The organism is Paenibacillus diazotrophicus (assembly GCF_042610465.1).
Genome location: NZ_JBGJZN010000005.1, coordinates 57,672 through 173,014 on the forward strand (window position 1 = coordinate 57,672; position 115,343 = coordinate 173,014).

Annotated in this window: 103 protein-coding genes, 1 riboswitch and 1 other annotated feature (2 of these 105 cut by a window edge); of the genes, 76 read left to right on the forward strand and 27 right to left on the reverse strand. The window is 49.8% G+C overall.

The features are described 5' to 3' along the window. The 12 genes from ACAN54_RS19310 to ACAN54_RS19365 all read left to right on the forward strand — a co-directional run. Positions 1-1,900, forward strand: the 3' portion of a protein-coding gene (locus ACAN54_RS19310; protein WP_379158927.1) for an iron ABC transporter permease. 161 nt of this gene lie to the left of the window's left edge; only the last 1,900 of its 2,061 coding nucleotides appear in the window; its start codon lies beyond the left edge, outside the window; it ends in the stop codon at positions 1,898-1,900. 188 nt (positions 1,901-2,088) lie between these two features. Continuing rightward, positions 2,089-3,918, forward strand: a complete 1,830-nt coding sequence (locus ACAN54_RS19315; RefSeq protein ID WP_379158930.1) for an APC family permease — start codon at positions 2,089-2,091, stop codon at positions 3,916-3,918. Positions 3,919-4,249: 331 nt separating this feature from the next. After that, entirely contained in the window at positions 4,250-5,578 is a 1,329-nt protein-coding gene (locus tag ACAN54_RS19320; RefSeq protein ID WP_379158933.1) for an ABC transporter substrate-binding protein, read from the forward strand. A 158-nt stretch (positions 5,579-5,736) separates the two neighbouring features. Further along, positions 5,737-7,518 (forward strand): cache domain-containing sensor histidine kinase, encoded by a 1,782-nt coding sequence (locus ACAN54_RS19325; RefSeq protein ID WP_379158936.1) that lies wholly within the window; start codon positions 5,737-5,739, stop codon positions 7,516-7,518. Between the two features lie 5 nt (positions 7,519-7,523). Next, the gene (locus ACAN54_RS19330; RefSeq protein ID WP_379158939.1) at positions 7,524-9,149 is read left to right on the forward strand and encodes a response regulator transcription factor; all 1,626 of its coding nucleotides are present in this window, start codon (positions 7,524-7,526) and stop codon (positions 9,147-9,149) included. A 562-nt stretch (positions 9,150-9,711) separates the two neighbouring features. Beyond that, on the forward strand, positions 9,712-9,843 hold the full coding sequence (locus ACAN54_RS19335; RefSeq protein ID WP_379158942.1) for a hypothetical protein: 132 nt from the start codon (positions 9,712-9,714) through the stop codon (positions 9,841-9,843). Between the two features lie 199 nt (positions 9,844-10,042). Then, the gene (locus ACAN54_RS19340; RefSeq protein WP_379158945.1) at positions 10,043-11,545 is read left to right on the forward strand and encodes a glycoside hydrolase family 32 protein; all 1,503 of its coding nucleotides are present in this window, start codon (positions 10,043-10,045) and stop codon (positions 11,543-11,545) included. A gap of 12 nt (positions 11,546-11,557) precedes the next feature. Beyond that, entirely contained in the window at positions 11,558-13,456 is a 1,899-nt protein-coding gene (locus tag ACAN54_RS19345) for a GH32 C-terminal domain-containing protein (RefSeq protein WP_379158948.1), read from the forward strand. A gap of 17 nt (positions 13,457-13,473) precedes the next feature. After that, complete coding sequence (locus ACAN54_RS19350; protein WP_379158951.1) at positions 13,474-14,409, forward strand: carbohydrate ABC transporter permease; 936 nt, start codon at positions 13,474-13,476, stop codon at positions 14,407-14,409. Positions 14,410-14,491: 82 nt separating this feature from the next. After that, the gene (locus tag ACAN54_RS19355) at positions 14,492-15,331 is read left to right on the forward strand and encodes a carbohydrate ABC transporter permease (RefSeq protein ID WP_379158954.1); all 840 of its coding nucleotides are present in this window, start codon (positions 14,492-14,494) and stop codon (positions 15,329-15,331) included. Between the two features lie 20 nt (positions 15,332-15,351). After that, the gene (locus ACAN54_RS19360) at positions 15,352-16,335 is read left to right on the forward strand and encodes a carbohydrate kinase family protein (RefSeq protein ID WP_379158957.1); all 984 of its coding nucleotides are present in this window, start codon (positions 15,352-15,354) and stop codon (positions 16,333-16,335) included. A gap of 543 nt (positions 16,336-16,878) precedes the next feature. Then, complete coding sequence (locus ACAN54_RS19365) at positions 16,879-17,478, forward strand: hypothetical protein (RefSeq protein WP_379158960.1); 600 nt, start codon at positions 16,879-16,881, stop codon at positions 17,476-17,478. Positions 17,479-17,591: 113 nt separating this feature from the next. Here ACAN54_RS19365 and ACAN54_RS19370 read toward each other — a convergent pair whose 3' ends face one another. Next, positions 17,592-19,931 (reverse strand): AraC family transcriptional regulator, encoded by a 2,340-nt coding sequence (locus tag ACAN54_RS19370; protein WP_379158963.1) that lies wholly within the window; start codon positions 19,929-19,931, stop codon positions 17,592-17,594. A gap of 184 nt (positions 19,932-20,115) precedes the next feature. Here ACAN54_RS19370 and ACAN54_RS19375 point away from each other — a divergent pair, with 184 nt between their 5' ends. From ACAN54_RS19375 to ACAN54_RS19425, 11 genes are all read left to right on the forward strand, one after another. Then, on the forward strand, positions 20,116-21,639 hold the full coding sequence (locus ACAN54_RS19375; protein ID WP_379158966.1) for an extracellular solute-binding protein: 1,524 nt from the start codon (positions 20,116-20,118) through the stop codon (positions 21,637-21,639). A 410-nt stretch (positions 21,640-22,049) separates the two neighbouring features. Further along, entirely contained in the window at positions 22,050-22,421 is a 372-nt protein-coding gene (locus ACAN54_RS19380) for a hypothetical protein (protein WP_379158969.1), read from the forward strand. A gap of 207 nt (positions 22,422-22,628) precedes the next feature. After that, positions 22,629-22,934: a hypothetical protein gene (locus ACAN54_RS19385; RefSeq protein WP_379158972.1), complete on the forward strand. Its 306-nt coding sequence runs from the start codon at positions 22,629-22,631 to the stop codon at positions 22,932-22,934. Positions 22,935-23,188: 254 nt separating this feature from the next. After that, positions 23,189-23,587: a hypothetical protein gene (locus ACAN54_RS19390; protein ID WP_379158974.1), complete on the forward strand. Its 399-nt coding sequence runs from the start codon at positions 23,189-23,191 to the stop codon at positions 23,585-23,587. Positions 23,588-23,783: 196 nt separating this feature from the next. After that, positions 23,784-24,701 carry a DUF3885 domain-containing protein gene (locus ACAN54_RS19395; protein WP_379158977.1) on the forward strand — a complete coding sequence of 306 codons (918 nt, stop codon included), beginning with the start codon at positions 23,784-23,786 and terminating at the stop codon, positions 24,699-24,701. Between the two features lie 732 nt (positions 24,702-25,433). After that, on the forward strand, positions 25,434-26,987 hold the full coding sequence (locus ACAN54_RS19400) for an extracellular solute-binding protein (RefSeq protein ID WP_379158980.1): 1,554 nt from the start codon (positions 25,434-25,436) through the stop codon (positions 26,985-26,987). Positions 26,988-27,122: 135 nt separating this feature from the next. Continuing rightward, positions 27,123-28,091 (forward strand): ABC transporter permease, encoded by a 969-nt coding sequence (locus tag ACAN54_RS19405; protein ID WP_379158983.1) that lies wholly within the window; start codon positions 27,123-27,125, stop codon positions 28,089-28,091. Positions 28,092-28,112: 21 nt separating this feature from the next. Next, positions 28,113-28,988 (forward strand): carbohydrate ABC transporter permease, encoded by an 876-nt coding sequence (locus tag ACAN54_RS19410; protein ID WP_379158986.1) that lies wholly within the window; start codon positions 28,113-28,115, stop codon positions 28,986-28,988. Positions 28,989-29,026: 38 nt separating this feature from the next. Continuing rightward, positions 29,027-30,139 carry a glycoside hydrolase family 88/105 protein gene (locus ACAN54_RS19415; protein ID WP_379158989.1) on the forward strand — a complete coding sequence of 371 codons (1,113 nt, stop codon included), beginning with the start codon at positions 29,027-29,029 and terminating at the stop codon, positions 30,137-30,139. 106 nt (positions 30,140-30,245) lie between these two features. Beyond that, positions 30,246-31,589, forward strand: a complete 1,344-nt coding sequence (locus tag ACAN54_RS19420; protein ID WP_379158992.1) for a glycoside hydrolase family 28 protein — start codon at positions 30,246-30,248, stop codon at positions 31,587-31,589. A 280-nt stretch (positions 31,590-31,869) separates the two neighbouring features. Beyond that, a complete protein-coding gene (locus ACAN54_RS19425) occupies positions 31,870-32,880 on the forward strand; it encodes a ketoacyl-ACP synthase III (RefSeq protein WP_379158995.1) in 1,011 nt (336 codons plus the stop codon). 210 nt (positions 32,881-33,090) lie between these two features. On the opposite strand, the gene ACAN54_RS19430 is transcribed toward ACAN54_RS19425, so the two are convergent. Further along, entirely contained in the window at positions 33,091-34,107 is a 1,017-nt protein-coding gene (locus tag ACAN54_RS19430; RefSeq protein ID WP_379159862.1) for a LacI family DNA-binding transcriptional regulator, read from the reverse strand. A gap of 240 nt (positions 34,108-34,347) precedes the next feature. On the opposite strand from ACAN54_RS19430, the gene ACAN54_RS19435 reads away from it, so the two are divergent. Continuing rightward, positions 34,348-39,405, forward strand: a complete 5,058-nt coding sequence (locus ACAN54_RS19435; protein WP_379158998.1) for a carbohydrate binding domain-containing protein — start codon at positions 34,348-34,350, stop codon at positions 39,403-39,405. A gap of 100 nt (positions 39,406-39,505) precedes the next feature. Here ACAN54_RS19435 and ACAN54_RS19440 read toward each other — a convergent pair whose 3' ends face one another. After that, positions 39,506-40,063: a GbsR/MarR family transcriptional regulator gene (locus ACAN54_RS19440; protein ID WP_379159001.1), complete on the reverse strand. Its 558-nt coding sequence runs from the start codon at positions 40,061-40,063 to the stop codon at positions 39,506-39,508. 257 nt (positions 40,064-40,320) lie between these two features. Here ACAN54_RS19440 and ACAN54_RS19445 point away from each other — a divergent pair, with 257 nt between their 5' ends. The 6 genes from ACAN54_RS19445 to ACAN54_RS19470 all read left to right on the forward strand — a co-directional run bounded on the left by ACAN54_RS19445 (position 40,321) and on the right by ACAN54_RS19470 (position 46,244). Beyond that, the gene (locus ACAN54_RS19445; RefSeq protein ID WP_379159004.1) at positions 40,321-41,520 is read left to right on the forward strand and encodes a quaternary amine ABC transporter ATP-binding protein; all 1,200 of its coding nucleotides are present in this window, start codon (positions 40,321-40,323) and stop codon (positions 41,518-41,520) included. Further along, positions 41,517-42,350 (forward strand): ABC transporter permease, encoded by an 834-nt coding sequence (locus ACAN54_RS19450; RefSeq protein ID WP_379159007.1) that lies wholly within the window; start codon positions 41,517-41,519, stop codon positions 42,348-42,350. Before ACAN54_RS19445 ends, ACAN54_RS19450 begins: the two co-directional genes overlap by 4 nt. A gap of 12 nt (positions 42,351-42,362) precedes the next feature. Continuing rightward, positions 42,363-43,235: a glycine betaine ABC transporter substrate-binding protein gene (locus ACAN54_RS19455; protein WP_379159010.1), complete on the forward strand. Its 873-nt coding sequence runs from the start codon at positions 42,363-42,365 to the stop codon at positions 43,233-43,235. Positions 43,236-43,461: 226 nt separating this feature from the next. Further along, on the forward strand, positions 43,462-44,073 hold the full coding sequence (locus ACAN54_RS19460; RefSeq protein WP_379159013.1) for a TVP38/TMEM64 family protein: 612 nt from the start codon (positions 43,462-43,464) through the stop codon (positions 44,071-44,073). Between the two features lie 137 nt (positions 44,074-44,210). Further along, positions 44,211-45,383, forward strand: coding sequence for a sporulation protein YunB (yunB, locus tag ACAN54_RS19465; RefSeq protein ID WP_379159016.1), 1,173 nt, complete (start codon positions 44,211-44,213; stop codon positions 45,381-45,383). 180 nt (positions 45,384-45,563) lie between these two features. After that, positions 45,564-46,244 (forward strand): alpha/beta hydrolase, encoded by a 681-nt coding sequence (locus ACAN54_RS19470; protein ID WP_379159019.1) that lies wholly within the window; start codon positions 45,564-45,566, stop codon positions 46,242-46,244. 101 nt (positions 46,245-46,345) lie between these two features. Here ACAN54_RS19470 and ACAN54_RS19475 read toward each other — a convergent pair whose 3' ends face one another. Then, positions 46,346-47,380: a LacI family DNA-binding transcriptional regulator gene (locus ACAN54_RS19475; protein ID WP_379159022.1), complete on the reverse strand. Its 1,035-nt coding sequence runs from the start codon at positions 47,378-47,380 to the stop codon at positions 46,346-46,348. A 130-nt stretch (positions 47,381-47,510) separates the two neighbouring features. Between ACAN54_RS19475 and ACAN54_RS19480 the strand changes: the two genes are divergently transcribed. Beyond that, positions 47,511-49,208, forward strand: a complete 1,698-nt coding sequence (locus ACAN54_RS19480) for an alpha amylase N-terminal ig-like domain-containing protein (RefSeq protein ID WP_379159025.1) — start codon at positions 47,511-47,513, stop codon at positions 49,206-49,208. 74 nt (positions 49,209-49,282) lie between these two features. On the opposite strand, the gene ACAN54_RS19485 is transcribed toward ACAN54_RS19480, so the two are convergent. Continuing rightward, on the reverse strand, positions 49,283-50,353 hold the full coding sequence (locus ACAN54_RS19485) for a M23 family metallopeptidase (RefSeq protein WP_379159028.1): 1,071 nt from the start codon (positions 50,351-50,353) through the stop codon (positions 49,283-49,285). 220 nt (positions 50,354-50,573) lie between these two features. Here ACAN54_RS19485 and lipA point away from each other — a divergent pair, with 220 nt between their 5' ends. After that, a complete protein-coding gene (gene lipA / locus ACAN54_RS19490; protein WP_379159031.1) occupies positions 50,574-51,476 on the forward strand; it encodes a lipoyl synthase in 903 nt (300 codons plus the stop codon). 346 nt (positions 51,477-51,822) lie between these two features. Further along, on the forward strand, positions 51,823-52,443 hold the full coding sequence (locus tag ACAN54_RS19495; protein WP_379159034.1) for a YutD family protein: 621 nt from the start codon (positions 51,823-51,825) through the stop codon (positions 52,441-52,443). 201 nt (positions 52,444-52,644) lie between these two features. Here ACAN54_RS19495 and ACAN54_RS19500 read toward each other — a convergent pair whose 3' ends face one another. The 4 genes from ACAN54_RS19500 to ylbJ all read right to left on the reverse strand — a co-directional run bounded on the left by ACAN54_RS19500 (position 52,645) and on the right by ylbJ (position 57,695). Next, positions 52,645-54,108: a S41 family peptidase gene (locus ACAN54_RS19500; protein WP_379159037.1), complete on the reverse strand. Its 1,464-nt coding sequence runs from the start codon at positions 54,106-54,108 to the stop codon at positions 52,645-52,647. A 40-nt stretch (positions 54,109-54,148) separates the two neighbouring features. After that, positions 54,149-55,327, reverse strand: a complete 1,179-nt coding sequence (locus tag ACAN54_RS19505) for a stalk domain-containing protein (protein WP_379159044.1) — start codon at positions 55,325-55,327, stop codon at positions 54,149-54,151. Positions 55,328-55,549: 222 nt separating this feature from the next. Then, the gene (locus ACAN54_RS19510) at positions 55,550-56,353 is read right to left on the reverse strand and encodes an NAD kinase (RefSeq protein ID WP_379159047.1); all 804 of its coding nucleotides are present in this window, start codon (positions 56,351-56,353) and stop codon (positions 55,550-55,552) included. A gap of 85 nt (positions 56,354-56,438) precedes the next feature. Continuing rightward, positions 56,439-57,695: a sporulation integral membrane protein YlbJ gene (gene ylbJ, locus ACAN54_RS19515; protein WP_379159050.1), complete on the reverse strand. Its 1,257-nt coding sequence runs from the start codon at positions 57,693-57,695 to the stop codon at positions 56,439-56,441. 404 nt (positions 57,696-58,099) lie between these two features. Here ylbJ and ACAN54_RS19520 point away from each other — a divergent pair, with 404 nt between their 5' ends. After that, entirely contained in the window at positions 58,100-58,483 is a 384-nt protein-coding gene (locus ACAN54_RS19520; RefSeq protein ID WP_379159053.1) for a globin domain-containing protein, read from the forward strand. 21 nt (positions 58,484-58,504) lie between these two features. Beyond that, positions 58,505-59,218 carry a DUF2225 domain-containing protein gene (locus ACAN54_RS19525; RefSeq protein ID WP_379159056.1) on the forward strand — a complete coding sequence of 238 codons (714 nt, stop codon included), beginning with the start codon at positions 58,505-58,507 and terminating at the stop codon, positions 59,216-59,218. A gap of 147 nt (positions 59,219-59,365) precedes the next feature. On the opposite strand, the gene ACAN54_RS19530 is transcribed toward ACAN54_RS19525, so the two are convergent. Both ACAN54_RS19530 and ACAN54_RS19535 read right to left on the reverse strand, forming a co-directional pair. Further along, entirely contained in the window at positions 59,366-59,596 is a 231-nt protein-coding gene (locus ACAN54_RS19530) for a hypothetical protein (protein WP_379159059.1), read from the reverse strand. After that, positions 59,593-59,784, reverse strand: a complete 192-nt coding sequence (locus ACAN54_RS19535; RefSeq protein ID WP_379159062.1) for a YycC family protein — start codon at positions 59,782-59,784, stop codon at positions 59,593-59,595. The genes ACAN54_RS19530 and ACAN54_RS19535 overlap by 4 nt, the downstream gene beginning before the upstream one ends. Before the next feature lie 128 nt (positions 59,785-59,912). Here ACAN54_RS19535 and ACAN54_RS19540 point away from each other — a divergent pair, with 128 nt between their 5' ends. Continuing rightward, a complete protein-coding gene (locus ACAN54_RS19540; protein WP_379159065.1) occupies positions 59,913-61,712 on the forward strand; it encodes a M3 family oligoendopeptidase in 1,800 nt (599 codons plus the stop codon). 386 nt (positions 61,713-62,098) lie between these two features. After that, positions 62,099-62,509, forward strand: a complete 411-nt coding sequence (locus tag ACAN54_RS19545) for an O-methyltransferase (protein WP_379159068.1) — start codon at positions 62,099-62,101, stop codon at positions 62,507-62,509. A 120-nt stretch (positions 62,510-62,629) separates the two neighbouring features. On the opposite strand, the gene ACAN54_RS19550 is transcribed toward ACAN54_RS19545, so the two are convergent. Together ACAN54_RS19550 and ACAN54_RS19555 are read right to left on the reverse strand one after the other, a co-directional pair. Beyond that, the gene (locus ACAN54_RS19550) at positions 62,630-62,863 is read right to left on the reverse strand and encodes an alpha/beta-type small acid-soluble spore protein (protein ID WP_379159071.1); all 234 of its coding nucleotides are present in this window, start codon (positions 62,861-62,863) and stop codon (positions 62,630-62,632) included. 101 nt (positions 62,864-62,964) lie between these two features. Further along, entirely contained in the window at positions 62,965-63,939 is a 975-nt protein-coding gene (locus ACAN54_RS19555) for an aldose 1-epimerase (protein ID WP_379159074.1), read from the reverse strand. 132 nt (positions 63,940-64,071) lie between these two features. Further along, positions 64,072-64,314 (forward strand) — a binding site (T-box leader). A gap of 56 nt (positions 64,315-64,370) precedes the next feature. Here ACAN54_RS19555 and trpS point away from each other — a divergent pair. Further along, the gene (gene trpS, locus ACAN54_RS19560; RefSeq protein WP_379159077.1) at positions 64,371-65,360 is read left to right on the forward strand and encodes a tryptophan--tRNA ligase; all 990 of its coding nucleotides are present in this window, start codon (positions 64,371-64,373) and stop codon (positions 65,358-65,360) included. A gap of 336 nt (positions 65,361-65,696) precedes the next feature. On the opposite strand, the gene ACAN54_RS19565 is transcribed toward trpS, so the two are convergent. Further along, positions 65,697-66,701, reverse strand: coding sequence for a metal-dependent hydrolase (locus ACAN54_RS19565; protein WP_379159080.1), 1,005 nt, complete (start codon positions 66,699-66,701; stop codon positions 65,697-65,699). A 259-nt stretch (positions 66,702-66,960) separates the two neighbouring features. Between ACAN54_RS19565 and cyoE the strand changes: the two genes are divergently transcribed. After that, positions 66,961-67,893, forward strand: coding sequence for a heme o synthase (cyoE, locus tag ACAN54_RS19570; RefSeq protein WP_379159082.1), 933 nt, complete (start codon positions 66,961-66,963; stop codon positions 67,891-67,893). 16 nt (positions 67,894-67,909) lie between these two features. After that, positions 67,910-68,530, forward strand: a complete 621-nt coding sequence (locus ACAN54_RS19575) for an SCO family protein (RefSeq protein ID WP_379159085.1) — start codon at positions 67,910-67,912, stop codon at positions 68,528-68,530. Between the two features lie 154 nt (positions 68,531-68,684). Here ACAN54_RS19575 and ACAN54_RS19580 read toward each other — a convergent pair whose 3' ends face one another. The 3 genes from ACAN54_RS19580 to ACAN54_RS19590 form a co-directional block, all read right to left on the reverse strand. Further along, positions 68,685-69,041 carry a DNA primase gene (locus ACAN54_RS19580; protein WP_379159088.1) on the reverse strand — a complete coding sequence of 119 codons (357 nt, stop codon included), beginning with the start codon at positions 69,039-69,041 and terminating at the stop codon, positions 68,685-68,687. Positions 69,042-69,246: 205 nt separating this feature from the next. After that, on the reverse strand, positions 69,247-69,372 hold the full coding sequence (locus tag ACAN54_RS19585) for a hypothetical protein (RefSeq protein ID WP_256700632.1): 126 nt from the start codon (positions 69,370-69,372) through the stop codon (positions 69,247-69,249). A 122-nt stretch (positions 69,373-69,494) separates the two neighbouring features. Then, the gene (locus tag ACAN54_RS19590; protein WP_379159865.1) at positions 69,495-70,664 is read right to left on the reverse strand and encodes an MFS transporter; all 1,170 of its coding nucleotides are present in this window, start codon (positions 70,662-70,664) and stop codon (positions 69,495-69,497) included. 303 nt (positions 70,665-70,967) lie between these two features. Here ACAN54_RS19590 and ACAN54_RS19595 point away from each other — a divergent pair, with 303 nt between their 5' ends. From ACAN54_RS19595 to ACAN54_RS19655, 13 genes are all read left to right on the forward strand, one after another. Further along, positions 70,968-71,405, forward strand: coding sequence for a hypothetical protein (locus tag ACAN54_RS19595; RefSeq protein WP_379159868.1), 438 nt, complete (start codon positions 70,968-70,970; stop codon positions 71,403-71,405). A gap of 59 nt (positions 71,406-71,464) precedes the next feature. After that, positions 71,465-72,610, forward strand: coding sequence for a transglutaminase-like domain-containing protein (locus tag ACAN54_RS19600; protein ID WP_379159091.1), 1,146 nt, complete (start codon positions 71,465-71,467; stop codon positions 72,608-72,610). A 490-nt stretch (positions 72,611-73,100) separates the two neighbouring features. Then, entirely contained in the window at positions 73,101-75,221 is a 2,121-nt protein-coding gene (locus ACAN54_RS19605; protein ID WP_379159094.1) for a peptidoglycan D,D-transpeptidase FtsI family protein, read from the forward strand. Between the two features lie 89 nt (positions 75,222-75,310). Next, positions 75,311-76,087 carry a Cof-type HAD-IIB family hydrolase gene (locus tag ACAN54_RS19610; RefSeq protein WP_379159097.1) on the forward strand — a complete coding sequence of 259 codons (777 nt, stop codon included), beginning with the start codon at positions 75,311-75,313 and terminating at the stop codon, positions 76,085-76,087. 22 nt (positions 76,088-76,109) lie between these two features. After that, positions 76,110-76,595, forward strand: coding sequence for a DUF456 domain-containing protein (locus tag ACAN54_RS19615; protein WP_379159100.1), 486 nt, complete (start codon positions 76,110-76,112; stop codon positions 76,593-76,595). Between the two features lie 27 nt (positions 76,596-76,622). Beyond that, the gene (locus ACAN54_RS19620) at positions 76,623-78,251 is read left to right on the forward strand and encodes a putative polysaccharide biosynthesis protein (protein WP_379159103.1); all 1,629 of its coding nucleotides are present in this window, start codon (positions 76,623-76,625) and stop codon (positions 78,249-78,251) included. Between the two features lie 116 nt (positions 78,252-78,367). Continuing rightward, positions 78,368-78,712, forward strand: coding sequence for a thioredoxin family protein (locus ACAN54_RS19625; RefSeq protein WP_379159106.1), 345 nt, complete (start codon positions 78,368-78,370; stop codon positions 78,710-78,712). Positions 78,713-78,831: 119 nt separating this feature from the next. Next, positions 78,832-79,758: a COX15/CtaA family protein gene (locus ACAN54_RS19630; protein WP_379159871.1), complete on the forward strand. Its 927-nt coding sequence runs from the start codon at positions 78,832-78,834 to the stop codon at positions 79,756-79,758. Positions 79,759-79,813: 55 nt separating this feature from the next. Continuing rightward, the gene (locus ACAN54_RS19635; RefSeq protein ID WP_379159109.1) at positions 79,814-81,580 is read left to right on the forward strand and encodes a UbiD family decarboxylase; all 1,767 of its coding nucleotides are present in this window, start codon (positions 79,814-79,816) and stop codon (positions 81,578-81,580) included. Positions 81,581-81,592: 12 nt separating this feature from the next. Further along, positions 81,593-82,336 carry a Cthe_2314 family HEPN domain-containing protein gene (locus tag ACAN54_RS19640; protein WP_379159112.1) on the forward strand — a complete coding sequence of 248 codons (744 nt, stop codon included), beginning with the start codon at positions 81,593-81,595 and terminating at the stop codon, positions 82,334-82,336. 93 nt (positions 82,337-82,429) lie between these two features. After that, a riboswitch (SAM riboswitch) is annotated at positions 82,430-82,574 on the forward strand. A 98-nt stretch (positions 82,575-82,672) separates the two neighbouring features. Further along, positions 82,673-83,689, forward strand: a complete 1,017-nt coding sequence (locus ACAN54_RS19645; RefSeq protein WP_379159116.1) for a methionine ABC transporter ATP-binding protein — start codon at positions 82,673-82,675, stop codon at positions 83,687-83,689. Further along, on the forward strand, positions 83,689-84,357 hold the full coding sequence (locus tag ACAN54_RS19650; RefSeq protein WP_379159120.1) for a methionine ABC transporter permease: 669 nt from the start codon (positions 83,689-83,691) through the stop codon (positions 84,355-84,357). The genes ACAN54_RS19645 and ACAN54_RS19650 overlap by 1 nt, the downstream gene beginning before the upstream one ends. 58 nt (positions 84,358-84,415) lie before the next feature. Beyond that, complete coding sequence (locus ACAN54_RS19655) at positions 84,416-85,279, forward strand: MetQ/NlpA family ABC transporter substrate-binding protein (protein ID WP_379159123.1); 864 nt, start codon at positions 84,416-84,418, stop codon at positions 85,277-85,279. A gap of 183 nt (positions 85,280-85,462) precedes the next feature. Here the strand turns inward: ACAN54_RS19655 and ACAN54_RS19660 are convergent, their stop codons facing one another. After that, entirely contained in the window at positions 85,463-85,711 is a 249-nt protein-coding gene (locus ACAN54_RS19660; protein WP_379159126.1) for a NifU family protein, read from the reverse strand. 82 nt (positions 85,712-85,793) lie between these two features. On the opposite strand from ACAN54_RS19660, the gene ACAN54_RS19665 reads away from it, so the two are divergent. Continuing rightward, positions 85,794-86,048 (forward strand): YuzB family protein, encoded by a 255-nt coding sequence (locus ACAN54_RS19665; protein ID WP_379159129.1) that lies wholly within the window; start codon positions 85,794-85,796, stop codon positions 86,046-86,048. 14 nt (positions 86,049-86,062) lie between these two features. Here the strand turns inward: ACAN54_RS19665 and ACAN54_RS19670 are convergent, their stop codons facing one another. Beyond that, on the reverse strand, positions 86,063-87,124 hold the full coding sequence (locus ACAN54_RS19670; RefSeq protein ID WP_379159132.1) for an NAD(P)/FAD-dependent oxidoreductase: 1,062 nt from the start codon (positions 87,122-87,124) through the stop codon (positions 86,063-86,065). Positions 87,125-87,195: 71 nt separating this feature from the next. Beyond that, entirely contained in the window at positions 87,196-88,302 is a 1,107-nt protein-coding gene (gene mqnE / locus ACAN54_RS19675; RefSeq protein ID WP_379159135.1) for an aminofutalosine synthase MqnE, read from the reverse strand. A gap of 340 nt (positions 88,303-88,642) precedes the next feature. Here mqnE and ACAN54_RS19680 point away from each other — a divergent pair, with 340 nt between their 5' ends. From ACAN54_RS19680 to ACAN54_RS19710, 7 genes are all read left to right on the forward strand, one after another. Next, a complete protein-coding gene (locus ACAN54_RS19680) occupies positions 88,643-89,002 on the forward strand; it encodes a HesB/IscA family protein (protein WP_379159138.1) in 360 nt (119 codons plus the stop codon). Between the two features lie 304 nt (positions 89,003-89,306). After that, the gene (locus ACAN54_RS19685) at positions 89,307-89,735 is read left to right on the forward strand and encodes a GNAT family N-acetyltransferase (RefSeq protein ID WP_379159141.1); all 429 of its coding nucleotides are present in this window, start codon (positions 89,307-89,309) and stop codon (positions 89,733-89,735) included. 96 nt (positions 89,736-89,831) lie between these two features. After that, a complete protein-coding gene (locus ACAN54_RS19690; RefSeq protein ID WP_379159144.1) occupies positions 89,832-90,467 on the forward strand; it encodes a hypothetical protein in 636 nt (211 codons plus the stop codon). Between the two features lie 153 nt (positions 90,468-90,620). Beyond that, positions 90,621-91,163 (forward strand): DMP19 family protein, encoded by a 543-nt coding sequence (locus ACAN54_RS19695; protein ID WP_379159147.1) that lies wholly within the window; start codon positions 90,621-90,623, stop codon positions 91,161-91,163. Between the two features lie 40 nt (positions 91,164-91,203). Continuing rightward, on the forward strand, positions 91,204-91,932 hold the full coding sequence (locus tag ACAN54_RS19700) for a class I SAM-dependent methyltransferase (protein ID WP_379159150.1): 729 nt from the start codon (positions 91,204-91,206) through the stop codon (positions 91,930-91,932). A gap of 34 nt (positions 91,933-91,966) precedes the next feature. Continuing rightward, positions 91,967-92,650: a hypothetical protein gene (locus tag ACAN54_RS19705; protein WP_379159153.1), complete on the forward strand. Its 684-nt coding sequence runs from the start codon at positions 91,967-91,969 to the stop codon at positions 92,648-92,650. 33 nt (positions 92,651-92,683) lie between these two features. Beyond that, complete coding sequence (locus ACAN54_RS19710; RefSeq protein WP_379159156.1) at positions 92,684-93,223, forward strand: GNAT family N-acetyltransferase; 540 nt, start codon at positions 92,684-92,686, stop codon at positions 93,221-93,223. A 156-nt stretch (positions 93,224-93,379) separates the two neighbouring features. Here the strand turns inward: ACAN54_RS19710 and ACAN54_RS19715 are convergent, their stop codons facing one another. Together ACAN54_RS19715 and ACAN54_RS19720 are read right to left on the reverse strand one after the other, a co-directional pair. Continuing rightward, on the reverse strand, positions 93,380-93,589 hold the full coding sequence (locus ACAN54_RS19715; RefSeq protein WP_379159159.1) for a hypothetical protein: 210 nt from the start codon (positions 93,587-93,589) through the stop codon (positions 93,380-93,382). Positions 93,590-93,665: 76 nt separating this feature from the next. Continuing rightward, positions 93,666-94,007 (reverse strand): DUF805 domain-containing protein, encoded by a 342-nt coding sequence (locus tag ACAN54_RS19720; RefSeq protein WP_379159162.1) that lies wholly within the window; start codon positions 94,005-94,007, stop codon positions 93,666-93,668. A gap of 338 nt (positions 94,008-94,345) precedes the next feature. On the opposite strand from ACAN54_RS19720, the gene ACAN54_RS19725 reads away from it, so the two are divergent. After that, complete coding sequence (locus tag ACAN54_RS19725) at positions 94,346-95,008, forward strand: YheC/YheD family protein (protein ID WP_379159165.1); 663 nt, start codon at positions 94,346-94,348, stop codon at positions 95,006-95,008. Between the two features lie 326 nt (positions 95,009-95,334). After that, complete coding sequence (locus ACAN54_RS19730) at positions 95,335-95,478, forward strand: sporulation histidine kinase inhibitor Sda (RefSeq protein WP_042217282.1); 144 nt, start codon at positions 95,335-95,337, stop codon at positions 95,476-95,478. Positions 95,479-95,615: 137 nt separating this feature from the next. On the opposite strand, the gene ACAN54_RS19735 is transcribed toward ACAN54_RS19730, so the two are convergent. After that, on the reverse strand, positions 95,616-96,590 hold the full coding sequence (locus tag ACAN54_RS19735; protein ID WP_379159874.1) for an NAD(P)/FAD-dependent oxidoreductase: 975 nt from the start codon (positions 96,588-96,590) through the stop codon (positions 95,616-95,618). A gap of 322 nt (positions 96,591-96,912) precedes the next feature. Between ACAN54_RS19735 and ACAN54_RS19740 the strand changes: the two genes are divergently transcribed. Then, positions 96,913-98,106: an NAD(P)/FAD-dependent oxidoreductase gene (locus tag ACAN54_RS19740; RefSeq protein WP_379159169.1), complete on the forward strand. Its 1,194-nt coding sequence runs from the start codon at positions 96,913-96,915 to the stop codon at positions 98,104-98,106. A 1-nt stretch (position 98,107) separates the two neighbouring features. Continuing rightward, on the forward strand, positions 98,108-98,386 hold the full coding sequence (locus ACAN54_RS19745; protein WP_379159172.1) for a hypothetical protein: 279 nt from the start codon (positions 98,108-98,110) through the stop codon (positions 98,384-98,386). Between the two features lie 182 nt (positions 98,387-98,568). On the opposite strand, the gene hemQ is transcribed toward ACAN54_RS19745, so the two are convergent. After that, positions 98,569-99,327: a hydrogen peroxide-dependent heme synthase gene (gene hemQ / locus ACAN54_RS19750; protein WP_379159175.1), complete on the reverse strand. Its 759-nt coding sequence runs from the start codon at positions 99,325-99,327 to the stop codon at positions 98,569-98,571. Positions 99,328-99,548: 221 nt separating this feature from the next. Between hemQ and ACAN54_RS19755 the strand changes: the two genes are divergently transcribed. The 3 genes from ACAN54_RS19755 (at position 99,549) to dnaI (ending at position 102,630) form a co-directional block, all read left to right on the forward strand. Then, positions 99,549-99,845, forward strand: a complete 297-nt coding sequence (locus tag ACAN54_RS19755) for a YuiB family protein (protein ID WP_379159178.1) — start codon at positions 99,549-99,551, stop codon at positions 99,843-99,845. Positions 99,846-100,110: 265 nt separating this feature from the next. After that, positions 100,111-101,655, forward strand: a complete 1,545-nt coding sequence (locus ACAN54_RS19760; protein ID WP_379159182.1) for a replication initiation and membrane attachment family protein — start codon at positions 100,111-100,113, stop codon at positions 101,653-101,655. An 18-nt stretch (positions 101,656-101,673) separates the two neighbouring features. Further along, positions 101,674-102,630, forward strand: coding sequence for a primosomal protein DnaI (dnaI, locus tag ACAN54_RS19765; RefSeq protein WP_379159185.1), 957 nt, complete (start codon positions 101,674-101,676; stop codon positions 102,628-102,630). Between the two features lie 157 nt (positions 102,631-102,787). On the opposite strand, the gene ACAN54_RS19770 is transcribed toward dnaI, so the two are convergent. Beyond that, positions 102,788-102,943: a YqzM family protein gene (locus tag ACAN54_RS19770; RefSeq protein ID WP_379159188.1), complete on the reverse strand. Its 156-nt coding sequence runs from the start codon at positions 102,941-102,943 to the stop codon at positions 102,788-102,790. A gap of 355 nt (positions 102,944-103,298) precedes the next feature. On the opposite strand from ACAN54_RS19770, the gene trxA reads away from it, so the two are divergent. Beyond that, complete coding sequence (trxA, locus tag ACAN54_RS19775; protein ID WP_036701616.1) at positions 103,299-103,616, forward strand: thioredoxin; 318 nt, start codon at positions 103,299-103,301, stop codon at positions 103,614-103,616. A 222-nt stretch (positions 103,617-103,838) separates the two neighbouring features. Further along, the gene (uvrC, locus tag ACAN54_RS19780) at positions 103,839-105,896 is read left to right on the forward strand and encodes an excinuclease ABC subunit UvrC (RefSeq protein WP_379159192.1); all 2,058 of its coding nucleotides are present in this window, start codon (positions 103,839-103,841) and stop codon (positions 105,894-105,896) included. Between the two features lie 82 nt (positions 105,897-105,978). Here uvrC and ACAN54_RS19785 read toward each other — a convergent pair whose 3' ends face one another. After that, positions 105,979-107,670 carry a CPBP family intramembrane glutamic endopeptidase gene (locus ACAN54_RS19785; RefSeq protein ID WP_379159195.1) on the reverse strand — a complete coding sequence of 564 codons (1,692 nt, stop codon included), beginning with the start codon at positions 107,668-107,670 and terminating at the stop codon, positions 105,979-105,981. A gap of 236 nt (positions 107,671-107,906) precedes the next feature. Between ACAN54_RS19785 and ACAN54_RS19790 the strand changes: the two genes are divergently transcribed. After that, on the forward strand, positions 107,907-109,274 hold the full coding sequence (locus tag ACAN54_RS19790; protein WP_379159198.1) for a TrkH family potassium uptake protein: 1,368 nt from the start codon (positions 107,907-107,909) through the stop codon (positions 109,272-109,274). Positions 109,275-109,289: 15 nt separating this feature from the next. Beyond that, on the forward strand, positions 109,290-109,961 hold the full coding sequence (locus ACAN54_RS19795; protein WP_379159201.1) for a potassium channel family protein: 672 nt from the start codon (positions 109,290-109,292) through the stop codon (positions 109,959-109,961). Between the two features lie 113 nt (positions 109,962-110,074). Here the strand turns inward: ACAN54_RS19795 and ACAN54_RS19800 are convergent, their stop codons facing one another. After that, on the reverse strand, positions 110,075-110,974 hold the full coding sequence (locus ACAN54_RS19800) for a LysR family transcriptional regulator (protein ID WP_379159204.1): 900 nt from the start codon (positions 110,972-110,974) through the stop codon (positions 110,075-110,077). Positions 110,975-111,373: 399 nt separating this feature from the next. On the opposite strand from ACAN54_RS19800, the gene ACAN54_RS19805 reads away from it, so the two are divergent. The 4 genes from ACAN54_RS19805 to ACAN54_RS19820 form a co-directional block, all read left to right on the forward strand. Next, complete coding sequence (locus ACAN54_RS19805; RefSeq protein ID WP_379159207.1) at positions 111,374-112,039, forward strand: succinate dehydrogenase cytochrome b558 subunit; 666 nt, start codon at positions 111,374-111,376, stop codon at positions 112,037-112,039. Between the two features lie 89 nt (positions 112,040-112,128). Then, positions 112,129-113,871 (forward strand): succinate dehydrogenase flavoprotein subunit, encoded by a 1,743-nt coding sequence (gene sdhA / locus ACAN54_RS19810; RefSeq protein WP_379159210.1) that lies wholly within the window; start codon positions 112,129-112,131, stop codon positions 113,869-113,871. Between the two features lie 112 nt (positions 113,872-113,983). Further along, on the forward strand, positions 113,984-114,748 hold the full coding sequence (sdhB, locus tag ACAN54_RS19815) for a succinate dehydrogenase iron-sulfur subunit (protein WP_379159213.1): 765 nt from the start codon (positions 113,984-113,986) through the stop codon (positions 114,746-114,748). A gap of 276 nt (positions 114,749-115,024) precedes the next feature. Then, positions 115,025-115,343, forward strand: the 5' portion of a protein-coding gene (locus ACAN54_RS19820) for a DUF3891 family protein (RefSeq protein ID WP_379159216.1). Its footprint extends 470 nt past the window's final position; the window shows 319 of its 789 coding nt (coding positions 1-319); the start codon lies at positions 115,025-115,027; the stop codon falls past the right edge of the window.

Here is a 115,343-nt window from a genome sequence, read left to right on the forward strand (position 1 = left end):
CCGCCAGGATCGGATGGAGCACAATCTGCTCTGGGATATCCGGATGCCGCGTACAGTCATTGGCATTCTGGCCGGGGCCGCGCTTGCAGCGGCTGGTGCTGTGCTTCAGACCATAACGAAAAACCCGCTCGCCTCCTCAGATACCCTAGGGATCAATGCCGGAGCTTATTTTATGGTTGTTCTGGGGCTGGTTACTTTTCCAGCTTTGCAGCAACAATATCCGTTACTGCTTGCGGCAGCAGGAGGATTACTGGCGGCACTCGCTGCCTACGTCTTGAGTGGCGGCCGTAAGGCCACACCTGTACGCCTAGCCTTGTCAGGCATGATTGTATCCATGGTGCTCGGAGCGTTCACATCGGCCCTTCATATTTTCTTTCAAACAAAAACGCAAAATCTGTTTTTGTGGGGTTCAGGCTCTTTGGTTCAGCTGGACTGGGACGGGGTTCGGTATGCCTGGCCATTTGTTATTGCGCTGCTCGGCATTTCGGTGCTCGCAGCAAGGCAGTTCGATGCCCTTGAGCTGGATGAGTCTACCGCCCGTTCACTCGGGCAGCGTGTAGGCTTAACCCGTGCGGTGGGGCTGGGCATATCAGTGCTCATGGCAGCGATTGTGGTCAGCGTGGTAGGACCTATTGGCTTCGTCGGATTGGTCGCTCCCCATTTGGTCCGGCTTAGCGGGATCCGCAAGCATCGTCTGCTTATTCCTGCTAGCGCACTCTGGGGAGCCCTGCTCATTACAACAGCAGACACGCTGGCCCGTATGGTGCGGAGCAATCTGGGAGAAATGCCTGTCGGTGCGGTGATGGCGATAATTGGCGCGCCGTGGCTCATTTGGCTGGTGCTCACCAAGATGAAAAATATATCCGGCCCAGCCGCCGGGCAGTCATCGATGAATATAGGAGGGGCCGCACTGCGTATGCGTTTTGCCCCGACTGCCATATTCATGACCTTGCTGCTCATCGTAACTATCCTTGTGAGCTTGTCGCTTGGGGGAACTAGAATCCCGGTTTCCGGGTTGCTGGAAAGTCTGGTTGGCGGGAGTGATCAATCGTATTCCGTCCTGCTCCATTTACGGCTTCCCCGCACACTTGTGGCCGCTTGCGGCGGTATTCTACTTGCCATCAGCGGTGTGTTGATCCAAAGTGCTGTGCGTAACCCGCTTGCCGATGCATCCATTATCGGTGTAACCTCTGGTGCCGGGTTCGGTGCGCTAACCGTGCTGGTGGTGTGGCCGGGGCTCCCGATATTTGCCCTTCCGATTGCCGCCATAGCGGGTGGGGTTATCGCGGCAGCTCTTGTATTTATGCTCGCATGGCACAAATCCTTGAATCCTTCTGTCCTGATCCTGCTTGGAATCGCAATCTCAGCCGTCGGCTCGGCAGGCATACAGGCCATGATTGTCAAAGCCAGTCTTTGGAACAGTACAGCGTTTATTTGGCTGACGGGTTCAACCTATGGCCGGAGCTGGGATCAATTCTATAGTCTGTTTGCATTTTTGCTTATTCTTGTTCCGATTGCTTATTATTTGGGACGGAAATTTGATCTGCTGGCATTTGGTGATGAGAGTTCAACGGGCTTTGGCCTGCCGGTTCGCGGAACGAGGCTGTGGGCGATGATTATCGGTGTTTTGCTTGCTGCAGGAGCTGTTGCAAGTGTTGGGACGATCGGTTTTCTGGGACTCATGGCGCCGCATGCGGTCCGGATGATGATCGGGCATCACACAAGACGCTCCATTATTTTGTCAGGACTGCTAGGCGGACTGTTGCTTGTCATTGCTGATACGGTTGGGAGAACGATAATAGCGCCTACAGAAATTCCGTCCGGGCTGATTATTATGCTGATTGGAGCACCGTATTTCTTGTTCCTGATGTACCGCTCGCTTATTCCTGTCAAGAAATAGCGCTAACTTAGAGCGTAATGGAATACGGAATTCTTAATAGAAGATAATCTTATACATGAGCCGCTTCAGTTAATATTACTTGCTGAAGCGGCTTATTTATCATTGACACCAAAGTGTATAATAAGGAACTGAGATTATTATTTATGTTCAAGGGTAATATAACTTTAAAAAAGTGACGGGTGAGGCTGATGATGTCTTCGGTAAAAAGATTTCTAATTGGGCGGCCGCTGAAATCGGAACAGCTCGGCGAACAGAAGCTGAACAAAACCAAAGCGCTGGCGATTCTTTCATCAGATGCTTTATCCTCGGTTGCCTATGGTCCTGAACAAATTTTGCTGGTGCTGGTTACCCTAAGTGCTGCGGCATTCTGGTATTCCATTCCGATCGCGGCTGGGGTTCTCGTATTGCTGCTGGCTCTCATTTTATCTTACAGGCAGATTATATTTGCGTATCCCCATGGCGGAGGAGCTTATGTAGTGTCCAAAGAAAATCTCGGGAAGTATCCGGGACTTGTGGCCGGCGGCTCGCTCCTTGTGGACTATATATTGACGGTAGCTGTAAGCGTGTCGGCAGGAACGGATGCGATTACGTCGGCGTTCCCTAGCCTTCATCCGTACAATGTAGTGATTGCCATTGTTTTTGTACTGCTGATTACCACGCTGAATCTGCGCGGAGTTACCGAATCGGCGTCCTTCCTGGCCTATCCGGTATATTTATTCGTGCTTGCCTTATTTATCCTGATCGGTCTGGGCGTATTCCATATTGTAACCGGAAGCGTACCTGCCAATCTGCATACGCCTCTGGGTACGCCAATTGCCGGGATTAGTCTATTCTTGCTGCTGAAGGCTTTTTCTTCAGGAAGCTCGGCACTTACCGGGGTGGAGGCCATTTCGAATGCCATTCCTAACTTCAAGGCGCCTGCACCAAATAATGCGGCCAAAACTCTGGCCGCTATGGGTACACTGCTCGGGGTGTTATTTACAGGGATCGTATTCTTGGCGTATTACTACGGAATTACTCCGCAAGAGGATGCGACGGTAGTCTCGATTATTGCTGAACAGGTTTTTGGCCGGAACTTTATGTACTACTTTGTCCAGGGGACGACTGCTCTGATTCTGGTTCTGGCGGCCAATACCGGATATTCCGCCTTTCCGCTGCTCGCAGTGAATTTGGCCAAGGATAAGTTCATTCCCCGCATGTTCACGGTTCGCGGAGACCGATTGGGTTATTCTAACGGTATTCTTATATTGGGACTGCTGTCGATCCTGCTGATCATTGCTTTTGAAGGCCGGACCGAGCATCTGATTCCGCTGTATGCGGTGGGTGTGTTCATTCCGTTCACCCTTTCCCAGAGCGGAATGATGGTCAAATGGATCAGACAGAAGCCTCCGGGCTGGATGACCAAGTTCATTATTAACACAACCGGTGCGCTGATCAGCTTCATCGTTACAATGATGTTCTTCCTGACCAAATTTACGCAGGTCTGGCCTGTTCTGGTCTTTTTACCGTTGATTATTCTGCTGTTCTACCGGATTCACAAGCATTATGAGGCTGTAGCGGACCAGCTCCGGATCTCTACCTGTGAGGCAGAGCCGCTGGCGATTGAAGGGAATATCATCATCCTGCCGGTTGCAGGAATCACCCATGTAGTGGAGAATTCGCTCCGGTATGCCCAATCGCTTGGTGCCGAACAGATTATTGCGGTACATGTGCCGTTCGAACGGGAAGATGATGCGATATTCGAAGAAAAGTGGAAAAAATTCCATCCTGAAATCCGCTTGGTGACGCTATATTCGCCATACCGCAGTATCATTCATCCGCTGACCAAGTTCATAGACACTGTCCAGCGCAAGGCGAGCGAATCGAAATATCAGGTGACCGTAATCGTGCCCCAGTTCATTCCGAAGAAAGGCTGGCACAATATCCTGCATAACCAGTCCAGCTTGCTGCTCCGGGCGCATCTGCTGTACCGGCGGGATGTAATTATTACTACCGTGCCTTATCATTTGAAGAAATGACAGGAGTTCTATGGCTCAGAATATAGAGCAATTACAATGCCCCCTGCCACCGGAATCATAACCGGGAGCAGGGGGCATTGCTGTGAATAAGTTTAGCGCAGGATTATCGGAAATGTTGACGGTGTGTGGGAATGTCCGGATTTGTTCCCGCTGCACGTGCACGGAGACACATCGGATATCAAATGGGTGATGCTAGTAAATTATCATTGCTTTAAATAGAAATACCGAACATATTGAAAGTTTAGTGCAGAGGATAATGAATTTTATCATCGGGCATGTTTGATAATATTCAGTTGTAAGCGCAGACAGCAGATGAAAGGGGAGGGCATTATTGAACAGTAAGAGTAAAGTGGTACTAAGCGTGATGTTGGCATGCGGACTGCTCGCCGGATGTGGAAGCAAAGGGGATAACGCGCAGCCGGAGGCGGGAGCTTCATCAACACCCAAAGAAGAGAAGGTGTCTCTCACATTCTGGAGAAACTCGGGGAATGATTCCGAAAATTCAGCCTATGACAAGCTGGTGGCCTCGTTTAATGAAGCGCATCCAAATATCAAGGTTGAGATGAGTCCGATTCCGTATGCCGATTACGACACCAAGCTGAGAACATCCATTGCTTCGGGCAATCCGCCTGATATTATGGCCATCGACGGCCCAAATATGGCTTCCTACGCCCAGGCGGGTGCCTTACAGCCGCTGACCGCCTATTTCAAGAAGGACGGTAACCTGGAGGATATTCCGGAATCGACCATTGCCACGTACACCTATAATAAAGAAATTTATATGGCTCCGCTCACCGAATCCTCTATTGCTCTTTTCTATAATAAAAAAATGTTTGAAGCGAAGGGAATTCCTCTTCCCTCCAAGAACCCGGAAGAGCCTTGGACTTGGGATCAGGTGCTGGATGCAGCTAAAAAGCTTAACGACCCGGCCAAAGGCGTGTACGGCATTGATCCGGCGCAAGGCTTCGGTAATGCAGGAGCAACAGCATACTTTAAATATCCGATTATTTGGCAGTTTGGCGGCGAGATCATGAGTCCGGATGGAACAACCTCCAAAGGCTACCTGGATAAGCCAGAGACCAAAAAGGCGTTGCAATTCTTCTCCGACCTGTATAATAAAGATAAAGTGTCGTCCCTGGAATATCCGCCAGATCCGTTTCCGAACAACCAGCTGGCGATGACGGTTGACGGCTCCTGGTCACTGGGCAATTATGCCGACAAGTTCCCTAATTTCAAATTAGGCGAAGATTATGATATCGCGCCACTTCCGAAGGAAACCCAGCAGGCTGTCGCGAACGGGAGCTGGTCGCTGGCCATTTCCTCGAAGAGTAAAAATGCCGAAGCTGCCTGGCAGTTTGTAAACTGGGTGACTGGTACTGACGGGGCTAAGACCTATTGCTCTATCACAAAAGATATTCCGGCCCGCTATTCAGTAGCCAAGGAATTCCCTGAGCTAGGTCAATATCCGAAGAATATCTTTGTCGTACAGAATCAGAAATTCGGCAGACCGCGTCCGATTACACCGATCTTCCCGCAAATGTCTGAAGCGGTAAACAAGATGATTGAGGAAGTGACCATCGCCGGACGCAACGTGGATGCAGCCGTTGCTGACGCCATTAAAAAGATTGACAAGGCGTATGGAGATCTGCCGCAAAAATAATAAAATCACCAAATAATGTAGAAACGGCAGCCGCCCTTTATAAAAAGGGCGGTAAAGCTGTTTCTTCTTTCCGCTTAAAGAAGCTTCAAGATTTAGCTCCACGTTGTGGGGTTATTTTGAATTTTTGGACCATAATGATAGCAAGGAGCGCGGTTGCCATGTTCTACTCGTTACGCAGCAGATTGATGTTGGCTTTTTCGATTCTGCTGATCCTTCCGATTACGGCGGTTGTCTTTATCCTCAGCAAGGAATCGGCGGAGCAGATCCGAAAATCTACCCAGACTTCCACTCTGCAAACCATAGACCAATTTGCCTCCCATGTCAGCACGCTGCTGACGCAAATTGATGATATGGGCAACCAGGTGCTGAGCAGCGACATCACACAGGATTGGATAACCGCCGACCTGAACGATGAGAGCACTATGGGTGAACAGTATCTGGCTAAGCAAAAGCTGCGTGAGCTATTATCCTCCTATGCGATCAATAATTCGAATGTGATTTCCATTTCCACCTTTGCGAAGGGAGAGGGCGGGTTATGGACACAGGACCTGAGCTATTTGAAGAGCCGCTGGTACAGTCAGTTTAAGGAGCAGGACGTGCGCTGGACACAGGCTCACCAGGACAGGGATCAGGCCGACGATAGCATGCGTTCGCGCGAGATCAATAGCCTTGTGCTCCCTTTGGTGCAGCTCCAGTCCCTTAAGGATGTCGGAGTGATCAAAATCAATTATCCAACGGAACTGCTGCGCCAGGATATGGATAAAATCAGTTTCGGCAAAAGCGGCAAAGCCTTTTTACTGACGGCTGAAGGCCTCAGTGTACTCAATCAGGATCTGACAGGAGCTGAGCAGGTGCTTAGCGGCGGACTTGCTGCTTTGCAGAAACATAGTGGAGGTCAGACCAGCGGCATTTTTCCGCTTCGCCAAGGGGGGACCGACTATCTGTTCTTTTACCGCAGGCTGCCTGCACAGAACTGGCTGATCGTTGGCGAGGTGCCGGAGGCGGAGCTGTATGCCACCATCACAAAGCTCAAAGAAACGCTGCTCCTTGCCAGCTTTGTTCTACTGATTCTTGTGATTATTGTCGCGCTGTGGCTCTCCACCGACATAACGAAGCCACTAAGTGCCATGGCCCGGGCCATGCGGCATGTCAAAAACGGGCAGTTCGAGCTGGCGATGAAGGATATGCCAAAGGTTAGATCGCGGCAGAGCGAAGTGGACTATGTGGCCGGTGTATTTGAGCAGATGACTCATCAGCTGAAGTATCTGATCGAGACGGAATTCGAGACCAATCTACGCCGGAAAAACGCCGAATACAAAGCGCTCCTGCTGCAGATCAATCCACATTTTTACAACAATACGCTAGAGATTATCAGTGGTCTGGCGGCGATGAAACGAGAGGATCTGGTCATGGACGCCACCGAAGCGCTGGGTAAAATGATGCGTTATTCGCTGAGTCTCGATACGGATCTGGTGCAAGTCAGCGAGGAACTTGGCTATATCCGTGACTATCTGTTCCTCCTAAAGCTGCGGCATGAGGATCATCTGATGGTGGCGATCCGGCAGGATTCCGCCGCAGATCAGTTGCTGATCGCCAAGTTTATTCTGCAGCCGCTGGTGGAGAATGCCGTGAAGTACAGCCTGGAAAAGGGGGGGATCGCCGAGGTGGCGATCACCTCCAGGGTGTGTGGAGAGCGCCTGCACTTGCAGATACAGGATAACGGTTCAGGAATGACACCGGAACTGATCGCCAGCATTCTTGCCGATACGGAGCTGAGGGATAGTGTGGGAATCTTAAATCATAAAGGGGACAGCATTGGATTGCGCAATGTGCTCTCCCGCTGCCGCCTATATTACGGCGAACAGTTCGAAGCCGTGCTTGATTCGAAGCTAGATACAGGAACAACGATTACTCTGAGACTGCCGCTGATAGAGAGGTGATTATCATGTATGAGATTATGCTGGTGGATGATGAGAAGGGGGTTCGCAACAGTATCAAAGCCAAAATCGATTGGGAAGCCGCCGGCTTCCGGATTGTCTCGGAGGCTTCAAGCGGCAATGAAGCGCTGCAGCTGCTGGAGCAGGGGCCGCTGCCGCAACTGGTCATCTCCGATATCCGTATGCCGCAGATGGACGGCATTGAATTTATCCGCATCTGCAAAAAGAAGTATCCGCTGCTGAGGACGGTTGTACTGTCGGGATACTCCGACTTTGAATATCTGAAATCGGCCATACAGCTTGGAGTGAAGGATTATTTGCTGAAGCCGGTAGCCCGCGCAGAACTGAATGAGCTGCTTGGCAAGCTGGGTGAAGAAATTGAACAGGAGCAAAAAAACCTGCAGGCCTCACGGCAGGATCTGCTGCGAAAGAATGAGCAGCTGCGGATGCTCCAGGAGAATTTTTTGCTGCAAATGGTCAAAGACGAGTGGTACAGCTTGGCGGCTATCAAGGAACGGCTGCAGCAGCTCCAGCTAACCCCGCTCACGGCAGATGATCTGAAGCTGCAATTTGTCGCTGTGGAGATGAGAGTACCAGCGGGGCGGATGGCGGACCGGCAGGAGCGCCGGGATCTGCTCAATTTGGCTTTTCAGATGCTATGCCGGGAGACGGCTGCTAAGTGGAAAGGAATCTATCCATTTAGCGATGTCGCCAATTCTGCGATGATGTATTTTCTGGTTATTATGAAGTCGGGGCCGGAGCATGCGGGTCAAACGGACCGGTTCGTAGAAGAACTGAAACGGAACATCGCCAGTTACCTGAGGCTGGAATGTGTGACGGGGATTGGCGAGGAAGTGAAGGGACTCCAGCGGCTGAAGAACGGTTATGCTTCGTGCATGCTGTCCTGGAGCCAAAGCACCGTGTATAAAGATGGAGAGGGCGAACAGAGCCGGGTGATGGAGCTTACGCAGGCTTTTACCCCGGAGATGGAGCGGAAGCTGGTGCAGGCGATTGAAAATTTGGACATGAGCACCTTCCGCCAGCAGCTTGACACCATTTTCAGCAGCGAAAGAGATACGCCGATGTTTGCTTTTACCTTTCTGGCCCTTCGGATGCTGTTGATGTTCAGCTCCATCGCCAAAAAGTTCGAGCTCGGCGGCTCCGCCCTGCAGAAGTATTTGTGGAACTGTCAGATGACTATTGCCGATTACCAGTCGCGTGAAGGCGTGCGGGGGCAGATAGATGAATTGGCGCAGCTTGTCATGGACGAAGTGAAGAAGCTCCGCTTCTCCAGCGGACAGCATATGGTCGAAGCGGTCAGAAAATATGTGGAGGAGAATTTCTCCTACGAATTGACGCTTTCTTCCCTCGCCGAAATGTTTCATCTGAATGAGACCTATTTATCAGGGCTGTTCAAGCAGCATGTAGGCATTACGTTCAGCGACTATGTCACCAAGCTGAGAATGACCAAGGCGGAGCAGCTCTTGCAGGAGAACGAACTGAAGCTGACCGATATCGCCATGCTTGTCGGCTATTCCAGTTCCAGCTATTTCAGCACCTCTTTCAAGAAAAACAGCGGCAAAAGCCCCAAAGATTACCGTGAATGGTATTTGAAGAATCACCCGCACGGGTAACTGACTGTGGGGGGGAGTATAACCGGCTCTATGCAAAGTCTATGGATGTTAAACAACGGCGGTAGTTTGTTACTGTAAGGCAAACCCCGGGACATGTAAAAGACATGTTTTGGGTTTTGCCTTTTTTCTGTTACTCAGCCAGTTTTTCAGTCTTCTGCAGCATTTCTCGTAAAACGTGAGCGACCTGGCTAATCTCACCAAACCTACTTGCGGACTCCAGAGCCGTTAATGCGTCAATAAAGAATACTTTAGCCTTCCGTGCGGACTCAGATGACGTTATTTCAACGATACAGCGAGGAAATAGCCCACTTTTCTAAGAATAACTGCACTGGAGTCCACAAAGGGAAAAAAGTACCGCGTTTCTACATATAAGGGCTTTGGAGTCCGCTTAGTTCTTGTGATTGAGATTTTAGACTTATAGGTGTTCCCGCTCTACCTGTTAGCACTGTAAGCAGGCGATTTTCTGGAGCCGACTCAGAAGACAAGAGGTGTGCCCCAGTGAAGCTGATGAGGAAGTTCAGCGAGCCAGGAGGTTCCCCACTCTGGGGAATGGGATAAAGGAATGGAGTGGAATTTTGGAACTGGAGGAGCGGTAGCGACCGCCTTTGTCTGCAGATTTCAACCGCGATCAGCTGTCCAATTGAAGAAATCTGCAGACAACAGCGGCCGGAAGTCCAAAACTTCCACGGAGTGACGGCGATCCCACTCATAAGCTACTATGATCTATACCATGCAACCACCTATGCCAATGCTTCTACCCTTCCCTTCAAGACAACGGCTGCATCCCATCCCCCCTGAAAACATCACAACTTCCCAACCGATCATATTGAAATGATTTCTCTAACCGTTCAGCTACAATAGGGTCAACTAAACAAGGAATAGGAGCATGCAGCATGAATGTTTCGGGAGAGAAGCAAGCACATAAAGAGAGCATACGGCTGGCCGAGGAAGCAGTGGCTGCACAGGCGGAGATTGCGGCACGGGATGACTATCGGCTGCAGTACCACATGCTGCCACTGGCCGGCTGGATGAACGATCCGAATGGCCTGATCTATTTTAAGGAGGAATACCATCTGTTCTATCAGCATCACCCCTATAGTGATAAGTGGGGACCGATGCACTGGGGACATGCTGTAAGCAAGGATCTGGTGCACTGGAAACACCTGCCCATAGCTTTGGCACCTACGGAGCCTTATGAGCTTGGACAGGAGGGCGGTTACGGCTGCTGGTCCGGCAGTGCTGTGGAGAATGATGGCAGGCTGACCTTGATCTACACCGGGCATGTCGACGGCCGCGTACCCATGGAAGTGCAGTGCGCGGCGAGCAGCACGGACGGTGTTGTTTTTGACAAGCATTCCGGCAATCCTCTGATTCCAGGTTCGCCCGATACGGACAATTTCGGCTTTCGTGATCCCAAGGTATGGCGTCATGAAGATTTGTGGTATATGGTGCTGGGTTCCGGGAAAGACGGCAAAGGGAAGGCGCTGCTCTACCAATCGGAAGATCTGGAGCGGTGGGAATACATGGGGACGGCTGCGGAGAGCGATGGTACTCAAGGGGACATGTGGGAATGCCCCGATTTATTCCCGATGGGAGATAAGTATGTGCTTGTGCTGTCACCGATGAATATGCAGGATGCCAAAAATTTATATATGACCGGTGAAATGGATTACGCCAGCGGAAAGTTTACACCGGTGACTCAAGCGAAGCTTGATCATGGTCCTGATTTTTATGCCGCACAGACTTTGCTGGACGGCAAGGGCAGAAGAATTATGATCGCCTGGATGGATCACTGGGGTTCAGAGATGGCCCGCGAGGACCGCGGGTGGTATGGGGCAATGACATTGCCGCGGGAGTTAGTGCTCCTGCCGGGAGGCAAACTGGCTTCGCGGCCGGTTCCCGAGCTCGAGCTCCTGCGGGAGGCTGGAATAACAGCTTCTGGGGTTAGCCTCTCTATGGGGACTTATGCAGCATGGAGCGTTAGAGATGGACAGGGTTTTGAATGGATTGCTGAATTTGCGATGAATGATACACAAGCTGAGCGTCTGGAGATTACTCTGCTTGCGGCAGAGGGAAGCGGGGAATCGACGGTCATCCGCTATTTGCTCCGGGAAGACAAGCTGATCCTGGATTGCAGCGCTTCCGGCCGTGGCGATGCATCGATAAGTGAAGTTTCAGTAAGCACGGAAGCATTAGATGCTAATGGAGGATCGCTTAAACTGCAGGTATTTATCGACCGTTCTTCCATTGAAGTGTTTGTAAATGATGGCCGCTATGTATTGACAAGCCGGGTGTATCCGTCTGCTCTAACCGGCGGAATAACGATGAGGGCTGAGGGTGGAAGTATAACGCTGGAGTCGTTGCATATGTGGAATCTCAAATCTATCTGGAGTTAGTCTGGAGGAGCTATGATCAAAACTACAAGCAAATTGGCAGGTGTGGCTGTAGTACTGCTGGTTATCGCAGGGTGCAATATTGGCGGCAACAGCAATCATACCAGTAATACCAGTAATACCAGTAATACTTCTGATTCTAAAACTCCGTCCAATACCATCTCTAATACTACACCTGCGGACTTTCAGTTTTCTGCGATTCCCAATTACTACACGGAGCTGTACCGCCCGCAGTATCATCTGTCGCCGGAAAGCGGGAATATGAGCGATCCGAATGGAATGGTTTATTTTGAAGGTGAATATCACCAGTTCTACCAGAACAGCGGCCAGTGGGGTCACGCCGTCAGTACGGATCTGATCCATTGGCAGCACCTGCCGGTAGCGCTCCTGCGCGATTCGCTCGGGGAAATTTGGTCAGGCAGCGCCGTGGTGGACTGGAAGGATACGAGCGGTTTTTTTGGCGGGAAAGCGGGATTGGTTGCGATCTTCACCCATTTCAAAGGAGGAATGCAGTCGCAGAGCCTGGCTTACAGTTCTGATAAAGGACGCACCTGGACCAAATATGAGGGCAATCCCGTGATTCCGAATCCCGGACTAAAGGATTTTAGAGATCCCAAGGTGTTCTGGCATGAGCCCTCGCACGCTTGGGTGATGGTTGTCTCGGTGGACAACCGGGTGAGATTCTATACCTCACCGGACCTGAAGACCTGGCAGATGGCCAGCGAATTCGGCGCCGATCAGGGCTCGCATGCCGCCGTCTGGGAATGTCCGGATTTCTTCGAGCTTCCCGTGGAAGGCAGCAAGGAGACAAGGTGGGTGCTGGCGCTCAGTATCGGCAATAACCGCTCAACCCGTGGCTCAACAGCGCAATATTTTATCGGTAGCTTTGACGGCAGGACGTTCAAGAATGAGAATGAGCCCTCCAAAGTGCTGTGGACCGATTATGGAAAAGACTTCTATGCTGCAGTGTCCTACTCGGATATTCCGGAGACGGACGGCCGCCGGATCTATGTTGGCTGGATGTCCAACTGGCGCTATCCGTTCTCCATGCCAAGCGCTCCGTGGAAAGGGAATATGTCGTTGCCGCGGGAGCTGAAGCTGCGCGATATTCCCGGTGAGGGATTGCGCCTCGTCCAGCAGCCGGTGCAAGAGCTGGAAGCCTTGCGCGGCCAAGCGGTCAAGGTGGGGATCCAGCGACTGGAGCCGGGTAAAAATCTCCTGGCCAGCCTGCGTGGAACTTCCTATGAACTCGATTCCGAGTTCACTGTGCAGGGAGAAGCGGAATTCGGCTTCAAACTGAGAAAGGGCGGAGAGCAGGAGACAATTATATCTTATAACAACATGAATTCAACACTAACGGTGGATCGAACTAAATCCGGCGACAGTTCTTTTGAAGCCGGGTTTGCCGAAACGGTTCAGGCTCCCTTAAGAGCGGTAAACGGTAAAATCAGGCTGCATATCTATGTGGATGAATCGACGCTGGAGGTGTTCGGAGCAGACGGCGAGACTGTGGTTTCCACTATTCTGTTCCCGGGGGCTACCAGTAACGGGCTGGAGCTGTATGTGAAAAAGGGAAACGTGACGCTGGACCAGGCCGTCTTTTATCCGATGGCCAGTGTATGGCGGAATGAGGATCCGGGCAGCTCGAAACCGCTTCGCGTCCTGCTTAGCCAATCCAGCGTGGATGTTCCACTTGGTGGCACTGTGGAAGCGGCAGCGGCGGTCGTTCCGCTAACAGCTCCCCAGGATCTTACTTGGGTATCGGGTGATGAGACAGTTGCACAGGTGGATAGCCGCAACGGAACATCCGCTGTCGTAAAGGGGCTGAAGGAAGGCCAGGCAGAGATTAAAGCCCTTGCTCCAGGTGGGCAAATTTATGCAGTAATGAACGTGTACGTCTATAAACCGGATTGAAATGGAGTGAAAAGATCATGACAAGCGTTACAACGGCAGCTGAGTCTGCCTCCAAAACTGCCCCACCCGGTAAAAAGCCCCGCCGGTTTCTGCGGGGAGAAGAAATGACCGCCTGGTGGTTCGTACTCCCTTCTTTTGCTTTGCTGCTCATCTTTGTGTTCTATCCGATGCTGCAAGCCTTTGTGATCAGCTTTCAGAATTATAACCTGGTGGCATCGAGCCGCAGCTTTATCGGGCTCAGCAATTACAAGTCTCTAGTGACAGACAGGGACTTCCTGGCCAGTCTCAGGCATTCGTTTCATTTTGCCGTCATCGTTATTCCGATTCAGACCGGGATTTCACTGGGATTGGCACTGTTAATCCAGAAAAGGTTCAAGCTCACCGGTCTGTTCCGCACACTCTATTTCATTCCGGTTGTCATTTCTACGGCAGTGGCCGCAACGGTGTTCAAACTGATCTACAATAAGGAATTCGGGATTCTGAACAATGTGCTGAAGACGTTTCATCTGCCCACTACCAATTTCCTGTCCAACCCGGATACGGCGATGAATGGCGTGATCATGCTGGGAATATGGAAAGGCGTAGGCTTTTTCATGATTATCTTCCTGGCCGGACTAAACAACATTCCCCAAGATTTGTACGAGGCGGCCCGGGTAGACGGTGCTACAAAAATACAGCAGTTCTTCCGTATTACGCTTCCTTTGCTGAACCGTACCACGGCCTTCGTTGTGATTATGACGACAATTGATGCAATCAAGCTGTCCGGCCTTGTTTTTGTATTGACCAGTGGAGGCCCCAACGGGGCTACAGAAACCGCTGTCTATTATATTTATAGAATGGCCTTCCAGCAGATGCAGATGGGCTACGGTACCGCAGCCGCTTTTATTCTGTTCGCTATTGTTCTCGCCATCTCGCTTGTGCAAATGAGACTGTTCCGGAACGCGGAATATTAATGGAGACACTTCTGTAGCCGATTTTGCTGCAGAGGAGTATTAAGGAAGCGGCTGTTTCGTAAAACTACTAGGAGGAATCCACATGAACCGCTTTGCAAGCATTGCCAAATATACGGTTATGACCGTCCTGGCTGTCATTTCAATTATCCCGATCCTCTGGATGATCTCGGGTTCACTACGTCCTTATGAGGAATTGTTCAAGTACTCCACCAGCCTGAATATTCATTTGTTCGTTCCTGTTAAGCCAACGCTGGCTAACTTCAAAGACGTTATCTTCAGTGAGGGCAACCCTTTTCTCCGCTATATCGCGAATACACTGTTTGTTGCAGGGATTGTAACCTTGCTGGTGCTGCTAGTGAATTCGATGTCGGCGTTTGCTTTTGCCAAGCTGCGTTTCCGTGGAAAAGCGGTTGTCTTCGCACTGTTCATGTCGGCAATGATTATTCCCGGTGAAGTAACGCTGGTCCCAAACTATCTGCTGATGAATTATTTCGGCTGGCTTAACTCCTATAAAGCGTTGGTGATTCCTTCGATGCTGTCTGTGTTCGGAATCTTTCTGCTGCGGCAGTTCTTCGCGGAAATTCCAGATGAGATTCTGGAGGCGGCCAAAATCGACGGAGCCTCAATGCCGCGAACCTTTTCCCGCATTGTCTTGCCTGCGGCTGTCCCGCCGATGATCACCCTTGCGCTGATGACCTTTCTCGGCAACTGGGATTCATATCTGTGGCCTCTGATCGTTATCAATGACGAAAAGAAACAGATGATTCAGGTAGCCATTGCCGCGTTCTCCTCGGTCGAAGGAACAGATTGGTCTAAGATTCTTGCCGCAAGCACCATTTCCACGGTTCCGATCCTGATCCTATTTCTGTTCCTGCAGCGTTATTACATTCAGGGCATTACGATGTCCGGTGTGAAAGGATAATGAAGGGAATGGGAATAACGATGAAATACGATACAGTGGCGCTCGGTGAGCTACTTATAGATTTTACTCCGGCAGGGCTGTCGCCCACGGGTAATCCCTGCTTCGAACGCAATGCTGGTGGCGCTCCGGTGAATGTGCTGGCCGCATTGTCACGGCTAGGCAGGCAAACGGCTTTTATTGGAAAAGTAGGTGATGATCCGTTCGGTCAGTATCTGAGGGAAGCATTGGTGGCAGAAAAGATCGATGACATTGGGCTGGTCGAGACGAAAGAGGCCCATACAACCATGGCGTTCGTGCATTTGGATGCTGGTGGGGAGCGGAGCTTTCATTTCTGCCGACATCCGGGTGCGGATGCTGAGCTGACTTTCAACGAGGTGAATCGTGAACTGCTTAGCAGCACACGGATCTTTCATTTCGGGTCGATCTCCATGACCACTGAGCCTGCTTACAGCGCTACAGTTCAGGCTGTCCGGCTGGCCAAATCGCATGGGGCACTTATCACCTATGATCCTAACTGGCGGCCTGCGTTATGGAAGGGTGATACCCATAGCAGGGCTGCGATGGAAGAAGGGCTGCATCTGGCAGACATCGCAAAAGTATCTGAAGAAGAACTGGTCTTCCTGACAGGAAGTCAGGATTTGGCGAATGGAGCAGGGCAGCTCTTGAGTAGCTATCCTATCGCGCTATTACTCGTCACGAGGGGAGCAGAAGGGACTTATTATACCACCCGGACAGTGTCTGGCAGTGTGGGCTCCTATCCGGTAATCCCAGTAGATACCACAGCAGCGGGTGACGGCTTTATGGGCGCTTTTATTTACCGGCTGCTGGAGCTGGGCAAACCGGTGTCGGAGTGGGAAAGAATTGAACTGGAAGAGGCGGTAGCGTTCGCCAACGCGGCAGGTGCCATAGCGGCCACGCGGAAAGGGGCAATCGCCTCTCTGGCAGGATTGGATGAGATTGGTGCGCTGCAGCATCGTGGCGGAGGAAACGCAGTTTCGATCTGATCTGGAGCTCGGATACTGCTGGTTGCCGGGGTCCTGTGCCGAGGACTGACCCCATAACGTGAGACAAATTAAAAACACCTTCAAGAGAACGGAACCCGGTCGTAAGATAGGGAGATAACCTTGGAGGTGTTTTTGCGTTGGCAGCCAGATTGAGCTACACCGTAGAAATAAAGATAAAAGCTATAATTTTGGATCTGTACAACGGAGAGATTGTCGCTTACAGTAGAGCGGACAAGTATGCTGCTCCATAGTGACCAGGGCGAGAATCTACATAATATTCCGAATGAGATAACGTAAGTATTTATAAAGGTGAGGTGCTTAACAATGGGGGGATTAGTAGATAATTCTTTGAGTTTTACAAAGCAGTGTTTTGTGTATTTTCTTATTTGTTTGGTTGTATTTAATTTTAAAGTGTTTTCTTATCAAAACGAGCAAGTTAATATTGCTGGAGGCATAGGACCTAATCCAGTAAAGACAAACCATGACTTACAACTTCAACGCGCCTTTGGGACGACACATGTCACGGTGAAGAAGAACGGAGGCATGGATATTGCATTCAGCCTCAAGCTGGATTCGCGTGTGGAGCTGCTGGCGGGCGGTACCATTGAGGATATGCTTCGCAGCAGACTTCAGGCGGCGGGGATTGAACTGCACAAAACAAAAGTTGGCAAATCCACGGAATATCAATTTCTGAAATCCTACGCCTCCATACAGGATGTGAAGCTGAATGCGGGAAGCCTCGATATTGTGGACACGCAAGTAGACACCGAAAACAAGTGGCTGTACACCCGGTATGACGTGGTGGCCCAGCCCAAGCTGAATGCTTACTCGGATAAGATTCTAGACGCGCTTGGAACGCTGAGCATACCCAAGTCGCTGGTCCGGCTGTTCATGCAGAGCCAAGCACTGGAGTTCAAATTAACGCTGCCATACAATCTCTATGGTCCTAACAATGCTGACGAGCAGGATGGGAATACACTAACTTGGCACATCACGATGGCTGATTCTGAGCCAGTGCGTCTGGTGGTGTATGTGCCGGACATCAAGAATATTGGGCTTGCCGGAGGTGCAGTTATTGTGCTGCTGGCGGCTGGGGTCCTTCTTTTCATCCGAAGAAGAAAATTGCGCAAGCCTAAAGCTTAAACATCCGCCAACACCCAAAAAGCCGTGGTCCCAAGGAGCCTTCTCCTTCTGGGCTGCGGCTTTTTGAGAATAGGATGCCGGAATTCATAGGCGTTACCCTTTACATTCTCCCATCAATAATCATCCGGCACCACCCGCTGTCTTGCGCCCGCATTCTCGCGGTACTGGCCTGGGGTCATTCCCTCCTGCTTACGGAAAGAGCGGATGAAATTCTGAGAATTATTGTAGCGGAGCCGGGCAGCGATATCCTTGATCGGCATGTCGGTCTCCTCCAGCCATTTCTTCGCCATCTTGAACCGGTACATGGCGAGATATTCGCTGAAGTAATACTGTGTCTCCTTGCGGAACACGCTGCTGATATAGTTCGCATTATAGTGCAGCCGGGAAGCACATTCCTCCAGGGTAAGGTCCTTGTCATAATCATGCTGGACGATATCGATCAGCTTCTCCGAGATATTATGGTACTGGGCATTCTGCCTGCTGCCAAAAATACGGATCATCGGCTGGATGACCACTGTCCAGAACCAGTCTTCAATCTCAGCGACAATATGGATATCTGTTAACTCCTCGAATAAGGAGCCATTTACCGGATGAATCTGGTTCAGGCTGATCCCTGACTCCTGCATCATAATCAGTAAATTGTTCAATAGGCGTGTGAGCGGGATCTGACATTCCTGCGGGGACAGGCCCGGTGTGAAAATGCAGCTGAATACCTTGTGCAGCAGGTCTTTTGCCTTTTCAGTATCCGCCAGCTTAATCGCGTCCATCAGATCATTTTCTTTATGGGTAGGATAGCTCAAATTGAGATAGTGATTACCGGAGTTGATATTTTCATATTGAATAATGATACCTTTACCCAGCGTGATCCGGTGCTTCAGAGCTTCGAGGCCTTCCTTGTACGCAATTGACATTTTATCGAAGGCATGAAAGGGCAGGCTCAGCCCGATGCTGGCCTCCAGCTTCAGGTAGTTGTTGATCTTCTGCTGTAGCGATTCGGTCAGTGAATAGAGTGTTTTGTCAAAAGACTCCGCATTGCCGTCGGCGCTCCCGATCAGCGTCACCACCGTATGATCCATGATGACTGGAGCCAGACGGTTGCTGGAGGGAATCAGCTCCTCGATCATATTATGCACAGCGAACAGCAGCAGGCTGAGATCTTTTTTCTGATAGCTGTTCTCCTCGGAGAAGTCGATACTGGTTGTAATTACGGCCATGGTCTGCCATTCCTCCAGCTGGGTATGATAGCCGAATTGTTCCAGCTCCTCAAGCAGCTCCCGCTTCTTAAGATTCCCCTGAAAAGCCTTGATCAGGACAAAGGTACGCACCTGCTGGATATGCTGGGCAACCTCCTTCTCCAGCTGGGATTTGGACTGGAATAAATGATGCACCTGCTCGCCTATGATCTGGAACTCGTTGGTATGCCGTTTGCGGATATCGGGCCTGCGCTGGCCCATCTGGTTAAGCAGACGCTCAATAGGTGAGTACATTTTGCGAGAGCCCAGCCAGGCCAGCAGAACCGACAGCAGCAGCATAAGGGTGCATACATATACGGTGTAGGTCCCGATTTTGTTAGATTCTTTGGTCAGACTCGCGATTGAAGTTACCGAAAGATAGATCCAGCCGTTTTGCTGGGAACGCGTATAGGCGATGGAATAATCCTTGTTGTCCATTACGGTCTCGAATTGCCCCGATGGACTGGCGGCGCTGGATATTCTGGCGAAATCCTTGAAGCCGCTGGCTGCAGCGGGCTGGCCGATCAGACTGCGGTCCGGGTGCAGCAGAATCCGTCCGGTGTTGTCCAGAACGATGATGCTGTCCAGTGGCGGCAGGTCGGAATTAATGAAATCCTGCAGGCTGCAGGCCGGAATATTGGCGATCGCCAGCCCGTATTTTTGCAGCTTGGTAGTGGGCAGCTTCTTGATCAGGCTGATGCTGTATTCGCAACCCGTAACGTTAATGCTCTCCTCACTGTAGAACAGGGAAGCGGGATTCAGCACCCAGGAGGTCTCATCAGGCAGATTAATCAGGTTGGTCAGCTGCTCGTAATTCTCATATTCATTCAGACGGTAGAGCCCGGAATTTTTGATCATCCAGTTCTGCCGCTGGTTCAGCAGGATCACATCCTCCAGCTTTGTATCGAAAGATTGCATGTTGCGGATTTCCGTACGTATGTCATTATATAAAATGAAATCGGTTACATTTAGCGGGTTGTTCAGCGCTTTTTTCAGTACGGAGGAGTTCACAACCTGATTCAAGGTTTGATTGACAGTAGCCAGCTTATGCTCTACATTGGATGTAATTTGTAAAATAAGTTCCATTTTATTCCGATTAACATTTTTTTGAATTTCGCTGGAGGATGTGAAGTAAGAAAAAGAACCAATGAACAGCACAGGCAATGTGCTGAGGACAAAGGCGAAAATCGTTAATTTATTCAGGAAGCTTAAAGATTTCAATGGATTCAGCACCTTTACTTTAGGTAGAAGCAGTGGCCTGTCTTCAGTGTATGCATCACGAAGGATAATAACAATAATCATCTGGTGCCGCAATAATCATTTTCTCTATTTATCACTATCAAATGCAATTTGTACATTTATTAGGAGTGAAATGTAATAATTCATAAGCCAGGAGGATATATGGATGTTCAGACAAGACTTCGGCCGCAAGACTGCCCGGTATAGCTTTGGGCTTGTTTTGCTTGTGATGTTTATAATGTTAAGCGCTTGCAGCGGGGAGGAGGATGCTGGCAGCGGTTCCGGTGTAGAGGTTCCGCAGATCTCCATCCTGGCACCACTCCATTTTCCCCAGACCCCTGCCAAGGATATCGTAGCAGAGATTGAGAAGCTCGCTGGAGTACGACTGCAGATCACATGGGTTCCGGAGGGTGTCTATACTGACAAAATGAATACGGCAATGGCGACCGGTTCCCTCGGTGATGTCACTTTTGTGAAGGTTACGGATTATAATTTGGTCAAAAATGCGATCCGTTCAGGGGCCTTCTGGGAGATTGGACCCTATCTTAAGGATTTCCCGAATCTGAAGCAGCTGGACCCGTCGATTCTGAACCAGACGGCTGTGGACGGCAAATTCTACGGCTTGTACACGGAGCGTCCATCCTCCAGACAAGGCATTATCATCCGCAAGGACTGGCTTGATCGTCTCCATTTGAACAAACCGCAGACGCTGGAGGAACTCTATAACGTTATCAAGCAATTCACCTACAATGATCCTGACGGCAACGGCAAACCGGATACGCTGGGCCTGGTTGACCGCAATGACCTGGTGTATGGGGTATTCAAAACTCTTAGCTCCTACTTCGGCACCCCAAATAACTGGAAGCTGGTGAACGGCCAGTTCATTCCTGAATTTGAGACGCCTGAGTATATGGATACGATGAACTTCATGAAGCAATTATACAATGAAAAGATGATGAATCAGGATTTTGCCCTGACCAGCAAGGAGGTGCAGCGGGACAAGTTCATTCGCGGCAGCGCCGGCATGTTCATAGGAAGCATGACCGATGCGCAGCGCCTCTCCATTGAGACTCAGGCTATCAATCCTGCAGCCGAGCTGACCTTGATTAACCGGATCAAAGGGCCGGATGGCTATAAGGTATGGTCCATTCCCAACTACAACGGGCTCTATCTCTTTTCCAAAAAGGCTATTGCCACAGAGAAGGAGCTCAGGGAAGTGCTCGGATTTTTTGACCGCACGATGGATAAAGATATCGCCAATCTGATGAAGTACGGTTTTGAAGGGCGGCATTATAAGCTTGAAGACAGCAAAGTGATTCTCCCGGAGGAAACCTCGCAGCTGCGTGTGAATGAGGTGAGTCCGCTCTACTCCCTGATGATCGCCGATATCGGCAACAAGAACATTATGGAGGTAGCACAAAAAGAGCAGCTGACCGCCCTCGCCGACCAGCTTAGCGAAGACAATGAGCAGTTCCTGGTTGATGATCCGACTATCAGCCTTAGCTCGCCAACCTTTGACGAAAAGAACACTGAGTTGTCTGCCATCATCGTGGATGCCACCTACAATTATATCCTGGGAAATATCACTGCCGAAGGCTTCCACCAGGAGGTAGAGAAGTGGAAGGCAAGCGGCGGCGACTTGATTATTCAGGAGTATGGGGCTGCGGAGCGGGCGGCAGCGGGGAAGTGATTGGATGCACATCGACAGATTGCCATGTTGCGGTCAGAGTGGCGATGGATCTTAGAAGCGTCTGCTAGCTTGTGAACCCATACGGACAGAGATTACATGAATTGCTCTAGTATCTATAGTTTTGGGATCAATATAATGAAATAACGTCATCTGAGTCCGAAAAGCCGGAATGCCAGTGTGTTGTCAAAAGAAAATAAGGTTCTATACTGAAAAATAAAGTGTTAGACTCAGCAAATAAAGTTGTAGACTGAGAAAATAAAGTATTAGACTCACAATGCTTCATTAAGCTAACGGGCAGATTAGTTCAATTGTAAAATGGAATACATAATAATGAACAGGGTGATTCACATGGACGTCTTGAGAAATGGTGAGATTGTACCTGGGGAAAGAATAGGAGCATTTAAGCTTGGTTGGTCCTTGAAGAGCTGGAAAATGTAATGGGTAATAAATATGAAGTTGAGAAAAGAGCCAATAGCGATGTAATAAAAACAGATACAATCTGTTTCTGGATTAATAAGAAGAACTTAGTGTTTCAAATAACAGTTTTTAAAGGCTTTGATGGTCAGTTTAAAGGCAAAATAGGTATTGGCAATACAATTTCAGATATTGAGAAATATTTTGAGAAATGTAATTATGAACTGTATGTTTACATATTTCCTAGTATCGATGGAATCTGTTTTGAACTAGAGGATGTCGAAGATATTGAAAAAGAATGGGATGCAACGACCGCACCAATTTCCTCTATTAGCGTATTCGCTCAACAGAAACTTGGGTTACACTAACGAGAAACTATAGCTCAATAATACAAAGGAAGCAGCCAATCATTATGATCGGCTGCTTTGTTAAGCTAAAGGGCAGGATAGGTTAATCGTTTAGCGAATTACTATTATGAGAAGGAATATGTACAATATCGTGAGTATCACGTTAGATGAAATTACTGCGAAGTATTAAACGGCTTAATAATAAACAACTGTGGGAGAGGTATAAATATGTTTGAAAACCTTGATTTCAGACCAGGAGTTGTTAAATGGAACTCTTATAATTTAAGTCCGGAAGATATGACTGATATTAAATGGTTAAGTGAAGATATGTTTATGGTCGAATATCCCAAGGGATACTTAATTGATGTCGGGTGGTATGGCAGATTTTCAACTCTTAACGGCGTTTTTATTATATATATTATCAAGAACACAGAATGGAGCAACCCAGTATTCAAAGAAGAATATCGGTCAGTAACAGAATTGTATGAAGGAATGAATATAGCAATCCATAAAATAAACCAGTTAATAGTGTGAAATTTGATTGAAAGTAAATTGATTCTGGCAGTAACATCATATAACACTTGAGCACTGGGCATACACTCCTCGGTCCAGCAATGATTCCGGATTTAACTAACGAGAAACGATAGTTGAATAACACAAGGAGCAGTACTGCCACGGCAGATGTTCCTTTTTTATTAAGCTATTGAGCAGATAGTTCATCGGAGATAACGAAGGAATATGTATGAAAGGTAGAAAAAATGATGGTCATTTACGAGAGAGTATATACAATGAATGATTGGTGGGATGGCCCTAAAACAGGGGTGGCTGATTATAAGGGAGCCCCACATATTTTCAACAAAAATTTCAATGAGTCGTTGGATGATTATGATGAGTATTACTTGCTCACTCCAATTACACAAGAACAGTGTCAGCTTATTATCGAAGGATATGAAATATGGAAACGATATCGGGATGCTTCTTCTGAACAACAATCACCGAGTATTTATGGTGCGTTACCAGGTGAGCATGAGCGTTACGTTGAAATTAATTCATTAACCAATTATTTATTTGAACCCTTAAGATTTACATTCAAAGTAAAAGCTTCATTCCGTCCACTCCCGACTAAATCTAGTTTGCCGTTCGGACTTATTAACTATCATGAATTTGATGTGAACTGGCTTGATTAGCAGTCTGTTGAGCCAACAGGCAGGTTAATTTATACCCGAGGATTGAACTAACGGAGAACTATTGTTCAATAGCGCAGGGGCTCCAAGTGTTAGCTTATACTCCATAAAACTTGCAATAAGTTGATATAAGAGGTTCTTAGAAACACGAATAGTTAGCAAGTTCACAAAAAAATTACGTGTTAACGAAAGGCAGCGTATGAAAACCAGTTTAGTTAATAATATGTTCAAGCAAAAATACTGGATACGATTTGAACTTGGACCAGTTGCTCTTGAGGAAAAAGCATACTTTAATGAGGTAATGCAACGCTCGAACAGCATATGTAACTTTCTCTTTTCAAAAAATGACGAAGTTCATGTGATCAATCGCATTAGCTACTTGAAAGAAAAAAGTAAGCACGAAAAACTTGATATGCACCGTTTTTTTAAAACAAAACAAACAGTAAAAAACCTAGAACACCAAGTGATTCCCTATGAATATGAAGATGATGAACAAATGGTAACCAGCGAGTATCGAGTTCGAGTGAAGTTCGAAGACATAAAAATGTCATACCTGCTAACTGCTATTGCTAATCAAGATTTTGGCAGGAAACCGCGCGTACACGGCAATGTAATGCTATTTAATTCAACCAAACAAATCTTGTTGTATATTTACGATGACCGTGGTTGTGATGTATATGGTGTGAGTAAAGAAAGCTTACTGCCATTGTATTACCAGTACCGCAGTTGGATCCTTGATTATGATCGTATACATATTGACAATGTTTTTGAAGAAGGGCTCGCAGGTGTTTTCGAGACAGAGACAGAGCGGTCAGCACGTCAATATGCCAATGAGCTAAAAGTGAAATCAACTGACATTAATCTATATAGTAATAACACTTGTCATATTTCGCACATGCTTGAGATTCCAAATGATCAGAGCAAACAGTTCGAAGAGGAAGTCGGGGGAACGGGATTCACGTTGAGGCTTCAAAGCAAAGATCAGGATACTTCCGTTTACCAAGTTACAAAGACAGAGGCGCTGGCACTTATTAATTATCAGAGTGAGCTTATGAACCTATACTCTAAAAAATATGGAGGAGTATATTGCAGCTGGGAAATAGCAGGAGCGTTCTAACTGAGCGGAATCTACAATCATTGAGCTAACGGGAAACGTTAGTTGAACGACAACAGCGGCAGTCTAAGACTTTATTTATCAAGTCTTGGTCCGCCGCTGCTTCTTTTAATTGATCAGTCTATAACTTACTTTTCAAAAGCTGACGATTCTTCAATTCAAAAACCGCGTTAAATCAACGACTCCAGTCTATTACTTTATTTTCACCGAACATGTGTTTCACAAAATAACGTCTCCTGTGTCCGCTTCACATCATGGTTCTGCTGATACCACTTGTTATTCGAGTATCAAAAGATCGTTGATTATTTTCTGTTTCTGCCAGGAATAAGCTTGCTTCTTGCCCCGTTGCAGATTCATGCGGCGGGTTTTTTCTGCTCTTCCTCCCTGCAGTGAACTGAAAACCACCCGTAAGGGAGGTGGGAGTGGTGGAGGGGAAGTTTGGAACTGTAGGAGCGTCAGCGTCCGCCTTTATGTTTGGATTTCTACCGCTAGCAACGGTCTATAATTAGAGAAATCCAAACATAACAGCGGCCGAAAGACCAAACATTCCCCGCAGCCACGCCCGCCACCTCCCAGACACTTTTTCCTTTCCCATGCCCTCGTTATCACGATAATCATTTCCCCAGAACGCCCGCAGCAAGGCCCTTTTATGAGTAAATGATTGTATTCGTAACCCTGCGGACGCTGTATTGTGAGGCTTGTAACCAATACAAGTTAAACGGAGGTCAAATTGGCATGAACAAAAAATCCTTCACCCTGCTGCTGTCCGCCCTGCTCACATTCAGCATGTTGACAGCGTGTTCAGGCAACAACAACAAGAATAATGAAGCATCCCCGAGCAATGCGGGAACCAGCGGCGGAACAGACACCGCAACTAAGGCACCGGAGCCGGAGAAACCGACAGAGATCAAGATTATGCTGCCACTGAACACATCAGAGACTCCACCGGATACGATTAAGACGGAAGTGGAGAAGTTAACGAATACGAAGCTCACTTATCAGTTCTACCCGGCGGATACGTATGAAGAGAAGCTGAACTCCTCGTTCGCTACAGGCTCTCTGCCGCAGGTTACCTATTTGAAGAATCAGACAACCTTCCTCCAGATGAAAGAATCCATCAAAGACGGACAGTTCTGGGAGATCGGGCCTTACCTGAGCGAGTTCCCTAATCTCAATAAGCTGAAGCCGGAAATCCTGAATAACACCAAAGTGGAAGGCAAGCTGTATACCCTGTATATTGGACGCCCGCTGGCACGCCAAGGCATCATTTACCGCAAAGACTGGGCGGATAAGCTGGGCCTGAAGCCACCGGCCAATGTAGATGAGCTGTTTGCTATGGCGAAGGCGTTCACTGAGCAGGATCCGGACGGCAACGGCAAAAAAGATACCACAGGTATTGTTGACCGTAACGAACTGGTCTATGGTGCATTCAAAACCGTATCCTCCTGGTTCGGCACACCGAACAACTGGGGAGAGAAGGATGGACAGCTGCAGCCAGAATTCACGTTCCCGCAATACTACGATACGATGGATTTCTTCAAAAAAGCCCGCGATGGCGGCTACATGAACCAGGATTTCGCGGCCACCAGTAAGACTGATGCTGTGAAAATGTTCGTCAGCGGTAAAGCGGGGATGTACATTGGCGGCTCGATGCAGGATATCGATACCCTGAACAAAGACCTGATTAAGAATTTCCCTAATGCCGTGCTGGATACGCACAGTATGGTTGCCGGACCGGACGGGAAGTTTGCACAATGGATGATTCCGGGCTACAACAACGTCGTGCTGTTCCCGAAATCAGCAGTCAAGGATGAGGCTGAACTGAAGAAGATTCTGGCGTTCTATGACAAGATGATGACTCCTGAGGTCGCCAACCTGATGTATTGGGGTATTGAAGGCACCCACTATACTGTCGTAGACGGCAAAGCCAAACCGGCGGATGACAAAGAATTGATCGAACGCGAGGTTAAAGGCTACAAGGACAGCGTAATTGGTGAAGCGGAGACGAATGGCATGTACCAGAGCTTGAATGTACTGCCGGGCAGACTCCACGCCGAAGAATTGCTGCTGGAGAATGTGAAGGTGGGTGTGGCGGATCCTACGGCTGCACTGGATTCACCTACGTATACTTCCAAGGGCGTTGAACTCCAACAGATTATTACAGATGCGACCTACAAATATATCTACGGACAAATTGACAAAGCCGGATTTGAAAAAGAAGTGCAGGCCTGGAAAGACCGCGGAGGCCAGAAAATTATTGATGAGTACAATGCCGTGTATAAGAAATAGGCAGTGGTTTTTTTGAGTAACTGACTACAAATGAAGCCGAAAAGGCTGCTAACAACAGGAATACAGCAGTCTTTTCGGACTCTCTTGGCGCACCGGCAGTCAGGTAACAATTATGAAGCAGAAAGGAAGAGTATTATGCAGGAAGTCTCCGCTCAGCCTGGTGTGGTTCCCGAGCTGAAGCCCAAGAGCTATAAGAGCAGCAGTGAGCTCAAAAAACGTCTGTGGAGAAACAAATTGCTCTACGTCATGCTGATCCCGGGTGTACTGTACTTTGTGATATTTAAATATTTGCCGATGTACGGGCTGATCATCTCGTTTCAGGATTACAAGCCTTACCAGGGGATAACAGGCAGTGAATGGGTGGGGCTGAAGCATTTCCACCGGTTATTTTCAGAGCCGGATTTCCTCAATATCCTGGGGAACACCTTGATTTTGTTCGGAATGAATATTTTATTTTACTTTCCGGTTCCGATTATTCTGGCGCTTATGCTGAATGAGCTGAGAGGCAGCTTTTTCAAAAGAACCTTTCAGACGCTCATCTATTTGCCCCATTTCATGTCTTGGGTTATCGTTGTTTCGATTTCATTTGTCATGGTCACGATGGACGGCGGGATTATCAACGAGCTGCTGGCTTATTTCGGCTTCGAAAAGATTAATTTCCTGCTGAGTCCCGGCTGGTTCAGGCCGATGTATATCATTCAAGTGATCTGGCGGGAAGCAGGCTGGGGGACAATTATTTATCTGGCTTCGATTGCGGCCATCGACCCCGGACTCTATGAAGCTGCACGCATGGACGGTGCCGGACGGCTCAGACAAATCTGGCATATCACCCTCCCGGCGATCCGCGGCGTTATTATTACATTGCTTATTCTGAAAATTGGTTCCGTGCTTGATCTTGGATTTGAACATGTGTATCTGTTGCTTAACTCCATGAATCGAGAAGTTGCGGAAATTATTGATACGTATGTGTACACGGCAGGACTCCGGCAAGGCCAGTTCAGCTACAGTACAGCTATCGGATTCTTCAAATCAGTGATCGGCCTGATCATGGTCATGTCGGTTAACAAATTGTCCAAGAAAATGGGCGAAGAAGGCGTTTATTGAGAACCTGCGGGAGGAATTGAAATGGTAGAAGATCGCACGATCGGCGGCAGAATTTTTTCTATTGTGAACTTTACACTGCTTGCCCTCATTACCTTGATTACCGTACTGCCGTTTGTGCACGTGGTTGCCGGCTCCTTCACCACAAGTGCTGAGATTGCGGCCAACAAGTTTGTGCTGATCCCCAAGGTGTGGAGCTTTGAGGCGTACAAATTTATTTTCTCGACTGACACCATATTTAGAGCTATGGGTGTGTCGATTGGCGTTACGCTCGTTGGTACGCTGTTCAGTATGTTCATCACTGCGCTGATGGCCTATGGCTTATCCAGAAGGGATCTGGACGGGCGCAATGTTTTTAACTTTCTTGTGGTGTTCACTATGCTGTTCCATGGCGGGATGATCCCCACCTTCCTGGTGGTGAAGGAGCTGGGCCTGATTGACTCGTATGCGGCCCTGATTCTGCCTTCGGCCATTAGTGCATTCAATATGATTATCCTGAAAAACTTTTTTCAAAATATCCCTGAAGGCCTTGAGGAATCGGCCAAAATCGACGGCTGCAACGACTTCGGCATCCTGTTCCGGATTGTACTGCCCCTGTCCTTGCCTGCGATTGCAACGATCTCCCTGTTCTACGCAGTAACCTACTGGAACACTTACATGACGGCGATCTTATATCTGGATAACAGTGCGAAATGGCCTATCCAGGTGCTGCTCCGGCAAATCGTGGTACTCGCAAGCGGAATGGACTACAGTTCCTCCCTGGATGCGACCAATCCGCCGCCGGATCAGACGATTAAGATGGCGGTTATCGTGGTAGCCACGTTACCAATTCTGATGGTCTATCCGTTCCTGCAGAAGCATTTTGCCAAGGGAGCCATGCTGGGATCAATGAAGGGCTAGCGTAGAGATAACATATATATAGTGGAAGGGGAATGGAGATGATAGGCAATCTGCCGGCAACACCTATGGAATGGGCAAAACAAGCCTGTGATTCTTTAATGGATACTTATAAAGCGGGAGAATTACCTCCAGCCCATCGCTGGCATTATCATCAGGGTGTGTTTCTATGCGGTATGGAACGATTATGGGAATCCGTCCAGGAGGACCGTTATATTGAATATATTCAGCAGTATGTGGATGATCTGGTGGATGAGAACGGCAATTTGTATTTTGCCAGAGATGAGCTGGATGCGGTTCAGGCAGGACTGCTGCTGTTCACGCTGCATGAGCGGACGGGCAAGGAGAAGTACCGGATTGCTGCCGATAAGCTGCGCAACCTGCTGCTAACGCTGAACCGGACCTCGGAAGGCGGGTACTGGCACAAGGATAAATATCCGAACCAAATGTGGCTGGATGGGCTTTATATGGCCGGAGTATTCTCTCTCAAATATGCCAATGCCTATGGGGAGACCGGTCTGCGAGAAACCGTACTGCATCAGGAGCGGCTGATGCGGAAGTATATGAAGGATGAGACCACAGGGCTCCTGTATCATGCCTGGGATGAGAGCAAGCGGATGCCCTGGGCGAACCCGCAAACCGGCTGCTCTCCAGAGTTCTGGAGCCGTTCGCTGGGCTGGTATGGCCTCGCCGTCTCGCAGTTTCTGGATCTGCTTCCTGCCGGCGATCCGGGTAGAGCGGAGCTCGGTGCCGAACTGGGCAGCTTCGTCGAAGCGCTTATCCGGTATCAGGATGGGGAGAGCGGGCTGTGGTATCAGGTGGTCGACAAAGGCGACCAGCCGGATAACTGGCTGGAGACCTCAGGCTCCTGCCTGTTCGTCTACACGATTGCCAAGGCTGTGAAGCACGGCATCGTTCCTCCCGGTGCATTGGCCGCTGCCCGCAAAGGGTATGAAGGTTTGATACGGGTGCTGCAGCAGGATGAGCAGGGCAGGCTGATTCTGCCCGACATCTGTATCGGCACATCGGCGGGGGATTACGAGAACTACGTCACCCGCCCGAAGGTCAGCAATGATCTGCACGGCGTCGGTGCACTGGTCATGGCTTGTGTGGAGATGCAGTCATTGTATGACGAGTCTGGGGCCGAGAGCTGAATGGGGGAAGGACCGAGAGCTTAGTGAGACAGAGGTAATGGGCTGAGGTATCTCTGGTCGTAACAACGGCAGAAATGCCGTTGATTGTATGGAAGGAGTGTAGCTGGTGTTTAATATTGTTGATTATGGAGCCCTGCCGGACAGTGGCGAACCCGCCACAAACGCAATTGCGGCTGCGATAGCGGCGGCGGGTGAGGCGGGCGGCGGGACGGTGCATGTTCCGGCAGGCACTTTTTTGACGGGTGCAATCCAGCTCCGGAGTCATATTGAATTGCACTTAAGTCCAGGGGCTGTGCTGTCATTTAGTACCTTGCCGCAGGACTATCCGGTGGTGGAGTCCAGATGGGAGGGCGTGAAGCGGGAGGTGCATTGCCCTTGTATTTTCGGTAAGGATTTGGTTAACATCTCCATTACCGGGAGTGGGACCATTAACGGCAACGGTGCCCCATGGTGGGAGCTTCACCGCAGTCACCCGGAGCAGCTTGACCTTCCGCGCCCGACATTAATCGGCTTCAGCGGCTGTCGTAGGGTTACCATCAAGGATGTGTCACTGACGAATTCACCGAGCTGGACCGTGAATCCAATTGGCTGCAGCAATGTGACGATTGACAATGTATCCATACTGAACCCTGCAGATTCGCCGAATACAGATGGAATTAATCCCGAATCCTGCTCGGGTGTCCATATCAGCAACTGCCACATTGATGTGGGCGATGACTGTATCGCGATCAAAGCGGGCACTGAAGACACACTGGAGCGTATACCCTGCGAGAATATCACTATCACGAACTGCACGATGGTCCACGGCCACGGGGCGGTCGTGCTCGGCAGTGAGATGAGCGGCGACATCCGTAATGTGACGATTAGCAACTGTGTGTTCAAGCAGACGGACCGTGGAATCCGCATGAAATCCAGACGCGGCCGCGGCGGGATCATCGAAGACATCCGCATCAGCAACATTGTAATGGAGGATGTCATCTGCCCTTTTACCCTTAACCTGTATTATTTCTGCGGACCGCGGGGTAAGGAGAAGTACGTCTGGGACAAAAATCCCTACCCCATCACCGCTGAAACGCCCTGTTTCCGCCGGATTCATTATGCCAATATCACAGCCCGGAATGTCCACGCCGCGGCGGGGTTCCTGTATGGACTTGCGGAGCAGCATGTCTCGGAGATTACATTCACGAACGTGGATATCTCGATGGCGAAGAATCCGGTGCCGGGAGCTCCCGATATGATGACAGGACTTGAACCGATGAAAGGCCGGGGTTTTTATCTTGGATATGTCCGGGATGTGCAATTCCATCAGGTGACGATTGAGAATCACGAAGGCCCTGCGTTCTACATTGAGAATGGGGAAGAGGTCGAGCTCATGAACTGCCGGTCCAAAAACACCGTCAAACCGGAAAAGCTGGTCGAGCGGGTTACTATCGAACCGGTCAACAGCTAAGTGGGTTGCAAGGACATGCCTTTTTCACAGCTTGGGTAAATAGAAGAGGTTTGGTTGAAAGGAACTGTGGCCCGTTTGGGGGCTACGGTTCTTTTTGTTGGGTTCTTGTTATTGGAATAAAAGGTTTCGGTGGAGAATAAAGGAAGGGTGCAGTGCAAAACCATGCTTAAGTTCAAAGGAAAAAGGTAATAGATTATAGAAGGCTTTGCAATACAGGAGAATTGAAGATATAATTAGTATCAAGTACTAATACCAGATACTAAAATATGAGGTGATCTTCTTGACAGGTGCTAAAATCACCGCAATCGGAGCTTATGTTCCGGCCCGGAGACTTACGAACAGCGATCTGGAGCAGATGGTGGATACCAATGATGAGTGGATTGTCCAGCGCACAGGAATCCGTGAACGCCGAATTAGCCGTGAGGACGAATATACCAGTGATTTATGTACAGCCGCTGTGCTGGATCTGATGAATCGTTATGGCAAAAGCATGCAGGATGTCGATATGATTCTGGTGGCTACAAGCACGCCTGACTTCCCTTTTCCTTCAGTTGCCTCCATTCTACAGAACCGTCTAGGGATTCCGTCTACTGCCGGAGCGATGGACATGAGCGCTGCATGCGCCGGATTTGTCTATGCGCTGCATACGGCCCATGCCTATGTGGCTTCCGGTCTGCACCGTAAGGTGCTGGTCTTAGGCGCGGATGCCTTGTCCAAAATCACGGACTATACCGACCGGAGCACCTGCATCCTTTTTGGTGATGGGGCTGGGGCTGTGCTGGTGGAGCGAGATGAAGAAGGGGATGACTTTGCCGGGTTCCATCTGGGCAGCGACGGCAGCGGGGCGCATCATGTGTACCGAACAGGTCTGTCGCAAAGGGTGAATGAGGTGGATCTTATCGATACTGGCAAGCTGGTGCAAAATGGCCGCGAAGTGTTCCGGTGGGCGGTACGTACTGTGCCTCAGGGTGTGCAGCATGTGTTGAACAATGCCGGACTTGGCCTGGACCAGGTAGACTGGTTCATACCGCACAGCGCGAACTTGCGGATGATTGAACCGATCTGTGAACGGTTGAATTATCCTTTTGAGCAGGCTCTGTATAGTCTTGAATATTTCGGGAATACCTCTGCCGCCAGCATTCCGCTTGCCCTGGACCTCGGGATCCGCGAAGGTAAGGTAGTGAATGGCCAGCAGATTCTGCTGTACGGTTTCGGAGCGGGACTAACGCATGCCGGTCAATTGGTAAAGCTGGCACTGGCCCCCGAAGTCTCGCCACCCACTCCTCTCTAACCGAAAAATGGCGCCCAAAATCAGAAAAACAGTGCCTTGAACCCCCACAACAAATGAGGGATTATATTATCGAAAGTATTTCGATTCGAGTTGGCTGCTTATAAGAGCAAAGTTTCGCCGGAAGGAGGCTGCTGAAAACACTAAAAGATGCTAGTTGATCGCAAGGTTTTTTGGAGGTAGCTTAGATTGAGGTTTCTTGAAGCTCCCGGATTAGCCGCTCAACCGGCTGCCGCAGGATTCGCGGACGATGAGAGCCGGTTCGACGACAAAGGAGCCGCCGCCGGATTGATTGTTGATGAGGTCGAAGAGCATATGTGCTGCGAGAATCCCCAGACGTTCTTTGTTCTGGCGGATTGTAGTTAGGGTGGGGCTGGTGTATTTGCAGGCTTCGATATCATCACAGCCAATGATAGCAACATCCTCAGGGATGCGCAGTCCATGTTCCTTCAAGGCGCGGATCGCGCCGAGGGCGAGCAGATCGGAGGCGGCGAAGACCGCTTTTGGCATGCTGCCAGTCGTGAGTAGCTGCTGCATAGCCGAGTAGCCGCTGGATTCGAAGAAGTCGTCCCCATGCACGAACCACTTACGGTTCAGGGTCAGACCGAAGCTTTCAATCGCCTTCGCATACCCGGCCTCCCTCAGATTGGAAATATCAGAGTCGGCTGTACTGCCGATGAACCCAAGCTCCCTGTGGCCAAGCAGATAGAAGTGCTCCACCACCTTGGAGGCGATCTGGAAATTGTCCGACATTACGAATCCGGACTTTGCACCTTTCAACTCCAGGTCTACTCCGATGCAGGGAATACTGCTCATATCAAGATCGCGTATCGCCGGTTCCATCTTTTGCCCGGAGATAATAACGCAGCCGTCGACATTAAAATGCAGGCAACGGGAGTAATAATCCCCGCTGCTGATGAACTTTTCGTTGGAAAAGAAGATCAGGTCGTAGCCCAGCACCCCCATCTGCTTTTTGAAGGAATTCAGCACCTCCACAAAAAAGGGATGCGTAAATTCCACATTAAGCTCACCCGCAAAAATGACCCCGATCAGATTGGACTTTTTGGTGGCCAGTGTCTTGGCGGAGTTGGAGGGGGAGTATCCGGTCTGCTCGATAATTTCCATAACCCGTTTTTTTGTTTTTTCGGAAACATCGCTGTAATTATTCATGATTTTCGAAACTGTGGAGACGGAGACACCCGCCATTTCAGCGATCTTTTTAATATTCATTTGCATGTAAATCTACCCTCCGCTTATCCGTACATTCAGCTCAAAAGACTGCTGCGCCGCGCTTATTCATGAATTTAAGTCTATTCAACTTCCCGGAGCAAGTCAAACGGTTGTTGTAAGAGAAGTGCGGGGGATGGGGCGGGTTCGATGAGGAAAAGTGTGATGGCGCGGATATTTTCGAAACCGATTTCGATTCAATGCAGGAATGATTAGCAGGAAGTTCGAGGAGGAATGAACAGGATGAAGAAAAAGGTATCCGGTCTGCTTGCTGCCATGACACTGATCTCAGGGCTTTTGTCACCGCTGGGCAGCAGCGGGAGTTATGCAGAGGCTGCTTCCGGGCATGCGGCAATGAATGAATCAGCTTTACAGACAAACAGCGTAACAACAACAGCGGGGAATTCATCCGGCTACGGCAAATTGAAAGCGTTTACTGATGTGCCGGCGGGTAGCTGGGCAGCCCGTGCGGTACAGCGCTGGAGTGAGAACGGAATTATCAGCGGGTATGGAGATAGTACTTTCCGGCCGAATGCTCCGGTGACAAAGGCGGAATTCGCCGTGATGATCAACCGCATGTTTAACTACAGCGCGGAGGCTACTGTCCTCCCTGCCGATGTGCCTGCATCTGCATGGTTCAAGAGCGATATGGCCAAAGCCTTAGCCGCAGGCTATTTGAGCGTGGGCCAAGGCAACCGCCTGGCTCCTACGGCTCCATTGACGCGTGCAGAGGCGGCCGTAGCACTGCAGAGGATTTTTGAGCTGGAAGCGGGAGGCGAAACGGCTTACAGCGACTTGACCGTGGTGGACAGCGAAGTAAGGGAAGCAATATCGGCACTCTCGGCTGGGGGATATATTCAGGGCTATCCAGGCCGCTTGTTCAAACCGGAGGGAAGAATATCCCGTGCAGAGCTCGCTGTCATTGCAGATCGGATGGTTCCAGGACTGCTGCGCTCTGAAGGAGAAGTCACACTTGGAAAGGTGCAAGGAAATATGGTACTGAGTAAGGCTGGCATCACACTGAAAGATACCGTGATTGAAGGCAACCTCTATCTGACGGAGGGAATCGGTGAAGGCAATGCACTGCTTGAAGGGGTAAAAGTGACGGGCACAACTTATATCCGCGGTGGAGGTGAGCATAGTGTGGGCCTCCAGAACAGTGAGCTAGGCAGAATTCAGGTTGCCAAGCCTGATGGGACAGTCCGCATATATGCCAGCGGAACCACTTCGGTTGGAACGGTTCAGCTGAATTCAGGAGCTGTGCTTGAGGAGAGCGGACTGACAGGAGCGGGCTTCACAGAGGTGGAAATCTCCGCTGGTGTAAAGGCTGCAATGCTAAAAGGAAGCTTCACCGCGGTCACCTCAGCCGCATCTGCTACAGGTGGCCTTAGCCTTACGCTTTCCGGCAAGGTATCCAAGCTGACTCTGGGCAGTCCGAGCCAGGTTATGCTGGCAGATGATGCCCGGATCGCAGAGTTGTTGCTTGCTGTGACTGCCAAGGGGACTGCCTTTCAGGGCAGCGGCAGCTTCGGCGCTATCCTGAACAACGCCGAAGGTGTCACTGTCGGTGGCGTTCCGCTGAAGCGAGGCACCAGCGGTGCAGTCGCCGTAACGCCAGCTGTGCCGCAGGCACCAGCCGGTTCATCCGGCGTTGCCGCGCCAGCCACGGCTGCACCGAGCGCCACAGCAACGCCGGCCGCAACGACAACGCCGGCCGCAACGGCAACGCCGGCTGCCACGGCAACGCCGGTCGCAACAGCCACACCGACCGCAACGCCTACCCCGACTCCTTCGGCTGATCCGTGGACGCTGGTGTGGAATGACGAGTTCAATGACAATACCATAGACCCGGCGAAGTGGACCTATGACCTGGGAGACGGCACGGCAGTCGGCAATCCGGGCTGGGGCAACAATGAGCTGGAATGGTATACCAATGAGGCGAAAAATGTGCAGGAAGCGGATGGGAAGCTGATCATTACCGCTCGTAAAGAAGCACAGGGCGGCAAGGAATACACCTCCTCCCGGATCAAAACCAAGGGTTTGTTCAGCAAAAAATACGGAAAATTCGAAATCCGGGCCAAAGCGCCTGCAGGCAAAGGCTTTTGGCCTGCGATCTGGATGTTGCCGGAGAATTACGTCTACGGTTCCTGGGCAGCCTCCGGAGAAATCGATATTATGGAGAGCTGGGGCAGCCGTCCGGGTACGGTTGCCGGTACGATCCATTACGGTGCCCAGTGGCCGGACAACGTCTATTCAGGCAAGGAATATGTGCTGCCGGGTAACTCAACAATCGAACAATTCCATACCTATTCCATCGAATGGGAGCCGGGGGAAATCCGCTGGTATGTGGATGGTGTGCTGTATTCGACCAAAAATGACTGGTACAGCCTAAGCAGCGGCCAGCCAGCCAATAACGCTTACCCAGCGCCGTTCAACCAGGAGTTCCATCTGCTGATGAACCTTGCGGTAGGCGGTAATTTTGACGGCAACCCGACGGCGGAGACCGTGTTTCCGCAATCGATGGAAATCGATTATGTCAGAGTCTATGAGCTGACAGGCCGGCCTTACCGCGAACCAGCACCTGTAACCCTTACGAAAGAGCCTTATCTTGAAGGTTCACTGCCACCGCTTGCGGATGGCAACCTGATTCACAACAACGGTTTTACCGAGCAAAGGGAAGGCGATGCCGGCATGGGCATTCCGAATACAGCACATTGGGTGCTATATAAGGAAGCTGGAGCGGATGCGGCGGTGTCGCTTGAACCCATTGGCGGGCAGAATTACCTCAAGGTGAATATCAGCAGCCCTGGCGGTAATTCATATTCCATTCAGCCGCAGGCCATTGTTCCGCTGGCCAAAGGGAGATACTACAAGCTTAGCTTCGATGCTAAGACGGATGCTTCGCGGAATATCAGTGCCCGGCTGACGGGCGGTGAATCCCGTGGATATCAGGCGTACTCACCATCGCTCAAGGCCGAGCTGACTTCATCGCTGAAGCATTTCGAAACTATGTTTCAGATGAAAGAGAGCTCAGACATTGCCGCCAGGGTAGAGTTCAACTTGGGCACAAATGCTTCACCGGTGTGGCTCGGCAATGCGCGGCTGGAAGAGATCGACAGCATCCCATTCGACCATGACAGTGCCAAAACACCGCTGGGCAGCGGCAACCATCTGTACAACGGCACCTTTGATCTGGGTGAGCCAAACCGGCTAAGCTACTGGCATACCGAAGCCGCCGGAGGGGCGGCGGTCAGCCCGAAGGTGGATGATGCAGGCCGGTTAAACCTGCAGATCAGCGGCTCTGGCAGCGGAGACTCCGATGTCCGTCTGCTGCAGAAAGGGATATTCCTGGTACAGGGTCAGGATTATAAGCTCACCTTTGACGTGAATGTGCCTTCCCCGCGTACAGCGGTAATTGAGCTGCAAGGCAGGGACGGTAGCGTCTATGCTTCAGAGAAGATCCTGCTACAGACCGGATCACAGCAGGTGGAGGCTACATTCCCTGATTTGGCCGGAGCTACCGACATATTGGGGCAATTTGTACTCCATCTCGGCGGAGCCGGAGGCACCGTTCAATTGGATAACTTCCTGCTGGTGCGGACCAGCTTCTACTATGATCCTTCGCTGGTGTATTATCCGCTGGTGAACGGGGACTTCAGCTTTGGATTTAACAGCTGGGAGCGGCTGCTGACAGAGCAGGGCGGAGCGAGTACCGCTGCGGTTACGAACGGGGCGGCAACTTTTAGTATTGCCAATACTGGTAACCAGGCCTATTCAGTGATGTTGTTCCAGAATGGGCTGAAGGTTGCCAGTGGCCAGGACTATGTCATAGAATTCGATGCGAGTTCAAGTGTTGCCCGCAGCATCAGCATCAATGCGGAGAATGCTTCGTACCAGCCTTCTTTTGCCCATATCGTCAAGATTACCCCGGAAAAGGCCCATTACCGGTTCGAATTCCGCCAAGGGGTCAACGATACCCTGTCACTGAAATTCCTGCTGGGCAAGGTAGATGGTGTGAGTATTGCCCAGGCGCATGAGCTGGTGATCGACAATGTGAAATTTGAGATCAAGAATGCGCCGGCCAAGCCGCAGGAGCTGCTCGGAGACAGCACGAATAATCGGGTATCCCAGCCGATAGAGCTGACTTTTACCGAGAATGCAGCTTGGCGTAACAGCATCAAGACAGTGAAGGTGAACGGCACTGCGCTTGCTGAAGGGCAGTACACCGTAGAAGCAGGCACAATCACGATAAACGCAGCCGCCTTCCCGGCTGAAGGCAGCTACAGCATTACGGTGGAAGCCGAAGGGTATGTCAGCGCTGCCGTATCCCAAACCATTTTGGCGAATGACAACAATCTGGTCGTGAACGGTTCATTTACCAGCGGCAAAACCGGGTGGTCTACCTGGTCGGGGGAAGGCGGGGTATCTTCTTTTAACGTGAATGAGGGTGTGGCGGAGATAGGGATTGCCGTTGCCGGAACAGCCACCTGGCATACGCAGTTTTTCCAGGAAGGCATTCCGCTTGAGGCGGGGAAGACCTATGAGCTGAGCTTCAAAGCCAAATCGACCGTTCCGAGACAGATTATTGTAGAGTACAGCGGTACCTCTGCCGCAGCAGCACAGGCGAAGTTCGAGATTTCAGCCACCTGGGCGACGTATAGCACACAATTTACCGTGGAAAACAATAATCCGCTGAAGCTGAATTACCTGATCGGTGCGACCATGGGAGACGACAAGACGGCGAATGGCATGCCGCATACGCTCTCTTTTGACGACATTAGGGTTACAGAGGTAGGCGGTGGCGGAGCACCAGTGGAACCGGCCAGCGGTACGCTCGATAATGGAACCTTCGAAGCGCCAAAAGGACTCACCGGCTGGACGCAATATTTCGATGGTACAGGATCTGCCGCTGCGCTAAATGGAGAGCTATCCATGGCACTGACGGGTACCGGGACAGCCAATTACAGTGCACAGGTGGATTATGCCAATTTGAAGCTGGTGCAGGGCAAGACATATACGCTGACTTTTGACGCCCGGTCCGATATTGACCGTTGGATTGAAGTGGCTGTAGAGCATAAAGGCGGGGATTACACGAAATATTTACCGGCACAAACTGTTGCCCTAACGGGCAGTATGAATACTTACACCTACACCTTTACTATGAATGGTGGGACGGATGCGGGAGCACATCTGGTCTTCCTCATGGGTCTGATTGCAGGCAACAGTGAAGGCACGAACAGCGCGATTCAGGCAGGCAATCATATTTTCATAGATAATGTAAGTTTGGCAGAGACTCCGTAAGGGAAATTAGCATGCCATGAACGTCAAACAGCCGAAATCCTGTGATTCAGGGTCTCGGCTGTTTTGTATGCTGGGGTACGAAATGAATTCATCGAGTGCATTAGGATTCTTTAGGAATTAGGTCAAAGATTTTGCCGGTTTCGAGTGCTTCGATCAGCTTCAGCAGCCAGCGGTAGTATTTAATCGCTTCTTCAATTTTCACTTCATCGGTACGGAGCAGCTGCTCAATGGCGGGTTCATCCGTATATTCGCTTATCATAAGTTGGATTTCGTTCAGGGATTTGCCGAGTGCGGTCATGTTTCCTTCGACGGCTTTTCTCCATTTAATAGAGAAGTAATCACTGAAGTTCTGATGCCAATCAGGCACAACCTCGAACAGATCCTTACGGGTGCCTTTTCCCCATACCTTGTCGATCATCTTGAGATCCAGCAGGGTGCGTACTCCTGTACTCATGGAGGTTTTGCTCATTCCCATCGTCCGGCTCAGTTCGTCCAGCGTTACGGGACCCTGATTGAAGTACATATAACCGTATAAATGCCCAATGGACAATGTGATTCCGTACAAATCCATATTTTTGCCGATGGAATCAATCACGCGTTCCCTGGCTTTGCTGATTCTCTCCGCTTGTTCGGGTGCAAGCCCCTCTAAATCATTCATAATGGTCCCTCCTGAGGTGTAGGCTAATGACTGCAAACCTCTAATGTGTATTGTAATCAAATCCCTGTCCATAAGTAAAGAATTCATCCGGAACGGAATTTGCCGTTAAACAGAGTATTCTTTATATAAAGTGTGTAAAGTTAAAACTGTACACTAAATTTTAAGCGTATATGAACTTTGCGTGTCTTTTCACATGTCAGGTACACTTGTTCGAGTGAAGCAAGTCGAAATTAGCTAGCCGGAAGAAGGAGGTCACCATGGCAATTATTGAGGTGAAACAGTTAACCAAGGTATTTGGTCATGATGCGGGACGGGCTCTTCCATTATTAGAACAAGGATGGTCTAAAGAGAAAATCGCCCAGGAAGCCAAGCTGACGGTTGGTGTCAACAAGGCAGATTTCCGCATCGAAGAAGGAGAAATATTTGTCATTATGGGATTGTCGGGCAGCGGTAAGTCCACGCTCGTCCGGTTATTGAACCGTTTGATCGAGCCTACAGGAGGGCAGGTCCTTTTTAAGGATAAGGATGTTGTCAAAATGAATCCTGAACAACTGCGCCAGTTCCGCCGCAAGAATATCGGAATGGTGTTCCAGAAGTTCGCATTGTTCCCGCACCGCAGTGTGCTGGCGAATGCTGAATACGGTCTTGAAGTGCAGGGGGTAGAGAAACAGCAAAGAACCCGGCTTGCCATGGAGGCTCTGGAGCTCGTAGGCCTTAAAGGCTGGGAGCATCACCGCCCCGATCAGCTCAGCGGAGGGATGCAGCAGCGGGTGGGTCTTGCACGCGGGCTAGCGAATGATCCTGATATTCTGCTGATGGATGAAGCCTTCAGTGCGCTGGACCCGCTGATCCGTAAGGATATGCAGCAAGAGCTGCTGGAGCTGCAGACCAAGATGAAGAAGACGATTATATTCATTACGCATGATCTGGATGAGGCTCTGCGCATCGGCGACCGCATCGCCTTGATGAAGGATGGGGTGATTGTGCAGATCGGTACGCCGGAAGAGATTCTGATCCAGCCTGCCAATAAATATGTGGAACGGTTTGTAGAGGATGTCGACTTGTCCAAGGTGCTGACCGCAGCCCATGTGATGCGTCAGCCGGAAATGATCCGGCCGGAGCGCGGTCCGCGTGTTGCGCTGCAACTCATGCGGGACAGCGGCGTGTCCAGCCTGTATGTGGCGGATAAAGAAATGAAGCTCCAGGGTGTAGTTACGGCGGAGGATGCAGCGCAGGCGCTCAAGGAGAACAAATCCATCCTTGAGGTGATGCGCCGGGAGATTCCGCGTGTCTCTCCGGATACACTCTTGAACGATCTGTTTGAACTGATGTCAGAGACGCATCTGCCGGTGGCAGTCGTTGACGAGGGCAACAAGCTCAAGGGCATTGTTATCAAGGGGGCTGTATTGTCCGCTCTGGCAGGCAATGCGGTTCCGGAAGGAGATGGAATCAGATGAATATTCCTAAGTTGCCTCTGGGCAAAGCAGTCGAATGGCTGGAGAACTGGCTGACCACTTATCTGGGTCCCTTGTTTGATTTGATTCATTTGGTTATAGGCGGAATGGTGAACGGCATCGAGACTGCGCTCACTATTCTTCCGGCCCTGGTTCTAATTGTGATCATTACGGCTCTGGCCTATTGGATTGGCAAATGGCGTATGGCACTCTTTGCACTTGTAGGACTGCTGCTGATTGAGAATCTCGGCCTTTGGGGTCCATCCATGCAGTCCCTTGCGCTTGTACTGACAGCCTCGGCGCTGGCTGTGCTGATCGGCGTTCCGCTTGGTGTGCTCTGTGCGCAGAGCAACGGGGTGCAGAATACAGTGACTCCGGTTCTGGACTTTATGCAGACCATGCCGGCATTTGTCTATCTATTGCCTGCGGTATCTTTCTTTTCACTCGGGGTAGTTCCCGGTGTGATTGCTTCCATTATTTTTGCTATACCGCCTACCATCCGTCTGACCAATCTGGGCATCCGTCAGGTTTCCCCGGAACTGGTGGAAGCTGCAGATGCGTTCGGCTCCACGGCGGGCCAGAAGCTGTTCAAGCTGCAGCTTCCGATTGCGCTGCCGACGATTATGGCCGGCATTAACCAGACCATTATGCTCTCGCTGTCGATGGTCGTGATCTCGTCGATGATCGGGGCTCAGGGGGTAGGCGCTTACGTATACCGGGCCGTGTCGCAAGCCAAGACCGGCGCAGGCTTTGAAGCAGGGATTGCTATCGTTATTATCGCGATTCTGCTTGACCGCCTGACACAAAAACTGGTAAAACCTAAAAACGGATAGGAGTGTTTTTATATGAAGAAAAAAACATGGGGTATACTAATGCTGATCTTGCTGGTGGCGGTCGCCGCCGGTTGTTCGTCCAATTCGTCCAAGGGGAATCCAAAGGTAAAACTGGCCTATGTGGCCTGGGATTCAGAAATCGCCAGCACGAATGTAGTCAAAGAAGTGCTGGAGTCCAAACTGGGAGCCACAGTGGAGATGCTACAGGTCGATGCCGGACCGATGTGGGCGGGGATTGCCGACGGCAGTGCTGATGGTATGGTAGCCGCCTGGCTGCCGGGTACGCACGCCTCTTATCTAGAGAAATACGGGAAGGATATCGAGGATTTGGGCCCGAATCTTGAGGGTACCAAAACCGGGCTTGCCGTTCCAGCCTATATGGACATACAGTCTATCGAGGATCTGAAGAATGCCGATGTGGCGAAGTCGCTGAATAACCAAATCATTGGAATTGAACCCGGTGCCGGTATCATGACTACGAGTCAAAAAGCAGTGGATGCCTATGGACTAAGCGAATATACCCTGCTGGAGAGTTCTTCGGCGGCGATGGCACAGGAGCTGCAAAAGGCTTATGCGGACAATCAGCCGATTGTCGTTACCGCATGGACGCCCCACTGGATGTTCGCCAATATGGACCTGAAGTACCTGGAAGATCCGAAGGGCATCTATGGCGGAGCTGAGCAGATCCATACGATGGTCCGTAAAGGCCTGAAGGATGATATGCCGGGTGTCTACCAATTCCTGGATCAGTTCCAGTGGACAGCGGAGGATATGGCACAGGTAATGGTGGATATCCAGGGAGGTATGTCACCAGAGGACGCTGCAAAAGCCTGGGTTTCGGAACATGAGGAGCAAGTAAACGGCTGGATTACCGGAATTGAATAACTGATCTTTTAAATTTGCGGTATTTTGCAGCGGCTAAAAATGTATGCTATGATGTATGGAACATAAGGCTACAATTTTGTAATATGTATGCAAAGAGTCTGTTCCTACATATACATGCAATAAGCAGATTCATTTATTAGACACCCCGTAAGGGGTGTTTTTCTTGGAAATATAAGATTTAAAAGGTTTCCCGCTGATCCAAGGATGCAAGAAAGGAGGCTGCTCCATGACAGATACCATTAATGCCTGGATCGATTGGCTGCTGCAATCACTCGGACTCAGCGGACCGTATATTCTGTTCGTCACCATTCCACTAGCGGTACTACAGAGCCTGTTCGGTTTTTTCCCCCTGGCGATCCTGATTGTCCTTCATGTGTCCGTATTTAATGTAATCGGAGGAATGATCATTAGTTGGCTGGCCTGCAATTTGGGGGCAATCCTCTCCTACTTCTTCTTCCGGCGGTTTCTCTTCGACTGGTTCGACCGCAAATGGCGCGCCAAGCTGAAGCGGTATGACAAGTGGCAGCGATATCTGGACCGCTACGGTATCTGGACACTGGTGCTGCTGCGGACAGTTCCAGTCGTGCCCAGCAATATCATTAACTTTATGTCGGCGGTCTCCCCGATTAAGGTCCCGGCTTTTATCTGGGGCACGGTTCTCGGCAATCTTTCTTATATTTGGCTTTTTGGAACGATTAGTTCAACTCTTGTTGTCCCTAGAGAGGAATGGAACGGATTCTTGACCTGGTACGGAGTATTTGTCGTTGTTCTTCTCGCCATCTTTATCCGCCGCCATTGGGGGCATCTTCAAGAGGATAAACGGAGCCGGATGGAATAACGAATGCGGCAAAATAAAGAGGAATGTTTCTTCCGGGAGGTACCTGGGGGAACATTCTTCTTTTTTTTACCCTTCCCGAATAGCCTATAGTAACGGAGGCGGCTTGACCTCCGGAAGAGCGGGAGGGACAAAGGGACATGGGCAGAATCAAAAAGTGGGGGAGCCGAAGCGCAAGAGTCCCAAGTCTGCGGCGGCTGAGGCTTCCGAAGCTCAGCTGGGACGGCATTCCGAGAGCCGCAGGACGGAGCACGGCATTCAAGGCCAGGCCGGCAAGGGAAGGAATGCCAAGACTTGCGGGGCGGAGCCCTACGTTCAGGGCCAAACCATCCAAAACGGGCAACCGGCTATCCGCACAGAAGATACGGCATGGAGAGCCGAAGCGCAGAGGTTTTTTTCGACTACCGGACCGGATTGAGAGTAATAATACGGTCTATGTCTCGAAGGGACAGAGCCAGAAACCACATAACCGGAGCCGATTTTGGATTATTTTCAGTCTGCTACTTATTCTGTCGATCATGCAGAGCCTACGTTATGTAGAAAAGCATCTGCGGCCACCCATTCTTCATTTGGCACAAATCCGTGTGAAGCAGATTGCCACGGAATCGATCAATAAGGCGATATCATCGCAAGTGGCTGATAAGGGAAATGCTGAAGCGCTGATTGACTGGAAAACGGACAAGAACGGTAAAATATCAGGCTTCATGCTTAATTATAAGGAGCATATGCGCATTACCTCACAAGCGGCAGAGGTGATACAAACCACCTTGAAGGAGCTGCACAATCAGACGGAGCATATTCCGCTTGGCCAGGCACTGGGAAGCTCACTAATTGCTTCCTACGGTCCGAATGTGCCGGTCAAGATTGAACCGCAAGGAGCGGTCAAGGTGGAGCTGAATACCCGCCAGCAGGATGCAGGCATTAATATGATCCTGGTGGAGGTCTATATTCATATCGTCACAGAAGTGGCAGTCATTATCCCGTTCGATGTGGAACCGCAGGTGGTGGATACGGAAATCCCCGTTTCCTATCTGATGGTGGTGGGCGATGTCCCGATGTATTACTACGATAACCAGGGTCAGCCTGTCGGAGAGAACGGCAGCAGCGCGCCTGGAATCGCCATCCCCGCTCCGTCTCCAGGAGGAGTCCAGACAGGACCGTCAGTGCCAAGCAGCAGCAGCGGCAATCCGGACAATAACAGTTCTACAGGCGGAACTGAAGATTCTGCGAATTCCAGTACACCGAATGCCAGTACACCGAATGCCAGTCATGCTACAGATGCAGCTGGCGGCGGATCATCGGACAGTCCATGAGTGCTCTGCTTATACCTGCTGCCTTTTGACGCAGATTAGATACTCGATGGAGGCCCACCCTTTCCCAGAGCCCATCTTGACGGATGGAGGTTTTAGGGTTATTTTTCTTAAAATAGGGTAAACATGGGAATTCTGCTTACCAGGCTAAGAATAAATAACTCTGACGAAAAGAGGGTGCATATGGAACGCTGCTTATTCATACACGGCTTCACGGGAGGCGAATATGAAATCTCTCCGCTCGCGCAATTTCTGGATCAACATCAATATCAGACACGAACCTTTACACTAAAAGGACATGGGGGGAGCCGGAACGACCTGCTTCAGTCTGACCGGCAGGCTTGGCGGCAGAGCGCTGAAGACCAGCTGCAAGATTTGATGAATGACGGCGAGGGGGTACATCTGATCGGCTTTTCTACTGGAGCGCTTATTGCTTCTCACCTGTCTGTACAGTACCGGGAACAGATCAAGTCGCTTACGCTGTTGTCAGCACCTGTATTTCCGCTGAATCTGCTCGAGATTCTGCGAACCCTCGGCAGCCCGGTCATGATCCGGAATTACCTGAGCAAGTTCGGCTCCACCCCGGCGAAGGCCACAAGGGAATTTCAGCGTCTGGTACGAGAGAGCTTTGAGATTTATCCGCAGATTGAGACCCCAACCTTGATCGTACAGGGCGGCAGGGATCATCTGGTAAGGGCAAAAAGCGCGGCCTATCTGCACCGCACCATCCCCTCTGCAAGCAAGCGGGTAGTAATGGTGGAACGAAGCGGCCACATGCTGTGCCACTGCGGAGATAGCGGGCGAATGATGAATGAGGTGCTGCAATTCCTGCAGGACTCTGGCAGAGAACAAAATGTACTATAGTAAAATAACAAAACCTCCCTCACGGCAAACGTGAAGGAGGTTTTGTTCAATTCAGGGACGTGCCTTATTCCGTTGACTTCTATAGACGGGTGTGATAGTTTCTATTCAGGGAAACCGGTTTCCTTATCCTTTCGAACAGTGGACTCCCGGGGAATCAATTCCGGACTCAGCAGCAGACCGCGGCCAGCTTCCTGATTGCCATCGATCCTTTCCATTAACAACTCTCCGGCGGAGACACCCAGATGGAAGGTATCCAGATTCAGCGAGGTCAGCGCCGGTGAGGTATAGCGGGATAAAGGATATTCATCAAAGGTAGCAATTCCAAGCTCAGCGGGAACTTGTACCCCAAGCTCTCTTGCAGCCTGCAAGGCTCCAAATGCAGCAAAATTGCTCATACAGATCATGGAGTCCGGCGGTGTTTCGCTAAGCAGCAGCTGTTTGGCAGCCTGGTATCCTGCAGACTCTTCTGCTGCGCTGTTCACAATCCATTTTGAGGGGAGTGAAAGTCCGGCTTGCTGAAGCTCCTCCACGCAGCCTTCCAGACGGCGGATGAACAGAGGATCTCCCTCCTCCCCGCCGATAAAAGCAACCGCAGAGTATCCCTCCTCCAGCAGATGCCGGGTAAGCATTCTTCCGCCAGCTTCGTTATCGAAATCGGCCCAGCATGCGGAGCCGGGAACTTCCCCCAGCGAAATATATGGGAACTGTAGACGGTTGAGTTCCATACACAGTTCCTCTGTAAGTACTGAAGTGTTGGCGATAAGGCCATCGATCCGTTTGCTTCTTACGAGTCTGTGCAGGAAATGGCCTTCAGGATAATTATGCTCTACATTGGCGATGGTCAGCTCGTATTTCAAGGAGCCGATTACACTTTCAATGCCGCCGATAATGCTGTAGAAGAACTGGTTCAGGAATTCACTGGATTTAGACATGTCGATTAGCAGACCGATATTGCTGCTGCTCTGACGGGCTAAACCTGTAGCGATGCTGCTGGGAGTGTAATTCATTTGTTTCATGATTTCTCTGACTTTGTGTTTGGTTTGCTGCGAAATTTTCGGTGAATCATTCAATACCTTAGAAACAGTGGACTTGGCTACACCTGCCGCTAAGGCGATATCCGTAATCGTTACCTTCATAGTTTCCCCTCACGATCCAGCCGGATTTTTATTTGAAAATATAAGAATTATAGGTTTCAAACGGCATTTGCCGTTCCTTCTTCATAACCAAGTTATAAACCCATCATACAATAAAAGGAGCTTGTATCATATGACCCGTTGGTTTCTATACCATACAGCTGAAGATCCCTTTGCTTTTCCGGTTGGCCCCGGCAGCCTGAAGCTGCGGCTTTTTGTGCAGAATGGGCAGCATTTGACCTGCACCGTCATTCATTCTGACCGCTATGACTCACCGGGAAGCGAAATTCCGCTTCCGATGGAAAGAGTCGGGTCTGCAGGAGTTTACGAAATTCATGAAGCTGTTCTTCCGTCGGCAACCGGTAAATGCAGATACTTATTCCATGTCATGAACCCTGCCGGGGATTATCTGTGGTATGGAGAGAGAGGGGGGGCCGTGAACAGGGAGCATGCGGGTTCTTTTCAATATGCCTACATGCACCAGCCGGAAGCGGTCAAGCTCCCTTCCTGGAGCCAGGATGCGGTAGTCTATCAGATTTATCCCAGCAGCTATAACGGCGGAACCCTGAAAGGTATCATGGACAAAATACCCTACCTCCAGCAGCTGGGCATTACAGCTATATACATGACGCCCATTTTTGAGTCGCCTTCCGAGCACAAATACAATACCTCTGACTACTATAAGGTTGACCCGGCTTTCGGAACTACAGCAGATTTGAAGGCTTTGGTGGATCAGGCTCACTCCCATGGGATCAGAGTATTGCTGGATGCAGTATTTAACCATGCCGGCGATACGTTTTTTGCCTTCAAGGATGTGCTCGAGCATGGGGAGAATTCCCGGTACAAGGATTGGTTTGTAATCCATTCCTATCCGGTGGTGCAGACTCCGTCTCCGAACTATGAGACCTTCGCCAAAGCGGAGGCGCATATGCCCAAGCTGAATATGGAGAATCCGGAAGCAGCAGATTATATGATGGAGGTTGCCAAACATTGGGTTCGTGAGGCGGGGATTGATGGCTGGCGCCTGGATGTGGCGAACGAGGTGTCACCTAAGTTTTGGACGCGGTTTCGCCGTGAACTCAAAGCAGAGTTTCCCGAGCTGCTGCTGATTGGTGAGATCATGCATGGATCCGGGCCTTGGCTCAGAGGCGACCAGTTCGATGGCGGGATGAATTATGTCCTGCGGGATGCAGTGCTTGAGTTTTTTGCAGAGCAGTCAGCTGGGCCAGTGCGATTTATGGAGCAGGTGCTCCACCAGGAAGCACTTTGCAACGATCAGGCCAATTCCGCCATGTTCCAGCTGCTAGGCAGCCATGACACGCTGCGTTTTTTGACGGCATGCAAAGAGGGGGGACGGGGCTGGAACCATAAGGATACTGCAGAGTACCGGATGAGACTGGCTGTGTTTTTTCAAATGACTTATATCGGTATGCCCATGATTTACTATGGAGATGAGATCGGGATGGAGGGGGCAACGGATCCGCACTGCAGACGGCCGATGGTATGGCGTGAGCAAGAGCAGAACAGCGCACTCCATGCTTGGTATTCGCGGCTGATCGATCTAAGGAAGAACTATGAGGTGCTGCGAAAAGGTGCCTTCCGTCCCTGGTTCACGGATGAAACCCGCAATATTCTGGGTTATATTCGGTCCAGCGGGCAGGACAAAATAGGGCTGGTCATCAACAATTCCCCTAACCGTTGTCAGCTGGAGCTGGACAGTTTTCTGCCCGACACTCCGGAGCTGACTGATCTGCTTACCGGGACAACCGTTTGTAATAGTGGACGTTTAGTTGTGGAGCTTGAACCCTTCGGCTGTTTGATGCTCCATTAGCGCCCCCTCTGAGTACACTGCATCCCTTCTATATTTAAATGGGGATTGTTCTATGATTGTAGATAGGGCAACGGTTATTTGCGTTTTTTCAAAGCTTTGTATTCCGCATTCTCCCACTGCTTCAGCAATGAATAAGGATCGAAGGCCCATTCTGTAATTCCACGGTCTCGGTAGATCCCATAATGCAGATGAGGCGGGAATTTGCCCTGAGTTCCGGGTTTGCCGTAGCCTGAGCTGCCAACCCAGCCGATCGTCTGGCCGGGAGTCACAATATCTCCTCGGGAGATGGATTTATCATATCCGGCCAGATGGGCGTAATAATGGTAGCGGTTCTCGATATCGCGGATACCGATCCGCCAGCCGCCGTAGCGGTTCCAGCCCTTGGTCTCCACGATTCCAAAGCAGGTACTGCGCACAGTCATGCCGTGAGGGGTGAACAGATCCGTCCCTTCGTGGATACGCGCTCCACCCCAGCTTCTACCAGTTCCCCAGGTGCTGCGGTAGGAATATAGAGAACCTACCGGTAAAGGAAAAGCACTGCCTGACAAATCAAGCCGTCCAAAATGCTCGTACAACTTGGCAAACTGCGCCACCCGCTGCGCAGCTCTGCCGTTATGGTAATATTCCCACACACCAATATTGAAGTCGCTGGCAGAATCACCGTATTTCATCAGATGCCTTGCCAGACTGTAGAGCACATCAGCATCATTTTCTGGATCGGCTACCCCGTCGCCGGACCCGTCCTTTCCGAATCCTCCAAAAAAACTGATAGACCGCGGCGCCTGGTCCGCTTGATCCGGGTTCAATGGTCCGCACCATACCGGTGCGGGGATGTTGATTCCGGTAAGGCGGGGCTTGGCCGGCTCAGCGTTGCCGCTTTTCTTTTTGGCAATAGTTCTTTCATATTGGTCGATAGCGGCGAAACGGAACCAGGCAACCCCTGTAGCAGCGCTTAGCTGATCATACAGCTCCTTACGGCGGGCATAGAGAGCATCTTTGTCAGATACAGCATCTATGCGCACAGGTGGATGTCCGACGCCTGCAGCTGCTACCGTCCCAGGACGGCTTGTACCCCATAGCATGGCGGCGGCTGACAGGCAGAGAACTGTTTTCCGTATTGTAGCGATTCTGAATAGAGCCGGCATGTTCACAACCTCCTTGTTCCGGTGCAAATGGATTACGTACTCTGATCGAGAGCACCCCTGGGGTGCTTTTCTTATAGAGTGAAGCAAAGGGGCTAATTTTATCCGTTCTTGCCCAAAGGTTCACAAAAACAGGCAATTGGCCCTTTCACATGCTATAATATGAGGCAGTAAACTTTTAAAGGTGCCACTAAATATTCAGGCGAAAGCGGGGTTCTTCACTTTGACTAATCGATCAGCCAAACAGCCCAAGCCAGACTGGATCAAAATCAAGTTAACGACGGGTGAACATTATCAGGAAATTAAAGGCATGATGCGTTCCAAAACTCTACATACCGTATGTGAGGAAGCGCGCTGCCCGAATATCTATGAATGCTGGGCTAACCGCACTGCTACTTTTATGATTCTGGGCGACATTTGTACCCGGGCCTGCCGGTTCTGCGCTGTAAATACCGGCCTGCCGACCGAGCTGGATCTTTTGGAGCCGGAACGTGTGGCTGAGGCTGCCGAGAGTATGATGCTGAAGCATTGTGTGGTCACCAGTGTGGCCCGCGACGATCTGAAAGATGGCGGTGCAGGGATTTTTGCCGAGACCGTAGCTGCAATCCGTAAGCGCCTTCCGCTCTGCAGTGTAGAGGTACTGATACCGGATTTTCTGGGCGACCGCGACAGTCTGGAGATTGTTATGAACAGCCGACCGGATATACTGAACCACAATATTGAGACGGTTGAACGGATGTCCGACCGTGTACGGGCCCGGGCCAAATACCGCCGTTCCCTGGAACTGCTGGGCAGAGCCAAGGAGATGAAGCCGGACATTCCGACCAAATCCAGTATTATGCTTGGCGTTGGCGAGGAGTGGGATGAGATTCTGCAGGCGATGGATGACCTGCGGTCGGTGGATTGTGATATATTGACATTAGGCCAATACCTGCAGCCTTCACCTAAGCACTTGGACGTGGAGAAATATTATACCCCTGAGGAATTTGCCCTGCTCAAGGAGGAGGGAATGAAGCGTGGCTTCAGCCATGTAGAGTCCGGCCCTCTGGTGCGCAGCTCCTATCATGCGCATGAGCAGGTGAAGTCTGCTACCGCTGCCCGTGAAGAGCGTTCCGTTTCCTTATAGTCTTAAGCCAAATTTGAGTTGCAAATTTGGCTTCGTGACGGAGTCACAGTTAATGTTTATGTTTTAGTCTTTAATCTTTAGTCTTTAGTCTTTATGGTTGTTGGAGCGCAGCAATCAACTTGCTCTTGACGTTTTTTGCTGCCACCTCCCGCGTTGAGGGAGTCATGGAGAGGGATTTTGGAATTGGAGGAGCGTCAGCGTCCGCCTTTGTCTGCAGATTTCAACCGCTTATAGCGGTTCAAATCAGAGAAATCTGCAGACAACAGCGGCCGGAAATCCAAAAACCCGCGGAATGACGTCCTATCAACGCCCTCCGACTTTAATTTGAAAGGCAGGCGACAAACGCTTGATCGTTATAGGTGGAAAGGGCTACGAGCTCGTATTGGATCATAAGGACGGCTGGAACCCGGAGGCATTTCGGGGAAGATACAGCGAAGTACTCGACCGGTATGATTACATTATCGGAGACTGGGGCTACAGCCAATTGCGTCTCAAAGGCTTTTACCGGGATAATCACCCTAAGGTGAACCGGGATACCGCAATTTCAGGTATGGTGGATTACATTAACGAGTACTGCAATTTTGGATGCGCCTATTTTGTGCTCCATAAGCTGAAAGAAACACCGAAAGAAGGCACATATAAGGATATTCTGATCAAAGAAATTCCTGAGCCCGGAGCGGAGGAGGATCTTGAGCAGACTGTGCTTGAACCGCCTGTACCGGCAAAAGTGCTGCGGGAGCATGTCTCCAAACCATCTAATTCTAATAACGCAGCCCGTGACAAGAACATGGGTGGAGCACCCAAAGAAAACGGTGCGAAAGACAGACCTGTCCGGGAGCATCAAAGCCGGAATCACCGCAATAAAGAAAATCAGAACAGAAGAAACAACAAAGATTCCCAGGGCAGACCACCGCAGAATCAGCCGCAGAATCAGCCACAGAATCAGCCACAGAATCCTTCAACCTAAGGATCAATAAAAAGAACGGAAATACTCAAAAGGTGCCTCAGCAGCCAGCTCTGAACTGGTTTCCTGGGCACCTTTTTTAATGAAAATGTAGAGGACGACCACTTGGGATTATGCCCATAGACGGAAGCGGCCAGGTAGCGGCAATCAAAACGGCTGTGCTATCCAGTTAAGGAAGGCACAGCCGTTCTGTTCTTCAGTGGTTTACTTTACAGTTAACTTTAATTGTTTCTGCGCTGCATTGTAGCTCCATGCCAGGGACGGGTACTTTTTCTGAAAAGCTTTTACGTCAATAAAGGTTTCGTTGTCCTGCGACAGCGCCTCTTTGGAGACCAGGGAGAATCCGGATACTTTACCGGCGCCGTTTGTCACGAGAACTTTCTTGTTCTTGGCATCCCAGGATACTTCACTCTCCACCAGGGCAGCCAGGACGCGTGAGGAAGCGTAGATCGTATTTCCCTGCTTGATCAATCCGACATTTCCGGCAAACGGTACGCCGTTCACATCGAGGATATGATTGTCTCCTGAAGCGGTAATAGTGGTCATGCCGGCAATTTGCAGGGCAGTGATCAACTGTGCCGTCTTACCCTGGACCTCAATATCAGGGGATAACCCGATATGGTTGAAGTCCTCTTTGTTCGGAGTCAGATATTTCTGTGTGGTCAGCTTCAGTTCGGCTCCATTGGATACGGGAAGCAGACTCTGAATCCGCGCTTTACCGAAAGAACGTGTACCTACGACAGTAGCCAGTTTGTTGTCTCTCAAAGCACCGGTCAGTGCTTCAGAAGCGCTGGCGCTGTATTCGTTCGTTAACACTACAACTGGTACACCAATTTTACTGCCATCTGTAATGGTAACCGGTGTTAAGGCTCCGCTTTGGTCCGAGGTGTACATCATAATGCCCTTGTCCATAAATTTGGAGGCAATATTATAGGCTGAATCCATGTAGCCGCCTGGATTGTCCCGCAGATCAAGCACCATGGATTTCATGCCTGCGGCACGCATTTTGTCTAGAACAACAGCGAACTCTTCATCGGCGGTTTGTGTGAAGCCATCAATGGAAATGTAGGCTACCTTATTTGCGAGCATTTTGGATTTAACTGAGGTTGAGGCGATTTCACTGCGGACGACGATGTAGGATTTCACAATGCCGTTTCTGCTCACGAGCAGAGTTACCTTAGAACCTGCTGTACCGCTCAGTTCGTCGCCTTCGGTATCTTCAATTTTGACACCGTCAATTTTGAGGATAGAGTCTCCGCGCTTAAGCCCGGCTTTCTCTGCTGGTGAACCCGCCATAACTTCTTCAATATACAGTTCTTTGGCGGTGTACATCATTCTGACGCCGATACCGACATATTCGAGATCGACCTGCTGTCCGAATGCGGCAGCCTCATCTTTGTCGAAGTACTGGCTGTATGGATCATCCAGCGTGTTTACCATACCATCAATAGCTCCGCGGATCAGTGTATCCTGGTCCACTCCCTCAATATTATAATTCTCAAGATACTGCATGATTTCATTAATAAGATCTGTGCTGGTTGCCGCTTGCTTACTATCTGTGCCCGCAACGGCCTGAGTGCTGTCCGCCGCAAAAGCAGCGGGAGCAAGAAGAAGAGATACAGCCAGACAGCTGCTGAGGACTGAAGTCATTAACTTGCCTGATTTCATGATTGCATACACCCTTTTTTATATGATTTGTTTTGTAGTGTTACTGTCCATCAGATTGCGAAACCAGATACGAGTCATCAATCGTCCATTGGCCGCCGCCGGATTTGGAGTAAACATAAACAGAAGATTGGGCATGGCTTTCAGCTGAATCAGCTTCCTTAACCGTGTACTCCACATATACGGCAGCCTCATCCGCAGAGTAATAGAAGACATTTGAGTTATTTAGCGTGTAGACCAGATTGTAGCCTTTAAAATATTCAGTCAGATTCTCCTTGATTGCAGCTTCATGATCTTTCCCGTAATAAGTGGTCTGTGCAATGATGCCATCGATATCCTTGGCGTTTCTTGCCGCATAATATTTGCTTAGGCTGTCCTTGATGGCAGCAGCATCGCTATCCGGAAGTACCGCAGCCGTTTTCCCTTGTTCAGGAGTAAGCAGAACGGTACTGTCTTGGGACTCGGAGCTTTCAATCTTCCAGACACCATTCTTACGGATAAGCGTGTTCAAGTAGTCAACTTGCGCATCCGGCAGATAGCGGCCACCCTTGCGCTCAGATTTTTCTACAGTATGCACGATGGCTTCACTGCCCTGAATGCTTAAGATATCCAAACTTTCAATGGTGTTGACGATATCATACGATTTGAAGTATTCCTTCATATCGGCAATCGCTTCGGTACGGTCTGAATTGTACACTACGAGTGAATAGTATCCTGCCGCATTTTTAGAATTAAGATACTCATTGGACATATAGATAACGTCTTTAATTTCCTGCTCAGCCTTTGAAGTGTCTTCAGGAGTAAGGATCGTCACACTTCTGCTGGCTGCATCCCAGATAGCTGAACCGCCGGTAGCTTCCGCGACAAAACGCAAGGGTATGTATGTAGTGCCTTGGCTGGAGAGCGGGGCGGTGGCCAGCTTCTTGACTATGCCATTTACTGTTGCCCGGCTGCTGCCGATTTTGAGGGTGATTTCCAGGCTGCTGTTTTTTCCGGTTACCGTTCCGGTCTTAGCATCCCAGAGCACCGTCAGTCCCAGTTCTTCAAATATGACACGAAAAGGAACAAGTACAGAATTGTTCTTCAGATAAGGAGAACCAGCGGTGAAAGCAACATAGCTTCCATTAATGTTAACCTTAATTGGTTTTTCTGCGGCAAAAGCAGGTACCGCGAGCATCAAGGCCAGCAGGCTTATGCCCATGAGCGATAATAATTTCTTCAACAATGGTTCTCTCCTTTAAATAGCAACTCTTTGTAAAATAGGTTCATTATACCATTCGGAAAATCTTGCTGTCTATCCAATCGTGTAAGCTTAGATCAAGAGATTTATAATTGCATTCTAAGGCATGACAAAGCCGGAGATGCAGTGTCATCTCCGGCTTACCGCTTATGGGAAGTCTGTTCTCTCAGAGCAGAATGTATCCCACTTTACCACTGGATTTTGCTAGATTAGGAAGGCTTCACGAACCCGGTTCCAGAATGGAAAGGGGCGGTATCTGGCAAAGCTGATTTTTTTGTCGGATACTTGGCAGCGCACGGAGATCAGGTCATCAACGGGGATGTTGTTATGATCGATCGTCAGCAGCAGCCGCTGCTCCTTGCGTGAGAAAATATCGCAGTGATGATGCTTCGGCAACAGCAGGGGAGAGCCCATCGTACGGAAGACACGGTTATTAATGGAGGCAATCTCCGCAATCTGCAGGGCTTCAATGCTCGGATGCACCATCGCGCCTCCAAGGCTTTTGTTGTAAGCAGTGCTGCCAGACGGTGTAGACACGCACAGGCCGTCCCCGCGGAACATCTCGAACGTCACATCATTGATATCAATCTGAATGACAACCGTTCCGTCCACACCCTTCAGGGTGAACTCATTCAAGGCAATATGAGAGGTGGTGCCGGATTTTTTGTGGACCTCCAGTTCTAGCAACGGATATTTGACAATACGCGGCTTCTGGAGCTCAGTGGTGCCCATCCCACACATGTAATCAATCAGGTCAGGCAGTTCGTCAGCCTTCCAGTCCGCATAGAATCCTAAATGTCCCGTATGGACACCTACAAAGGCCAGATTGGGGATCTGATCGATAAATGTGTGAAAAGCATGCAGCATCGTGCCATCCCCGCCAATCGAGATAACGATTTCCGGAGACTTGGCATCCAGCTCCAAATTCCGATCCGCTGCCAGCTTGTGAAATTGCTCCGCAAGTTTGATGGACAGTTCGTCTCCGCGGTCCAGAACATAATATCTCAAGATGTATAGGCTCCTTTATATGTTTCAGTCATACACCGATCATAATCAATCTGGACCCGGAACACAATATTTGATGCGGTAAAAGTCACAGCCGCCGTCCAAACCGTGAAATGCGGCGCAGGAGGAGCATCAGCATGGAGAGCAGCAAGGCTGTGCCAAGCATTACTCCAAGCAAGCTTATGCTGCTGGCCAAACCGGATAGCGGAGAGGCGAAGCCGGCAGCGGCAGGAGTTGCCCTGTTGTCTGTGAAAAGGCCTGAGCGGATCACAGGGCTCCAGAGCAGAAGTACAAGTCCTGCAGACAGGAACGCATGCACTAGCCTGGCAGTCATAAAGGGCAGATAACGAAGTCCTGTTCCATTCAGGATGCTGGCTACCTGGGCGTGTACGGATAAACCGCCCCAGGAGAGAACGCACGCGGCTGCGGCGGCCTTATATTGCAGCGGGATGGAGACGGCAGCTGCGCCGGCTGAGCGGGCACCCAGCGTTACTTCGAAGAGGCCGCTGACGAGCGCTGTGGACAGATCCGCCGGGAATCCGGCTTGCGCCAACATTCCCCCCGTAACACTTATGAGTACGGACATGATTCCGGCACGGGACATTAGCTCCATCAGCACATTGAAGAATACCACCAGGCCGCCTACCACAATAATAAGCTGCAGCGAAGATTGAACCGCTCCCCTCAGTAGTTCACCAAGGCTTCGTCCGTCCCTGCGCCTTGCTTCAGCCATGGAGCGAAGGGCCAGACGAATTCTTCCGGTGTCTCTGTCGTCTGAGGCTCCCTCATGGGCTGGTGCAAGGGGAGCTAAAGGATTGGCTGAATCCTCCTTCCGTCCGTGGAAAGACATCAGAAGGCCTACAATGATGCCGCCCCCGTAATGGGCAAGCGCAAGAATTAGCCCAAGAGAGGCATCGTGAAAGAAACCTACCGACACTGCACCCAGCAGAAAAATCGGGTCGGAGGAAGTGGTGAAGGCTACGAGCCGTTCACCTTCAATACGGCTCAGCAGTGCTTGTTCACGCAGCTTTGCGGTTAATCTGGCGCCTACAGGGTATCCTGATACATATCCCATAGCGGCGACAAAACCACCGCTGCCGGGGATATTGAAGAGTGGACGCATGAGCGGGTCAAGTAATGCGCCGAATAGATGAACTACACCGAATCCCAGCATCATTTCAGAGATCACGAAGAAGGGGAAGAGCGAGGGGAACAGCACGTCCCACCAGACGGTAAGCCCCCGCAGGGCTGCATCTAGAGAGCTTGCCGGATTCAGGAGCAGAAGCATCATACATCCGGCAAGAAGGACTCCCAATAGCAGGCTGTAGTTTTTTTTAAGAATCATCGGCAACGCCTCCATGTATATGGATAAATGTATGCAAAAATAGGGACAAACAGCACAAAAAAAATCAGAAAGCGGTTACAAAGGGCGGTGCTTTTTGACTGGAATTATGGTAATATAAAATTAATTAATGCACACCTTATAAGGGATGGAGTGATGGTGATGAGTGTAGTTGCCGGAGTTCTGGTTTGTGCTTTTGTATATGTGATCCGGGTCTCTCTCGTCCCACCTGGTGATGAGGAATTTCGGACCTATTAAATACTCAAGGCGCTAAACGATTGTTTAGCGCCTTTTTTCTATGGGCAAACTTCAAAATATGTTACTTGCGGCAGGTTAACCGAGCTGCACATATTTTGGTATAATAAAAAAGCCGTTACATTAATACGGAAGAAAGCTGGTACCTGCCGATGAATTCAAATGACACAATATATGACAACCTGGGAGGTGCAGAGGGCTTGCACCGGCTGGTAGAGGCCTTTTATGCCAAGGTGCAGCTTCATCCGCAGCTCGGTCCTCTGTTCCCGGCAGATATTACTCCTGTCCTGGAGAAACAGTATCAATTCCTGAGTCAATTTTTTGGCGGACCCACACTCTATTCCGAGCTGCATGGACATCCGATGATGAGGGCAAGGCATATGCATGTCCCGATTACACCGGAACGCGCGGATGAGTGGTTGGATTGCATGAAAGAGGCGCTGGAGGAAACGGGTGTGGAGGAGCCGCTGCGTTCATTTGTGTTAAGCCGGCTTGCGGGTCCTGCACATCATTTTGTCAACATGCCCCAGGAGTAACGCGTAGTTGATCGTGAAAGGATGAGGGCATTGCCGGAATTAATACCTCTTTACACTATTAAAGTTATCTGCTGCAATTGCGAAAAAGAATTTACCACCTCCAGAGTTCGTCCTAGCCTGAAAAAGGCAGTTCGCCGTGATGCGGATTTCTGCTGTTACTATAAGAATGAGAATCCGGATTATTACGTTGTGCGTGTCTGCCCGGCATGCGGTTTTGCCTCCACAGAGAATTCTGCGGACAAGCTCGCTGACTGGCAGCGTAAGTCTTTCAGCGAACAGGTGGGGAAACGTTGGATTACCCGTGATTTCGGAGATCAGCGCAACTGGGAGGTTGCGCTTGAGACTTACAAGCTTGCGCTGATTTGTGCCCAGAGTATTAAGGATAAGGACCGGATTATCGCCAGTCTCCTGCATCATATTGCCTGGATGTACCGGTATCAGGGAGATACCGCGCAGGAGCAGCGCTTTTTGCGTTATTCGCTCGACATGTATATTAAGGTCTATGAAAATGATGGCATTGGCGGGAACGATGCCCGTCTGATGTTCCTGATTGGTGAGCTGAACCGCCGTATCGGCGAATTTGCAAATGCAGTGAAATGGTTCTCGCGACTGATCAATGACCAGAAGATTATGGATGCCGCGATGATCCGGGCGGCACGGGAACAGTGGGCTCTTTTGCGTGAACAGATGAACGGGGGAGCACCGGGGGCGGGCGGTTTGCCATCAGGTACATAAGGTGAGGAATTTCTGCTGGACTTCATGTGAGATTCTCCAACCTGTCTCTGGAATACACCAAAAAAAGGCACAGGAGGCTTCCCCTGTGCGCATGCTGAGCTATAGTAACGAAATGAGTGATGAGTGATGCAAGTCTGAGCTGAACGATCAGCGGACAGACCTGTCAAAGAGCAGGTAATCGGCATCATTGTCGATTACGGTGAGGCTGGTTTTGCAGCAGGGGAAGACCAGCAGCTTTTTTTTGCCGTCCCGGACGAGCTTAAGCTCGTCCGGTTTCATGGGCAGGAGCACGTTCTCCTTATCGCAGAACGGACAGTACTGCACATACATGTCTCCTAAAACGATGTCATAAGGCCAGGTATGGCTGAAGGGTATCATTCTTCGCCCTTCTCGGACGGCTGGGAACCGGCATCACTGCCGGCGGTGTCTTCACTCTGCTTCTTTGAGAGTTCCGCAATCTTTTGCAGCAAGATATGTTGTGGCATATGCATCAGGTGTTCGATTGGAACACCGAGTTGTTTAGATAGAGTTATCGCTGTTTCAGGCGAAATCTGCAGCGGCTTCATGGGGATGTCCTCCTTGTAAATGTTGTTGGCGATCATTCGGGGTATCGGCCCGTATTGTAATTCACTTTACCATGGCTGTAGGCCAAATACAAAGAAAACCAATTGTTAGTAGAGGAAGGGGAAACCAAATGAAACAACCTTTATCATTGACCTGGGAACTGGATTCTATATTTCCGGGGGGCTCAGCCTCACCGCAGTTTGAAAGCTTTCTAAAAAAGCTGGAGACAGATATCCAGGTTCTGGGACAGCAGGTTACAGTGGCCGCTTCACCAACAAATATCGAATCCACCCGTGCTCTGGATGAAGTCATAGCTTTGCTGCAGAGTTGTTCCGGCCGTCTGGTTCAGGCTTCGGAATTTGCCGGATGCCTGGGCGCGCAGAATCAGCAGGACAAAGGTGCCGTACGGCTGTCCTCCAAGGTTACTGGCCTTCGTGCAAGATTCGAAGGGATCAGTTCCAAATTCGATAATGTACTGCGTCAAACCCCTGATCATGTATGGAGCGAGTGGATGGAACGTCCGGAAATTGCTCCATTGGAATTTGTTCTCAGTGAAAGCCGTAATTTGGCCCGTGAGAAAATGAGCCCAGAACTGGAAGGGCTCGCGCTCACGCTGGCTGTTGACGGTTATCATGGGTGGAGCGAGCATTATGAAACGATTGTAAGCTCCATACAGATCCCTTACGAGGATGAAGAGGGAAGCAAGCTGCTGTCGGCCGGACAAGCCTTTAACAAATTGGATGATCCCGATCCTAAGGTGCGTGAGGTCATGTTCCGCAAATGGGAAAAAGCATGGGCTGATGCAGCTGACTATTGTGCTGATACTCTTAATCATTTGGCGGGCTTCCGGCTCAATCTGTATCAAGGCCGCGGCTGGGAAGATGTACTGAAGGAGCCGCTGGGCATCAACCGTATGTCGAGAGCCTCACTGGATACGATGTGGGATGTGATTACCAAAGCCAAGCCGGCACTGGTCTCTTACCTAAGCCGCAAAGCCAAGCTGCTCGGGATGGAATCCCTGGCCTGGGTAGATGTAGATGCACCGGTAGGCAAGTCTTCCGGCAAAATCCCCTACGATCAGGCAGCAAAAGACATTGTTACGCAGTTCCGCAAATTTAGTCCAAAACTGGCCGATTTTGCCGAACATGCCTTCGACAACAACTGGATTGAAGTGGAAGACCGTCCAGGCAAACGTCCCGGCGGATTCTGTGTATCCTTTCCAGAGAGTAAGGAATCCCGCATTTTTATGACCTACAGCGGCACTCCCTCCAATGTATCGACGCTAGCTCATGAACTTGGGCATGCTTATCATTCCTATCTGCTGGATGATCTTCCTCTGTTCAATCAGAACTATGCCATGAATGTGGCAGAGACGGCTTCAACCTTTGCTGAGGTTATTGTGTCCGATGCCCAAGTAAAAGCTGCGGCAAGCAGCGAGGAGAAAATTGCCTTGCTGGAAGCGAAAATTCAGAACAGTGTGGCCTTCTTTATGAATATCCACGCCCGCTTTTTGTTTGAAACCCGTTTTTATGAGAAGCGCAAGCAGGGGCTGTTGAATGCTGAAGAACTGTCGGAAATGATGGTAGAGGCACAGAAGGAAGCCTATTGCGGAATTTTATCTGAGTATCATCCGCATTTCTGGGCGGCGAAGCTGCATTTCTATATATCGGATGTACCTTTCTACAACTTCCCATACACTGTTGGATATATGTTCAGTACAGGATTGTATCGGCTTGCCCTCCAGGAAGGTGCATCTTTCGCCGATAAATACGATAGCTTGCTGCGTGATACCGGTGTCATGACACTGGAGGATTTGGTGTCGAAACATCTGGGTGTGGACTTGACGAAGCCGGATTTCTGGCAAGGTGCAACAGATTTAATTACTGAAGATATTAACGAATTTTTGAGAATGACAGAACATTCAGCTTAAAAGTTTGTCAGATCAAAGGCAATTCGTGTTTTTGCAGATAGCGACAGAGGGATGAATAATTTGTATTAACGCGCAAGGCCCCCTTACTAGGGGGCTTTTTTTTGTGGAAATACTGTCGAAACAAGACGATTGTTAGAAGGAAATATACAAAAAACATTGAAATTTGCGCATTTATAGGGATAAACACCCAATTATGTTGAATATTGTTGAATGCATGTACTTGGTGACATATAATGAGTCTAAAGCCTTATATAAGGGCTTCTAAGAAGCAAATTAATATGAATAAGCTAGGGAGTTTAGACTCACACAACAAAGTATATGCTTACGAAGCTGGTTAGGTACGATTCGCTGACGCATACGCTTACACAACCTTTAGGAGGAGACACATGCTTAGAATGGAACAATTATCACTAGCGAGACAAATCGACTTGGTGTTTAAGGAATTGCAGGAGGAGTTATCAGGATTGTCTTCCGGAACGGTCTTTGTGCAGATTAGAAATAACACCATTGGGAAGTTCGGAATCCGTCATGATCCGCTTGCAGGGCGCAGTGGGGCTTTTGAGGAAGAACTGGAGGGGCTGACTGTGGAACAACAATCCTCCTTCCGGCTTATGGCTCTGGAGAGCTTGAAATATAAGCGGCGCTGGACGCATGGTGAGATCAGCTACGAATTCGCCGTCCGTCAGGGGATGGTGGTTGTTGATGCTACACTCGAATCTAATTATAATATGGCCAATCTGATGATCCGCTATCCACGCAATGTCCATGCCGATAAATCTGATCAATTCTACGGCTAAGAAATACATAGATATGCACATGCAAAAGCCCTCTTGCGTCTCGGCAAGAGGCGCAGGAGGGCTGTAAAGCAGTTCCGCCGAGGCATTCAGCCTGACGGGATACTTATGATAAGGCTGTTACTACGAACGACCGGACAATTGTTGCTCTGCCAGCTGCACTAGACGTTTGGTGATGTATCCTCCCAAAGAACCGGTTTCGCGGGAAGTGTAGTTCCCATAATAACCGTCAGCTGGGATAGTTACTCCAAGCTCCTGTGCTGCTTCATATTTCAACTGCTGCAGGGCTGCATTTGCTTGAGGAACGACCAGGTTATTGGAACGGCTACTACGACCTTGTTGACCTGCTTGACCCATGTTTGTTCACCTCCTTCGCCCGTTGTGAAGATAGTATGAGCGCTGGGAGAGGAATTCATGCACGGTTCAGGAAGGTTTCGAGGATGGTAATTATATGAAAATTAGAGTTCGGGATAGATGACTTCAAGATGGCTTGATACGGTAAGGGTTTGGCCGGGTTCAAAGGTAATTAAGCCTGTGAAAGAAGCTTCTTTGTCCAGGTTAGGCGCATCTGGAAGCCAGGTATAAGGTTCAATACAGAGAAACGGGTCTGCGGTCCCTTGGGTGTATATCACCCAGTGGCGGAAGAATTCCTTGTCGGTTGTATAGCGAAGCCCATAGCCGTCATCACGCATCAGCAGAGCTTCAGAAGGCTGCTCCTCTCCAATCCGAAGTATAGTATCCAGGTTCTTGCCCTGCAGTCCCATGCCTTGGTTCAGGGCTTCAAGCTCTCCAAGAGGCAGCAGATTGCCGCTGGTCAGCAGTTCATCGTTCAATTCATAGATGTTTTGGACGGGCAGCCGAAGCATCCAGCGTTCCGGTTCGCCATCTATCATGAACCAGGTGTGATATCCCATTCCAAAGGGGATATTCTTGTCTCCCAGATGAGAGACCTTCAGCGTTTGCTTGAAACGGGCATCCTGCAAGTAAAAGGTCATCTCGAACTTCAAAGGGACAGGGAATTGTTCCATCCAGCTTGGATCATCCGCCGTATTGAATTCGGTAGTCACTGCGCAGCCGTCCTCGTCTTCTTCAATATCGCTTACACACCAGGACTGTACACGGTGCAGGCCATGAATATGATGACCTCCTGCTGAATTCGGCTCGAACTGATAGGATGTGCCTTCGAAATTGAATTGACCCTCACGGATACGTCCGGGAGGAATCAGCAGGGGCATGCCAAAATGATAAGGCTTCTGCAGGTAAACGGATAGATCGCTCTCCTCGGGCCTGCGCAGAATTTCACGGTTTTCCTTACGGTCCCACAACGAAATGACGTTGTTGCCCAGTTTCGGCAAAAGTGTGACTTCCAGCTCGCGGCTATGCAATATATAAGTATCGTAGCCGTTCCACTGCCCCTTGGTCACCTGTTTCATGAAATGTATGCTCCTTTAATGTAACTGTAATCGAATGACACGAATACCCTTATCATACCAGATTAATATACCTGGGTTAAGTCATTTGACAACTTCTCCAGTTCGCTCTATGATGAATGCATTCATGAACATGACAATGCGATGACAGGGATAAGTAGGCGGAAGCTGCACCTTCAGAAAGCCGGTGGTTGATGCGAACCGGTGGGGCACCTCAGGCTGAATGGACCCTGGAGCGCCGCGTTCGAACAGGTTTGAGACCTAAGTAGACCGGCCGGCTTCTTCCCCGTTAACGGAAGTTAAGGTTGCCTTTGCACCTCTTTTAGAAGAGACTGCAGGCAGCGAATAAGGGTGGCACCACGGTCTCACGTCCCTTGCGGATGTGGGGCCTTTTTGTGCGCTGCTGGAAGAATAACATAATCGGAGGGAATAGGATGGCTAAAAAAGTATTGTCCGGCATTCAGCCGAGTGGTTCACTGACTCTGGGGAACTACATTGGTGCGATTAAAAATTTCGTTAAGCTGCAAGAACAGCATGAGTGCTTCTTTATGGTGGTGGATCTTCATGCCATTACGGTGGCCCAGGACCCTGCCGCGCTGCGGGAGAATTCAGAATCTGTAGCGGCTCTGTACCTTGCGGCAGGGATTGATCCCAAGATTGCCAATGTCTACATGCAATCCCATGTACAGCAGCATGCAGAGCTGGGCTGGATTATAACAACATTAACCGCTATGGGTGAGCTGGAGCGCATGACACAGTTCAAGGACAAGTCTTCCGGCAAAGACTCTGTAGGTGCAGGCTTGTTCGTATACCCGTCCCTGATGGCGGCTGACATTCTGATTTACAATGCTGACTTGGTACCCGTCGGGGAAGACCAGAAGCAGCATCTGGAGCTGACACGCGATTTGGCGGGACGCTTCAACCACCGTTTTGGTGATTTCTTTACGATTCCAGAGCCTTATATTCCTGAAGTTGGCGCACGAATTATGTCACTGGATGACGGCAGCAAAAAAATGAGCAAAAGTAATCCGAATCCGGGTAGCTATATCGCGCTTCTGGATCCGCCGGATGTTATCCGCAAAAAAATAAGCCGTGCCACAACCGACTCCGGCCGTGAGGTTATCTTTGATCCGGCGGCCAAGCCTGAGATCAGCAACCTGATGAGTATCTATGCCGAATGTTCCGGAATGACCCTGCAGCAGATTGCTGACCGTTACGAGGGCCAGATGTATGGAGGCTTCAAAAAAGATCTGGGCGAAGTTCTGGTGGCTACGCTTGAGCCAATGCAGCAGAAGTACCGGGAGATCCGCAGCTCAGGCGCCTTGACTGATATTCTCGCTGAAGGCGCGGAACGTGCACGTGAAGTTGCCGCACAGACACTTGCTGGTGTTAAAGAACGGATGGGCTTCCTGCCGTTGCGCTAGGAGGGCTGCTGCGCTTTAGCTTCTGCCTTGCGTCTCAGCCTTGCTTTGAGAATAAAGCCCCAGCCAATATTCACTATGCATAATACACCCAGAAGCAGGGCCAGCCAGATATTTGAGCTGATAGAGATGGATGCTGCGGTAAGAAGAAGAATGGAAGAGCATGAAAACCAGAGTGATAAGCCTTTACCCATATAACGTTGACCTTCTTTCTGATGAAAGTTGTTAGAAGTATATGATGGACAGCAAGCTCATGAAAATCCCCCGCTGCGGAGTTCTGCGCAGCGGGGTTTTTACATGCCAATAGGTGTGAGAACGCTTTATCGTGATTGTGATAGTCTAAAGCTTCATGGAACCGGGGTCAATAGCAAAACGTTCATCGAGCTTTTCGCTGCTCAACCAGCCGACGTAGGTGTTAAGCGGATGGTACTCTTTGTCCATTACCAATACTGCGACGAACGGGAATTGCTTGCGGTGTAAATAACGTACATCTCCCCAGCGTACAATATATCCAGAGGCCACTTGCTCGACCTCGGCTACGGCGTAGGAGGTAAAATACAGGAAAGCCTGAATATCGGGATGGCTCTTGGAATGTTCAACGGCGGGATGGGTGGAGCACACCGCATGCTTGAACCATTCGAGCCGTCCGCTGTTCAGAAGTCCGATATTATAGCTGCCGTCTGGTTTGGCCTTGACAACATTCCATCGTGTCGGCGATATGGTCGGAATAACAAAATACCGTTCGCCTGGGCTATGATGGATGTCTTTGTTCTTCAAATTTCTGGTCAGCCGCGCATGCACCACCGTCCGCCAAATATAATAAAGCGCGATGAAAGCATACAGGGTAATAAACAATGGAGCCGGCGGCACAATCCCGCTGATCCAGAGGATAATGGCCGCTGTGTGGCTTCCAAAGATGAACGGATCAAAGATGTGGATAATGTTCCAGGCAATCCATTTCTCTGTAAAGGGACGTGCGGCCTGGGTGCCATAAGTGTTGAACAGGTCTGTAAATACATGAACAGCTACGCCAATGAAGCTCCACAGAGCGATATGGCTAAGGTTATGAGGATCTGTGAAACCAAAGATGGGTCCAATCACCAGTGTGATTAAAGCGGGCCAGAAGAGTAAAAACGGCAGTGAGTGTGTGATGCCCCGGTGGTTGCGGATATACAGCGCATTGTTCTTCAATCGCAGCGCAGTATCGGCATCTGGTGCCTGAGAGGCCAATACAGTGGCGATCATGACAGCACCGGCTAATGTTGGTTGGGATGCAACGACGGGGTCAACAAAGGACAGTCCGGCAAGTCCCAGGCCCATAACAAAATGTGTAGCGGTATCCATTGGTCAGATCTCCTTTGTACGGAAGTTCTCTATTAATAACTACCCAATTTGGCGTCCAGTTATTTAGGGGGTGCAAAATAAATATTGTCACGCAATTGTCGAAATGATGAACATCTCGGTCCATGATTGTCAAACTCTTTCTTCGTTTGTTATGATAAAGTTAACAGCAGAATGAATAATGTTCTCAACTAAGAACGTTGATTTTGGTATTTTTGCTCCAGTGGAACGTAGAAGTCCCTTAGAAGGAGGAACACCAGACGTGGACAATCAATTAAGATATCAAGCTTCATCGGATTCCGCAGCTTTGTCTGCCAAATCACCCAAGGAAGGCGCCAGCTGGCGCGATTTCATTACGGTGACGAAACCAGGTATTATCCGCTCCAACCTTATCGCTGCTTTTGCGGGATACTGGGTGGCTTCTGGCTGGGATGTGCAGTATGGCCGGCTCATTCTGACTTTACTCGGTACCATGCTGGTTATGGCTTCTGCCTGCGTGTTCAATAACTATTTCGACCGCGATCTGGATATGAAAATGGAAAGAACACGTGAACGCGGCCTGCCGACAGGAAGACTGAAGCCGGGAGTCGTGCTGGCTTATGCTATAGGGCTTGGCATAGCCGGTCTAGCGGTATTATTTGCTTTTTGCGGCGTGCTTGCCGGATTATTCGGTATCGTCGGCATGTTTGTGTATGTAGTAGTGTACACCCTTTGGCTCAAAAGAACATCTACATGGAGTACTTCGGTGGGTGCCATCTCAGGTGCAATGCCTCCGGTGATCGGATATGTTGCCGTAACCGGCACAGTGGATCTCGGGGCCTGGCTGCTGTTCGCCATGTTGTTTCTCTGGCAGCCCCCGCATTTTTGGGCGCTTGGCATACGCCGCAAGGAAGAATACAGGGCTGCAGGATTTCCGCTTCTGCCTGTAGTCAAAGGCACACGTCGCACCAAAATCCAGATGATTCCTTATGTAGCGCTGCTGCTGCCGGTTCCGGTACTGATGTATGTTTACGACTACGCGGGGATTTTTTACCTGATTATTTCTTCGGGTTTGTCACTGGCCTGGCTGTACCTCACGCTGAAAGGCTTTCGTGCGAAGGATGACGATGCGTGGGCGAAACAGAACTTCTTTTTCTCCATTAATTACCTGACAGTGAGTCTGATTGTGCTTGTTCTGAATACGATTCACGTGTAAGGGAGGAGAATGCCCTGTGCAAACCTTGAAACGCTACAAATGGACCTGGCTGCTGCTGATTCTGGCCGTGGGTTTGGCTATATATCTGGCAGCAGGCTCGTTGACCGGCGGAAAAGACAAGCTTCCGGTTATCGGTGAAGTGCAGGACTTCTCGCTTCAAAATGTGGATGGCAGACAAATCACCCTGGCAGATACGGAAGGGAAGCCGAGACTGGTCTATTTCTTTTTCACGGAATGCCCGGATGTTTGTCCCATCACCACCTATATGCTCTCACAGACTCAGGATTTGCTGATTAAGGAAGGCAGCTTTGGCAAGGATGTGGAATTCGTCTCCATTTCCTTCGATCCCAAGAATGATACACGTGAGGCGATCAAGACCTTTGCTGACCGTTTTCATGCGGATTACAACGGCTGGTATTTCCTTCGGGGTGATCAAGAGGAGGTTCGCACATTGGCTGCGGATTCTTTTAAAGTGCTGATTTATGGAGACAACAAGGATAACTTTGCACATGCCAATCTGATTGGTCTGGTGGATCGGAATAACCGGCTCCGGGGATTATACGATGCGGGAGATACGGATAACGTGACACCGGAATTTCTGGCAGGTAAGCTACAGGATTTGATTAAGGAAAAATAAAAACATTCATAACGCCTTGTTCGGCTTTTTGCGTAAGACGCATAGAGCGGACAAGGCGTTTTTTTTTTTTTGCCGTTAAGAAAATGATCCCAGACCATTCCTGGAATGAAAAATAAATTCACTTAAGGCTGGGATGCCAGCTTGTCCAATGCACTTATGTTTCCAAGTAAGGCAAAGGCTGCGGATAGATAATGAACTCTTCCAATCCGGCCTTTTCCAGCTGAGTGATGTTATATTCATCGGGAGTGCCCTCTACACCTGCATAACCCTTCCGGGTATAGATATGTCCGGCATCCGGAAAGGCATCACGTAGGATACCGCGGATTTTTTTGCCTGAGCTGTCATTGTCCATGTACAGGTATACTTCTCCGTCGCCTATCCGGCGCCGCAGGGTTTCCAGCTTCAAGGTGTTGAGGGTGCCGAACGTGCACTGGATATCAATCTCAGGTGCCAGCAGCCGCCGAAGTCTGCTCCGGTCGTTTTTGCCTTCGACGATGATGGTTATGGACATATGCGGTCATCCTCCCTGTGGTGATGTGTCTATGTCGATATTTTACCTAATATTCATCCTTTTTAAAAATAACTGCGATTTATATCTTTCTCTGCAGCAATTATGTATGTTCATTACCCGGGAAATGTCGTAAAAAGAAACAATCACCCGGAGGCAAAAGAACCGGGTGATCAGTGGGTTGTGATTTCGGCAAATGCGGACAAACTTAGAATATTCCGGCACTGAGGATGATGACCAGCAGAATGTAGAGCACCAGAATGGTGCCTGTAGAAGTCCAGAATACAGGAGTTACGGGAGCGGGGTTCGGGCCCGGACCGCAATGTTCACCCATGGAGGATTCACCACGCTTTCGACTGTGGGTTGATTACATTGTATATTATGTCAAAAGCACCAGATGGTTTGTATGTTTGCCTAACTGCATCATCAATGATTTCAAGTGATAAGGGATTACCGTCAAGCTGCTGGACTGTTCCATTCCGGCTGGTAGACCAGTTTGTCTGAGGTTCTGGGTGGGAGCAGCAGAAGGGCAGTCATCAGCAGAACAAAGGCTATGAAATAAGGAGAGACGTAGTCCCGCAGCTGCCCTGCTGCAACCGGACCTGCAAAGGCGCCAAGCGACATGGCAATGGATTGCAGCGAGAAGGTTCTTCCCATACGTCCGGCACCACCAAGACTGATGAATAGGGAGGCCATCGCTGGGAAGAGTACGCCCTTGGCTCCCCCAAGCAGAAAGAGAACCACACCGGCGGGGATGCCACGGAACGCAGCAAGCACGAAGAAGCAGAGCGCCATGACCAGCAGTGCTGCTGCGATTCTTATTCCTGGGGTAAGCCGATTCAGAAAGAATAGACTGAGCGTAACCAGTGCTCCCAAGCTAAGAAGTGACAGAAGGATTCCGGTGGATATCATTCCATCACTACCCTGTGACAGGGGCAGTTCAAAGAACAACACGCCTTGTGAGCAGGATACAAAAAAGGGCAGCAGATAATAACGCTTGGATACAGGGGATTCTGCCTGGGCCGGAGTTTGTGACGGCGAGTGCAAGGGAAGAGCCGGTGTGGCAACGGCCAAGCTCTGAACATGATTAGGCACACTGAATAAGGCCATGATACCTGTGAAGATCAGCAGCCAGCCCAGAGTGGTGAATGTACCGGAGTAGCCGGCCCTCGCTACGATAAAAGCTCCTGCGGCCGGTGACACGACGGACGCAAGCGTATGGACGATCCCGTGGCCGGACATATATTTCCCTTGGGTCGCGGGATCGGAAGAGAGCGAGGCCAGCAGTGTCATGCAGGCCGGCGAGAGGAAGGCCAGGGCGAACCCGCTCGCTGCGCGCAGCAGCAGCAGATGCCAGGGAAGCTGGGCGTGAGCCTGAAGCAGCAGAAGGGCTCCGGCTGCTGTCAGTGCGAATACAATGTAACGTCGGCTGCCGTTGCGGTCGACCAGCACGCCTGCCAGCAGATTTCCGGGAAGATGAGTCAGCGAATACATGCCCATCATCCAGCCAATGAAGGCCGGTCCAGCACCGAGTGAGATGGCAAAGGGGGTAAGAATAGGATACTGGGCATGCAAATCGAAGAAGGCCAGAAAGAGAAACAGATACAGCCACAGCGCGGTTTTCAGGGGGAACACCTCCACAGGGGCCTGTCTCTATGCCAAGGCACAGGCAGGCACTTTTTAATATAAATACAGGGTATTGACCATTGAAGCCAGCAGACATGTAATCAGTGGTTCTGATAATGGCCTACTTGTACTTTACGTGTAGTCAGGGAGGCTTATACCATCTAATTGGGAACTGCCTCCAGGAAGCTGCTCAGGCCATGAATTATTAAGGTCATTCATGTATAATAATTAGTAATAATGAAATGTCCCGGGGACATGCGCCCTGTAGTGACGAAATATAGCGATAGGGGTGTTGTGAAAGTGATGGATCCGGCAGTGTGGTCACAATTTATTAAAGAGAATTGGCTGGTTATCGTAATTGCGCTTGTTCTGCTCTTTGCGGTCATTAACCTGGTTAAAACGGTCCTGAAATGGGCGATAGTTATCGCTATTGTAGCTGGCTTATTCATCTACAGCGGGGTTACGCTGGACCAAATTGGTAACGCTGTGAATAAGGTGGCGGATGGAACGGTAAGTACGCTTAAGAGTGAAGCGCAGGATGTTATGCTTAAGGAAGCCAAAGATGCCAAGTATACTTCCGGAGGCGACGGCACTTTTACGATTACGACGCCTAATCTTGAAGTAAAAGGTGCGGCCGGTGAGGATAAGGTCGAGGTGGTTTTCCGCGGAGTTAGTCTCGGGAAATGGAGCATTACGGACACCACCCAAACCTTTATTGAAGAAGCCCGGAAAAATCAGTAGGTCCGTGGACATGCCTGCAGTTGATATGAATCTACAGAGAAAGGGAAAGGTGGACAAACATGCTTAAGGGATGGATAGACAGCCTTAGTGAAGCGAACATCATCTCCATCCTGCTGGTTGTGGTTGTCTTATTTTCACTGCTGCAGGGCTGGGGCAGAGGCTTCGCACGAGCAGCGGGAGGCTTGTTCGGTCTGCTCGGAAACGGGGTGCTTACCCTTCTGGCTATAGCCATGGCTATTCCTGCGGCGATGCATCTATCGCCTATTGCAGGAACCTGGGCGTCAGGAATAGTACTTCCGGACACTCAGCTCAGCGGATGGCAGCAGATCTACTACACGGCTGTATCTGTGCTGGCAGGATCACCTTTTGTCCGTTTTTTGCTGCTATTATTGATATCTTACAGCCTCATCCGTCTTCTGCTAGGACTGCTGTTCCTGCTGCTTCCTTTCCGCCTGCCACGTTTGCGGGCGAGGGAGTCGGACCGGAAGATTACAACGACCAGCCGTCTGAGCGGTGCCATCATCGGCGGTATTATTGGGCTTGTGCGCGGTCTTGTCCTGGTACTTGCACTGTATATTGGCGTTGGACTGAGTCCGGACAGCAGCTTCAGCCGTTATGTGGAATCCTCTCCTATCTACAGCGAGAGTGCGGCGGCGGTATTTGAACCGCTAGCCGGGGAGGATGTGCGCAGCAAGCTGCCGGTGCTGACCCAGGCGGTGGCTGATGAGATGAATGATATTCTGCGGCGGAAATATGAAGTAATTGATCATGAGATTTCGCCTGACATTACCGGGGCTGCTGCTGATATTGCAGGACAAGCCGAGGGGGCTGAGGACAAAGCCAAGCTGCTGTATGACTGGGTGGGCTCGCGCATTGCTTATGATTACGATAAGGCTGAGAATTATGAGCAACACCGCATCTGGCATGAGCAGACACCGCAGGACACCTTTGATACACGGCTTGGTGTTTGTATCGACTATGCCCGCCTCTACGCCGTAATGGCACGTTCACAGGGACTTCAGGTTCGTGTAGTCACAGGACAGGGATACGGTGGCCAAGGCGGATACGGCCCTCATGCCTGGAATGAAGTATATCTGCCGGATAGGCAAGCATGGATACCGCTCGACTCCACGTGGGCGCGCAGCGGGAACTGGTTCAACAGCAAGGATTTTGACAAAACCCATATTAAAGAAAGTGTGCTCTGAGAAGGAAGCAGCAGCCTTAAGATGTATGGTACAATAACAAGGCAGATCCGGCAGCCGTTCAGGTTTCGGCACTTTTTTTATATTTTGTGTCATCATTATTCGTCTTGCATCCCTACAGTTCGTTGAAGCGAAGGCTTTGACTGAAGTGGAAGAGAGTCAGGAGACCAAGACCATTCCTCTCTCTGCGGTCCGTGGGAATATCCATGCTGCAGGAGGAGAAAACATCGCGTATAATACATCCGTCCAGCCCCTGTACATCACGTTAACCAAAGACTATACAGAGACCTCTAAGAATAAGGATACTAACTGCCTCAATATTCATATAATCATTAGCTCCGGCACTTTCAGGCCGCCCCTGTAGCACGCCGGATATTTGATGCTTATGACTGGGAATACGGGCTGACTGGGGTACCCAAGAAGAACAAACCACCTGTAACGGAGTCAACGCCGGAATAAAGGTTTATTTTAAGATGTAGAGGAGTGAAAAACTGTGAGTGTTTTCCGTAAGCAGGCCTCTTCCCAGGACGAGAAGGACAGCAAGAGCTCGCTTGGCCTGCGGCTCAACGTGTTTTTCTTCAGCACGTTTGTTATTTTCTGTGTCATTATTATCCGTCTTGCTGTGGTTCAGTTCGTAGAAGGCCCTACCTTAACGGAGGTAGAGACCAGCCGTGATACCAAAAATGTACCGCTCGCAGCCATACGGGGATCGATTCGTGCTGCCGGGGGGGAGGAAATTGCTTATTCCACCTCTGTCCAGTCCCTGTATATCACGCTAACGAAAGAATATACTGCCAAATCTACAGACAAGAAAACAGGGATTACTTCGTTTACCCCGGAGGCCCGCGCAAATGTCTATTCCCTTGCTAACAAACTGGTAGAGTCTTTTAACAAGTATGGAGATCCTAACGGGGAAAAGCAGACGGTCAACGATGTCATTAATTCTCTGGATTTGAATTTCAAAAAATATTCCGGTTTCATGGCGCGGCGGATCAAAGCGGGTCTTACCTCCAGGGAGGTAGCTTATTTCATGGAACATAAAGCGGAATATCCGGGCGTTGAAGTGGTCGAGGAGAGCAACCGTCACTACGATAAGGATACGATTGCGGTACAGACAGTCGGTTATATTAAGCCTTTCAAATCCTCAAGCAGCCTGGATATTTACAAAAATATTCAAAATGCAATGAAACAGATCGATGCCGACCCGGGTCTAACCTACAAGGATGATGAGTTTGTCGGATTCGATGGTCTGGAGCTGCAATATCAAAGAGATCTTCGCGGGAAAAATGGTTATCAGGTCATCTCAGTCAATCCGCAGAATATGGCTGAAAAGGTCGAAGATGTTGTTCCGCCTGTTAAAGGAAATGACCTGTGGATGACCATTAACAAGAACATTCAGAAGAAGACGGAAGAGGCCATTACCGAGCAGATCAGCTGGCTGCATTCTCATTCGGTGCAGGGCAAAACACATCCTAACGCCATCACCGGCTATGCGGTAGCGATGGAAGTGGATACCGGTAATATTGTCGCCATGGCCAGCATGCCGGACTATGATACCAATGTATGGACTTCGGGATCATTGCCTACCGATGTCTGGAACAGTATTATCGACAACTATCAGAACGGAACCATTAATCCGATTTCTTCCGGCATTTCAGGCAATGGACTCCGCTCGGTGCTGCTGATGGGTTCAACCATCAAGCCGCTTAGCGTGCTCATAGGCCTGAATGAAGGATTTTTCAGTACCAGCACTACCTACACCGATACAGGCAGTACCTCTTTCGGTAAAGAGGGGCATGAAACCAAGGTTAGAAATGCTTCCGGCCACGTATACGGTCCTATGGACCCGGCCAAAGCGATCACGAAATCCTCTAACGTATTCATGGTCGATATGGTCGGCAAGAAATTGTATGACAAATATGGAAGCAAGGGCATTGGAGTCTGGGATAAATATATGAAGGAATTTGGCCTCGGTGTATCGACACAGAGCGGCCTTCCCAGAGAGTTCCTGGGTCAAATCAACTATACGGATACCAAAGCTGCGGGGAGTGCCCAAGCGGCGCTGGTCTATGCATCCTTCGGACAGCAGGGAAGCTACACTACACTGCAGCTTGCGCAGTACGCTTCCACTCTTGCCAATGAAGGCATCCGGATCAAACCGCAGCTGGTCAGCAGAATCACGGATTCCAACGGTAAGGTAGTCAAGACCTTTGGCCGTGAAGTGCTGGATCAGGTTACCACGTTTGACGATTCCTTTTGGAGAGAAATCAAAAAAGGGATGAGCAGTGAAGTGACTGCATTTAATGACTTTCCGTATGATTTTGCCCGTAAGACAGGAACATCCCAGCAGCAAGCCAAAGGTGAATTGCGCGATAACGGGGTCTTCATTGCCTTTGCTCCGCGGGATAAACCGAAGCTGGCTGTAGCTGTAGTTATTCCTGAAGGCGGATTTGGCTCCAACAGCGCCGCACCGGTTGCCCGCAAGATTTTCGATGCTTACGATTGGGAATATGGCCTGGATGGCGTGCCTAAGAAAAGCTTGAAAACTGAAAATGCCGTGCCCGGAAGTACACCAACTGCATCTCCCGAAAATACTCCGGCAACAAACAACTGATACGATGGACTGGAACAACGGAATGCAGAGATACCCAAATACACAGCTACTCTGACACCAGAGAGCATACAAGAATGGAGGGGTGGCAAATGATTGCCAAATACCGCCTGCTAGCATTGGATATGGATGGAACCCTGCTGAATGATGAACAACAGATTACCCCCAAAACGGTGGAGTGGATTAAAAAAGCGATGGATGCAGGCGTTCATGTCTGTCTGTCCACCGGACGCTCATCCCGCAGCGCAATGCCGTACGCAGAGCAGCTGGGGCTGGAGACTCCCATGATTATGGTGAACGGGAGTGAAGTATGGCGTGCGCCTCATGAGCTCTACCGCCGTTCCCTGATGGACGTGATGCTGGTCAAAAGGATGCATGAAATCGCCGAAAAATACGGAATCTGGTTCTGGGCGTATTCTGTGGACGAGGTCTACAACCGGGATAACTGGGATGGAGATATTGAAGGACGAGAATGGCTCAAGTTCGGTTATTCTACGGAAGATGATGAGATCCGCCACAATCTGCTGATGCAGCTTCAGGATATGGGCGGGCTCGAAATCACAAATTCTACACCGCATAATCTGGAGATTAATCCGCTGGGCGTGAATAAGGCTTCCGGTATCCGGGAGGTCTGCAAGCTGCTTGGGATAGAGATGTCCCAGGTGGTTGCAGTCGGAGACAGTCTGAACGATCTGGCCGCAATCCAGCAGTCCGGCTTTGGTGTAGCGATGGGCAATGCGCAAGATGTAGTGAAGCAGGAAGCGGATGCTGTGGTCGCCACGAATAACAATGACGGGATCGCAGAAGTGATTGAGAAGTATATTTTGACCGAAGTTGAGGCCTCCGCCGGAAGAGCGACTGGGGAATAATGATGCTTAGGAGCTGAAGGAATTGACGATTCTCGGATGGGTTTTGATTATTGCTTTATTCGCCGTAGGACTGGCCGGAGCGGTATATCCGATACTGCCGGGTGCGCTGGCGATTTATCTGGCCTTTTTTGTATACGGCTGGTTCTTTTCCTTCGATCCGTTCGGCCCGTGGTTCTGGATTATCCAGACGCTGATCGTGGTTGTCCTGTTTGTGGCGGATTATGTGGTCGGGGCCTGGGGAGTCAAGAAATTCGGCGGCTCCCGCGCCTCAGTTATCGGTAGCACGATCGGCCTCATCCTAGGGCCTATCCTCCTTTCGCCCTTTGGTCTGATTATTGGACCATTTGTCGGTGCATTTGCCGGTGAATTAATCGCCGGTTCGAAGCCAGGCAAGGCTGTAAAGGTCAGCTTCGGTTCATTGCTTGGCCTGTTCAGCAGCACAGTTGTCAAAATCGTGCTGCAAATTGCCATGGTCATCCTCTTCTTTATCTGGATTGGCCGGTATTAACTTTAACAGCGAAGAAGGCGAAACAGTTTGTCTACCAAGAAAGAGTCTTTTGTCAAAGGCACGCTTATTCTGGCCGCGGCAGCGCTCGTAGCCCGCGTGCTGGGTCTGGCCCAGCGGGTGCCGCTGGAGCATTTATTCAATGATATCGGTAATGCATCATTCACACAGGCGAACAATGTGTATCTGATGCTTCTGCCACTGGCCACAGCCGGCATTCCAAGTACGCTCAGCAAAATGGTGTCTGAGCGTTATGCGTTGAACCGCCCGCAGGAAGCGCAGCAGGTATACCGTGCAGCGCTTATTTTTGCCGCGGTTGTCGGTGTGCTGATGAGTACAATCCTGTACATAGCGGCTCCGTATTATGCGGAGTATACCAAGGTTCCCCAGAGTACGCTTGCGATCCGGGCGATTGCACCGGCGCTTCTGCTCTTTCCGATGATCGCGATGATGCGCGGTTATTTCCAGGGACGCAACAATATGATGGCCGGGGGCATCTCGCAGATTATTGAGCAGATTGCCCGTGTGTCGACGGCGATTCTGCTTGCATTTATTCTGCTGCGTCAGGGTTACAGCAATACCTGGATGGCGGCGGGTGCTTCCTTCGGCAGTGTGCTTGGAAGCATCGGGGCATTTGGCGTAATGCTGTATTATGCAAGAAAGCTCCGCCGCAGCGAGGAGCAAAAGGCTTTGTATGATTCAAGCGAAGCCCGGATTCCGCTGCTGAAGATCTACAAGGATATTTTCAAACTATCCATACCGATTGTGCTCTCTTCTGTAACAGTTCCGGTAGTGAACTTTATTGATACCTCATTCATCGTTCCTCTGCTCAGCGGGCAAATCGGTTTAAAGGAGGCTACCCAGGCTTTGGGGATCTACGGAAGCCGTGCACAGAGTGTAGCCGGTATTCCGCCGGTACTATCGATTGCGCTTAGCACCTCGCTGATTCCGATCATCTCTGCCGCCTATGCAAGGCGCGATGAAGCGCATCTGAAACGGCAGGTAACGCTGGCGCTGCGGATTTCGATTCTGACAGGAACACCGATTGTTCTGTCGCTCGTGGTTGCGGCGTATTCAGTGAATGGACTCTTGTTCAGCAGCCTCGACGGCAGCGGTATTGTGGCGATGCTGACACTCGGAACGATATTTCAGATTACCATGATGACCACCAACTCCATTCTACTCGGCATGGGAAAAGCACGGATCTCCATGTATTATGTAATGGCTGGCCTGCTCGTCAAGTTCGGTTCCAACTTCATCCTCAGCCGTATTTTCGGTATTTACGGGATTATTGCTGCCACAGCACTGTGTTTCATTGTTATTACACTGCTTAACCTGAGAATGCTAAAAACGATTATTCCCTTCGAGATTCTTGGCAGACGCTGGGGCGGTTTCGCGGTTGCTGTGTTGGCCTCCGGCGGCATCGGCTACGGACTGAATGAAGCGGGATTGATTCTAACCCATATGATGCCTGCACGTGTGGCTTTCCTGATCACCTGCCTTGTGGTAGGCGCAGCTGTGGTTGTAATCTACCTGGTGCTGCTGATTGTTCTGGGAGTGCTGAGTCGTCAGGAAATCGCCGGATATCCGCGTCCGCTGCAGAAGGTACTGGGCCCGCTCATGAAGCTGCAGCCCGAACGTATTCGTTCTGAGCAATAAATCTGTGATAATTGTCTTGATTTGTCTTTTTTATTTGACTTATTCTGTACAATTTGCTTCACTTAAAGAAAACATAATAGACGTTACTCTTAACTCAAGAAGGGACTGTTCAGATTATGGATAAAATTACTTCCCCTGCGGAATTCCAGGTGTCGATTCAATCGCCCCGTCTAACCATAGCCGTCTTCAAAGCCGATTGGTGCTCGGACTGCAAGTTCATTGATCCGTTTATGCCCGAAGTGGAACAGAAATATAGCGACCGCCTTACGCTGGTTGAAGTAGATGTGGACGCTGTAGGTGATGTCAGCCAGGAACAGAATATTCTTGGTATTCCCAGCTTTGTGGCCTACACCGATGGACGTGAGCTGGTAAGGTTTGTCAACAAACTGCGCAAGTCGCGTGAAGAGATTGAAGGCTTCCTGGACAGGGCACTTGAAGTTTATCTGACTATACACAAGTAATAACGATGCACCGCTTTCGCCCTACCCGAGCAGAAGCGGTGTTTTTATTAACGTGGACCTTTGTAGCAATTCAACAAGCACTTTTCCCTTTTATTCCTATAAAATTGCGGGTGATCTCATTGACGATGAATCCATTGAAATGGCTCAGCTACATCACTTGTCTGGTTATGTTTTTGGCGCTTCTCGGGGGTGCGGTAGTGACCAAAACAGGTTCCGGACTGGAATGTGGCAATGAATGGCCGCTCTGTCACGGAAAGCTGGTTCCTGCTTATACAATAGGCTCACTGATCGAATATACCCATCGTTTGTTCAGCGGGCTGGCAGGACTGTTATCCCTTGCCTCGGTGCTGGCATTTTGGCGTTATGCGCGTAAACGGAGAGAACTGATGGTGTATGCTCTTCTGACAATTTTATTTGTGGTGGTGCAGGGAGGAATGGGAGCGCTTGCGGTGGTTAAATCGCAGTCTGCTGCGGTGATGGCACTACATATGGGCTTCTCCCTGATCGCTTTTGCCAGCTCGCTAATGCTTGCACTTGGGACGAAAAGACGCTATACGCTTGGGGATAATCCTCCTCCGCCTGGACTCCGTGTCAGCAAAGGATTCCGCAACTTAACATGGGCTGCTGCGTTATATTCTTATATAGTGGTTTATATTGGGGCTTATGTCAGCCATACGGATTCTCAGGGAGGGTGCTCCGGGTGGCCGCTTTGTAACGGAGAATGGATACCCGAGTTGTCTGGCGGTGTGGCTATTGTGTTTATGCATAGAGTTGCGGCTGCACTGTTGTTTCTCCTGATTGCGTACCTCGGACATTTAGCCTTCTGGAAATATACAGCACTGACTGAGCTGAGGATACTTGGTGCTACTGCTGTAATTCTGTGTCTGCTTCAGGTATTCAGCGGTGCGGCTGTTGTCCATACCCTATATAATGAACGGCTGTACATATTTGCCGCACTGGCGCACATTCTCCTGATAGCCGGACTCTTCGGCGTTCTGTGTTACATGAGTGTACGCGTATGGCAGCTGGAAAGAGCGAATAAATAGTCTACGCTCATCAAACTTTTGCGGGATAGCGCCCGGTTTGAGGAGGAAGTATATAGTGGGATACGGTAATTTGCGTCAATGGATTGAACAGCTCCGCCGGGATAAGGACATTGCCGTGATTGAAGCGCCGGTAGATCCTTATTTGGAGCTTGCGGAGATTCATCGGCGTGTTGTACAAGAGGAAGGGCCGGCTTTGCTCTTCACGAATGTAATCGGAACACCGTTTCCAGTGGCGACCAATCTCTTCGGCACTGTACGCCGGGCCAATCAGGCATTCGGGACGCGTCCGGAGCAGTTGATGAAGTCGATGATGGGAGCGGTGGAAACCTTGCTGCCGCCAACAGTATCAGGGATTTGGAAGGAAAAACGGCTGTTCATGGACCTGCTTAAGGTGGGGACCCGAAATGTGCCGCAGGGAGAAGCCCCGGTGCTTGGCATCTGCCGCAGTACGGATCCTCTTAAAGAGTTGCCCCGAATTACCAGCTGGCAGGAGGAAGGAGGTCCCTCCATTCTTCTGCCTATAGTGTATACGGAGAGCATTACTAACCCGAATGACCATAACCTGGGGATATACCGGAATCAAGTTTATGATGACAGCAAAGTGGGATTACATTGGCAAAAGCATAAAGGGGGCAGCTTCCATCACCGGGAGGCAGAGCTGCTCGGAGAATCACTTCCGGTATCCGTTTTTTTAGGCGGCCCCCCGGCATTGATCGCCGCAGCTGCGGCTCCTGTTCAAGAACGGATACCCGAACTGATGCTAGCCTCTCTGGTGCTGGGGCGGAAGCTGCAGATGGTCAAGGACCCGATGGGCGGGCACCGGATTCCCGCAGAAGCGGAGTTCGCCATCCGGGGACTGGTAATGCCGCAAGAGCGCCACACAGATGGACCTTTTGGCGATTACTATGGTTATTATTCCAAACCCAGCGATTTTCCAGTCATGCACGTTCAGCGGATTTGGCATCGTAAGGATGCCATCTATCCGGCAACCATTGTCGGCAAGCCGCGCCAGGAGGACTACTATCTCAGGGAGTATATACAGCGGCTCTTAGCTCCGATGTACCCGCTGCTCATGCCTTCTGTCAAAGCACTGTGGGAGTATTCGGAATGCGGTCCGCATTCTCTGGTATCAGCTGTCGTGAGAGAGAGCTATCCTAATGAAGCGATGGTATCTGCCTTCCGGATTCTGGGAGAGGGCCAGCTATCCCGGACCAAATTCCTGCTGTTAACAGATAAACCGGTCGATTTGACTGATTTCCCCGGACTGCTGGAGAGTGTACTGGAACGCTTTGACCCCGCTTCAGGCCTCAGGATATACGGCAATGCCTCCCAGGAAGATCAGGCGCATTCAGCGAATCCGTCCAACAGCAGCAAGGCTATCATGCTGGGGGTGGGTAGTCCGGTTCGTGAGCTTCCTTATGAGTATTCAGAAGGTCTGCTGCCAGGAATCACAGAGGCAATTCCTTACTGCCGTGGATGTTTAGCCGTTTCCGGTGCATCCTATGAAGAAGATCCACAGCTTCCGTCCCGGCTAGTCGCGGCTCTGCGTGCGCAGGGAACAGCCTGGCCGCTCGTGATTGTGGTGGATAACGCCGCTGATACGGTGCGTTCCCAAACTTCTTTCCTCTGGACGGTGTTCACAAGGTTCGAACCGGCCAGCGATATCTACGCGGAATATGAGATCAAGCGCCATCATATTGGCTATAAGCTGCCCCTTGTGATCGATGCCAGGATGAAGCGGGGGTATCCGGAGGAGCTGGTTCCGCGTGAGGATATTGTTCAGCGGGTGGACCGCAACTGGAAAAGCTATTTCCCACACTGAGGAGGTTACAGGATGCTGCGGATATTACTCGGAGAGCCGCCCCGTGAGAACAGCGGTGTACTGGCTGATGCCATGGAGAATATGGCCAAGCTAGCGTCCACGCTGCGCAAGGACATGAACTTACATGAAGACCATGACCACGAATACCGCAAGCTTGAAATTTGGACACGCGGACTAATCTCCTCTCTGGATGAGCTGGAGCAAAGCTGGTTCGCAGCTGCCTTTTTCCGCAAATCTGTGGTAGCGGGTTACATGGATGATATGTCCCCTATGGAACAGGGCGAATATGCAAGATATGTTTACTTTTATAAAGATGGCTTCATTCGTGTGTTTTCGCTGCTGGACAAGCTGGGTACGGTGCTTAACAGTCTGTATGATCTGAACACCAGCAAGATCAAAGCCCATTTCTCTTATTTTACCGTACTTCGCCAGTTTCAATTACTTAAGCAGCACACAGAACTCGCTGATGAACTGGAAGCGATCAAGAACTCCTACCGGGAGCCACTGGAGAATCTGCGCAAACGACGTAACGCCGAGATCCACTATATGAATGCTGAAATGCAGGATGATCTGTGGCAGCGGCATCAGGGGCTTCATGACAAGATACATCTTGAGGATTTGGACAGCCATCTGGAGGATTTGAAGCAAAGCCTTGAGATGGTATGTAAAACCTTGGCAGCAGCATTCCGGTACAGCAATAAGCAGTGGCACAAGAGCAACATCGCTGCGAATCTAAAGCCCGGGGGTTCTTCATAAGTAAAAAGTTCCCTTTGACAAAAAACTTGAAACTTACTATACTTGAGCTTGCATTAGCATCTTACATGTTAGGGCAACTAATTGCATAACGAACTCTTATCGAGAGCGGCGGAGGGATAGGCCCGATGAAGCCCGGCAACCGATTTGTATGGGAAGCGACTAACCGTCACTCTTGTTCAAATGTCATGGTGCTAATTCCTACAATGCCGCGTGGTTTGCGGTCGTTGGCAGATGAGAAGGCATGGTTAACACAATCACAGGGCCTCTTGCGATCTGCATTCGATCGTAAGAGGTCTTTTTGGTTTTTATATGGGTTACTTGGGGAGGACAACTGTTTTGATAGAGCTGAAAGATTTGACGAAGGTATACGGAAAAGGCAGCAACGCTGCAACGGCGCTCTCCGGGCTGAACCTGTCGATTCAAAAAGGGGAGATTTTTGGAGTCATCGGCCATTCGGGTGCCGGCAAAAGTACGCTGATCCGTTGCATCAACCTGCTGGAGCGCCCGACAAATGGCGAGGTATGGGTGGACGGCGTGGAATTGACTTCCCTTAGTCAAAGACAACTGCAGGAGCAGCGCCGCAAGATCGGCATGATCTTTCAGCATTTCAATCTGCTGTCTTCTGCGACGGTCTACGACAACATTGCCTTTCCGCTGAGACTGGCGGGGACGCCAGCCAAACAGATTCAACCGAGGGTTAGGGATCTGCTTGCACTTGTAGGTCTTGAAGAGCATAGCCGCAAATATCCGGCACAACTATCCGGAGGGCAGAAGCAGCGGGTAGGCATTGCGCGGGCCTTGGCCAGTAATCCCGATGTGCTGCTCTGCGATGAAGCAACCTCAGCCCTTGACCCGCAGACGACCGACGCTATTCTGAGGCTTCTGCTGGACATTAACCGGAAGTTCAATCTGACTATTGTGTTGATTACTCATGAAATGCATGTGATCCAGAGCATCTGTGACCGGGTTGCAGTCATTCATGGCGGCGGGATTGTCGAGCAGGGGGAAGTAGCCGAGGTTTTCCTGAAGCCGCAGCATGAGGTAACGAAGGATTTCATTCGTAGTGAAAGTCAGCAGGACGGGCCACTTCGTGTAGCACTGGATGCCGTATATGAACAGTACAGCAAATCAGTCAAGATTACCTTCCTGGGACAAAAAACATACGAATCAACGCTTTCTCATGTGGTCCGGGGAACCGGTGTGGATTTTGCCATTCTGCAGGGAACGATTTCCACAATTAAGGATGTGCCTTACGGCCAGCTTGTGGTGCGGTTTGAGGGAAGTCTCGAAGCGGTTGAAGCGACTCTGGCCGAGCTGGCCGCACAAGGTCTTGATGTGGAGGTGTTTGCGTAATGGGCGGCTTGAATTTTAATGAGATTAACTGGGAAGAAATGCTGGATGCAGGCATCGCAACCCTTCGAATGTTGGCCTATTCCGGAATGTTCACAATTATTCTTGGTTTACCACTCGGAATTGTGTTATATTTATGGGGAAGATCGAATAACGTCATTATCAGGTCAATTTACTCGGTATTATCCTTCGTGGTGAATATCCTGCGTTCGGTGCCTTTCATTATCCTGATGGTCGCTTTGATTCCACTCAGCAAAAGTATTATGGGGACTTCGATAGGCGTACTGGGAACCATTCCGGCGCTGGTAATCGGCGCAGCTCCGTTTTTTGCCAGACTGGTGGAAACAGCTCTACGCGAGGTGGACCGGGGCGTGATCGAAGCCGCGCAAGGGATGGGGGCCTCGACAGGCCAAATCGTCTGGCGCGTGCTTTTGCCGGAAGCCCGTCCAGGTTTGTTAGCCGGAGTGACCATTACCATCGTAACACTGGTTTCATACACAGCGATGTCGGGAATGATTGGCGGCGGTGGTCTAGGTGACCTGGCAATCCGTTACGGTTATTACCGCTATCAGAAGGAAGTCATGATAATCTCGGTAGCGCTGATGGTAATTCTCGTGCAGCTGCTGCAAATGGCCGGTGACCGGCTGGTTCAACATTTTACCCGGAAATAAGGTACTTCCATATACAAGCCTTATTCTACACACATAATCATTAGAGGGGGATTTACAGATGAAAAAAGTACTGCTTACATTCTTCAGTTTGACCTTGGTATTGGTGCTGGCTGCTTGCGGCAACAATAATACCAATAATGCTGCGAACTCCGCTGCCACGAACGCTCCAGCTGCGGACGCTTCCGCAGAGCCAGCTGCAGAACCGGTAACCCTGGTGATTGGCGCTTCACCTCAGCCGCATGCGGAAATTCTGAACGCCATTGCTCCTCTTCTTGAAAAGCAAGGCATTAAGCTGGAGATCAAAGAATTCACAGATTATATTCTGCCTAATACCCAGCTTGCCGAAAAAGAACTCGATGCGAACTTCTTCCAGCACAAGCCTTACCTCGATGACCAGAACCAAAAGAACGGAACAGATCTGGTGTCCGTTACAGCAGTTCACGTAGAACCCTTTGGTGCCTACTCCAAAAAAATCAAATCGATCGACGAACTGGCGGATGGTGCAAAAGTAGCGATTCCGAACGATGCCACCAACGGTGGACGCGCCCTCATTCTGCTGGCCAAGAATGGTCTCATCACTTTGAAGGACGACACCAATATTACTTCCACTACAGCTGATATTACCGAGAACAAAAAGAACCTGAAAATCGTGGAACTGGAAGCCGCTATGCTGCCTCGCCAGCTGGATGAAGTAGATCTTGCCTTGATCAACACCAACTATGCCCTGGAAGCCGGCCTTGTTCCAACTAAAGATGCTTTGTTCATCGAAGGATCCGATTCTCCTTACGCCAACCTGCTGGTAGCCCGTCCTGACAACAAGGACTCTGATGCGATTCAGAAGCTGGCGGCTGCTCTGACTTCCCCGGAAGCCAAAGCCTTTATTGAAGAGAAATATCAAGGTGCGATCATTCCTGCTTTTTAAGCAGTATAACTGCATAGGTTGAATCATTCAGACCAGAGATTGCTAGGGAGCCCGAAATGGCTGCGCGAGCAGCCTCTGGTCTTTTTGGGTGCGATAGAAGTTGATCCCCTTTGTGAAATCCACTATAATAAAAAAAATCCCGGCCTTCTTCATCGGAAGGGCCGGGATCGTTATGATACGGGATTAGAATACTTGAACAACTTCTTCCACGCCTTCTACTTCTTCAAGGAGGGCGCGTTCGATCCCGGCTTTTAGCGTGATCGTGGAGCTTGGGCAACTGCCGCAGGCACCCATAAGTTTCAACTTCACAATGCCGTCTTCAACATCGATCAGTTCGACGTCGCCGCCATCGCGTTGCAGGAACGGACGAAGTTTATCGAGCACTTCCAGTACTTCATCATACATGGTGGCGCTTTGTACATTCTCACTCATTTCTCAATCACTCCTTTCGTATGCTTATTATAGTACAAAAAGTTAAAAAATAAAATGGTTTACACAGAATAAGGAGAACATCATGAGACCACTTATTGAATTTTGTGCCAGTAATATCGGTCATGGCACTGAACCGCTGAAGCGCAAGCTGGAACTCAATCCTGAATATGATGTCATCGAATATGGCTGCCTGAATAATTGCGGACAATGCTATCTGCAGCCCTTTGCCATGCTTGAAGGTGAAATTATTGAAGCGGAAACTCCGGAAGAGCTTGAAGCAGCCATCGAGGCAGCCATTAAGGAACAGGAAGCCTGGGACAACCTTGAAATTGACTAGTTCCGGGGTAATCTCTAACCGAAATGGCGTTTGGACATCCAAAGCACACCGCTTTTCAGCAAGCGGGGAACCCGCCCCATAACAGAGCGGCGGCCCATCAGGCCAAAGCCGGCATTTTTACCCAGAGAGCCAAGGGTGCCCTTCAGTTTGATTTTGTGCAGCTTCGGTGTTTCATTGCGCCAGAGGGCTTGAAGGATATGGGCCACCTGCTCCCCCTGCGCTCCTGCCGCCTGTGCGCTGGGCGCAAAGGGAAGACTTGCGCAGTCCCCAATCACATAAACCTCCGGATAATCAGCCACATTATAATACTGTTCTACAATAATCCGACCGCCCCGGTCCTTAGGAAGCTCAAGCTGCTGTACGACCTGAACCGGCTGGATGCCCGCTGTCCATACGGTTACATCTCCTGGAATGGCCTGTGTGCCATTGAAGATGGCATCTTTTTCAACATGGGATACGGAAATTCGGCCTAAGGTCTCCACGTGATGCTCACTGAACCATTCCTCTACATATTGCGACAGCTTCGCGGGAAAAGAGGACAGCACACGTTCCCCCCGGTCTAGAATGGCGATATTCAGATCCGGCCGGCTCTCCCGCAGTTCTGCAGCCATCTCCACTCCGCTAAGTCCGCCGCCAACAATGTTAACCGTTCCATATGGCTTCACATCATTCAACCGGCGGTAGGTTTCACGTGTCCCCGAAAAGCTCTGAATGCTGCAACTATGCTCTTCTGCTCCTGGAATATGGTGATAATTATCCGTGCAACCGAGAGCAATGGCCAAAATGTCGTAAGATACCGGTTCACCTGTATTCATCAATACCACGCGGCTCTCCAGATCAATGGAGCCCACTTCTCCGTAACGTACCGTAAGACGGGGATGCACCGGGAACTGGATGCGCAGATGGTAATCTGTGACGGTACCCGCAGCAAGTGCGTAGTATTCCGTCTTGATTCCCTGATAAGGCATCCGGTCAATCAAAACAATTTCCACATCATGGGGGAGATGATTGTCGAGTAGTTCTTGAATGAGGGCAAGGCCGCCGTAGCCGCCGCCCAAGACGAGTAAGGTTCTCATGACATCTTCCTTTCGACTATGGCTCAAGTAATGGTCATTGCAGCAGTTGCCGGCTGGATTCCGGCTTGCAGTTATTCGTATACCTTAATCTCGTTGTAGAAGGTATCCCGTTCAACCGGAATCTTGCCGGCGCCCTTCACCAGCCAGATCAGCTCTTCGCGGGTCAATCCCTCTGGAGTCAAGGCCCCAGCCGCGTGGCTGATACGTTCTTTCAGTATGGTACCGTGTACATCGGAAGCGCCAAAGCTGAGTGCAACCTGGGTTAGCTGTGCTCCAATATTAATGAAGTAAGCCTTAATATGGTCGAAATTGTCCAGCATTAGACGGCTGATTGCAATCGTCTTGAGGTCTTCGTAGGCCGAGTTGCGGCGCATGATTCCGGCGTTCTTGTTCTTGGGCTGCATCGACAGGGGAATGAACACCATGAAGCCGTTTGTTTCATCCTGTAAATCGCGGATCTGCAGCATATGCCGCACGCGATCCTCATGGGACTCGATAGAGCCGTACAGCATCGTAGTATGGGTCTTCATTCCGAGCTGGTGTGCTGTCCGGTGAACCTCCAGATATTCCTCTACATTGGCTTTGGTGACCCGCATTTTTTTACGGTATTGGTCAGAGAGAATTTCGGCTCCACCGCCTGTAAGTGACTGAAGTCCGGCTGCACGCAGCTCCTCCAGTACCTCTCGGATACTGAGTCCGCTGATGCGGGTGAAGAAATCGATCTCTGCCGCTGTGTAGGCCTTCAAAGTCACCTGCGGAAATGCCTCGTTCAAGGCCTTAAGCGAGTCCACGTAATATTGAAAAGGCACCTTATCATTATGGCCGCCGACAATATGGAACTCACGCACTCCGGGATGAATATGCTGTTCGACATATTGCACCATTTCCTGACCGGAAAGGGTATATGCACCTTCTTCACCGTCATCCTTGCGGAAATTGCAGAATGCACAGTGTGCTTCGCAGACATTGGTGAAATATAGGCTCATATTTTCGATAAAATATACCTTGTTACCGTTCTTGCGCTGATTGACTTCATTGGCCAATTGACCGATGGTAAGTAAATCGTTGCTTTCATATAAATAAACGCCATCTTCCAAATTTAATCTTTCTCCGCCGCGAACCTTCTCAATGATGTTCACCATTCTGGCGTCGGTGTGGGGTGTTATAAGAGTAGACATATGATTCCTCCTGAAGGTTTGGCGAGGCAAATGCATCGCAGAATGATTTCCTAAACAAAATTAGGGAGTGGCCGTCCATTACAAAAAGCTGCGATGTCAGCTGCCAGCGTGACAATTTTCCGAATTTTAACGCATATCACTTTTTCTATTATAAACCTCTCACAGGGGAGCGGGCAACCGCTGAGAAGAGTGGGGATAGGCAGGCTGTAGCATAAAAGGGCAGGTTCAGTTGGGACTTGAGGGCAGGGGGATAGTGGAGTATACTTAATTTTATATAAAAAATTACTTTTGGCCCTATAGGTCATTCGATACAGACTATGAATTCAGGAGGTTAGATACCATGATTACAATCAGTGAATCAGCAGCAGGACAACTCAAGACTATGCTGGCTGAACAGGAAACCCCGAATATGTTCCTTCGGCTTGGGGTAACTGAAGGCGGATGCAGCGGCTTCTCCTACGCCATGGGCTTCGACGACAACGAGAGTGAGCAGGACGTGTATCTGGATGTTCAGGGCATGAAGGTTGTTGTAAGCAAAGACGATATCCGTTACCTGAACGGCCTCGAGATCGACTTCGAGGAATCCGGTATGACTGGCGGCTTCACCATCAACAACCCGAACGCAACGGCTACATGCGGCTGTGGTTCGTCCTTCCGTACGAAGGATGATGCGGGCAAGCCAGCGGCTGAGCCTTGCTGAACTGAGTTAGGACCGTGCTGAAATAAGTGGAGAAATTCCACCTAAATCTAAATGGATGTCTATTACTTTTCTCGATGGATATAGCTTTAACAATAGTGAAGCCTTCAGGTGCATGTACCTGGGGGCTTTTTTGTACCTTCTACTGCGTTCTGGCGGAGCTATTTCCAGTATTTAGTTAGGCTGATATACTGAATGTAACGAATATATAATGTGGAAATTTGAGTGGAGCAATCATCGGCGACTGGTATTTTTCGGGAGTATGAGATTACATTAGTATATTTTAAGGGAGAGATCTTTAATAAGTATGGATAATACAATTTTGATCAGGCTCGCAACCCCGGACGATGCGCAAAGCCTTGTAAAGCTTAATTACGAGTTTAACGGAGTTCTAATGGACATGCATACCGTTAAGGAAACTCTGGGTTCATCCAATGAACTGGTCGCACTGGGCGTAAACGGAGATATCCCGGTAGGGTTTGCTTGCGGCCGGTATTCTACATCATTTTGTTATCAGGAGCTGGATGGAGAAATTACCGAAATGTATGTGAGCGAGCAGGCAAGAAGAAGAGGATGCGCCACAGCATTGCTTTCTTTTCTGGAAGCGGAACTTCGGGCCCGGGGAGTTAGGGAAGTTAAATTAATTACCGGTGTAGACAATGAGGCTGCCATCGCAACCTATACGAAAAGTGAATACAAAAGACAAGATGATGTAGTGATGTCTAAAAAATTATGAATACCCTAGATAGCTACAACTTAAGGTTTGTTAGTAAAGGATGGATCTAAATATGAATAGAGCATTTGGGATGAAATAAACTGAGGAGATACTCATATGAAAACCTTGTACCGGCCTGTCGGCCTTGCCGAAATGAAATTAATCCTTGATCTAAAGCTAAGCGGCTTTCCTCCCAGATTACCGGAACAACCCATCTTTTATCCTGTCCTTAATAAGCCGTATGCTGATCAAATCGCGAGCGAATGGAACACCAAGGACCGATTTTCCGGCTATGCCGGGTTTGTAACCGAATTTGACGTGGCCAGTCCATATATCGATAAGTATGAGGAACAAGTGGTAGGGGCCAGACAACATCTGGAACTATGGATATCTGCTGAGGAAATGGACGACTTCAATCATCATATTGTCGGCCCAATTCGAGTGGTTGATGCCTACTACGGTGATAATTACATAGGTTTGATCCCGGAGGCTTCTGTTTTTGAGAACCAAAGTGCAGCTCAACAGTTGGCTATGTGGAGAGATATTCTAGAGTACAATGCTATGGATTTTTACAGTGAGATCAGAGAGAATTGGCAGCATATATTCCTGAGCTATCCTTACTGGAGCCAAACGGATTTTTCGGGGGACGGATTATCTGAGGACACAAAAAACAATGTGCTTGGTACTATGAAAGAATATTGGAATGAGCATTTTCCGGATATGGTTTTGTTGGAGAAAAGACTGGGTGTTTGAGGAGTATCTAAATGAAGGGAAGCATTTCAGTCATTCCTATCGCCTTATCGAAAGGGAATTGAAAATAAGCTAAGAAGTGATATTCATGGAAATCCCAATAATCAATAATTCCTGTTCTAGATGCTTGTACATATGTTGAATGGAGGAGCGACGATGAGTAACCCGAATAAGAATCTCAATAAATGGTTTCCCAAAGATTCAACCACCCTCTCAGCGGAAGAAATTGTCGATTCGGTATGCAGCAACATCTATGAGCCGGAGTATGCGGCTACCCGGGAGGCTGTGCTGAAATCACCGGGATTTCTGCGGGAGATTATGCTGCTGATTGACTTGGATACGGAACTCACGATGAATGGTATCCTGGGCTTTCTGGAGAATTCATCCGGCCAATATTTGCTTGAGACCATTCAAGCTTTACAGCATATTGGCGCAGCCGAAGATGCGGAGATTTTAGAGCAGATCAAGCAGCAACTTGATACCACTCCAGCTCAGCGAAAAGCCTCTCCCTCCTTGTATGAAATCAGCAGTTTTCAAGACCGGTACACCTTGAATGCAGAAGTACTGGATGGAATACTGCACAAGGCCGAGGGATTGTATTTGAACACACCTGACCGCAATATTTTTGATAACCTGGTTGGATATCTTTCGGCGAACAGGCATCTGCTTGATGAAGAACTGAAGAATTATAGCTGGTAATTCCGTGTAGCTGTAGAGAAGCAAATAACTAATACAGGAGATGCGCAAAATGCCGGAAACGATTAAAAGCAATGAAGACTTACTCCACATGCTAGATTCGTTAATGAGGGAGCCCGCCCCGTTTTGGAACAATTTCTATGGTGACAGAACGAAGGGGGTTCCCTTTTTTGCAGATAAGCCGGATGAAAATTTGGTGTCATATGTGGAATCGGGGACATTACAGGGTGGACGTATGCTGGAATTGGGGTGTGGGCCTGGACGAAATGCGCTTTATGCCGCGCTTCATGGTTTTGATGTCGATGCGATAGATCTTTCGGAAAAAGCCATTGCCTGGGCGAAGGAACGTGCTGCTGAAAAGAATATTGAAGTGAACTTTATCTGCGGATCGGTCTTTGAACTTTCTCCGGAGTCTGAATATGATCTGGTCTATGATGCAGGCTGTCTTCATCATCTGTGGCCCCATCGGCGCATTGGATATATTGAGATGATTCATCAGGCGCTGAAGAACGGAGGATATTTTGGATTAACTTGCTTTGCTCCCGGGTTTGCGGAAATTGGTGGAGCTATCGAATTAAGTGACTGGGATGTATACCGGGATCGAAGCATGCATGGCGGGCAAGCATACAGCCCAGAGAAATTAAATGAAATCTTAGGCGGATATTTTGAGCTGGTGGAGTGCCGATTGATGAAGGAATCTGCGGAGAATGACGAGGTGTTCGGTGTTCCTTTTTTATGGACAAGCCTATGGAGGAAACACCCGAAGGAATAACGGTAGATGCAGGCAAAATTAAGGAGTGTGAAGAATGAAAAAGAAGCTTGGAATCGCGATTATTGCTAGTATTTTTTTAACAGGAAATGCTGTTGGAGTCTTTGCAGCGACACAGTATAAGGAGGTGAAAGCTTACTTCTATCCTTCCATGAAAGTTGAATTAAATGGACAGCCGGCAGATTCCGTAAAAGCCTTGAAGTATGACGGCGCACTTTATTTGTCGGTTAAAAGCATGACTGATTATTTTGGACTGGACTCAACTCTGAAATATGATAATGCGAATAATAAAGTAACTATTGGCGGTCCCCGTTACATAAATATCAGCAGTTTGGAGTCTCCGAACTTATATCAGGTCATAGTGAATGGGAATTGGAATTATTCGTACCTGACATCTTCACGGATAGTCGTAAGTAATTATTATATGGGGATTGATATGGATTTGGCTGTGCAGAACGGAATCTCCTTGGAAGACTATTCCAAGAGTCTATTGAAAGGTGAATATAACAACCTCACGGTTACCAGTGAAGTGGATGCTAAAATCAGCAATGTGGAAGCCAAGGTTATCAACTATAAAGATGAAGGAAATGTGGGCAGGCTGGCAATTCTTCATAAAGGTTCGGATTTTGTGACCATACATTTTTTTGTGGATAGAAGCAGATTTAAGGAAAGTGACTTCAATGTATATGACAAAATACTTAAAAGTTTAACTATTCAATAAGTTGTAATCTAACTACCGAAGGAAGGAAACCTCATGACTCTATTAGAAACCAAACGGCTTATCATTCGTGAATTTACCTTAGAAGATATGAAAGCAGTGCATGCCTACGCCTCAGATCCTCTGGTCGCGAAATATATGATATGGGGACCGAACTCGGAAGAGGACACTGGAAGTTATCTAAATCTGACCATGGAAATGCAACGTCAGAGTCTGCGGCGAGATTTTGAATTTGCCGTAGTTCTCAAACAGACACGTCAGCTGATCGGCGGCTGCGGTATTCACGTTAGTGAATCAAGACAAGGGGAAATTGGCTATTGCTTCAATCCGTTGTTTTGGAGAAAGGGATATACCACTGAGGCAGCTGAAGCTGTGCTTGATTTTGGTTTTCGGGAACTCGAACTTCACCGTATATACGCTACTTGCCGTCCGGAGAATGTGGGTTCGGCTAAAGTGATGCAGAAGCTTGGCATGGCGTACGAGGGACATTTGCGTGAACACATGTGGTACAAAGGCAAATGGCAAGACTCTTATCTCTATTCGATTTTGAAGCCGGAATATGATCGTAAGAGATGAGGCGGTTCATACCGGAAAATTAATCAGCGAATCAAGCTGTCCATCTGCACAATCCGTCCGTTCTTTTTTTCATAGAGTATAATAAAAACCCTGTACAGAAAATACTCTGTGACAGGGCGGAACAGGCAAGATCATGAACATAATAGAGTCCTTCAATCAAGCAGGAATTATGAATTTAAAATTAATCATAAAGATGACCAGCGCGGCGGAAGCCAGAGAAAAGGTAATACAGCCTGCGCCCAGGGCGCTGCGGCGGTCCTTGATAAATTTGAAGCCCAGTGCCCCGACCAGAATCGTGGTTCCCGCCAGAACGATTGTCATACCCACCATTGCCAGCCAGTACAGCACTTCAAAAAGCTCTGCCATGAAGAGTCCTCCCCTCCACGCCATAATACAATGAATTTTAAGGATATGCCAGCGGAAAATGTCTGGGTTCACAGGACTAATAACTCAAACTTGACCCGTATCTATTATTGCCTTCGCTTGGCAGACAAGCAAATACAGTTAACACAATGAAACCTACCATGGGAAGCAAGCCGAGCAGAACCCACCAGCCGCTCTTTCCGGAGTCATGAAGTCTTCGTAATAGAACGGCCAGGGACGGTAGAAACATGGCGAGTGAATAGAGCGGGGTCAGCAGGTGAATGATTCCAAGCATCTCTTGCAGGAACCCCAAACCGGTGAAGAAGATGACATTAATCAGAAAAAACATCCAATACTCTGTCCGGGTTGCCCTCCCTGTGAATCCTCTGTAATTTTTTATTGCTTTTATGTACCACTGCATTCGACCAACTCCCAATGTTGTTATGTATATGTATTCATTTTTTATCGGCACAGTATAATCAAGTTATTAGGCGGATACCCCATCCTTGCCAGATTATTCGACATTTTATGCATCCCTGATTACAATAGCGATTGCCGTCGATTGTCGTAAGCAGGCCTTGTCAAAATCTGCGGTATACGGCGCAGCCCGATAATGGATATACCAGGACATAAAGCCCCGCGGCTATATGCCCTTTTTTGCCGTGTGCACCTGCTTACACGGACAATCATACAGGAGGGCGGAAGCTTTTCTGAGTAAAGTATAGGGTAGGCTGGGAATGCGAAAGGAGTGGGAGAACAATGGCGGGAAGACAACTGGCCAGCAAGTGGCTGAAAACCGCGGCACTGCTCAGTGATCCGCGGATTGCCGGTTACATTCCGAGAACGATGGAATATAGCGCTGCTGGATTGTTAAGGATGCTGGGTAAATACGGTGCTGTCGTAATAAAACCCGTGGTCGGCGGTGGGGGCTACGGAGTGATCAAAGTGTTCCGGGGCAGCCGGGGATATGGCTTCACACATATGCACAACACACGAATGTATCGGGATTTCTCTTCAATGAAACGCGCACTCGACATATTTAAGGTCAAACGCAGATATTTAATACAGCAGTGCATCTCACTCGCCCGGATTGATGGACGGCCAATTGATTATCGGGTCAAGGTGGTGAAGAACGGAGAACATTGGGAGTATCGCGCTATGGTAGGCAGATTGGCCCGCCCTGGGCTATTCGTGACGAATCTTTGTAAAGGGGGCACAATGCTAAGCTGCCGTGAAGGATTAAGAAGATCCTTGCCGCGGGTTAGGACTTCTGCCAAAAAAGCAGAGATGCGCCGTCTGACTCTGATCTGTATTGAAGTGCTGGAACGCCATTTTCCTGGGATTGGCGAACTCGGCTTTGATTATGCCGTTGATCAGCGCGGAAAAATATGGATTCTGGAAGTGAATACCCGACCGAAATGATTAAGCAATTTTTAAGAATTGACGATAAATATAGTAATGCGATAGAATTGCGTTTAGTTGTGTGATTCTTGAGGTAATATATGATAAAAATTTCCACGGAATTATGAACATTGTAAAAAAATTTCAGATGAAATTCATGCGGTTGGGACCTGTGTATAACTCTTATCCCCAAAGTCCACTGTGCAGTGAATGACATCTGTGCCCTTACTCACATATTATACACAGGATTTCCACAGTCACTTGTGGATAGTGGGAACGCTTGTTCGAAAAATGATAGTTTGCTATGATAGATTCAGATCCAAATAAAGGAAAGGTAGGTGAACGTTATGGTTGAATTGTCGGATGAGATGCTCTTGGACTCGTACCATAGAGCAATAGAACTGCAATTAGAGCATGATTTCATCGCTCTGCTGCTCGCTGAAATTCGCAAACGGAACTTACACTCTCCAGTTCATGCGGTTCTTCACTAACGTTCAGAGCACACCTTTGCAGCTAATCTATCAATTAAACCGCAAGCAGCACAAAATAGGGTATCTTTTCATGTTGAAGTGCAATCAACCTGAAAGGATACCCTTTTATTTAGATCCATACTAAAGTGTTTGTTCAGTTACAGCTTGAGATTACTACTGTGTCCTGGCGACAGCTTGGCTTCCGGGTCAAGGTAGACCTTGGCATTGTTCACTGCGGTCGGTGCTTCTCCAAACCCTACAGCGATAAGCTTCAGCTTGCCGGGATAGGTGGTGATATCACCGGCAGCAAAGATCCCTGGAATGCTGGTCTCCATGCGGGAATCGACTACGATCGAATTGCTGTCAATGTCGATCCCCCACTCGGCAATCGGTCCCAGCGAGGAAACAAAGCCGAAATTGACGATTACGCTGTCTACTTCAAGTTCTTGTGTCTCTTTGGTTTTGATGTGGGACAAAGTAACTTTTGTAATGAATTCTTCCCCGTGCAGCTCGGTGATCTCAGAAGGAGTGATTACATTGACCTTAGAGGCCATGAGGTTCTCAACACTGTGCTCATGGGCGCGGAATTTATCCCGCCGGTGAATCAGGGTTACTTCTTCAGCGATCGGTTCCAGCATCAGCGCCCAATCCACAGCTGAGTCGCCGCCGCCGCTGATTAGCACCTTTTTCCCTTTGAACGCATTCAGATCGCTTATAAAATAGTGCAGGTTGGCTCTCTCAAAACGCGCGGCTTCCGGTAGTTCCAGACGGCGCGGTTCAAAGGCGCCAACTCCTGCGGTAATGATCACTGCTTTACTGTGATACTCTGCTTTGTCGGTAGTGATGATGAAATGGCGTTCATCCTGCTTAACAAGCGAAACGACCTTCTCCTCCAGCCGGATATCGGACTGAAACAGCTCCATTTGGCGGGAAAGGTTATCTACCAGCTCTTGCGCGGTGACTTTTGGAAAGCCGGCCACGTCATAAATATATTTTTCAGGATAAAGAGCAGCAAGCTGCCCCCCCAGTTGGGGCATACTTTCAATAAGGGTTACCGATGCCTGACGCATCCCGCCATAAAAAGCGGCAAACATTCCGGCCGGACCGCCTCCTATGATCAAAAGATCGCTCATAGGAACGGATTGCTCTTGTGTCACGAATATTACACCTCCGAGTTGATAGTTTCAAATTGCCACACTGGCTTAACTAACATTATAAACATTGTAACACCGACCTGCAAAGGCTTGATTTATGATGAAAAATGTGACATTTTGTTGCATGATTATATTTGATTAAAACGATACTAAGGTTTACAATGGATATGGTTATTTTAGAAATCCTTTAAGTTTAATTGGAAATTCTCCTGAATTTAAGTGTATAAATTCACAAAATAAACCGAATTTTTTTACAAAAAATAACACATAGACAGATTCACCTGTTGGAAGGAGCCGGAACATGAGCAGTATTCCCAAAATAGTTATCCTAGGCGCGGGGTATGGAGGTATTTTGACCGCGCAGCGGCTGCAGAAAGCTTTGAACTATAATGAAGCAGATGTAACACTGGTGAACCGCCATGAGTATCACTATTTCACTACCCATCTGCATATGCCTGCTGCGGGCACAGACAGCATTGAGCATACCCGGGTATCGATTTCCAAATTAATTGATGAATTCAAAATTGATCTCGTTAAATCTTCAGTACAGGAAATCCGTACCCAGCAAAAAAAGGTAATTCTGGAAGATGGTACGCTGTCCTATGACTACCTCGTAATCGCACTGGGAGGGGAACCTGAAACCTTCGGAATTCCGGGACTGGATAAATATGCACTGACCATCCGCAGCATCAATTCCGTGCGTTTGATCCGTGAACATATTGAATATCAATTTGCAAAATACAAGAATGAGAACAATGCACAGGAGCATATTAATTTCGTTGTGGGCGGTGCAGGCTTCAGTGGTATTGAATTTGTCGCTGAACTGGCAGACCGTATTCCGGCGCTGTGCAAGGAATATGATGTAGATCCAAGCATGGTCAATATCTATAATGTGGAGGCAGCTCCTACGGCATTGCCGGGCTTTGCGCCTGAATTGGTTGAGCATGCGATGACGGTGCTGACGAAGAAAGGCGTGACCTTCAAGATCGGTGTAGCTATCAAGGAGTGCCTGCCGGGCGGCGTTATTCTCGCCACTGGTGAAGAGATCAAAGCTTCGACCATTGTCTGGACTGGCGGCATCCGTGGTAACCGCCTGATTGAAGCGGCAGGATTTGAGGCCATGCGCGGACGGGTAAAGGTGGACGAGTATCTGCGCTCTCCAGGACATGAGAACATATTTATTATCGGCGATGGTTCCTTGATGATTAATCCGGAAGGACGTCCCTACCCTCCGACGGCACAGATTGCCATGCAGCAGGGGGAATGCTGCGCACATAATCTGGTTGCTGCAATTCGGGGCCAGCAGCCGAGAAAGTTTGCCTTCAGCAACAAAGGTACTGTAGCTTCTCTGGGCAAAGGCCAGGGGATCGCCGTTGTTGGCAACAAAACATATAAGGGCTGGACAGCAGCGCAACTGAAGAAGGTTGTGGATATGCGTTATCTGTTCATTATCGGCGGCATTCCGCTGGTCCTGAAAAAAGGAAGATTCCTCTAAGATGCGCCACTGCAGCGTGCAAGTTCGCGGACTGCTGACGCGTGAGGAGCTGGACCGGTACAATGGTCTAATCGAGGTGGGATCGTATCTGGAGGACCAGAGCCGTTACGATCTCGCTTACAATGTCCAGAAGGAAATCGACATCCTCATTCTCCCGGCGATTGAACGCCTTAAGGATAAAGGCCGGGCCCGCGACCGGGCTACGGCGGAATATCTGGAGAGTCTGCGTGAAGAGGACGAAGACGATGAAGAGGATAACGACAAAGATCTATCCTCATGATGTGCAATAGCCGCTTTTAAAAGCGGGAGTCCTCAACAAACAGGACACCACCGATAGACCGCATTCCTTTACCGAGGGGCGGTCTATTTGCGTTTCTTGCCACTATAGTAGAAAACCAAATAAAGGGAAGGTCGCCTCTCTGGGCAACCTTCCCTTTATGCACTCTCGTATATTCTCTGCTGCTACAGCTTCAGCATTTCTTCAAAGCTGTCCGGTGTCAGCAGATTGCCGACATAGAATGGGCCGAATTCGCCGTAGCGGGCACTGACCTCATCAAAGCGCATCTCATAGACCAGCTTCTTGAACTGCAGGGCATCGTCGGCAAACAGAGTGACTCCCCATTCCCAGTCGTCGAACCCGACGGAGCCGGTAATGATCTGCTTCACTTTGCCGGCATATCCACGGCCGATTAATCCGTGCGAATACATCAGCTCGCGGCGCTTCTCCATATCGAGCATATACCAGTTGTCGGCAAGCTCGCGTTTTTTGTTCATCGGGTAGAAGCAGATATGCTTCATTTGCGGCAGAACAGGCTTCAAGCGGGCGGCAACATGCGGATTCAGCATAGGATCACTGCCATCTCCGGCGCTTCCGCCAGCAGCATAATTGCTGAGCTCAACGATACTGACATAGGAATAGGACTTGCTGGTGTATTGGGCAAAGGCGATTTTGTTAAAAGCGGTCTCAAGCTGGTTCAGCGCTTCCAGGCTTTCCCGCAGGAACATCATCACGAAATCAGCCTTCTGGCCGACAATGGAGTACACTGTGGTGCTTCCTTCCTTGGCTTCCTCAACTGGACCCCACTCCTGCATAAAGGTATGCAGTTCTTCCAGGGCGACAGCCCGTTCTTCATCATCGGCAGCCGTCCAGGCCGTCCAGTTCAAAGTGCGGAAGTCATGAAGGGCATACCAGCCTTCCAGAGTCAACGCGGCTTCGTTCATGTATTCTCACTCCTTGGCATAAGTTTATATGTACATCCGCTTAATCTATTTGCATTGTATCGCATGCGGGCAGGCAGAGCAAACGCGCAACTTCTGGATTTGTCGTGTGAAGAGCCGAGATGAAGATAATGTTCATTGCTTCGCTACATTTTTTCTAGTAAACTTACTATTAATTAAGGTTTGCTGTGCGGTTCTTTATAGAGAGAGGGGATGGCGGTACGATGGGGTTTATTCCTGTATTTGTTCTGGCCGTTTTGTTCTTCGTGATGATGTTTGGCATTGGCTTTATTCTTAACATGTTAATGAAGACCACATGGTTCCCGGCCTATCTGTTTGTGATTGTGATCCTGCCTGTGGTCGTCTATTCGATCTGGGACCGGAGCGCGATGAGTCTGTGGGAACATCTGTCTACCTTCCATGTCGTGGATTACCTCACTGGCATTGCGGGTCTCGCCGGAGCAGTGCTCAGCGGCTGGACGATTCAGAAGCTCAGGCTCGGCGGCTACAAAATGTTCTAAAATGTTCTAATGAAGGGTTTTGCGCGCATACAGAGCGGCTACTGTCCTTACCCAAGGATGGAAAGGCCGTTTTTTCATGGATATAAGTGGGGAACAGAAGAGAATTTCCGTATTTTCCGCTAGCAGAAGCAATGGATAATAAGCTGTCGATATCAGGGGGATAAGCACTGAATTTGGACTTTTTTTTACATTTCCGGGCGGAAGTTTTGTGATAGAATAGAAATCTAAATGGATTCGTGTAGAAAAAGAGGGAGGTAATCCGCAGATGCGCATGAGTAACCTGCATCATTTCACCGAACATCATCGGTACTGCGTTTCCCGCGAATTCGGTCTAAGCAGTCTAGATGCACGTATGCTGGGCTCGGTATACCAGCCGATGGTTGGCGCTTTTGCCATCAGTCTGTACCGTCTGCTGTTTGAACATATTCCGGCTGAAGCAATCGGCTATTCTCCGGTAGAGCAGCAGCGTCGTCTGTTCATGACGCTGGGTGTGGAACCGAATGAGAAAGGCCGCAAATATTTAGTAGATCAGGCTTCCCGGCTGGAAGCGGTGGGACTGCTGCAAACCTGCCGGATCTTTGTCGCGGAAACTGATGATTATATGTACGAATACGAACTGATGCCGCCGCTGTCGCCGGCTGATTTTTTTGCGACCCAGCATTTAACACTGCTGCTCCGTGACAAGATCGGTAAATTTGCCGTGCTGTCACTGCGCGAACAGTTCTGGAACCGTGAACCCGAGGAATGGAGCCGCCGGTCGATCGGTAAAGAAAATATTTCCCTGCCCTTTTATGATATCTTTCAACTTAATACCCATGTGATCGATTATGAGCTGGAGCAGGCTTTGGCTGAGGTAGCATCGGTCAAGCAGCCCGGCATGCGTGAAACCGGAGAACCGGCTATCGGATATAGTGATATTATTCTGCGGTTTCCGCGCGAGTCGGTTAACCGGGTTCATGTCGAGAAGCTGCGTTTTGACCATACCCAGATGGGAATGATCAACTATGTGGCTCATAAGTATGAGCTTAGCCCGCAGGACTTATCCCGTCTGCTGGATGAAGACGGAGTATTCACGCCGGATGGTGAAGTAATTCTGGATGCACTGCAGTATAAGGCGAGCCAGCATTTCCGCCAGGATATGAAGCGGCAGGAGAAGCGGGAGATTGCCGCAGCGAAGGTAGTAGCTCTACGCTCTACGGCTGCCGTGGAAGGCGATGATTCTACCGCACCACTGGAGCAGTCGGTCGAAATGGAATATTATGTGGAGGTACCTCCGCAATTCTTGTCCAAATGCGACATTCACCAATATAATATGATGCTTCGCAATGAGCCTTATACACGTCTGCTACAGACTTTTTTCCCTGGCGCGGTGCCTACACAGCTAATGGATACTTTTGAGAAGATTGATCTGAATTATAAGCTGAGCGGTGAAGTGATTAATGTACTCATCCATTATCTGATGACCATGGTAGCCTCTGGAGGCGATCAGCGGATGAACCGCAACTTCGTGGAGGCAATTGCTTCGAATATGCTGGTCAAACAGGTGAACACCTATGAGAAAGCCGTCCGGTATATCCGTGACCAGACCAAGGTCAAAGGAAAAGGTGCCGCTGCAGGGTCCACGGCATCAGGCGGAACGCGCCAGCGCAGCTACAACAAAGCCGGAGGCCGTTCCGGCAAAGCGGAGATTCCGATTGTGCTGGATGATGGCAGCGCGGGGACTGTATCCGAAGAAGAGTTCGCGGCGATGATGAAGAAGGCGGCTGAGATCAAAGCCAGCAAGAAAAAAGGCGTATCCAAGACGCCATAATGAAAGCGAGGTGCGGCAATGGAGTCTATGGGCGAAGTGCTGCGTTCGATGAACAATTCCGCGCTCCGCCAGCGCTCCCGTGATCTTGAGCAGAACCTGCTGAACCATCCTTTGGTGAAGCAGCTTCAGGCCGAGCATCCCGAGCTGGACGAGTCGCGGCTGCGGCTTCACTTGAGCCGCTTGTACCAATATGTAGAAGAAAGCCGCCACTGTGCGAACTGTCCGGGTCTGGAGAAGTGTCCGAATGATTTTCAGGGTCATTACAGCAAACTTACCGTAGAGACGGTTAACGGTACGACAGATCTGTATGAACGGAAGACAGCCTGTAACCTGAAGATTGCACAGGATAATCAGGACAGCATCCGCAAGCGCATCCGCAGCTTTTATGTGGACGAACGCGTGCTCAACGGCGGATACGATGAGATTGACATTATGGGCAAGGACCCTCGACGGGTCTCTGCCGTAAGTAAGATATTCGATTATATTGCCAGTGCCAAAGAGAATGGTCTGACCTCACGGGGGATTTATCTGCAGGGCTCCTTTGGAACAGGCAAAACATTTCTGATGTGTTATATGCTGCATGAGCTGGCCATTGCCGGGTACAGCGGCGTGATCGTATATATGCCGGATTTCATCGAGGAGCTCAAACTGATTATGATGGACAATCAGAAGCTCAAAGAAATGGTGGATACAATGAAGAATTGTGATCTGCTGATCTTTGACGATATCGGGGCAGAGAACCTTAATCCCTGGGCTCGTGATCATGTGCTGGGTGCGATTCTGAACCACCGGATGAACCGCAAGCCAACCTTTTACACTTCAAACTATCCTCTGGACGGGCTGGAGAAGCATCTGAGCATCACAAGTAAAGATGGTGAAGAAACCTACAAAGGCCAGCGCCTGATGGACCGGATTGCTCCGTTTGTGGACGTAATTCCGCTTCACGGGGAGAATCAGCGGGGAACGAGCAGATAATGATGAATGGGTGCTAGCGGCAGCCATAGAAGTACAGCGGTGCTCCCGGATCTGTAGGTCCGGGAGCACCGCTGTTTATTTTATCAAGAAGATGTATGTGCAAACAAAAATCCGGCCCCCTCCCTAACTGGAAGGACATGCCGGATTGAGTGTCCGCTTACTCGGACAAAAACTTGATAATTACCATACCAAAGAAAACGACCGTCATAAATCCCGTCATTCCGAAGAAACCAGTCATCAAATCGCCCAGATCATTCCGTGGTTCCTCGTTCACATGCTCCCGCGGATCACGTGCTTGTGCGTTGACATCCATCTTTTTTCCTCCTTGCAGTTGCATGACTGCAATTAGTGGGTTACAGTTAGACGTGTGAGAGAAGTCATTGACAATTAATGCGCTTTCCTCAAGTATACGAAGTCCCTGGAATGTTGTAAAGCAAAGACTGCAGTGGAATATTTGATTTTATACAATTTAATTTTATGAAAGATTACACAAAATCACTATAAATATGTTATACTGTGGATGTGTCGGTAAATGGTAATCTGGAATCTGGTTATCATATTAAATGAAACATTTTATACGTTATAATTTCGGACTGAATTCGCCACACTAGGCTTATGAGTTATAGAAGCGGATGCAGCTTCGTACAACTTAAAGGAGGAACAATATCATGGCTATCGTGAACGTGTCTGACCAATCCTTTGTGAATGAAGTTGAAGGTCAAGGTACTGTAGTAGTAGATTTCTGGGCACCTTGGTGCGGCCCTTGCAAAATGCTTGCCCCAATTCTGGAGGAATTGTCCACCGAGCTGGGTGACGATGTGAAAATTGCCAAGCTGAACGTGGATGAAAATCCGGAAACGGCTTCCCGTTTTGGAGTCATGAGTATTCCTACCCTGATCTTCTTCAAAGACGGCCAACCAGTGGATAAAGTTGTGGGTCTGAACTCCAAGGATTCTCTTAAGAATATTGTAGCTAAACATCAGTAAGAATGATGATGTTGTAATCCCCGGGGCATCTGCCCTGCCGCCTAAGCGCCTTCGGTTTATCCGAAGGCGCTTTGTGCGTCGGATCGAAACATCTGCGCTTTTGAAATATACGGATGCTGTTGGGATCAGAAGTAAGCTGTATTCTTAGTTTGGGGTTGAACCCATAGTCGCTTATAATTTAAAATTAAGCCATCACGGTGTTGTACAGCTGGGGGAGAAATCATGGATTATATGGATAATATCCGTAACAAACTGGCACTATTGCCCGACCTGCCCGGGTGCTATCTAATGAAGAATGAAGAGGGCACTATTATTTATGTAGGCAAGGCCAAGGTGCTGAAGAACCGGGTCCGCTCTTATTTTACAGGCAGCCATAACGGCAAAACCCAGAGGCTCGTCGCCAATATTGTCGACTTTGAATATATCGTTACGTCCAGCAACATGGAGGCACTCATTCTGGAGTGCAATCTGATCAAGGAACATATGCCGCGCTATAATGTGCTTCTGAAGGACGACAAGACGTTCCCGTATTTGAAAATTACGAATGAAGCTCATCCGCGCCTGGAGGTTACGCGCCGGGTGATTAAGGATAAAGCTAAATATTTCGGCCCGTATCCGAATGCCTATGCAGCCCATCAGACCAAGAAGCTGCTCGACCGGATGTATCCGCTGCGTAAATGCGGTGTGATGCCCAAGGAAGTCTGCCTTTACTACCACATGGGTCAGTGTCTGGCGCCCTGTGAGAAGGAAGTGCCAAAATCTGCTTACGAGGAGATTACGCAGAGTATTGCCGGTTTCTTGGGAGGCGGTCATGACGAGGTCAAGAAGGATCTTCAGAAGAAGATGCAGGAAGCTGCAGAGGAACTTTATTTCGAACGGGCCAAGGAGCTTCGCGACCAGATCATCCACATTGATGCCCTGATGGAGAAGCAGAAGATCAACACGGCGGACACCAAAGACCGCGATGTATTCGGGTATGCTGTGGACAAGGGCTGGATGTGCGTGCAGATCCTGTACATGCGGCAGGGGAAAATGATCCAGCGCCACTCCTCCGTATTCCCATTCTATGGGGAAGCGTACAGTGATTTCATCTCCTATGTGACGCAGTATTATAGTGAGAACCCGGCACTGCCGCAGGAGATCCTGCTGCCGGATACTGTGCTTGAAGGCGCCGATAAGTCAGGCAAGCTGCAACTGGCTGTTAGCGGTGAGGCTGAAGAGGCAGACGCTGAAGATGCGCCGGATACTATGGCGGAGCTGGCTGCCGAAGATGCCATGGAGGCCGGGGCTGCCGGAGAGACTGCCGAAAGCATGTCAGTTGGAGAAGCCGTGGAATCCGATAAAGGTGATACTGTGGCAAAAGCAGCCTTGGACGCTGCAGAACATGAGTCTGAAGCGGCTGCGGAGGGAACTGTCGATGCGGCTGGCGGCGCAGCTGCGCTGCAGGAATGGCTCGGCGTCAAGGTGCTGGTGCCTCAGCGCGGCCTGAAGAAGCAAATGGTCGGGATGGCTTGCCAGAATGGCCGGGTGGCACTGGATGAGAAGTTCCGCCTGATCGAGCGGGATGAGGAACGTACTTCCGGCGCAGCCAGCAGTCTGGGCCAGAGCCTGGGACTGGATTCGCTTAGCCGGATTGAGGCTTTTGATAACTCGAATATTCAGGGAACCAACCCGGTATCCGCAATGGTTGTGTTTATAGACGGCAAACCGGCGCGTAAGGAATACCGCAAATACAAGGTCCGCTCAGTACAGGGACCGGATGATTACGAAACGATGCGTGAGGTGATCCGCCGCCGCTACGAACGCGTGCTGAAGGAGAACCTGCCGCAGCCGGATCTGATTGTGGTCGATGGAGGGAAAGGGCAGATCTCATCCGCCATTGATATTCTGCAGAATGAGCTGGGGCTGTACATCCCGGTCTGCGGTCTCGTGAAGGACGACAAACACAGAACAGCGCAGCTGCTGGTTGGAGATTCCGGCGAACCGGTGAGTCTCGCGCGGGACAGCCAGGAATTCTATCTGCTGCAGCGTATTCAGGATGAGGTTCATAGGTTTGCGATTACGTTCCACCGCGAACAGCGCGGCAAATCGATGGTGACCTCGAAGCTGGACTCCATTCCGGGCATCGGGGAGAAGCGGCGCAAGCTGCTCTTGAAGCATTTTGGCTCCCTCAAAAAAATCAAGGAGGCCACTATCGAGGACTTCCGCCCGCTGTCGATCGGCGACAAGCTGGCTGCACAGATCCTGGATGCGCTCAAGGATGAAGAACCGTCATTATAATGAACTATAATAATATTATGAAGCAGAAACGGCTGAGCTTTCCTTAACAAAGGAGGCTCAGCCGTTTCTTGTGCTTTTTGAGTTAGACTACTGGATTAACAGGCTCTGCATATTCCGCTTTGCGGGGCGGATTGAATCGGTACACGATATAACCCACGATGAAGGGCAGCACAATGGTGACAATACCAGCACTGATATTTACGGGTTCCTTCATGAAGATCAGGGTGGCGCCCATCAGGATGCTGTCAAACACTACATGGCTGAACATGGCCGCAATAAAGCCATAGCGCAGGAAAATGTAACTGAACAGCAGGCCGATTACAGTCAGCTCAATCGGCCGTGAGCTGATGGGATAGATCGGATACAGGGTATGTCCGAACGCCCAGACCAGTGTGGTGATCAGAGAGGCGAGAAAGGTGCTGCGGACGATTTTTTTAACCATGCGTATACCAAACAGGCGGTAGATGGCTTCTTCGGACAACCCGGCAAGCCAGGCTACAATGGGCAGCAGCCAGGCATATCTCATATTGTAAGGAGACTGGCTGGCATCTGTAGTTGACCAGTTATGCAGTGTATACGACAGAATAATGAACATGATCGTCTGCACACCAAGCAGGATAAAAGCCCAGACATAACCGGCACGCATACTGTCTAGCACATACCGGCCATACCCCGGTTCTTTGGCTCGCGGCCAGGGGTTCAGACTTTCTTCTTTTCGCCAGAGGCCATTTCCTCCGACCAGCGAGAAGTAGAGCATCAGAGACATAAGCAGACTATAGAAAATATAGAAGATGAGCGTAATAATCGCCGTTAAACGGCTCTGCAAGCTGTCTCCACTAGCCTCCGGAAGCATATTATAGGTGCTGACCAGCATGATTACAAAATGGGCGGAGCTGAGGAAAATCCCCCGCTTGAACGAAGTGTGCCCTCTGCGCAGAATGCTGTAGATCAAAGCCAGAATGCCTAGTGCCAGTGTGGGTACACCGTAGCCGAGCCCGGTCAGCCAAGTGGCCAGGGATGTTTGATCTTTGACATAGTTGATATGCCAGGCGGGAGCTGAAAATCCAGCCCGGAAATACGAGATTTGCTCCTGCTGGAATTTGAAGCGGTATTCCAGCTGCGATTCTCCAATCTTAACGGAGCTGTCGGTATAGATCAGGTCATAATTGTCACTGCCGGCTTGGATTTGCAGCTTGGAGGGATTAGCTCCCCAAGACTGAAGCCATGGGCTTGCGAGGTTCTCCTTCTGCTCGAGCGAAAGCTCCTGCTCGCTGGCTGTACTTACATTGCCGGAAAGAGCGGCAGCAACTGTCTTTTCCGTGTTCGTGCTGAAGCCGGAATCTTCTCCGCGTCCGAAGCCTACGACTTTGCCGGTATACATATTGAGATCCACCGACAAAATGGGAATGGCTTCGCCGGGGGCATACAGTACGGCATGAAAGACATCAAACGGATAACGCTGATCCAGCTTCTCTTTGGAGTATTGCTCCAAAAGCTTTTCCCGGGACATATAGCCGTAGAAGGAAGAGTCGGTCCGGTAGCTTACTGCCCACTCTTCCCCTGTGGATTCCTGGTGGCCAAGCTGCTTGGCTGCGAATACGGCGGCTTGCTCGCGGGCCTCATTCTTGCTGATGGGGGTGGTGTCAGACTCACCGTTCCCGAGGAGCTGGGGGGCGATCTGGAACATAATGAACACGATGAGACCGATAATACCTGCAAGAATGAGTCTGGTAGTAAGGGGCCGCTGCTGTAGGGGCTGGCCGACGGAATTCATGAAACGCCTCCTTGTGGATATAAATAATGCTGTTATTTTTCATTATAGTATTACTGGCAGGCCTTTTACAAAAAAATACTGTATTATCTTTTTACGTGAAGAGAGCCTAGCTTATGCTTGTTATGTCTGTAAGGCTTTCTTTTGGGGGCTTTAGAACTCCTGATATAAAATGAACCTTTGTGAAGTTGGGGAATAACGATTATAATTTGTATGTTTAAAACGTAAGTTGCGAAAGGATGAGAAGTTTGGCTTCACCAATTCCAAAAATTACAAATTTCAGATTTCTGAAGCTGTCTCCGCCGCAGATTCTGGTGTTCGGCTTTGCAGCCGTCATTCTGATCGGAACCTTGCTTCTGATGCTTCCCGTGTCGAGTACTTCTGGAGTATCGCTCAAATTTATTGATGCCTTGTTTACTGCAACTTCGGCAACCTGCGTAACCGGACTTGTGGTAGTGGATACAGGAACGTATTTCACTGTGTTTGGACAAATAGTCATTATATTGCTTATTCAGGTTGGCGGCTTGGGCTTCATGACGATGGCGACCCTGTTCGCACTGGTGCTGAAACGCAGAATCTCTCTTCGTGACCGGCTGATTCTTCAGGAAGCCATGAATCAGAGCTCAATGGAAGGCATTGTGCGGCTGATCCGCAAGGTGCTCATCTATTCACTCGTCATTGAAGCCGCGGCTGCCGCGATTCTCTCCCTGCGCTGGGCATTTGATATGCCGCTTGGTCGCGCTATCTATTTTGGTATTTTCCATGCGGTATCGATGTTCAATAATGCCGGGTTTGATATCTTTGGAGACTATCGCAGCTTGACTGGGTATGTACACGACCCTATCGTCAATATCGTGGTCATGTTCTTGATCATTTCCGGGGGGATCGGTTTCATCGTTATGTCCGATTTGGTGGAATTCCGGCGCACGCGCAGGCTGTCTCTCCACAGCAAGGTGGTTCTGTCGATGACAGCGGCGCTGATTGTACTCGGAGCAGTTGTTATTTTTGTTTTTGAATTTACGAATTCCCGGACTATGGGACCGCTGAGCTTTGGTGGTAAAGTCTGGGCGGCCTTCTTTCAATCCGTGACCCCGCGCACCGCCGGTGCGAATACAGTGGACATTGCCGGTCTTCGGCAGGCTTCACAATTTTTTATCGTCATTCTGATGTTCATCGGTGCTTCACCAGGCTCCACAGGCGGGGGGATCAAGACGACAACCTTCACCTTGATGATCGGTGCTGTAATCTCGATGCTGCGCGGACGCGAGGATATTGTCTTGTTCCGCTACCGTCTTGCACAAGAACGTGTATTCAAGGCGCTGACGATTACGCTGCTGGCGCTGCTGCTGGTTGTGTCCGTATCCATGATACTGTCTACCACAGAGGATAGGGCTTTTCTCATGATATTGTTCGAGACTACCTCGGCCTTCGCTACCGTTGGCCTCAGCATGGGGCTGACTCCGGAGCTGAGCCTATTCGGTAAAATCCTGATTTGTCTGACCATGTTCGCCGGACGGCTGGGGCTTTTGACACTGGCGTATGCAATTGGTCCAAAACAGGGTAAGCAATTATATAAATACCCGGAAGGCAAAATGATAATTGGATAAGGAGTTACGGATATTATGAAAGCACAGCAGTTTGTCATCATCGGCCTTGGCCGCTTTGGCTCAAGTCTTGCCCTGGAACTCATGGCCATGGGCTACGAGGTGCTCGGAATTGACCATTATGAGGAACGCGTAGAGGAAATGACCGGCCAGCTGACGCATGCGGTCGTAGCGGATGCCACGGATGAGGGGATCATGCGCTCACTGGGTGTACGCAACTTCGACTGCGGCATTGTAGCCATCGGGGATAACATGGAGCGCAGCATCCTGGCGGCGATTCTCCTGAAGGAGCTGGGTGTGAAGCAAGTGGTGGCCAAGGCGATTTCTATCCTTCACGGGCGGGCGCTGTCCAAACTTGGCGTAGACCGGGTGATTTTTCCGGAAAGGGATATGGGTATACGTGTCGCTCATCAGCTGACCACACCCAACCTGCTGGATTATATTGAACTCTCCAAGGATTACAAGGTGGTCGAGCTGACTGTTCCCGCCTGCATGGATGGCAAAAGCTTGTCAGAGCTCAACACGCGGGCTAAATATGGCTGCAGTATCATTGCCCTAAATAAGGAAGATGGCGTTATTGTCGCTCCTACAGCCCACGACCATGTGCATCAGGGCGATATTATGGTGGTCATCGGTTCCAACGCGAGCATCGTGGAATTTGAGGATGAAGCGGTGAATGTGGAGCATTGAGTCACTGCTAGTTACTTAATATAATTGAAACACAAACAAACGCCCTATTTGCTTCCGGGCGTTTTGTTTGTGTTTAGACCAAGATTGGAGTGTGACCTTGCTCAGTCCGTCCTTTATTCCCGCCCCGGTAGGAACACGGCCTCGGTTACCTGTACCAGGCAGCGTGCAGCCGTGCTGAGGCTCCCGTTGCTTGGGTAGATCAGGCAAGTCGTCCGCTGGGTCTGCTCCAGCTCCTTGATGTGCAGGGAGACCAGTCCGCCGCCGTTCAGCAGTTCAGAGCGCAGATATGACTTCGGCAACAGCGCTGCGGCCTTGATCGTTGGCAGCAGCCGGACGATCGCCTCGAAGGAGTCGATCTCCATACGCACATCGGGATCGGTACCGCTTCGCTGAAACAGCTCATCGGTCATGCGGCGGTACCAGGTGCCCTTGGAGAAGAGGATCATCGGCAGCCGGGAGAGATCGCTCATGGTGAGCTTCCCGGAGAGCGCTAGCGGGTGATGCTCGGAGACGACCAGACGGAGCTGATCCTCGAACAGGGGGATGCAGCGCAGACCCGGCTCTTGAGTAGCGGACGCGATAATTCCAAGATCTGACCTGCCCTCGCTGACCGAGGAGACAATTTCATGCGTCTTGCCGGTGATCAGCTTGAGCTCGGCCGCCGGGTATTTCTCCATGTAGGCATTCACCAGCGGCGGCAGTGTGGTCTGGAGTGTCGTGAGGCTGGCACCTAGCGTTACAAGCTGGGGTTCCCCTTCCTTGAACTTCGATAACGCTTCCAGAAATTTGGCGCGCTGCTGCCTTTGCTCCAGCGCATAGGTATAAGTAAGGCGCCCTACCTCAGTCAGCTCCAGCCGCTTGCCGAACCGGTTAAAGAGTGCAACGCCGAGCCGCTCCTCCAGCTTGGAGATTTTGCGGGAGAGGGCGGGCTGGGACAAATTCAGCTGGCGCGAGGCGCGATTCAGGCTGGAATGCTCCACGACGGCAGCAAAAATGTCCAAATCATCAAACATAAGCAATCCTCCCAGAAATCTATATGGAAAGTGATAAATGACATATCCGTTATAAGGAAGTAACCAGTACCAGCAACGGATATCAAGGATTTTCCGGAAATTATTACACTCTAAATGAGAATTATTATCACATTAAATCTATTCTTATGCGTTTATTGTATAACGTTTAATAATTAGATTGCAATTCCCTTATAAGAGAAAAAGGAGTAACATGAAAGTTGACACAAGATATTCACATATTGTGAAAGATGCAGCAATGTCCGGGAAAACAATGAATAGCGGTGAAAATAGACATTTTGCGGGCTCCCGAAGCCCCTGGTCCCCTGTTTCAACTGTACTCCCGGCGGTGTATGCTCATTAATGAAAACGCTGTTTTATATCGGAAAGGGGACACTTTGCATGAGAGGATTTTATTCCAGAAAGATTCATTCCTTGCTTGGCGTTATCCCGCTCGGGTTCTTTTTCCTGGAGCACATGCTGACGAATTTCTCAGCAGTTGAGGGAGGCGCTTCCGGTTTCACAGACAGCGTGTTGTGGCTGAACAGCCTGCCGCTCGTCTTCTTCCTGGAATTGTTCGGCATATGGCTGCCGCTGCTGTACCACGGGGTCTACGGACTGTATATTGCTTATCAGTCCAAGCCAAACCTGAACCGCTTCAACCTTGAACGGAACTGGCGGTATACCCTGCAGCGGATCACTGGAGTGATTACCTTCATCTTCATTGTCTGGCATCTGTACGAAACACGGTTTCAGGTGGCAGTCGGCAAAGTGGAGCACGAAGAGCTTGGCGGTGTCATGCATAATATCGTTACCCAGCCGCTGCTGCTTACCGTATATATCATCGGTATCCTGGCAGCCTGCTTCCACTTCTCGAACGGTCTTTGGTCGTTCCTAATCAGCTGGGGGGTTACCGTAGGTCCGCGTTCCCAAAGAGTATCCTCTGTTATCTGTCTTGGTCTTTTCGTGATTGTCAGCTTCATGTTCCTGTACTCCCTGGTCACTTTCCGGGATGATGAATTCCAGGCTACGGCTTCGGCGGTACAGTCGCTGCGCAGTCTGATCTAAGAAATGTAGAAACCGCGTCCAGCTACGGACGAACCTTAGGATACAATATACAAGTGGAAATTCTGCATAACAATTAGGAGGGAACAATCATGGCATCAGCCGATATCATTATCGTGGGCGGAGGGCTTGCTGGCCTGATGGCTACCATCAAGGCGGCGGAATCCGGCGCGCATGTGCATTTATTCTCCCTTGTTCCTGTCAAAAGATCGCATTCGGTCTGTGCGCAAGGCGGCATTAACGGTGCGGTGAATACCAAAGGCGAAGGCGACTCGCCTTGGGAGCATTTCGATGACACCGTATACGGCGGCGATTTTCTCGCCAACCAGCCTCCCGTCAAGGCCATGTGTGAAGCGGCGCCGGGTATCATCCATCTGATGGACCGGATGGGTGTGATGTTCAACCGCACGCCGGAGGGTCTGCTTGACTTCCGCCGGTTCGGCGGTACGAAGCGGCACCGGACAGCTTTTGCAGGTGCGACGACCGGCCAGCAGCTGCTGTATGCACTGGATGAGCAGGTTCGCCGCTGGGAAGCCGAAGGCATGGTTACCAAAAGCGAGAACTGGGAATTCCTCTCGGTAATCCTGGATGATGAGCGCGTATGCCGCGGCATCAGTGCCCAGAATCTCAAGACCATGGAGATTCATACCTTCCCGGCAGATGCGGTCATTCTGGCGAGCGGCGGTCCGGGGATTATTTTCGGCAAAACGACGAACTCCGTGATCAATACAGGAACAGCAGCCAGTGCTGTATACCAGCAGGGTGTGCATTACGCCAACGGCGAATTCATTCAGATCCATCCGACCGCCATTCCCGGGGACGACAAGCTGCGGCTGATGTCAGAATCGGCGCGCGGAGAGGGCGGACGCATCTGGACCTACAAGGACGGCAAGCCGTGGTACTTCCTGGAGGAGAAATATCCTTCTTACGGGAACCTGGTGCCGCGTGATATTGCAACCCGGGAGATTTTTAATGTATGTGTGGACCAGGGGCTGGGAATTAACGGCGAGAACATGGTGTATCTGGATCTCTCCCACAAAGACCCGAAGGAACTGGATGTGAAGCTGGGCGGTATTATCGAAATCTATGAGAAATTCATGGGCGATGACCCCCGCAAAATCCCAATGAAAATCTTCCCGGCTGTGCATTACTCCATGGGCGGCATGTGGGTCGACTATAACCAAATGACCAATATTCCCGGTCTGTTTGCGGCTGGGGAATGCGAATACCAATACCACGGTGCGAACCGGCTCGGCGCGAACTCGCTTGTATCTGCGATTTATGGCGGCATGGTCTCGGGACCGAAGGCTGTGGAATATATTAAAGGGCTCAAGAAATCGGTGCAGGATATTTCCTCTACTGTATTTGACAGCTTCCATAAGACGCAGACGAATAAATATGAGTCTCTGCTTGCGATGTCCGGCACAGAGAATGCCTATGTCATCCACAAAGAGCTGGGTGAGTGGATGACCGCCAATATGACGGTCGTGCGCGAGAACACCAAACTTACAGCCACCATCGGCAAAATCAAAGAGCTGAAGGAACGTTACCGTAACATCAACATGAACGATACGTCCCGCTGGAACAACCAGGGTGTTGCCTTCACCCGCCAGCTCTGGAACATGCTGGAGCTGTCGGAGGCCATGACCCTCGGAGCGCTGCTCCGCAATGAGAGCCGCGGTGCGCACTATAAGCCGGAATTCCCGGACCGCAATGATGAGGAGTTCCTGAAGACTACCAAAGCCAGCTGGACTGCGGAAGGTCCGCAAATCTCTTACGAAGCAGTGGATGTGTCACTGATTCCTCCGCGGGTACGCGATTACTCGAAGGACTGATTAGGGTCAGCAGGAAACAGATTTATTGAACATTCTGATGCTGCCCAGGCCGTAGCATTTTCTAAAATTTCAGGGAAGTAATGCACCACAATACTTTTAGGAGGTAACAGATATGGCGGAAACTGCTGCAGCTCCCAAAAACGTAAAGTTTATCATTACCCGCCAGGACGAACCGGAAACGGCACCGTATACGGAAGAGTTCGAGCTGGCATACCGTCCGGGGATGAATGTGATCAGCGCTCTGATGGAAATTCAGCGCAACCCGGTCAATGCCAAGGGCGACAACACAGTTCCGGTCTGCTGGGAATCCAACTGCCTGGAAGAAGTATGCGGCGCCTGCTCGATGGTGATCAACGGCAAGCCGCGCCAGGCTTGCGCAGCGCTTATAGATAATCTGGAACAGCCCGTGCGCATCGAGCCGATGAAGACGTTCCCTGTAGTACGCGATCTGGTGATCGACCGCAGCCGGATGTTTAACGCGCTCAAACGGGTCAAGGCATGGATTCCTATCGATGGAACCTATGACCTGGGTCCGGGACCGCGCATGCCGGAGAAGAAACGCCAGTGGGCTTATGAGCTGTCCAAGTGCATGACCTGCGGCGTCTGTCTGGAAGCTTGTCCGAATGTTAATGAGAAGACCAATTTCATCGGTCCGGCTGCCATTTCTCAGGTCCGTCTGTTCAACGCCCACCCTACAGGCGAGATGAATGCCGATGAACGTCTGGATGCCCTGATGGAAGACGGCGGCATCGACGGTTGCGGGAACTCGCAGAACTGCGTGCGGGCCTGTCCGAAAGGCATTCCGCTTACCACCTCGATTGCCGAGATCAACAAGCAGACCACCAAGCATATGTTCAAACGCTGGTTGGGTGTGTAAGATCTGGGAGCCCTTCATGCTTCATACTAAGCTCTAAAAAGCTAAAGACACAGCACTTCTCCGGTGATTGGAGATGTGCTGTGTTTTGTTTTTGGAAGGATTTAATTGTTTCTTTCCGGCCGCAAAACGGGTACATCTTTACACAGTCCTACAGGAATGAACCGATGGATACAGAATGGCATCAGGCTTCGGATTCCAATAAATATAGGTGGATATGTTATAATCTCCATAGTCGATACAACATTCAGACAGTGGATAAACCAGGGAGGTATGACAGTGATTTGTCGTGAACAGGACGGGGATTTGATAATGCTGAAGCAGCAGGAGCACGGTCTGCTGGCCGGTAAATTTGCAGAATGGTTCAAGGAACAGCATGTTCCGGCGGAAGGGCGCCGTGCGGAGGTGTTATGGGCAGTCAGCAATCATGACCGGGGCTGGATCGATCTTGATCACACCCCTTTTTGGAATGATACGGAGGGTGCGCCGTATACCTTTATCGATTTTCCGCTGGTACCGAAGCTAACCTTCTACAGACGGGGACTGGATGAGATTGAGGCGCATACTCCCTATGGTGCTTTGCTGTGCAGCTCGCACT

Bases quoted from the DNA above. Each gene is read 5' to 3' on its own strand.
- ACAN54_RS19520 (WP_379159053.1), top strand. From the start codon at position 58,100: ATGAATTCAAATGACACAATATATGACAACCTGGGAGGTGCAGAGGGC.
- trxA (WP_036701616.1), top strand. From the start codon at position 103,299: ATGGCTATCGTGAACGTGTCTGACCAATCCTTTGTGAATGAAGTTGAA.
- ACAN54_RS19690 (WP_379159144.1), top strand. From the start codon at position 89,832: ATGAAAACCTTGTACCGGCCTGTCGGCCTTGCCGAAATGAAATTAATC.
- ACAN54_RS19610 (WP_379159097.1), top strand. From the start codon at position 75,311: ATGATTGCCAAATACCGCCTGCTAGCATTGGATATGGATGGAACCCTG.
- ACAN54_RS19450 (WP_379159007.1), top strand. From the start codon at position 41,517: ATGAATATTCCTAAGTTGCCTCTGGGCAAAGCAGTCGAATGGCTGGAG.
- ACAN54_RS19785 (WP_379159195.1), bottom strand. From the start codon at position 107,670: ATGAATTCCGTCGGCCAGCCCCTACAGCAGCGGCCCCTTACTACCAGA.
- ACAN54_RS19660 (WP_379159126.1), bottom strand. From the start codon at position 85,711: ATGAGTGAGAATGTACAAAGCGCCACCATGTATGATGAAGTACTGGAA.
- hemQ (WP_379159175.1), bottom strand. From the start codon at position 99,327: ATGAACGAAGCCGCGTTGACTCTGGAAGGCTGGTATGCCCTTCATGAC.
- trpS (WP_379159077.1), top strand. From the start codon at position 64,371: ATGGCTAAAAAAGTATTGTCCGGCATTCAGCCGAGTGGTTCACTGACT.
- ACAN54_RS19650 (WP_379159120.1), top strand. From the start codon at position 83,689: ATGGGCGGCTTGAATTTTAATGAGATTAACTGGGAAGAAATGCTGGAT.
- ACAN54_RS19360 (WP_379158957.1), top strand. From the start codon at position 15,352: ATGAAATACGATACAGTGGCGCTCGGTGAGCTACTTATAGATTTTACT.
- ACAN54_RS19535 (WP_379159062.1), bottom strand. From the start codon at position 59,784: ATGAAGCCGCTGCAGATTTCGCCTGAAACAGCGATAACTCTATCTAAA.
- ACAN54_RS19685 (WP_379159141.1), top strand. From the start codon at position 89,307: ATGGATAATACAATTTTGATCAGGCTCGCAACCCCGGACGATGCGCAA.
- ACAN54_RS19355 (WP_379158954.1), top strand. From the start codon at position 14,492: ATGAACCGCTTTGCAAGCATTGCCAAATATACGGTTATGACCGTCCTG.
- ACAN54_RS19525 (WP_379159056.1), top strand. From the start codon at position 58,505: ATGAGGGCATTGCCGGAATTAATACCTCTTTACACTATTAAAGTTATC.
- ACAN54_RS19430 (WP_379159862.1), bottom strand. From the start codon at position 34,107: ATGAATATTAAAAAGATCGCTGAAATGGCGGGTGTCTCCGTCTCCACA.
- ACAN54_RS19705 (WP_379159153.1), top strand. From the start codon at position 91,967: ATGAAAAAGAAGCTTGGAATCGCGATTATTGCTAGTATTTTTTTAACA.
- ACAN54_RS19385 (WP_379158972.1), top strand. From the start codon at position 22,629: ATGTTTGAAAACCTTGATTTCAGACCAGGAGTTGTTAAATGGAACTCT.
- ACAN54_RS19540 (WP_379159065.1), top strand. From the start codon at position 59,913: ATGAAACAACCTTTATCATTGACCTGGGAACTGGATTCTATATTTCCG.
- ACAN54_RS19710 (WP_379159156.1), top strand. From the start codon at position 92,684: ATGACTCTATTAGAAACCAAACGGCTTATCATTCGTGAATTTACCTTA.
- ACAN54_RS19770 (WP_379159188.1), bottom strand. From the start codon at position 102,943: ATGGATGTCAACGCACAAGCACGTGATCCGCGGGAGCATGTGAACGAG.
- ACAN54_RS19405 (WP_379158983.1), top strand. From the start codon at position 27,123: ATGCAGGAAGTCTCCGCTCAGCCTGGTGTGGTTCCCGAGCTGAAGCCC.
- ACAN54_RS19480 (WP_379159025.1), top strand. From the start codon at position 47,511: ATGACCCGTTGGTTTCTATACCATACAGCTGAAGATCCCTTTGCTTTT.
- ACAN54_RS19455 (WP_379159010.1), top strand. From the start codon at position 42,363: ATGAAGAAAAAAACATGGGGTATACTAATGCTGATCTTGCTGGTGGCG.
- ACAN54_RS19555 (WP_379159074.1), bottom strand. From the start codon at position 63,939: ATGAAACAGGTGACCAAGGGGCAGTGGAACGGCTACGATACTTATATA.
- sdhA (WP_379159210.1), top strand. From the start codon at position 112,129: ATGGCATCAGCCGATATCATTATCGTGGGCGGAGGGCTTGCTGGCCTG.
- ACAN54_RS19665 (WP_379159129.1), top strand. From the start codon at position 85,794: ATGAGACCACTTATTGAATTTTGTGCCAGTAATATCGGTCATGGCACT.
- ACAN54_RS19375 (WP_379158966.1), top strand. From the start codon at position 20,116: ATGTTCAGACAAGACTTCGGCCGCAAGACTGCCCGGTATAGCTTTGGG.
- ACAN54_RS19390 (WP_379158974.1), top strand. From the start codon at position 23,189: ATGAATGATTGGTGGGATGGCCCTAAAACAGGGGTGGCTGATTATAAG.
- ACAN54_RS19760 (WP_379159182.1), top strand. From the start codon at position 100,111: ATGCGCATGAGTAACCTGCATCATTTCACCGAACATCATCGGTACTGC.
- ACAN54_RS19545 (WP_379159068.1), top strand. From the start codon at position 62,099: ATGCTTAGAATGGAACAATTATCACTAGCGAGACAAATCGACTTGGTG.
- ACAN54_RS19330 (WP_379158939.1), top strand. From the start codon at position 7,524: ATGTATGAGATTATGCTGGTGGATGATGAGAAGGGGGTTCGCAACAGT.
- ACAN54_RS19350 (WP_379158951.1), top strand. From the start codon at position 13,474: ATGACAAGCGTTACAACGGCAGCTGAGTCTGCCTCCAAAACTGCCCCA.
- ACAN54_RS19440 (WP_379159001.1), bottom strand. From the start codon at position 40,063: ATGAATGATTTAGAGGGGCTTGCACCCGAACAAGCGGAGAGAATCAGC.
- ACAN54_RS19530 (WP_379159059.1), bottom strand. From the start codon at position 59,596: ATGATACCCTTCAGCCATACCTGGCCTTATGACATCGTTTTAGGAGAC.
- ACAN54_RS19445 (WP_379159004.1), top strand. From the start codon at position 40,321: ATGGCAATTATTGAGGTGAAACAGTTAACCAAGGTATTTGGTCATGAT.
- ACAN54_RS19470 (WP_379159019.1), top strand. From the start codon at position 45,564: ATGGAACGCTGCTTATTCATACACGGCTTCACGGGAGGCGAATATGAA.
- ACAN54_RS19415 (WP_379158989.1), top strand. From the start codon at position 29,027: ATGATAGGCAATCTGCCGGCAACACCTATGGAATGGGCAAAACAAGCC.
- ACAN54_RS19500 (WP_379159037.1), bottom strand. From the start codon at position 54,108: ATGAAATCAGGCAAGTTAATGACTTCAGTCCTCAGCAGCTGTCTGGCT.
- ACAN54_RS19600 (WP_379159091.1), top strand. From the start codon at position 71,465: ATGCTTAAGGGATGGATAGACAGCCTTAGTGAAGCGAACATCATCTCC.
- ACAN54_RS19475 (WP_379159022.1), bottom strand. From the start codon at position 47,380: ATGAAGGTAACGATTACGGATATCGCCTTAGCGGCAGGTGTAGCCAAG.
- ACAN54_RS19585 (WP_256700632.1), bottom strand. From the start codon at position 69,372: ATGGGTGAACATTGCGGTCCGGGCCCGAACCCCGCTCCCGTAACTCCT.
- ACAN54_RS19805 (WP_379159207.1), top strand. From the start codon at position 111,374: ATGAGAGGATTTTATTCCAGAAAGATTCATTCCTTGCTTGGCGTTATC.
- ACAN54_RS19315 (WP_379158930.1), top strand. From the start codon at position 2,089: ATGATGTCTTCGGTAAAAAGATTTCTAATTGGGCGGCCGCTGAAATCG.
- ACAN54_RS19735 (WP_379159874.1), bottom strand. From the start codon at position 96,590: ATGAGCGATCTTTTGATCATAGGAGGCGGTCCGGCCGGAATGTTTGCC.
- ACAN54_RS19695 (WP_379159147.1), top strand. From the start codon at position 90,621: ATGAGTAACCCGAATAAGAATCTCAATAAATGGTTTCCCAAAGATTCA.
- ACAN54_RS19670 (WP_379159132.1), bottom strand. From the start codon at position 87,124: ATGAGAACCTTACTCGTCTTGGGCGGCGGCTACGGCGGCCTTGCCCTC.
- ACAN54_RS19485 (WP_379159028.1), bottom strand. From the start codon at position 50,353: ATGCCGGCTCTATTCAGAATCGCTACAATACGGAAAACAGTTCTCTGC.
- ACAN54_RS19335 (WP_379158942.1), top strand. From the start codon at position 9,712: ATGGAGTGGAATTTTGGAACTGGAGGAGCGGTAGCGACCGCCTTTGTC.
- ACAN54_RS19435 (WP_379158998.1), top strand. From the start codon at position 34,348: ATGAAGAAAAAGGTATCCGGTCTGCTTGCTGCCATGACACTGATCTCA.
- ACAN54_RS19725 (WP_379159165.1), top strand. From the start codon at position 94,346: ATGGCGGGAAGACAACTGGCCAGCAAGTGGCTGAAAACCGCGGCACTG.
- ACAN54_RS19365 (WP_379158960.1), top strand. From the start codon at position 16,879: ATGGATATTGCATTCAGCCTCAAGCTGGATTCGCGTGTGGAGCTGCTG.
- ACAN54_RS19700 (WP_379159150.1), top strand. From the start codon at position 91,204: ATGCGCAAAATGCCGGAAACGATTAAAAGCAATGAAGACTTACTCCAC.
- ACAN54_RS19740 (WP_379159169.1), top strand. From the start codon at position 96,913: ATGAGCAGTATTCCCAAAATAGTTATCCTAGGCGCGGGGTATGGAGGT.
- ACAN54_RS19720 (WP_379159162.1), bottom strand. From the start codon at position 94,007: ATGCAGTGGTACATAAAAGCAATAAAAAATTACAGAGGATTCACAGGG.
- ACAN54_RS19745 (WP_379159172.1), top strand. From the start codon at position 98,108: ATGCGCCACTGCAGCGTGCAAGTTCGCGGACTGCTGACGCGTGAGGAG.
- ACAN54_RS19395 (WP_379158977.1), top strand. From the start codon at position 23,784: ATGAAAACCAGTTTAGTTAATAATATGTTCAAGCAAAAATACTGGATA.
- ACAN54_RS19410 (WP_379158986.1), top strand. From the start codon at position 28,113: ATGGTAGAAGATCGCACGATCGGCGGCAGAATTTTTTCTATTGTGAAC.
- ACAN54_RS19755 (WP_379159178.1), top strand. From the start codon at position 99,549: ATGGGGTTTATTCCTGTATTTGTTCTGGCCGTTTTGTTCTTCGTGATG.
- sdhB (WP_379159213.1), top strand. From the start codon at position 113,984: ATGGCGGAAACTGCTGCAGCTCCCAAAAACGTAAAGTTTATCATTACC.
- ACAN54_RS19565 (WP_379159080.1), bottom strand. From the start codon at position 66,701: ATGGATACCGCTACACATTTTGTTATGGGCCTGGGACTTGCCGGACTG.
- ACAN54_RS19550 (WP_379159071.1), bottom strand. From the start codon at position 62,863: ATGGGTCAAGCAGGTCAACAAGGTCGTAGTAGCCGTTCCAATAACCTG.
- ACAN54_RS19325 (WP_379158936.1), top strand. From the start codon at position 5,737: ATGTTCTACTCGTTACGCAGCAGATTGATGTTGGCTTTTTCGATTCTG.
- ylbJ (WP_379159050.1), bottom strand. From the start codon at position 57,695: ATGATTCTTAAAAAAAACTACAGCCTGCTATTGGGAGTCCTTCTTGCC.
- ACAN54_RS19345 (WP_379158948.1), top strand. From the start codon at position 11,558: ATGATCAAAACTACAAGCAAATTGGCAGGTGTGGCTGTAGTACTGCTG.
- ACAN54_RS19595 (WP_379159868.1), top strand. From the start codon at position 70,968: ATGGATCCGGCAGTGTGGTCACAATTTATTAAAGAGAATTGGCTGGTT.
- ACAN54_RS19790 (WP_379159198.1), top strand. From the start codon at position 107,907: ATGAGAAGTTTGGCTTCACCAATTCCAAAAATTACAAATTTCAGATTT.
- ACAN54_RS19800 (WP_379159204.1), bottom strand. From the start codon at position 110,974: ATGTTTGATGATTTGGACATTTTTGCTGCCGTCGTGGAGCATTCCAGC.
- uvrC (WP_379159192.1), top strand. From the start codon at position 103,839: ATGGATTATATGGATAATATCCGTAACAAACTGGCACTATTGCCCGAC.
- ACAN54_RS19730 (WP_042217282.1), top strand. From the start codon at position 95,335: ATGGTTGAATTGTCGGATGAGATGCTCTTGGACTCGTACCATAGAGCA.
- ACAN54_RS19400 (WP_379158980.1), top strand. From the start codon at position 25,434: ATGAACAAAAAATCCTTCACCCTGCTGCTGTCCGCCCTGCTCACATTC.
- yunB (WP_379159016.1), top strand. From the start codon at position 44,211: ATGGGCAGAATCAAAAAGTGGGGGAGCCGAAGCGCAAGAGTCCCAAGT.
- ACAN54_RS19340 (WP_379158945.1), top strand. From the start codon at position 10,043: ATGAATGTTTCGGGAGAGAAGCAAGCACATAAAGAGAGCATACGGCTG.
- ACAN54_RS19715 (WP_379159159.1), bottom strand. From the start codon at position 93,589: ATGGCAGAGCTTTTTGAAGTGCTGTACTGGCTGGCAATGGTGGGTATG.
- ACAN54_RS19460 (WP_379159013.1), top strand. From the start codon at position 43,462: ATGACAGATACCATTAATGCCTGGATCGATTGGCTGCTGCAATCACTC.
- ACAN54_RS19580 (WP_379159088.1), bottom strand. From the start codon at position 69,041: ATGTCCATAACCATCATCGTCGAAGGCAAAAACGACCGGAGCAGACTT.
- dnaI (WP_379159185.1), top strand. From the start codon at position 101,674: ATGGAGTCTATGGGCGAAGTGCTGCGTTCGATGAACAATTCCGCGCTC.
- ACAN54_RS19640 (WP_379159112.1), top strand. From the start codon at position 81,593: ATGCTGCGGATATTACTCGGAGAGCCGCCCCGTGAGAACAGCGGTGTA.
- ACAN54_RS19680 (WP_379159138.1), top strand. From the start codon at position 88,643: ATGATTACAATCAGTGAATCAGCAGCAGGACAACTCAAGACTATGCTG.
- ACAN54_RS19795 (WP_379159201.1), top strand. From the start codon at position 109,290: ATGAAAGCACAGCAGTTTGTCATCATCGGCCTTGGCCGCTTTGGCTCA.
- ACAN54_RS19625 (WP_379159106.1), top strand. From the start codon at position 78,368: ATGGATAAAATTACTTCCCCTGCGGAATTCCAGGTGTCGATTCAATCG.
- ACAN54_RS19655 (WP_379159123.1), top strand. From the start codon at position 84,416: ATGAAAAAAGTACTGCTTACATTCTTCAGTTTGACCTTGGTATTGGTG.
- mqnE (WP_379159135.1), bottom strand. From the start codon at position 88,302: ATGTCTACTCTTATAACACCCCACACCGACGCCAGAATGGTGAACATC.